The organism is Streptomyces sp. NPDC056734 (assembly GCF_042790455.1).
In the GTDB taxonomy this organism is placed as follows: domain Bacteria; phylum Actinomycetota; class Actinomycetes; order Streptomycetales; family Streptomycetaceae; genus Streptomyces.
Map to the genome: position 1 here is coordinate 1 of NZ_JBHTZD010000022.1, position 113823 is coordinate 113823.

Annotated in this window: 100 protein-coding genes, 8 pseudogenes and 1 riboswitch (1 of these 109 only partly in view); of the genes and pseudogenes, 53 read left to right on the forward strand and 55 right to left on the reverse strand. The window is 71.6% G+C overall.

The features are described from left to right. The coding region (locus tag ACFRFC_RS29250) for a nucleotidyltransferase (RefSeq protein ID WP_383112668.1) at positions 1 to 496 on the forward strand (496 nt) is incomplete at its 5' end. Here ACFRFC_RS29250 and ACFRFC_RS29255 read toward each other — a convergent pair. The 4 genes from ACFRFC_RS29255 to ACFRFC_RS29270 form a co-directional block, all read right to left on the reverse strand. Next, a complete protein-coding gene (locus tag ACFRFC_RS29255) occupies positions 451 to 1467 on the reverse strand; it encodes a heme A synthase (RefSeq protein ID WP_382690949.1) in 1017 nt (338 codons plus the stop codon). The genes ACFRFC_RS29250 and ACFRFC_RS29255 overlap by 46 nt on opposite strands. 245 nt (positions 1468 to 1712) lie before the next feature. After that, positions 1713 to 2519 (reverse strand): ABC transporter permease, encoded by an 807-nt coding sequence (locus ACFRFC_RS29260; RefSeq protein WP_382690651.1) that lies wholly within the window; start codon positions 2517 to 2519, stop codon positions 1713 to 1715. Next, on the reverse strand, positions 2516 to 3439 hold the full coding sequence (locus ACFRFC_RS29265) for an ABC transporter ATP-binding protein (RefSeq protein WP_382690653.1): 924 nt from the start codon (positions 3437 to 3439) through the stop codon (positions 2516 to 2518). Before ACFRFC_RS29265 ends, ACFRFC_RS29260 begins: the two co-directional genes overlap by 4 nt. Before the next feature lie 128 nt (positions 3440 to 3567). Further along, the gene (locus ACFRFC_RS29270) at positions 3568 to 4401 is read right to left on the reverse strand and encodes an aminoglycoside N(3)-acetyltransferase (protein ID WP_382690655.1); all 834 of its coding nucleotides are present in this window, start codon (positions 4399 to 4401) and stop codon (positions 3568 to 3570) included. 173 nt (positions 4402 to 4574) lie between these two features. Between ACFRFC_RS29270 and ACFRFC_RS29275 the strand changes: the two genes are divergently transcribed. From ACFRFC_RS29275 to ACFRFC_RS29335, 13 genes are all read left to right on the forward strand, one after another. After that, positions 4575 to 5303: a helix-turn-helix transcriptional regulator gene (locus ACFRFC_RS29275; protein ID WP_382690657.1), complete on the forward strand. Its 729-nt coding sequence runs from the start codon at positions 4575 to 4577 to the stop codon at positions 5301 to 5303. Further along, the gene (gene sufB, locus ACFRFC_RS29280; RefSeq protein WP_382690658.1) at positions 5300 to 6721 is read left to right on the forward strand and encodes a Fe-S cluster assembly protein SufB; all 1422 of its coding nucleotides are present in this window, start codon (positions 5300 to 5302) and stop codon (positions 6719 to 6721) included. Before ACFRFC_RS29275 ends, sufB begins: the two co-directional genes overlap by 4 nt. A 97-nt stretch (positions 6722 to 6818) precedes the next feature. After that, the gene (gene sufD / locus ACFRFC_RS29285) at positions 6819 to 8003 is read left to right on the forward strand and encodes a Fe-S cluster assembly protein SufD (protein WP_382690660.1); all 1185 of its coding nucleotides are present in this window, start codon (positions 6819 to 6821) and stop codon (positions 8001 to 8003) included. Continuing rightward, positions 8000 to 8320: a bifunctional 3-phenylpropionate/cinnamic acid dioxygenase ferredoxin subunit gene (locus ACFRFC_RS29290; protein WP_382690662.1), complete on the forward strand. Its 321-nt coding sequence runs from the start codon at positions 8000 to 8002 to the stop codon at positions 8318 to 8320. The genes sufD and ACFRFC_RS29290 overlap by 4 nt, the downstream gene beginning before the upstream one ends. A 7-nt stretch (positions 8321 to 8327) precedes the next feature. Continuing rightward, positions 8328 to 9092, forward strand: coding sequence for a Fe-S cluster assembly ATPase SufC (gene sufC, locus ACFRFC_RS29295; protein WP_382690664.1), 765 nt, complete (start codon positions 8328 to 8330; stop codon positions 9090 to 9092). A gap of 2 nt (positions 9093 to 9094) precedes the next feature. Continuing rightward, complete coding sequence (locus tag ACFRFC_RS29300; protein ID WP_382690952.1) at positions 9095 to 10357, forward strand: cysteine desulfurase; 1263 nt, start codon at positions 9095 to 9097, stop codon at positions 10355 to 10357. 16 nt (positions 10358 to 10373) lie between these two features. Beyond that, positions 10374 to 10877, forward strand: coding sequence for a Fe-S cluster assembly sulfur transfer protein SufU (gene sufU / locus ACFRFC_RS29305; RefSeq protein WP_382690666.1), 504 nt, complete (start codon positions 10374 to 10376; stop codon positions 10875 to 10877). Next, on the forward strand, positions 10874 to 11206 hold the full coding sequence (locus tag ACFRFC_RS29310; RefSeq protein ID WP_365313571.1) for a metal-sulfur cluster assembly factor: 333 nt from the start codon (positions 10874 to 10876) through the stop codon (positions 11204 to 11206). The genes sufU and ACFRFC_RS29310 overlap by 4 nt, the downstream gene beginning before the upstream one ends. Before the next feature lie 133 nt (positions 11207 to 11339). Further along, positions 11340 to 11660 (forward strand): DMT family transporter, encoded by a 321-nt coding sequence (locus ACFRFC_RS29315; RefSeq protein ID WP_382690668.1) that lies wholly within the window; start codon positions 11340 to 11342, stop codon positions 11658 to 11660. After that, positions 11660 to 12223 (forward strand): TetR/AcrR family transcriptional regulator, encoded by a 564-nt coding sequence (locus ACFRFC_RS29320; RefSeq protein ID WP_382690670.1) that lies wholly within the window; start codon positions 11660 to 11662, stop codon positions 12221 to 12223. The genes ACFRFC_RS29315 and ACFRFC_RS29320 overlap by 1 nt, the downstream gene beginning before the upstream one ends. A gap of 693 nt (positions 12224 to 12916) precedes the next feature. Beyond that, on the forward strand, positions 12917 to 13906 hold the full coding sequence (gene dapD / locus ACFRFC_RS29325) for a 2,3,4,5-tetrahydropyridine-2,6-dicarboxylate N-succinyltransferase (RefSeq protein ID WP_382690672.1): 990 nt from the start codon (positions 12917 to 12919) through the stop codon (positions 13904 to 13906). A gap of 172 nt (positions 13907 to 14078) precedes the next feature. After that, the gene (locus tag ACFRFC_RS29330) at positions 14079 to 14339 is read left to right on the forward strand and encodes a hypothetical protein (RefSeq protein WP_382690674.1); all 261 of its coding nucleotides are present in this window, start codon (positions 14079 to 14081) and stop codon (positions 14337 to 14339) included. A 178-nt stretch (positions 14340 to 14517) separates the two neighbouring features. Beyond that, positions 14518 to 14718: a hypothetical protein gene (locus tag ACFRFC_RS29335; RefSeq protein ID WP_382690677.1), complete on the forward strand. Its 201-nt coding sequence runs from the start codon at positions 14518 to 14520 to the stop codon at positions 14716 to 14718. Between the two features lie 12 nt (positions 14719 to 14730). Here ACFRFC_RS29335 and dapA read toward each other — a convergent pair whose 3' ends face one another. Beyond that, entirely contained in the window at positions 14731 to 15633 is a 903-nt protein-coding gene (gene dapA, locus ACFRFC_RS29340) for a 4-hydroxy-tetrahydrodipicolinate synthase (RefSeq protein ID WP_382690679.1), read from the reverse strand. Between the two features lie 321 nt (positions 15634 to 15954). Between dapA and ACFRFC_RS29345 the strand changes: the two are divergent. The 4 genes and pseudogenes from ACFRFC_RS29345 (at position 15955) to ACFRFC_RS29360 (ending at position 19040) form a co-directional block, all read left to right on the forward strand. Beyond that, a pseudogene (locus tag ACFRFC_RS29345) lies at positions 15955 to 16672 on the forward strand (hypothetical protein). 63 nt (positions 16673 to 16735) lie between these two features. Beyond that, the gene (locus tag ACFRFC_RS29350; RefSeq protein ID WP_382690682.1) at positions 16736 to 17485 is read left to right on the forward strand and encodes a hypothetical protein; all 750 of its coding nucleotides are present in this window, start codon (positions 16736 to 16738) and stop codon (positions 17483 to 17485) included. Positions 17486 to 17568: 83 nt separating this feature from the next. Continuing rightward, complete coding sequence (locus tag ACFRFC_RS29355; RefSeq protein ID WP_382690685.1) at positions 17569 to 18222, forward strand: ArsR/SmtB family transcription factor; 654 nt, start codon at positions 17569 to 17571, stop codon at positions 18220 to 18222. 41 nt (positions 18223 to 18263) lie between these two features. Next, positions 18264 to 19040: an SRPBCC domain-containing protein gene (locus tag ACFRFC_RS29360; RefSeq protein WP_382690687.1), complete on the forward strand. Its 777-nt coding sequence runs from the start codon at positions 18264 to 18266 to the stop codon at positions 19038 to 19040. Between the two features lie 70 nt (positions 19041 to 19110). On the opposite strand, the gene ACFRFC_RS29365 is transcribed toward ACFRFC_RS29360, so the two are convergent. Continuing rightward, the gene (locus ACFRFC_RS29365) at positions 19111 to 20931 is read right to left on the reverse strand and encodes an endonuclease/exonuclease/phosphatase family protein (RefSeq protein WP_382690689.1); all 1821 of its coding nucleotides are present in this window, start codon (positions 20929 to 20931) and stop codon (positions 19111 to 19113) included. A gap of 522 nt (positions 20932 to 21453) precedes the next feature. Here ACFRFC_RS29365 and ACFRFC_RS29370 point away from each other — a divergent pair. The 5 genes and pseudogenes from ACFRFC_RS29370 (at position 21454) to ACFRFC_RS29390 (ending at position 26347) form a co-directional block, all read left to right on the forward strand. Then, positions 21454 to 22914 (forward strand): hypothetical protein, encoded by a 1461-nt coding sequence (locus ACFRFC_RS29370; protein WP_382690692.1) that lies wholly within the window; start codon positions 21454 to 21456, stop codon positions 22912 to 22914. 292 nt (positions 22915 to 23206) lie between these two features. Beyond that, positions 23207 to 24661 (forward strand): alkaline phosphatase PhoX, encoded by a 1455-nt coding sequence (locus ACFRFC_RS29375; protein ID WP_382690695.1) that lies wholly within the window; start codon positions 23207 to 23209, stop codon positions 24659 to 24661. Positions 24662 to 25000: 339 nt separating this feature from the next. Beyond that, a complete protein-coding gene (locus ACFRFC_RS29380) occupies positions 25001 to 25243 on the forward strand; it encodes a hypothetical protein (protein WP_382690965.1) in 243 nt (80 codons plus the stop codon). Further along, positions 25180 to 25682 (forward strand): annotated as a pseudogene (locus ACFRFC_RS29385) (pyridoxal-phosphate dependent enzyme); the annotation flags it as partial. The gene ACFRFC_RS29380 and the pseudogene ACFRFC_RS29385, both read left to right, overlap by 64 nt. Before the next feature lie 110 nt (positions 25683 to 25792). Further along, positions 25793 to 26347 carry a TetR/AcrR family transcriptional regulator gene (locus ACFRFC_RS29390; protein WP_382690697.1) on the forward strand — a complete coding sequence of 185 codons (555 nt, stop codon included), beginning with the start codon at positions 25793 to 25795 and terminating at the stop codon, positions 26345 to 26347. Between the two features lie 172 nt (positions 26348 to 26519). On the opposite strand, the gene ACFRFC_RS29395 is transcribed toward ACFRFC_RS29390, so the two are convergent. The 8 genes and pseudogenes from ACFRFC_RS29395 to ACFRFC_RS29430 form a co-directional block, all read right to left on the reverse strand. After that, positions 26520 to 27743 carry a TerD family protein gene (locus ACFRFC_RS29395; protein WP_382690955.1) on the reverse strand — a complete coding sequence of 408 codons (1224 nt, stop codon included), beginning with the start codon at positions 27741 to 27743 and terminating at the stop codon, positions 26520 to 26522. Between the two features lie 291 nt (positions 27744 to 28034). Beyond that, the gene (locus ACFRFC_RS29400) at positions 28035 to 29024 is read right to left on the reverse strand and encodes a zinc-dependent alcohol dehydrogenase family protein (protein ID WP_382690700.1); all 990 of its coding nucleotides are present in this window, start codon (positions 29022 to 29024) and stop codon (positions 28035 to 28037) included. Then, positions 29021 to 29866 carry a carbohydrate ABC transporter permease gene (locus ACFRFC_RS29405; protein ID WP_382690703.1) on the reverse strand — a complete coding sequence of 282 codons (846 nt, stop codon included), beginning with the start codon at positions 29864 to 29866 and terminating at the stop codon, positions 29021 to 29023. Before ACFRFC_RS29405 ends, ACFRFC_RS29400 begins: the two co-directional genes overlap by 4 nt. Then, a complete protein-coding gene (locus ACFRFC_RS29410) occupies positions 29863 to 30804 on the reverse strand; it encodes a carbohydrate ABC transporter permease (protein WP_382690706.1) in 942 nt (313 codons plus the stop codon). The genes ACFRFC_RS29405 and ACFRFC_RS29410 overlap by 4 nt, the downstream gene beginning before the upstream one ends. Beyond that, on the reverse strand, positions 30801 to 32171 hold the full coding sequence (locus tag ACFRFC_RS29415) for an ABC transporter substrate-binding protein (protein WP_382690709.1): 1371 nt from the start codon (positions 32169 to 32171) through the stop codon (positions 30801 to 30803). The genes ACFRFC_RS29410 and ACFRFC_RS29415 overlap by 4 nt, the downstream gene beginning before the upstream one ends. A 203-nt stretch (positions 32172 to 32374) precedes the next feature. After that, on the reverse strand, positions 32375 to 33145 hold the full coding sequence (locus ACFRFC_RS29420; RefSeq protein WP_382690711.1) for a DeoR/GlpR family DNA-binding transcription regulator: 771 nt from the start codon (positions 33143 to 33145) through the stop codon (positions 32375 to 32377). Between the two features lie 425 nt (positions 33146 to 33570). Then, a complete protein-coding gene (locus tag ACFRFC_RS29425; RefSeq protein ID WP_382690714.1) occupies positions 33571 to 34380 on the reverse strand; it encodes an NAD-dependent epimerase/dehydratase family protein in 810 nt (269 codons plus the stop codon). Positions 34381 to 34611: 231 nt separating this feature from the next. After that, positions 34612 to 35836, reverse strand: a pseudogene (locus ACFRFC_RS29430) (MFS transporter). A gap of 235 nt (positions 35837 to 36071) precedes the next feature. Between ACFRFC_RS29430 and ACFRFC_RS29435 the strand changes: the two are divergent. Beyond that, the gene (locus tag ACFRFC_RS29435) at positions 36072 to 36659 is read left to right on the forward strand and encodes a TIGR03086 family metal-binding protein (protein ID WP_382690716.1); all 588 of its coding nucleotides are present in this window, start codon (positions 36072 to 36074) and stop codon (positions 36657 to 36659) included. 201 nt (positions 36660 to 36860) lie between these two features. Beyond that, a complete protein-coding gene (locus ACFRFC_RS29440; RefSeq protein ID WP_382690720.1) occupies positions 36861 to 38312 on the forward strand; it encodes an NCS2 family permease in 1452 nt (483 codons plus the stop codon). Between the two features lie 91 nt (positions 38313 to 38403). On the opposite strand, the gene ACFRFC_RS29445 is transcribed toward ACFRFC_RS29440, so the two are convergent. From ACFRFC_RS29445 to ACFRFC_RS29455, 3 genes and pseudogenes are all read right to left on the reverse strand, one after another. Further along, a complete protein-coding gene (locus ACFRFC_RS29445; protein ID WP_382690723.1) occupies positions 38404 to 39855 on the reverse strand; it encodes a penicillin-binding transpeptidase domain-containing protein in 1452 nt (483 codons plus the stop codon). A gap of 191 nt (positions 39856 to 40046) precedes the next feature. Further along, positions 40047 to 40562 (reverse strand): annotated as a pseudogene (locus tag ACFRFC_RS29450) (GNAT family N-acetyltransferase); the annotation flags it as partial. 3 nt (positions 40563 to 40565) lie between these two features. Next, entirely contained in the window at positions 40566 to 41333 is a 768-nt protein-coding gene (locus ACFRFC_RS29455) for an IclR family transcriptional regulator (RefSeq protein WP_382690726.1), read from the reverse strand. Between the two features lie 149 nt (positions 41334 to 41482). On the opposite strand from ACFRFC_RS29455, the gene ACFRFC_RS29460 reads away from it, so the two are divergent. From ACFRFC_RS29460 to ACFRFC_RS29475, 4 genes are all read left to right on the forward strand, one after another. Continuing rightward, complete coding sequence (locus ACFRFC_RS29460; protein WP_382690729.1) at positions 41483 to 43012, forward strand: aldehyde dehydrogenase (NADP(+)); 1530 nt, start codon at positions 41483 to 41485, stop codon at positions 43010 to 43012. Positions 43013 to 43124: 112 nt separating this feature from the next. Then, a complete protein-coding gene (locus ACFRFC_RS29465; protein ID WP_382690731.1) occupies positions 43125 to 43733 on the forward strand; it encodes a DUF1349 domain-containing protein in 609 nt (202 codons plus the stop codon). A gap of 130 nt (positions 43734 to 43863) precedes the next feature. Continuing rightward, a complete protein-coding gene (locus ACFRFC_RS29470) occupies positions 43864 to 44574 on the forward strand; it encodes a DsbA family oxidoreductase (RefSeq protein WP_382690734.1) in 711 nt (236 codons plus the stop codon). Between the two features lie 107 nt (positions 44575 to 44681). Further along, positions 44682 to 45734, forward strand: a complete 1053-nt coding sequence (locus tag ACFRFC_RS29475) for an aminotransferase class V-fold PLP-dependent enzyme (protein ID WP_382690737.1) — start codon at positions 44682 to 44684, stop codon at positions 45732 to 45734. 112 nt (positions 45735 to 45846) lie between these two features. Here the strand turns inward: ACFRFC_RS29475 and thpD are convergent, their stop codons facing one another. The 4 genes from thpD to ectA form a co-directional block, all read right to left on the reverse strand. Further along, positions 45847 to 46734 (reverse strand): ectoine hydroxylase, encoded by an 888-nt coding sequence (gene thpD / locus ACFRFC_RS29480; RefSeq protein WP_382690739.1) that lies wholly within the window; start codon positions 46732 to 46734, stop codon positions 45847 to 45849. A 5-nt stretch (positions 46735 to 46739) separates the two neighbouring features. Beyond that, positions 46740 to 47186, reverse strand: coding sequence for an ectoine synthase (locus ACFRFC_RS29485; protein ID WP_382690742.1), 447 nt, complete (start codon positions 47184 to 47186; stop codon positions 46740 to 46742). 68 nt (positions 47187 to 47254) lie between these two features. Beyond that, positions 47255 to 48526 carry a diaminobutyrate--2-oxoglutarate transaminase gene (gene ectB, locus ACFRFC_RS29490; protein WP_382690745.1) on the reverse strand — a complete coding sequence of 424 codons (1272 nt, stop codon included), beginning with the start codon at positions 48524 to 48526 and terminating at the stop codon, positions 47255 to 47257. A gap of 13 nt (positions 48527 to 48539) precedes the next feature. Further along, positions 48540 to 49082, reverse strand: coding sequence for a diaminobutyrate acetyltransferase (ectA, locus tag ACFRFC_RS29495; RefSeq protein WP_382690747.1), 543 nt, complete (start codon positions 49080 to 49082; stop codon positions 48540 to 48542). An 844-nt stretch (positions 49083 to 49926) separates the two neighbouring features. Between ectA and ACFRFC_RS29500 the strand changes: the two genes are divergently transcribed. Continuing rightward, entirely contained in the window at positions 49927 to 50754 is an 828-nt protein-coding gene (locus ACFRFC_RS29500) for an IS5 family transposase (RefSeq protein ID WP_382690957.1), read from the forward strand. On the opposite strand, the gene ACFRFC_RS29505 is transcribed toward ACFRFC_RS29500, so the two are convergent. Beyond that, positions 50755 to 51867 (reverse strand): pyridoxal-phosphate-dependent aminotransferase family protein, encoded by a 1113-nt coding sequence (locus tag ACFRFC_RS29505; RefSeq protein WP_382690750.1) that lies wholly within the window; start codon positions 51865 to 51867, stop codon positions 50755 to 50757. A gap of 525 nt (positions 51868 to 52392) precedes the next feature. Between ACFRFC_RS29505 and ACFRFC_RS29510 the strand changes: the two genes are divergently transcribed. Both ACFRFC_RS29510 and ACFRFC_RS29515 read left to right on the forward strand, forming a co-directional pair. After that, positions 52393 to 53478, forward strand: a complete 1086-nt coding sequence (locus ACFRFC_RS29510) for an amidohydrolase family protein (RefSeq protein WP_382690752.1) — start codon at positions 52393 to 52395, stop codon at positions 53476 to 53478. A 283-nt stretch (positions 53479 to 53761) separates the two neighbouring features. Further along, positions 53762 to 54736 carry an SCO1860 family LAETG-anchored protein gene (locus ACFRFC_RS29515; protein WP_382690755.1) on the forward strand — a complete coding sequence of 325 codons (975 nt, stop codon included), beginning with the start codon at positions 53762 to 53764 and terminating at the stop codon, positions 54734 to 54736. A gap of 218 nt (positions 54737 to 54954) precedes the next feature. Here the strand turns inward: ACFRFC_RS29515 and cobC are convergent, their stop codons facing one another. The 6 genes and pseudogenes from cobC to cobM form a co-directional block, all read right to left on the reverse strand. After that, a complete protein-coding gene (gene cobC / locus ACFRFC_RS29520) occupies positions 54955 to 56118 on the reverse strand; it encodes an Rv2231c family pyridoxal phosphate-dependent protein CobC (RefSeq protein WP_382690758.1) in 1164 nt (387 codons plus the stop codon). Continuing rightward, the gene (locus tag ACFRFC_RS29525) at positions 56108 to 57088 is read right to left on the reverse strand and encodes a sirohydrochlorin chelatase (RefSeq protein WP_382690760.1); all 981 of its coding nucleotides are present in this window, start codon (positions 57086 to 57088) and stop codon (positions 56108 to 56110) included. The genes cobC and ACFRFC_RS29525 overlap by 11 nt, the downstream gene beginning before the upstream one ends. A gap of 188 nt (positions 57089 to 57276) precedes the next feature. Next, positions 57277 to 57840: pseudogene (locus ACFRFC_RS29530) on the reverse strand (precorrin-8X methylmutase); the annotation flags it as partial. After that, positions 57837 to 59645 (reverse strand): precorrin-3B C(17)-methyltransferase, encoded by a 1809-nt coding sequence (cobJ, locus tag ACFRFC_RS29535; RefSeq protein WP_382690763.1) that lies wholly within the window; start codon positions 59643 to 59645, stop codon positions 57837 to 57839. The gene cobJ and the pseudogene ACFRFC_RS29530, both read right to left, overlap by 4 nt. Continuing rightward, a complete protein-coding gene (gene cbiE / locus ACFRFC_RS29540) occupies positions 59642 to 61003 on the reverse strand; it encodes a precorrin-6y C5,15-methyltransferase (decarboxylating) subunit CbiE (RefSeq protein ID WP_382690765.1) in 1362 nt (453 codons plus the stop codon). The genes cobJ and cbiE overlap by 4 nt, the downstream gene beginning before the upstream one ends. Further along, complete coding sequence (gene cobM / locus ACFRFC_RS29545) at positions 61000 to 61836, reverse strand: precorrin-4 C(11)-methyltransferase (protein WP_382690768.1); 837 nt, start codon at positions 61834 to 61836, stop codon at positions 61000 to 61002. Before cobM ends, cbiE begins: the two co-directional genes overlap by 4 nt. A 125-nt stretch (positions 61837 to 61961) precedes the next feature. Here cobM and ACFRFC_RS29550 point away from each other — a divergent pair, with 125 nt between their 5' ends. Further along, positions 61962 to 62681, forward strand: a complete 720-nt coding sequence (locus ACFRFC_RS29550; protein ID WP_382690771.1) for a ZIP family metal transporter — start codon at positions 61962 to 61964, stop codon at positions 62679 to 62681. Positions 62682 to 62734: 53 nt separating this feature from the next. On the opposite strand, the gene cobI is transcribed toward ACFRFC_RS29550, so the two are convergent. From cobI to ACFRFC_RS29605, 11 genes and pseudogenes are all read right to left on the reverse strand, one after another. Continuing rightward, on the reverse strand, positions 62735 to 63466 hold the full coding sequence (gene cobI / locus ACFRFC_RS29555) for a precorrin-2 C(20)-methyltransferase (RefSeq protein ID WP_382690774.1): 732 nt from the start codon (positions 63464 to 63466) through the stop codon (positions 62735 to 62737). Then, positions 63463 to 64160 (reverse strand): annotated as a pseudogene (locus ACFRFC_RS29560) (cobyrinic acid a,c-diamide synthase); the annotation flags it as partial. The gene cobI and the pseudogene ACFRFC_RS29560, both read right to left, overlap by 4 nt. A 415-nt stretch (positions 64161 to 64575) precedes the next feature. After that, a pseudogene (locus tag ACFRFC_RS29565) lies at positions 64576 to 65466 on the reverse strand (cobyrinate a,c-diamide synthase); the annotation flags it as partial. After that, positions 65460 to 66059 (reverse strand): cob(I)yrinic acid a,c-diamide adenosyltransferase, encoded by a 600-nt coding sequence (gene cobO, locus ACFRFC_RS29570; RefSeq protein WP_382690777.1) that lies wholly within the window; start codon positions 66057 to 66059, stop codon positions 65460 to 65462. The pseudogene ACFRFC_RS29565 and the gene cobO, both read right to left, overlap by 7 nt. Beyond that, entirely contained in the window at positions 66059 to 68239 is a 2181-nt protein-coding gene (locus tag ACFRFC_RS29575) for a putative cobaltochelatase (protein ID WP_383112669.1), read from the reverse strand. The genes cobO and ACFRFC_RS29575 overlap by 1 nt, the downstream gene beginning before the upstream one ends. Then, on the reverse strand, positions 68236 to 72045 hold the full coding sequence (cobN, locus tag ACFRFC_RS29580) for a cobaltochelatase subunit CobN (RefSeq protein ID WP_382690782.1): 3810 nt from the start codon (positions 72043 to 72045) through the stop codon (positions 68236 to 68238). Before cobN ends, ACFRFC_RS29575 begins: the two co-directional genes overlap by 4 nt. Next, the gene (locus tag ACFRFC_RS29585; protein ID WP_382690784.1) at positions 72042 to 73583 is read right to left on the reverse strand and encodes a cobyric acid synthase; all 1542 of its coding nucleotides are present in this window, start codon (positions 73581 to 73583) and stop codon (positions 72042 to 72044) included. The genes cobN and ACFRFC_RS29585 overlap by 4 nt, the downstream gene beginning before the upstream one ends. Beyond that, positions 73580 to 74701: a cobalamin biosynthesis protein gene (locus tag ACFRFC_RS29590; RefSeq protein ID WP_382690787.1), complete on the reverse strand. Its 1122-nt coding sequence runs from the start codon at positions 74699 to 74701 to the stop codon at positions 73580 to 73582. The genes ACFRFC_RS29585 and ACFRFC_RS29590 overlap by 4 nt, the downstream gene beginning before the upstream one ends. 98 nt (positions 74702 to 74799) lie before the next feature. Continuing rightward, a riboswitch (cobalamin riboswitch) is annotated at positions 74800 to 74939 on the reverse strand. A gap of 151 nt (positions 74940 to 75090) precedes the next feature. After that, positions 75091 to 75312 carry a hypothetical protein gene (locus ACFRFC_RS29595; RefSeq protein WP_382690790.1) on the reverse strand — a complete coding sequence of 74 codons (222 nt, stop codon included), beginning with the start codon at positions 75310 to 75312 and terminating at the stop codon, positions 75091 to 75093. Between the two features lie 40 nt (positions 75313 to 75352). Further along, positions 75353 to 76639, reverse strand: a complete 1287-nt coding sequence (locus ACFRFC_RS29600) for an anion permease (protein WP_382690793.1) — start codon at positions 76637 to 76639, stop codon at positions 75353 to 75355. A gap of 152 nt (positions 76640 to 76791) precedes the next feature. Next, positions 76792 to 77700: a lysozyme gene (locus ACFRFC_RS29605; protein WP_382690796.1), complete on the reverse strand. Its 909-nt coding sequence runs from the start codon at positions 77698 to 77700 to the stop codon at positions 76792 to 76794. A 181-nt stretch (positions 77701 to 77881) separates the two neighbouring features. Between ACFRFC_RS29605 and ACFRFC_RS29610 the strand changes: the two genes are divergently transcribed. From ACFRFC_RS29610 to ACFRFC_RS29620, 3 genes are all read left to right on the forward strand, one after another. Then, positions 77882 to 78550, forward strand: coding sequence for a class II aldolase/adducin family protein (locus ACFRFC_RS29610; protein WP_382690798.1), 669 nt, complete (start codon positions 77882 to 77884; stop codon positions 78548 to 78550). Positions 78551 to 78621: 71 nt separating this feature from the next. After that, positions 78622 to 79752: an alpha/beta hydrolase gene (locus tag ACFRFC_RS29615; protein ID WP_382690801.1), complete on the forward strand. Its 1131-nt coding sequence runs from the start codon at positions 78622 to 78624 to the stop codon at positions 79750 to 79752. Positions 79753 to 80104: 352 nt separating this feature from the next. Beyond that, the gene (locus ACFRFC_RS29620) at positions 80105 to 81721 is read left to right on the forward strand and encodes a hypothetical protein (protein WP_382690804.1); all 1617 of its coding nucleotides are present in this window, start codon (positions 80105 to 80107) and stop codon (positions 81719 to 81721) included. Between the two features lie 37 nt (positions 81722 to 81758). Here ACFRFC_RS29620 and ACFRFC_RS29625 read toward each other — a convergent pair whose 3' ends face one another. Together ACFRFC_RS29625 and ACFRFC_RS29630 are read right to left on the reverse strand one after the other, a co-directional pair. Then, positions 81759 to 82172, reverse strand: a complete 414-nt coding sequence (locus ACFRFC_RS29625) for a VOC family protein (RefSeq protein WP_382690807.1) — start codon at positions 82170 to 82172, stop codon at positions 81759 to 81761. 209 nt (positions 82173 to 82381) lie between these two features. Beyond that, complete coding sequence (locus ACFRFC_RS29630) at positions 82382 to 83272, reverse strand: neutral zinc metallopeptidase (protein ID WP_382690810.1); 891 nt, start codon at positions 83270 to 83272, stop codon at positions 82382 to 82384. 312 nt (positions 83273 to 83584) lie between these two features. On the opposite strand from ACFRFC_RS29630, the gene ACFRFC_RS29635 reads away from it, so the two are divergent. From ACFRFC_RS29635 to ACFRFC_RS29650, 4 genes are all read left to right on the forward strand, one after another. Beyond that, positions 83585 to 84313: a hypothetical protein gene (locus ACFRFC_RS29635; RefSeq protein WP_382690813.1), complete on the forward strand. Its 729-nt coding sequence runs from the start codon at positions 83585 to 83587 to the stop codon at positions 84311 to 84313. Between the two features lie 93 nt (positions 84314 to 84406). Next, the gene (locus ACFRFC_RS29640; RefSeq protein WP_382690816.1) at positions 84407 to 86005 is read left to right on the forward strand and encodes an ABC-F family ATP-binding cassette domain-containing protein; all 1599 of its coding nucleotides are present in this window, start codon (positions 84407 to 84409) and stop codon (positions 86003 to 86005) included. A 334-nt stretch (positions 86006 to 86339) separates the two neighbouring features. Beyond that, complete coding sequence (locus tag ACFRFC_RS29645) at positions 86340 to 86555, forward strand: helix-turn-helix domain-containing protein (protein WP_355735174.1); 216 nt, start codon at positions 86340 to 86342, stop codon at positions 86553 to 86555. A gap of 140 nt (positions 86556 to 86695) precedes the next feature. Continuing rightward, positions 86696 to 87532, forward strand: a complete 837-nt coding sequence (locus tag ACFRFC_RS29650; RefSeq protein WP_382690819.1) for an enoyl-CoA hydratase/isomerase family protein — start codon at positions 86696 to 86698, stop codon at positions 87530 to 87532. 221 nt (positions 87533 to 87753) lie between these two features. Here the strand turns inward: ACFRFC_RS29650 and ACFRFC_RS29655 are convergent, their stop codons facing one another. Next, entirely contained in the window at positions 87754 to 88578 is an 825-nt protein-coding gene (locus ACFRFC_RS29655; RefSeq protein WP_382690822.1) for a nucleopolyhedrovirus P10 family protein, read from the reverse strand. 154 nt (positions 88579 to 88732) lie between these two features. Between ACFRFC_RS29655 and ACFRFC_RS29660 the strand changes: the two genes are divergently transcribed. Genes ACFRFC_RS29660 through amaP form a run of 5 tightly spaced genes read left to right on the forward strand, consistent with a single transcriptional unit; the run spans position 88733 to position 91211 of the window. Further along, the gene (locus ACFRFC_RS29660) at positions 88733 to 89218 is read left to right on the forward strand and encodes an Asp23/Gls24 family envelope stress response protein (RefSeq protein WP_382690825.1); all 486 of its coding nucleotides are present in this window, start codon (positions 88733 to 88735) and stop codon (positions 89216 to 89218) included. Positions 89219 to 89258: 40 nt separating this feature from the next. Beyond that, a complete protein-coding gene (locus ACFRFC_RS29665) occupies positions 89259 to 89444 on the forward strand; it encodes a hypothetical protein (RefSeq protein WP_133048226.1) in 186 nt (61 codons plus the stop codon). After that, on the forward strand, positions 89441 to 89926 hold the full coding sequence (locus tag ACFRFC_RS29670; RefSeq protein ID WP_382690829.1) for an Asp23/Gls24 family envelope stress response protein: 486 nt from the start codon (positions 89441 to 89443) through the stop codon (positions 89924 to 89926). The genes ACFRFC_RS29665 and ACFRFC_RS29670 overlap by 4 nt, the downstream gene beginning before the upstream one ends. Beyond that, entirely contained in the window at positions 89923 to 90627 is a 705-nt protein-coding gene (locus ACFRFC_RS29675) for a DUF6286 domain-containing protein (protein ID WP_382690832.1), read from the forward strand. The genes ACFRFC_RS29670 and ACFRFC_RS29675 overlap by 4 nt, the downstream gene beginning before the upstream one ends. A 5-nt stretch (positions 90628 to 90632) precedes the next feature. After that, positions 90633 to 91211 carry an alkaline shock response membrane anchor protein AmaP gene (gene amaP / locus ACFRFC_RS29680; protein ID WP_382690834.1) on the forward strand — a complete coding sequence of 193 codons (579 nt, stop codon included), beginning with the start codon at positions 90633 to 90635 and terminating at the stop codon, positions 91209 to 91211. Positions 91212 to 91250: 39 nt separating this feature from the next. On the opposite strand, the gene ACFRFC_RS29685 is transcribed toward amaP, so the two are convergent. The 5 genes from ACFRFC_RS29685 to ACFRFC_RS29705 form a co-directional block, all read right to left on the reverse strand. Continuing rightward, positions 91251 to 92006, reverse strand: a complete 756-nt coding sequence (locus ACFRFC_RS29685; protein WP_382690837.1) for an SDR family oxidoreductase — start codon at positions 92004 to 92006, stop codon at positions 91251 to 91253. Between the two features lie 4 nt (positions 92007 to 92010). After that, complete coding sequence (locus tag ACFRFC_RS29690) at positions 92011 to 93786, reverse strand: glycoside hydrolase family 15 protein (RefSeq protein ID WP_382690962.1); 1776 nt, start codon at positions 93784 to 93786, stop codon at positions 92011 to 92013. A 446-nt stretch (positions 93787 to 94232) separates the two neighbouring features. Further along, complete coding sequence (locus ACFRFC_RS29695; RefSeq protein WP_382690840.1) at positions 94233 to 95027, reverse strand: SURF1 family protein; 795 nt, start codon at positions 95025 to 95027, stop codon at positions 94233 to 94235. Between the two features lie 127 nt (positions 95028 to 95154). Next, positions 95155 to 95388: a hypothetical protein gene (locus ACFRFC_RS29700; RefSeq protein ID WP_382690842.1), complete on the reverse strand. Its 234-nt coding sequence runs from the start codon at positions 95386 to 95388 to the stop codon at positions 95155 to 95157. Between the two features lie 78 nt (positions 95389 to 95466). After that, on the reverse strand, positions 95467 to 96477 hold the full coding sequence (locus tag ACFRFC_RS29705; protein ID WP_382690845.1) for a DEDDh family exonuclease: 1011 nt from the start codon (positions 96475 to 96477) through the stop codon (positions 95467 to 95469). 244 nt (positions 96478 to 96721) lie between these two features. Here ACFRFC_RS29705 and ACFRFC_RS29710 point away from each other — a divergent pair, with 244 nt between their 5' ends. Both ACFRFC_RS29710 and ACFRFC_RS29715 read left to right on the forward strand, forming a co-directional pair. Then, on the forward strand, positions 96722 to 97432 hold the full coding sequence (locus ACFRFC_RS29710) for a VIT family protein (protein WP_382690847.1): 711 nt from the start codon (positions 96722 to 96724) through the stop codon (positions 97430 to 97432). 17 nt (positions 97433 to 97449) lie between these two features. After that, positions 97450 to 97563 (forward strand): annotated as a pseudogene (locus ACFRFC_RS29715) (sterol desaturase family protein); the annotation flags it as partial. A gap of 206 nt (positions 97564 to 97769) precedes the next feature. On the opposite strand, the gene ACFRFC_RS29720 reads toward ACFRFC_RS29715, so the two are convergent. The 3 genes from ACFRFC_RS29720 to ACFRFC_RS29730 all read right to left on the reverse strand — a co-directional run bounded on the left by ACFRFC_RS29720 (position 97770) and on the right by ACFRFC_RS29730 (position 102655). Continuing rightward, entirely contained in the window at positions 97770 to 98789 is a 1020-nt protein-coding gene (locus ACFRFC_RS29720; protein ID WP_382690850.1) for a CopD family protein, read from the reverse strand. Positions 98790 to 99512: 723 nt separating this feature from the next. After that, positions 99513 to 101030 (reverse strand): S8 family serine peptidase, encoded by a 1518-nt coding sequence (locus ACFRFC_RS29725; protein ID WP_382690853.1) that lies wholly within the window; start codon positions 101028 to 101030, stop codon positions 99513 to 99515. A 98-nt stretch (positions 101031 to 101128) separates the two neighbouring features. Then, positions 101129 to 102655, reverse strand: a complete 1527-nt coding sequence (locus ACFRFC_RS29730; RefSeq protein ID WP_382690856.1) for a S8 family serine peptidase — start codon at positions 102653 to 102655, stop codon at positions 101129 to 101131. Between the two features lie 369 nt (positions 102656 to 103024). Between ACFRFC_RS29730 and ACFRFC_RS29735 the strand changes: the two genes are divergently transcribed. The 3 genes from ACFRFC_RS29735 (at position 103025) to moaA (ending at position 106294) form a co-directional block, all read left to right on the forward strand. Next, on the forward strand, positions 103025 to 103381 hold the full coding sequence (locus ACFRFC_RS29735; RefSeq protein ID WP_382690859.1) for a DUF485 domain-containing protein: 357 nt from the start codon (positions 103025 to 103027) through the stop codon (positions 103379 to 103381). Then, the gene (locus ACFRFC_RS29740; protein WP_382690861.1) at positions 103378 to 105015 is read left to right on the forward strand and encodes a cation acetate symporter; all 1638 of its coding nucleotides are present in this window, start codon (positions 103378 to 103380) and stop codon (positions 105013 to 105015) included. The genes ACFRFC_RS29735 and ACFRFC_RS29740 overlap by 4 nt, the downstream gene beginning before the upstream one ends. A gap of 289 nt (positions 105016 to 105304) precedes the next feature. Next, positions 105305 to 106294, forward strand: coding sequence for a GTP 3',8-cyclase MoaA (gene moaA, locus ACFRFC_RS29745; RefSeq protein WP_382690864.1), 990 nt, complete (start codon positions 105305 to 105307; stop codon positions 106292 to 106294). A 179-nt stretch (positions 106295 to 106473) separates the two neighbouring features. Here the strand turns inward: moaA and ACFRFC_RS29750 are convergent, their stop codons facing one another. Then, on the reverse strand, positions 106474 to 106713 hold the full coding sequence (locus ACFRFC_RS29750; protein ID WP_382690866.1) for a hypothetical protein: 240 nt from the start codon (positions 106711 to 106713) through the stop codon (positions 106474 to 106476). Positions 106714 to 107082: 369 nt separating this feature from the next. Further along, positions 107083 to 107463 (reverse strand): DUF3099 domain-containing protein, encoded by a 381-nt coding sequence (locus ACFRFC_RS29755; RefSeq protein ID WP_382690868.1) that lies wholly within the window; start codon positions 107461 to 107463, stop codon positions 107083 to 107085. Between the two features lie 244 nt (positions 107464 to 107707). On the opposite strand from ACFRFC_RS29755, the gene ACFRFC_RS29760 reads away from it, so the two are divergent. Next, the gene (locus ACFRFC_RS29760) at positions 107708 to 107986 is read left to right on the forward strand and encodes a GlsB/YeaQ/YmgE family stress response membrane protein (protein WP_382690871.1); all 279 of its coding nucleotides are present in this window, start codon (positions 107708 to 107710) and stop codon (positions 107984 to 107986) included. Positions 107987 to 108172: 186 nt separating this feature from the next. Here the strand turns inward: ACFRFC_RS29760 and tyrS are convergent, their stop codons facing one another. The 3 genes from tyrS to ACFRFC_RS29775 all read right to left on the reverse strand — a co-directional run bounded on the left by tyrS (position 108173) and on the right by ACFRFC_RS29775 (position 112442). Further along, positions 108173 to 109441 carry a tyrosine--tRNA ligase gene (tyrS, locus tag ACFRFC_RS29765; RefSeq protein WP_382690873.1) on the reverse strand — a complete coding sequence of 423 codons (1269 nt, stop codon included), beginning with the start codon at positions 109439 to 109441 and terminating at the stop codon, positions 108173 to 108175. Positions 109442 to 109530: 89 nt separating this feature from the next. After that, positions 109531 to 110922, reverse strand: a complete 1392-nt coding sequence (locus tag ACFRFC_RS29770; protein ID WP_382690876.1) for a metallopeptidase TldD-related protein — start codon at positions 110920 to 110922, stop codon at positions 109531 to 109533. Next, positions 110919 to 112442, reverse strand: a complete 1524-nt coding sequence (locus ACFRFC_RS29775) for a TldD/PmbA family protein (RefSeq protein ID WP_382690879.1) — start codon at positions 112440 to 112442, stop codon at positions 110919 to 110921. The genes ACFRFC_RS29770 and ACFRFC_RS29775 overlap by 4 nt, the downstream gene beginning before the upstream one ends. Positions 112443 to 112779: 337 nt before the next feature. Between ACFRFC_RS29775 and fabG the strand changes: the two genes are divergently transcribed. Further along, positions 112780 to 113499 (forward strand): 3-oxoacyl-[acyl-carrier-protein] reductase, encoded by a 720-nt coding sequence (fabG, locus tag ACFRFC_RS29780; protein WP_382690882.1) that lies wholly within the window; start codon positions 112780 to 112782, stop codon positions 113497 to 113499. Positions 113500 to 113504: 5 nt separating this feature from the next. After that, a protein-coding gene (gene fabI / locus ACFRFC_RS29785; protein WP_382690884.1) for an enoyl-ACP reductase FabI crosses the window boundary here: on the forward strand, positions 113505 to 113823 show its 5' portion. It continues 449 nt past the right edge of the window; only the first 319 of its 768 coding nucleotides appear in the window; it begins with the start codon at positions 113505 to 113507; its stop codon lies off the right edge, out of view.

Below are 113823 nucleotides of genomic sequence, written 5' to 3' on the forward strand. Positions count from 1 at the left end.
GACCACCGAGGACGCCCGGCGCCGCCATCTGACCTGGGCGCAGGAACAGCTGTTCCGGCGGCCGGTCACCCCGGTCACCCGGCGTGAACTGCACAGCTTCGGGCGGGTCCTGGACGGTCTGCCGCCCGCGGGACTGCTGCCGCCGGTGCCGGACGGCGAGCTGGCCGAGTTCGTCGTCCGGGACCAGCGGGACTTCTGGCGGCCGCACGTGGACAAGGCCGCGCTGTGGACCCAGGACATCTGGGTCGATCTCGCCCTGATCACCCTGGCCCGCGCCACCGTGACCCTCAGGGACGGCCGGCTGATCTCCAAGCGCGAGGCCCTCGCCCTGCTGCCCGAACTGGGCGCCCCCGCCGAGGTGGTCGCGGACATCGAGCACCGCCGCTACGGCGGACCGCGCCCCGCGCCCGACCCCGGCTGGACCGGCCGCCGGGCCGGCCTGACCCGGGCCTACCTGGGCCCGGCGATCGACGCGCTGGTCGCCTCGTACGCCTGAGGCCCCGGCACCGGCACCTGCGCGAGATCGGCCTCGGCCGGGCGCTCGCGCAGGGCCAGCAGCACCCGCAGGGTGGCGATCCACACCAGGCACGAGCCCAGCATGTGCGCGCCCACCAGGACCTCGGGAAGGTCCGTGAAGTACTGGATGTAGCCGATCACACCCTGCGCGAGCAGGATCAGGAACAGGTCCCGGGTGCGGTTCAGCGGGCCCTTGGGCGCGTCCACCGCCCTCAGGACGAACCACAGGGCGAAGGTCAGGGTCACCACGATCCACGCCAGCACCGAGTGCAGCCGGGTGACGTCCTCCCACGGCACGTCCATGCGCGGTACGTCGCTGGAGTCACCGGCGTGCGGGCCCGCGCCGGTGACGACCGTGCCCACCGCGATCAGCAGCACGGTCACGGCCACCAGGACCCACACCAGCTGCCGCACCACCTTGCCGACCAGCGGACGCGGCGGCGTCTCGCCCTCGCGGGTGCGCTGCCACATCACGGTGGCGACCGCGATCAGGGCGGTGGACAGCAGGAAGTGCAGGGCGACCGTGTACGGGTTGAGGCCGACCAGCACGACGATGCCGCCGAGCACGGCGTTGCCCATCACCACCCAGAACTGGGTCCAGCCCAGCCGGGTCAGATCGGGCCGGCCCGGCTTGACCGAGCGGGCGGCGATGATCGCCCAGCCGACGGCGGCGCACAGCACATAGGTCAGCAGCCGGTTGCCGAACTCGATCACACCGTGCAGACCCATCTCCCGGGTCGCGGTGAGCGAGTCGTCCGTGCACTTGGGCCAGGTCGGGCAGCCGAGGCCGGAGCCGGTGAGCCGGACGGCGCCGCCGGTCACGACGATGACGACGGCCATGACGAGGGCGGCGAGCGCGGCCCGCTGGAGGGTCCGCGGGGTGGGCGTCCAGCGCGCGGCGATGAAGGCGAGGGGGTTGCGCACGGCGGCTCGGGTGTCCGCACGGGTCAGCTTTGGCACGGGGCCATCGTAGAAGGCGGCTTGTGCACGCGTTCACGAGGGGCCCGTCCGGGGCGGGGCGCCAGGGCGTGTCCGACAATTCCCGTCTGCCCCGCGACGCCGTGCACGCACTCTCGCCGCACGGGGCACAAGCCCACGTACAACCAGTACGAGGGCTCGTGCCCGGCACGCCGAGAGCACGCACCTGACGCCGCGGCGCCGCCCTCCGGGCGACGACGGGAATTGTCAGACACGCCCTACTCCCAGCGGAAGAACCGGCCGGCCGCGGCCAGCCCCAGCACCGCCCACACGGCGAGGATCCCGAGGTTCCCCCAGGGCATCCCGGCCCCGTCCTGGAGCACGTCCCGCAGCCCGTCGGACAGGGCGCTGATGGGCAGCAGACCCAGAACGTCCTGCGCGCCCTGCGGGAAGCGGTCCAGCGGCACGATCACCCCGCCGCCGACCAGCAGCAGCAGGAAGACCAGGTTCGCGGCGGCGAGCGTCGCCTCCGCCTTGAGGGTGCCCGCCATCAGCAGCCCGAGCCCGGAGAACGCGGCCGTGCCGAGCAGGAGCAGCAGGATCACGGCCGCCGCATTGCCCTGCGGCGACCAGCCAAGCGCGAGCGCGATCACCGTCACCAGAAGCACCTGGAGCACCTCGGTGACCAGTACCGCCAGCGTCTTCGCGGTCATCAGGCCCCAGCGGGGCAGCGGCGAGGACGCGAGCCGCTTCAGCACGCCGTAGCGCCGCTCGAAGCCGGTCGCGATGGCCTGGCCGGTGAACGCCGTCGACATCACCGCGAGCGCCAGGATGCCGGGCGCGAGGAAGTCGACGGGCTCGCCCGCGCCGGTGTCCACGACGTCGACCGTGCTGAACAGCACCAGCAGCAGGGTCGGGATGATCACCGTCAGCAGCAGTTGTTCGCCGTTGCGCAGCAGCATCCGGGTCTCCAGCACCGCCTGCGCCGCGATCATGCGCGGGAGCGGGGCGGCGCCGGGCCGGGGGGCGTACGCACCCGAGCCCGTACCTGTGCCCGCACCCGTGCCCGTGTCCGTGGCGGTCATCCGCGCAGCTCCTTGCCGGTCAGTTCCAGGAAGACGTCTTCGAGGGTGTGCCGTTCCACCGAGATGCCCTCCGGCATCACGCCGTGCTGGGCGCACCAGGAGGTGACCGTCGCCAGCAGTTGCGGATCGACCTTGCCGGTGACCCGGTAGGAGCCCGGCGTCAGCTCCGCCGCCGCGCTGTCCGCGGGGAGCGCCTTGAGCAGCGAGGCGACGTCGAGGCCGGGGCGGCCGGTGAAGCGCAGGGTGTTCTCGGCGCCGCCGCGGCACAGCTCCTCGGGGGTGCCCTGGGCGATGACCCGTCCGGCGTCGAGGATGACGACATCGTCGGCGAGCTGCTCGGCCTCGTCCATGTGGTGGGTCGTGAGGATCACGCGGACGCCGTCGGCGCGCAGGTCCCGGACCAGGTCCCAGGTGGCGCGGCGGGCCTGCGGGTCGAGTCCGGCGGTGGGCTCGTCCAGGAACACCAGCTCGGGGCGGCCGACGACGGCCATCGCGAGGGCGAGCCGCTGCCGCTGGCCGCCGGAGAGCCGGCGGTAGGCGGTCCGGCCGCAGGAGCCGAGGCCGAGCCGCTCGATCAGGGCGTCCACGTCCAGCGGATGCGCGTGCAGCCGGGCGACATGGCGGAGCATCTCCTCCGCGCGGGCGCCGGAGTAGACCCCGCCGCTCTGGAGCATCACCCCGATCCGGGGGCGCAGCGCCCGCGCGTCCCGGACCGGGTCCAGGCCGAGCACCCGCACGCTCCCGGAGTCCGGCCTGCGGTACCCCTCGCACATCTCGACCGTGGTCGTCTTCCCGGCGCCGTTGGGACCGAGCACGGCGGTCACCGGGGCCGCGGCCACCAGGTCGAGCCGGTCCACCGCGGTCCTGCCGCCGTACCGCTTCACCAAGGCGTCGACCTGGACCACCGGCTCACTTCGCATGGGTCCAGAGTCTAGGTACCGCGCCGGGCGCCCCGGACGGGCGGGTGCCGGACGTACGGGGGTACGGGGGGCGCGTGCGGGGCCCCAGGCCCCTGTGGTGGGACCTCCGCGGCATCGCGGGGGAGCCCTCATCCCAGGTCGCGCGGCTCCTCGTCCGTCTCGCGCGGGCGATGGGTGGCCAGCCACTGCTCGGCGTACGCCACGGCGTCCGCGACCGGGAACAGCCGGGTCTCGGCGGCGCCCACCGTGCCCCGCACGACCGGGCGGTCCCGCTCGAAGTCGTGGCCGAGTTCGTCGAAGCGGTCGGAGGTGATGGAGACCTCTGTCACCTCCTCCCAGCCGCCGGGTGCCGGGCGGCCGACCCGCACGCGGGGCGCGGGGATGCGGTACTCGGCGAGATGGAAGCTGGTGCAGGAGTCGTAGCCGACGCCGAGCAGCAGCACCCGGGCGCCCATCGCCTCCAGGCGGGCCAGCGGGCTGTGCTCGCCGAGGCGGCAGTCGGTGGCGTGGCCGTCGGTGATCGCGGCGGCGCGGGGGCCGAGCGCGGCGAAGGAGGTCTGGGGGTGGGCGCTGCGCAGGGCGCCGGGCCAGTTCCGTACGGTCTCCGGGATCACGCCGACCGCCCGGGTCGGGGTGAGCCGGGGGTCGTAGGGCGGCATGCTCGCGCGGATCGTCTCCCACCACTCGGGCGGCACCGGCGGGTCGCCCCAGAGCGCCGGGTCGGAGAGATCGCCGGTCTGGGCCGGGACCACCAGCGTGCCGCGCGGGCCGAGGGCGTCGAGCAGACCCTGGACCACGGCGACCGCGCCGCCGCTGACCCAGCCCAGCGAGCTGAGGGAGGAGTGCGCGAGGAGGGTCTCGCCGCTCAGCACCCCGGCCGCGCGCAGCTGTGCGGAGACTGTGTCGCGGGTGACAAGAGGGCCGGTGGGAGGGGGTGCGGGCGGCGGGGAGGGTGCGGACATGGTTCGGCAGTCTGCTCGACGGCCGGGGCGCGCGCCACCCGTTTGGCGTCCCCGTTGATCGATCAAAGATCGTTTCCGCAGGTCATCTTAGGTTTACCTAAGTGACGCAGGGCACCGCTCACCCGTACGGACGCGGGTTGTCAGGCCCGGAGGAATTACGCAACAATGGCGTTGTGAAAAACGTCGGCGAGGCCCCGCAGGAGGAACTCGCGACCGGTGAGCGGTCCACCCGCAACCGGGTCGCGCGCTCCATCCTGCAACACGGCCCCTCGACCGCGACCGAGCTGGCCGGCCGGCTGGGCCTGACCCAGGCGGCCGTGCGCCGGCACCTCGACGCACTGCTCGCCGACGACGTCGTGGAGGCCCGCGAGCAGCGGGTGTACGGCGCCCGTACGCGCGGGCGGCCCGCCAAGGTGTTCGCCCTGACCGACTGCGGCCGGGACGCCTTCGACCAGTCCTACGACGAGCTGGCGGCCGACGCGCTGAACTGGATCGCCGAGCAGCACGGCGGCAGCGAGGCGGTCACCGCCTTCGCCCGCGCCCGGATCGCCGCCCTCGCCGACGCCTACCGCCGAGCGGTCGAGGCGGCGGACCCCGAGGAGCGCACCGAAGCGCTGGCCAAGGCCCTGAGCGCGGACGGATACGCGGCCACGGCGCGCAGCGCGCCCCAGCCCCAGCAGGGCGAGCAGCTCTGCCAGCACCACTGCCCGGTCGCCCATGTCGCCGAGCGGTTCCCGCAGCTGTGCGAGGCCGAGACGGAGCTGTTCGCCGAGCTGCTCGGGACGCACGTCCAGCGGCTGGCCACCATCGCCCACGGCGACGGCGTCTGCACGACCTTCATCCCGATGTCCACCACCCATACCAACGCATCCACCAGTACGGCCGGGAGGAACCCCGCATGACGCTCCCCACGGAGACTGCCCACCCCGAACTCGACGGTCTGGGCACGTACGAATACGGCTGGGCCGACTCCGACGTGGCCGGTGCCGCGGCGAAGCGCGGTCTGAGCGAGGACGTCGTCCGTGACATCTCCGGGAAGAAGTCCGAGCCGGAGTGGATGACCAAGCTCCGCCTCAAGGGCCTCAGGCTCTTCGAGAAGAAGCCCATGCCGAACTGGGGCTCGGATCTGTCGGGCATCGACTTCGACAACATCAAGTACTTCGTGCGCTCCACGGAGAAGCAGGCGGAGTCCTGGGAGGACCTGCCCGAGGACATCAAGAACACCTACGACAGGCTGGGCATCCCGGAGGCGGAGAAGCAGCGTCTGGTCGCCGGTGTGGCCGCCCAGTACGAGTCGGAGGTCGTCTACCACCAGATCCGCGAGGACCTGGAGGAGCAGGGCGTCATCTTCCTGGACACCGACACCGCGCTCAAGCAGCACCCGGAGCTGTTCAAGGAGTACTTCGGGACGGTCATCCCGGTCGGTGACAACAAGTTCGCCTCGCTGAACACCGCGGTGTGGTCCGGCGGCTCCTTCATCTACGTCCCGCCGGGCGTCCATGTGGAGATCCCGCTCCAGGCGTACTTCCGGATCAACACCGAGAACATGGGCCAGTTCGAGCGGACCCTGATCATCGTCGACGAGGGTGCCTATGTGCACTACGTCGAGGGCTGTACGGCCCCGATCTACAAGTCCGACTCGCTGCACAGCGCGGTCGTCGAGATCATCGTCAAGAAGAACGCCCGCTGCCGCTACACGACCATCCAGAACTGGTCGAACAACGTCTACAACCTGGTCACCAAGCGTGCCGTCGCCTACGAGGGCGCGACCATGGAGTGGGTCGACGGCAACATCGGCTCCAAGGTGACCATGAAGTACCCGGCCGTCTATCTGATGGGCGAGCACGCCAAGGGCGAGACCCTGTCCATCGCCTTCGCGGGCGAGGGCCAGCACCAGGACGCCGGCGCCAAGATGGTCCACATGGCGCCGAACACGTCGTCCAACATCGTGTCGAAGTCGGTCGCGCGCGGCGGCGGCCGTACGTCCTACCGCGGCCTGATCGAGATCGGCGAGGGTGCCTCCGGCGCCAAGTCCAACGTGCTGTGCGACGCGCTGCTGGTGGACACCATCTCCCGCTCCGACACCTACCCCTACGTCGACGTCCGCGAGGACGACGTGTCCATGGGCCACGAGGCGACCGTCTCCAAGGTCTCCGAGGACCAGCTCTTCTACCTGATGAGCCGCGGTCTGAGCGAGTTCGAGGCGATGGCGATGATCGTGCGCGGCTTCGTCGAGCCGATCGCCAAGGAACTGCCCATGGAGTACGCCCTGGAGCTGAACCGGCTGATCGAGCTCCAGATGGAAGGCGCGGTCGGTTAGGCAGCCGAGGCCGCCCCTCCCGCCCCGGCAGCGGGCGGCCCGCCTCCCGGGGCGGGCCGAAGATCGCAATCGTAAGGAAGAGAGCAGACCGACAGCCATGGCTGACGCCCAGAATATTCCGATGGGGTCCACGACCGCCGGCTCCATCGCGGTGGCCGCCGAGTCGACCGTCGCCACGCGCATGAGCGCGCCCCCGTCGTTCGACGTGGCGGACTTCCCGGTGCCGCACGGCCGCGAGGAGGAGTGGCGGTTCACCCCGCTGGAGCGCCTGCGCGGGCTGCACGACGGCACCGCCGACGCCACCGGCACCGGCGTGAAGGTCGCCGTCGACGCCCCCGAGGGCGTCACCGTCGAGACCGTCGGCCGCGACGACGCCCGGCTCGGCCGGGCCGGCACCCCCGTCGACCGCGTCGCCGCCCAGGCGTACTCGGCGTTCGAGCAGGCGGGGATCGTCACCGTCCCCAAGGACACCCGGCTCACCGAGCCGATCCGGATCACCGTGCACGGCGAGGGCGGGGTCGGCTACGCCCACCAGATCGTCGAGCTGGGCGCGTTCGCCGAGGCGCTGGTCGTCATCGACCACACCGGCGACGCGGTGCTCGCCGCCAACGTCGAGTACGTCCTCGGTGACGGCGCCAAGCTCACCGTGGTCTCCGTCCAGGACTGGGACGACAAGAGCGTGCACGTCGCCCAGCACAACGCCCTGATCGGCCGCGACGCCACCTTCAAGTCCGTGATCGTCACCTTCGGCGGCGACGTCGTACGGCTGCACCCGCGCGTCACCTACGCGGGCACCGGCGGCGAGGCCGAGCTGTTCGGCCTGTACTTCACCGACGCCGGACAGCACCAGGAGCACCGCCTGCTGGTCGATCACAACGTCCCGCACTGCAAGTCCAACGTCGTCTACAAGGGCGCCCTCCAGGGTGAGGCCGCCCACGCGGTGTGGATCGGTGACGTGCTGATCGAGGCCAGGGCCGAGGGCACCGACACCTACGAGATGAACCGCAACCTGGTCCTCACCGACGGCGCCCGGGTCGACTCCGTGCCCAACCTGGAGATCGAGACCGGTGAGATCGTCGGCGCCGGGCACGCCTCCGCCACCGGCCGCTTCGACGACGAGCAGCTGTTCTATCTGATGGCCCGCGGCATCCAGGAGCAGGACGCCCGCCGCCTGGTGGTGCGCGGCTTCTTCGCGGAGCTGGTCCAGCAGATCGGCATCGCGGACATCGAGGAGCGCCTCCTCGCCCGCATCGAGCAGGAGCTTGAGGCGGCGGTCGCATGACCACCTTCGTCCGCGCGTGCGCGCTGAGCGAGCTGGAGGAGGACACCCCCAAGCGGGTGGAACTCGACGGCACGCCGGTCTCGCTCGTGCACACCGAGGGCGAGGTGTTCGCCATCAACGACATCTGCTCGCACGCGAACGTCTCCCTCTCCGAGGGCGAGGTGGAGGACTGCGCCATCGAATGCTGGCTGCACGGCTCCACCTTCGACCTGCGCACCGGCAAGCCGTCCGGCCTGCCCGCCACCCGCCCCGTCCCCGTATATCCCGTAAAGATCGAAGGGGACGATGTGCTCGTCTCCCTCACCCAGGAGTCCTGAGGCACCCATGGCAACGCTTGAAATCCGAGACCTGCACGTCACCGTCGAGGCCGACAACGCCACGAAGGAGATCCTCAAGGGCGTCGATCTCACCGTGAAGCAGGGCGAGACGCACGCCATCATGGGCCCCAACGGCTCGGGCAAGTCGACCCTCGCCTACTCGCTGGCCGGCCACCCGAAGTACACGATCACCAGTGGCAGCGTGCTGCTCGACGGCGAGGACGTCCTGGAGATGTCCGTCGACGAACGCGCCCGCGCCGGCCTGTTCCTGGCGATGCAGTACCCGGTCGAGGTCCCCGGCGTCTCGGTCTCCAACTTCCTGCGCACCTCCGCCACCGCGATCCGCGGCGAGGCCCCCAAGCTGCGCACCTGGGTGAAGGAGGTCCGCGAGGCCATGGAGCGCCTCAACATGGACCCCGCCTTCGCCGAGCGCAATGTCAACGAGGGCTTCTCCGGCGGCGAGAAGAAGCGCCACGAGATCCTCCAGCTCGAACTGCTCAAGCCGAAGATCGCGATCCTCGACGAGACCGACTCCGGCCTCGACGTGGACGCGCTGCGGGTGGTCTCCGAGGGCGTCAACCGGGTCCGCGAGAGCGGCGAGGTCGGCACCCTGCTGATCACCCACTACACGCGCATCCTGCGCTACATCAAGCCCGACCACGTCCACGTCTTCGCGGGCGGCCGGATCGCCGAGTCCGGCGGCCCCGAGCTGGCGGACAAGCTGGAGAACGAGGGCTACGAGGCATACGTGAAGGGTGGCGCATCCGCGTGACACTGCCCGGCCATGGGCTCTTTGGCCTTCTCGACACCGAGGCGATCCGCAAGGACTTCCCGATCCTGGACCGCCAGGTCCACGACGGCAAGAAGCTCGTGTACCTGGACAACGCGGCGACCTCGCAGAAGCCGCGCCAGGTGCTGGACGCCCTGAGCGAGTACTACGAGCGCTACAACGCCAATGTCCACCGCGGTGTGCATGTGCTCGCCGAAGAGGCCACGGCGCTGTACGAGGGCGCGCGGGACAAGGTCGCCGACTTCATCAACGCCCCCAGCCGGGACGAGGTGATCTTCACCAAGAACGCCTCCGAATCGCTGAACCTGGTGGCGAACATGCTCGGCTGGGCCGACGAGCCCTACCGGGTGGACGCGGACACCGAGATCGTCATCACGGAGATGGAGCACCACTCCAACATCGTCCCCTGGCAGCTGCTCTCGCAGCGCACGGGCGCGAAGCTGAAGTGGTTCGGCCTCACCGACGACGGCCGGCTCGACCTGTCCGACCTCGACGAGATCATCACCGAGAAGACGAAGATCGTGTCTTTCGTGCTGGTCTCCAACATCCTGGGCACGGTCAACCCGGTCGAGGCGATCGTGCGCCGGGCGCAGCAGGTCGGCGCGCTGGTCTGCATCGACGCCTCGCAGGCCGCGCCGCACATGCCGCTGGACGTGCAGTCCCTCCAGGCCGACTTCGTGGCCTTCACCGGCCACAAGATGTGCGCCCCGACCGGCATCGGCGTGCTGTGGGGCCGCCAGGAGCTGCTGGAGGACCTGCCCCCGTTCCTCGGCGGCGGCGAGATGATCGAGACGGTGTCCATGCACTCCTCGACCTACGCGCCCGCGCCGCACAAGTTCGAGGCGGGCACCCCGCCGATCGCCCAGGCGGTCGGGCTGGGCGCGGCGATCGACTATCTCGACGCGATCGGCATGGACAAGGTCCTCGCCCATGAGCACGCGCTGACCGAGTACGCGGTCAAGCGGCTGCTGGAGGTCCCCGACCTCAGGATCATCGGCCCCACCACGGCCGAGGACCGGGGCGCGGCGATCTCCTTCACCCTCGGCGACATCCACCCGCACGACGTGGGCCAGGTACTGGACGAACAGGGCATCGCGGTCCGGGTCGGCCACCACTGCGCCCGTCCCGTCTGCCTGCGGTACGGAATTCCCGCGACCACGCGAGCGTCGTTCTATCTGTACTCCACGCCGGCCGAGATCGACGCTCTGGTCGACGGCCTGGAGCACGTACGGAACTTCTTCGGCTGAGGGGCGTGCTGAAACGGTGAAGCTGGACTCGATGTACCAGGAAGTCATCCTGGACCACTACAAGCACCCGCACGGGCGTGGTCTCAGGGATGGCGACGCCGAGGTGCACCATGTGAACCCGACGTGCGGCGACGAGATCACCCTGCGGGTGAAGTACGCCGGCAGCACGGTCGAGGACGTCTCCTACGAGGGACAGGGCTGCTCGATCAGCCAGGCGAGCGCCTCCGTGCTGAACGAACTGCTGGTCGGCAAGGACCTGGCCGAGGCGCAGAAGATCCAGGAGACCTTCCTGGAGCTGATGCAGTCCAAGGGCAGGATCGAGCCGGACGACGCCATGGAGGAGGTGCTGGAGGACGCGGTCGCGTTCGCCGGTGTCTCCAAGTACCCGGCCCGGGTCAAGTGCGCGCTGCTGAGCTGGATGGCGTGGAAGGACGCGACGGCCCAGGCACTGGGTTCCGCCGCCGCTGACGCCTCCGGCGCCCCTGACGCCCCTGACGCCCCTGAAAGGAAGACGGCATGACCGAGACCATCGAGATGAAGCCGGCCTCGGAGGAGGAACTCCGCGAGGCCCTGATGGACGTCGTGGACCCCGAGCTGGGCATCGACGTCGTCAACCTCGGCCTGATCTACGGCATCCACGTCGACGACTCGAACGTGGCCACCGTGGACATGACCCTGACCTCCGCGGCCTGTCCGCTGACCGACGTCATCGAGGACCAGGCCAAGTCCGCCACGGACGGCCTGGTCAGCGAGTTGCGCATCAATTGGGTGTGGATGCCGCCATGGGGCCCGGACAAGATCACGGACGACGGACGTGAGCAGCTGCGGGCGCTGGGCTTCAACGTCTGACCCGACCCGTACGACCGTTTTCCGACCGTTTTGCCGCACGGCCCCCGGTGCTCCTTCGCCGGGGGCCGTCGCCGTGTTTCCCGCATCGCCCTCGTTGTGTACGCCCGTACATATCATCTGTACGCTCGTCCATATGGGTTTCCTTCTCCTCGCCGGGGCCATCGCCGCCGAGATCGCCGCGACCACCTCCATGAAGTACAGCCATGGGTTCACGAGGCTGTGGCCGTCGGTGATCACCGCCGTCGGGTATCTCGTGGCGTTCACACTGCTCGCCCAGACGCTGAAGACGATCTCCGTGGGCACCGCCTACGCGATCTGGTCCGGCGCCGGGACCGCCGTCATCGCGCTGATCGGCGCGGTGTTCCTCGGGGAGGGGATGACCCTGGCCAAGGCCGCCGGGATCGCGCTGATCATCGTCGGGGTCGTGGTGCTCAACCTCGGCGGCGCGCACTGATGGCCCGCCGCTACGACCCCGGGCGCCGCCAGCGGATCATCGACGCGGCGATCCGGGTCGCGGGCGACAAGGGCCTCGCCGGGCTGAGCCACCGCACGGTCGCCGCCGAGGCGGACGTCCCGCTCGGCTCGACCACGTACCACTTCAAGACCCTGGACGAGCTGCTGATCGCCGCGCTGCGCCAGTGCAACGAGGGCTTCGCCGCGGTGATGGCCGCGCACCGCTCCCTGCTCGACCCCGGCACCGACCTGGCCGCCGGACTCGCCGCCGTGCTCGGCGCGTGGCTCGCGGGGGAGCGGACCGGGGTGGAACTGGAGTACGAGCTGTATCTGGCCGCCCTGCGCCGCCCGGCCCTGCGCCCGGTCGCCGCGGAGTGGACGGACGCGGTGACCGGGGTGCTCGCCCCCCGCATGGACCCGGCGACCGCCCGCGCGGTCGCCGCCCTGATGGACGGCGTCTGCCTTCAGGTGCTGCTCACGGACACCCCCTACGACGAGGGGTACGCGCGGGAGATGCTGGGGCGGGTCATCGGGCCGTCGGCGGGCGCTGCGGGCGCGGGGTGAGTTGGCTTCTGGGCTGGTCGGTGCGTGCCGGTCGGGATGACCTGGGTGTGGGTTGGCGCCCTGTCGGTCGGGATGCCTTGGGTGGGGGTCGGCGTGTGCCGGTCGGGACGAGGTCCGGGCTGGTCGGCGGCCGCCGGACGAATTGCCTGCGCGTGGGTCGGCGCCTGCCGTAGGGGACGGCTTCCGGGCGTGTTGGCGCCCGCCGGTCGAGGCGTCCTGGGTGTGGGTCGGCGCCTGCCCGTTGAGGCGCCCTGCGGGTGGGTCGCCGCCCGCCGGTCGGGACGGCTTCCGGGCTGGTCGGTGCCTGCCGGTCGGGACGGCTCGGGCGTGGGTCGGCGCCTGCCGGATGGGACGCCCTGCGTGTGGGTCGGGGCCCGCCAGTTGAGGCGCCCGCCGTATGGGACGGCTTCCGGGCTGGTCGGCGCCCCCCCCGGTTGAGGCGTCCTGGGTGGCGCCCCCGGTTGAGGCGCCCTGCGTGTGGGTTGGCGCCTGCCGGTTGAGGCGCCCTGCGTGTGGGTCGGCGCCTGCTGGATGGGACGTGCTCCGTGTGGCTCGGCGCCCCCCGGTTGAGGAGCCCTGCCTGTGGGGCGGTGCCCGCCGGTCGGGACGTCCCCCGCGTGGGTCGGCGACCGGCCGATGAGACGCCCCCGGGCTGGTTGGCGGGCGTGGGGTGTGGGCGGTTAGGTTGCCCTCATGACCGACACGACTGCATCCCGTACCACCGGTGCCCTGGCCACCGGGCTCGCCACGATCGCCGCCGACGGCACCGTTCTCGACACCTGGTTCCCCGCGCCCGAGCTGTCCGCCGAACCCGGACCGGCCGGCACCGAGCGGCTCGACGCCGACCGCACCCGTGAGCTGCTCGGCGAGCACGCCGTCGCCGCGCTCGCCAAGGACGGTGTGCGCGATGTGGAGATCGTCGCGGTCCGTACGGTCATCTCCTCGCTGGACGACAAGCCGCTCGACACGCACGACGCCTATCTGCGGCTGCATCTGCTCTCGCACCGCCTGGTCAAGCCCAACGGGCAGAACCTGGACGGCATCTTCGGCCTGCTGCCGAACGTCGCCTGGACCTCGCTGGGCCCGGTCGCCGTGGACACCCTGGAGACCGTACGGCTCGCCGCCCGCGCCCGCGGCCTGCACGTCAGCGTGTTCGGCGTCGACAAGTTCCCCCGGATGACGGACTACGTGGCCCCCTCCGGCGTCCGGATCGGCGACGCCGACCGGGTGCGGCTCGGCGCCCATCTCGCCGCCGGCACCACGGTCATGCACGAGGGCTTCGTCAACTTCAACGCCGGCACGCTCGGCACCTCCATGGTCGAGGGCCGGATCGCCCAGGGCGTCATCGTCGGCGACGGCTCCGACATCGGCGGCGGCGCGTCCACCATGGGCATGCTCTCCGGCGGCGGCAAGGAGCGGGTCGCGATCGGCGAGCGCTCCCTGGTCGGCGCCGAGGCCGGCATCGGCATCGCCCTCGGCGACGACTGCGTGGTCGAGGCGGGCCTCTACCTCACCTCCGGCACCCGCGTCACCCTGCCCGACGGGCAGATCGTCAAGGCCCGCGAACTCTCCGGCGCCAGCAACATCCTCTTCCGCCGCAACTCCGTCACCGGCACCGTCGAGGCCCGCCCGAACAATGCCGACTGGGGCGGTCTCAACGACGTCCTGCACAGCCACAACTGACGCTCCCACGCCCCCGTACCCCCTCGGGGCGCCGCCCCGACGATCGTATCGATCGCCAGAAAAGGGGCCGCCGTCCGTGACCTCGCGGGGCGTTCGACCGATGAACAGGCGGACGCGGGGTTCACCCGGGTCCGACCACCTGCAAAGCGGTTGCGAGACGAGGGGCTGAGCAATGACGAACCAGCGCACGAGGAACACGGCACGCTTACTGACCGGGGCGGTCACGGCGGTCGCGGTGGGCTGGCTGTCCGGCGGCGCCGCGCACGCCGACGAAACCCACACCGACTCCCACAACGGCCAGCACGTCGGCCTGGTCAACCTCCACATCGGCCAGATCGACGACCCGGCCGAGGACGTCCTGGAACACTTCCGGCTCTTCGGCGACGAGACCACGACGGAGGGCGCCGCGGCGGCGGAGACCGCCGCCGAGTGAGACGGCCACCGCTCTCCGGCACGGCCCGGGGCCGTCCTACCGCATCGCGCGGCACGGACGGCCCCGGGCCGATTCCATCCCCCGGGCACAGCGGCGGCCCGGTGCGCGCGTCAGCGCTGGACCCCGGGAGTCGTACTCCGAGATCGTCGATCCCCGCACCGGCGAGCGGATCACCGAGGTGCGCGGCGCCGAGCTGCTTGCCTGGGGGGACGGTCGGCGACTCATCGCCCGGGAGCGGGATCCGGACGTGGCGGCGTACCGGCCGCGGCCGGTGCCGGTCACCCTCGGCAGCGACGAGACCGTGCCGCTCAGCGGCTTCCAGGAGGAGACGGCCACCTTCCCCGAACAGACCTGGCGGCCGGTGTTCGCGAGGCGGTGAGCGGGCGGGCGGTCACCACGGCTGCGCGGTGACCGCCCCGTACTCGTCCCTCAGGTCCGCGACCTGCTCCGGCCGTGCCGACCGCAGCGGCGGGCGGACCGGGCCCGCGGGCAGCCCGAGATCGCCCAGCAGGGCCTTCGCGGTGACCGTGCCGGGCAGGCCCGCCGCCATCATCGACTCGATCAGGCCCGCCGCCGCCCGCTGGAGCCGGGCCGCCCGCGCGGTGTCCCCGGCGTCGAACGCGTCCAGCACCGCCCGCAGCCGCTCCGGGATCACATTGGCGACCGTACTGACATAGCCCGCGCCGCCCACCGCGTACAGGGCGAGGATGTGCTCCTCGCAGCCCGCGTAGTACGCCAGCTCCGTGCGGGCCAGCACCTTCTGGGCGCCGAGGAAGTCGTACGAGCAGTCCTTGACGGCGACGATCCTCGGGTGCTCGGCCAGCCGCAGGACGGTGTCCGGCTCGATCCGGGTGCCGGTGCGGCCCGGGATGTCGTACAGCATCACCGGCAGCCCGCAGCCGTCGGCCACCTCCCGGACATGCGCCTCCACCGCGTCCTGCGGCGGTCTGCTGTAGTACGGGGCCACCACCAGCACCCCGTCCGCGCCCGCCTTCTCGGCCGCCCGCGCCAGCTCCACCGTGTGCCGGGTGTCGGCCGTGCCCACCCCCGCCACCACCGTGCCCCCCTCGCCCACCGCCTCCCGCACCGCCCGCACCAGCTCCGCCTTCTCCGCGTCCGAGGTGGTCGGCGACTCGCCCGTGGTGCCGGACAGCACCAGCCCGTCACACCCCCGCGCCAGCAGATGGCCGGCCAGCCGCTGCGCCCCGTCCAGATCGAGCGCCCCCGACGCGGTGAAGGGCGTGACCATCGCGCACAGGGCGCGGCCGAAGGGTGGTGCGGGAGGCAGTGTCATGCGAGCAGTGTCGGCCCGCGAACCGTGAAGCTCCACTTAAATTCTCTACGAGGTATTGATCAGCGGCGCTACGGCATCTGCGCGGGATCGGCCGTAGGCCCTCTGCCCAGCCGGGGGTCCCATGGGTCACCATGGCCGGGACGGACCATCAACCCCCGGTCATGGGAGGCGTCATGAAGCTCGGCAAGGCACTCGCCACCGGAGTCGCGGAGGAGCGGCCGGCCGGCGCGGAGGACGGCCCGTCGTCGCGGGCGACCCGCCGCGCGAAGTCGCCGAGGAGAGCACGGAAGTGACGGCCGCCGAAGAGGTACCGGCCGCGCGATGAGGCTGCGGCTTCCCGAGGAGCACCCGGCGGAGCCGCCGACCGGATACAAGATCGCCCACCCGGTGCTGTCCCACGACGGCACCCGGGCCGGGTTCACCGGCGTGTCGCTCGGCGCCGCGCGGCCGTACGGAGTGCTGGCCGACGCGTCCTGCGTCTACGGCCTGCGCCACACGGCACCGCACCGCCGCTGCGACTGCGGCTTCCACAGCGTGCACGAACGGGCCACGGCCGAGGCGCTGCTGTGCACGGCCGAGCACCGCACGGCCCTGCTGCTCGAAGTCACCGTGCTGGGCCGCTACATCCGCTTCGAGCGCGGTTTCCGGCACGCCCGCCAGCGGGTGCGCACGGCGCGGGCCGGACCCTGCGCCTGCGGTGCCGTCGCCGTCGCGCTCGCCGACGCCGGCTGGGGCCGCCCCGGCTGGGTACGCCCTTGCCCCGTCCTGCGCCGTCTGTCTGCGCGGCCGTACGTCCGTCTCGCTCGCCGCGTACGCCCGGCTGGCCGGTGACGGACTGCGGGTGATCGCCGGGCGGGCGGTCATCGGGCGGGCGGTCACCGTGGCGCGGGCCGGGCAGGAGCCGCCGGGCGAGGGGCTCGACGTGCCCGAACTGGTCGCGGAGGCGGCGCTGTTGCAGGCCCGCCTCGACTGGTTCCAGACCCAGCTGGCGCGGATGGGGAGGCCGGGGAGGCAGCAGGGGGAGACTGAGGGGGCGTGAGGGGGCCGGGTTCGGTGGGGCTTGACCTGAAGTCCGGTTGAGGGCTGAGGGTGAGTGGTGTCCATGACCGGCAGTTCCCCAGGAGGCGCCGTGCCCCGCCGTACCGACACCCTTCCCGACCTGCTGCGTCCGGAGGTCCGCGCGCCCTTCTTCAGCACCTGGCGGCTGGGCACACCCGAGCGGCAGCGGCTGGCCGTGGACGCCTTCGCCGCCACCTGGGAACGCCGGCCGTGGCCAGCGCGGGATCTGCTGTCCCACCATGTCTACCTCGGCCACGACGGCAGCACCCTGCTGCATCACGCCCAGTGGCGGAGCGTCGCCGCCTACCAGGGGTTCGCCAAGACCCGCCGCCAGGAGACCGTCGACGAGATCGACACCGCCGTCCCCGGCATCGAACGGCCGACCCTGCACCACTACCGGCGCCTGCGCAGCCTTGAGCGCGCCGCCGGGGACCTGCGGGTACCCGGGCTCATCGTCACCGTACGGATCGACTTCGAGCCCGGGGCCGCCGAGCGCCGGCCGGACTGGATCGACACCGTGGTGGGGGCGCTCACCGATGATCCGGCGGGGCATCGGGGGTTGATCTCCGCGCACTTCCATGCCTCGGACGACAGTACGCACGTCCTGAACTACGCCGAGTGGGAGAGCGACGCCGCCTATGACGTGGCGATCGCGGCGCCGGGGGAGGGGATCGGGCCGGCCTCGCGGGCCTGGGAGAGGGTGCGGACGTATCCGGGGGTGAAGGGGTTCACGGGGGAGCGGTTTCGGCATGTGCTGGGGTTGGTGCCGGGGAGTGGGGAGGGGGGCGCCTGAGCGCTGGCTGCGGGGCTCGCCCGGGGTTGGCCGAAGACTTGGTCCGTCTGGACGGAAATGGTGTTCGGTGGGAGGCTGGGGACATGCTGGACGTCACCGTGATCGAGGACCCCGAGGCCGCCGCCGTCAGTCTGGACCCCGTGCGGGCCCGGCTGCTGGCCGAGCTGGCGGGCGGCCCGGCGTCGGCGACCATGCTGGCCGGGCGGGTCGGACTGCCCCGGCAGAAGGTGAACTACCACCTGAAGGCGCTGGAGCGGCACGGCCTGGTCGAGCTGGCCGGGGAGCGCCGCAAGGGCAATGTCACCGAGCGGCTGATGCGGGCGACCGCCGCGTCGTACGTCATCTCGCCCACGGCACTGGCCGCCGTCCAGCCGGACCCCGAGCGGTTCCGGGACCAGCTCTCCGCGCGCTGGATGCTGGCGCTGGGCGCCCGGCTGGTGCGGGACGTCGGCGCGCTGATCACCGGCGCCGCGCGGGCCCGTAAACGGCTCGCGACCTTCGCGCTGGACGGGCAGGTGCGGTTCGCGTCGGCCGCCGACCGGGCCGCGTTCGTGGAGGAACTGGCGGCGGGGGTGAGCGCGTTGATCCGTAAGTACGACGCGCCGGACGCGGAGGGGGGCCGGGACCACCGGATCGTGGTCGCGGTGCATCCGGTGGTGAAGGAGGTGCCGGGGGCGGAGCGGGTCCCCGAGGGGGGTGCGGTGCTGCCGGCGCCCTCGGGGGAACTCGGACGGTAGATTCGGGGCGAGCCACACCCGTACGGTCAGGAGCCCGCGCCATGTCCAAGGAATTCGAGATCGCCCGGGAATTCGAGGTGGACGCCTCGCCCGAGCAGGTGTGGGAGGCGGTCACCACCGGTACGGGCGGCTGGCTGTGGCCGATGGACGCGCCCGAGCCGAGGGTCGGCGGCGAGGGGCCGTTCGGCTCCGAGGTGGCCGCCTGGGATCCGCCGCACCGGTACCGCAACCGGGTCCAGGACCCGGACGGGAGCGAGGGACAGTCCCTCAACCAGCTCGACTACACGATCGAGCCGCGCGACGACGGCCGCCGGGCCTGGGTGCGCTATGTGCACAGCGGCGTCTTCGTCGACGACTGGGACAACCAGTACGACGGCGCCGACAAGCACACCGACTTCTATCTGCACACCCTGCGGCAGTATCTGACCCGCTTCGGGGGCCGCCCGGTCACGGCCTTCACCGCGTTCGACGGGCCCGGGGCGGCCGGGGCGCCGGACGCCCTCGGCGCGGTGGAGCGGGCGCTCGGCCTCCCGGCGTACGCCACCGATACCGCCGGCACCGCCGGGGGCACGCGGGTCCGGGTCGCCGGGCCCGAGGGCCGCACGCTGGACGCGACCGTCGACTACCGCACCCCGTACTTCCTGGGACTGCGCACCGACGACGCCCTGATCCGGGTCTTCGGCCGCAACCGCTTCGGCCATGTCGTCGGCATGGCGGTGCACGACTTCGCCCCGGACGCCGACCCGAAGACGGTCGAGCGCGTCTGGCGGGAGTGGCTGTACGGGGTGTATGGGGTGGACGGGGTGTGCGGGGCGTAGAGGTCGTACGGGTGGGTGCGCGGCCGGCCGCACGAGGGTGCGGCCGGCCTGACTCCCGGGTGATCGGATGTCACGGGCGGAAGCGCAGCACCTGCGGGTCGTGGTCGCTGATCTGGTCGTGGAACTCGGCGTTGATGTGCACGCTGTCGTACTCGAAGTTCTCGCGGCGGATCGACGGGCTGATCAGGATCTGGTCCAGGGTCTGGCTGTTGCCGTTGAAGACGTACGAGTAACGCTCGCTCTTCGGCAGGGACTTCACCGCCGACCACAGCTCGCCCTGGCCCTCCAGGATGTCGACCGTGTCGGAGAACTCGTAGTCATTGATGTCGCCGAGGGCGATGACGTTCGCGTTCTTGTCCTTGGCCAGGATGTCCTGGACGAAGTCGTTGACCACCGTGGCCTGCTGGTGGCGCTGGGTCTCCGAGCTGCGCGTCGGGGGCTGGTACTGCGAGGTCAGATCCTGGTCGCCGCCCTTGGAGTTGAAGTGGTTGGCGATCACGAAGACCGTCTCGCCGCGGAAGACGAACTCGCCCGCCAGCGGCTTGCGACTGTCGGTGAAGGCGGTGTTCGTCGGGTCGAGCCGGCCCGGGGAGGCGGTGAGCGCCGCCTCGCCGCGCACCTTGGTCACCCCGGTCGCGGTGGTGGCGTCCCCGCCCGCGCGATCGGTGAAGGACACCCGCTCCGGGTTGAACAGGAACACCTGGCGGATGTTGGCGCCCGGCTCACCGCCGTCGGCGTTGTTCACCGGGTCGATCGAGCGCCACTCGTACGCCGGGCCGCCCGCGGCGACGATCGCGTCCGTCAGCTTCTTCAGCGTCTGGTCGGCGGCGACGGTGCCGTTGCTGGTGGCGCCGTTGTTGTCCTGGACCTCTTCCAGGGACAGGATGTCGGGCGACTGGAGGTTGTTCACGATCGCGGCGGCGTGTGCCTCGAACGTCGTGTCGCCCGGGTCCAGGTTCTCCACGTTGTACGTGGCGACGGCGAGTTCGCCGCCGTGCTGCGCGTCGGTCGTCTCACGCGCGTTCTTGCCCTGCTTCAGGGGGCCGAGCTGGTTGGCGACCAGGGTGTAGCCGCCGTACTGGTTGAAGTCCAGGGGACCGGCGGTGGTGCCGGTGAGGGTGTCACCGACGTTCGCGTCCGGGAAGTCGGCGACCGCGCCGAGCGACTGGATCTGGAGCCGCCCGGTGTTCTGCGAGGTGTACGAGCCGTAGACCGTGCCGCCGCCCGCGCCGGCGTTCTCGTTCGGCTTCACCGTCACCCACAGCTCGGTGTACGGGTCGGTGGCGCCGACCACCCGGGCGTTGGCGACCTGGACGTTCATGCCCTCCAGGGACTCGTAGTAGTCCAGGGCGTACTTCTTCGGCTGGAGCGTGAGGCCGTTGATCGAGCCGCCCGCGGCCGGGTCGCCGGCCGGGGTGTAGCGGGACGGCACCGAGCGGCTGTCGATGACGGTCGCCGCCGGGACCGGGTTGCCGCTGGAGACGACGGTGACCGTCGGGCGGCTGATCTCGGTCAGCGCCTGGTTGCCCGAGGCGGTGCCGCCGGGGACGTACTCGGTCACCAGGCCGGCGACGGTCACCGCGTCGCCGACGGCGACCTTCGGCGTGGAGGACGTGAAGACGAAGATGCCCTCGCTGGTGGCCGGGTCGGCGTCCGGGTTCGGGTCCTGGACCCAGAAGCCTCTGGAGCCGTAGGCGCGTACGCCGGTGACGATTCCGGTCACGTCGGTGACCTGCGCTCCGGCGTACGGGGATATCCGGGTCGAGCCCTGGATGTCATGGATGCGGACCGCGTCCGCGTGCGCGGGCGAGGACAGCACGAGGGTCGACGCCGCCGAGCACACGGCGGCGACGGTGAGCGCGGCGAGGCGCGCGGAAGACTTGCTCGGCAAGGGATCCCTCCGGGGACATGCGACGTACGTGAGTGCCGGGATGTTGGCGGTGGTACGGGGTGATGCGGGGGTGATGCGGGGCGTGGGGGCATGGGTGGTATGGGGGGTACGGGGGGTGGCGCGGGGGTGAGGGGGTGGGGCGGTCGTACCGGTGCGGTGATACCGGAGTACCGCCCCCCGTCGGCAAGCAACGGGGTACCGAACCCCTCGTCGGTGAACAGCTGTCCGCTCGATTTCTACGCGCGTCAATCTCCAGCCTGCCCAGGTCAGTTGTCAAGGTTTCGGCCATGGACCGGAGGCGTCGGGGAGATGAACCGGGCGGCATGGGTGGATATCCGTCTAGGCTGAGCGGCGTAACCCAGTGTCGTGCCGGAGCGACGTGACGTGTCCCTGTGGTCCATGTGTCCCTGTGGTCCGCGTATCCATGTGTCCGTGTGGTCCGTGTGGTCCGTGTGGTCCGTGTGGTCCACGTCCGTATGGCGTACGGCCTCGGCCTTCCAGGCGTCCTAGGAGTATCCGCCGATGTCAGACAGCTCCCCCCTGCCGCCGCTGCGGCCCGCCCCCGAAGCGGAGCTGGCGCGCGACGCGCTGTCCACGCCGTTGCTGGCCCGTGCCGTCCGGCTCGCCCGCTGGGCCGGGCCCGGGACCCGCGTGGACGCCGGGGGCGGGCTGGTGGACGCGCAGTTGCCCGCGGCGGCGGAGGCGCTGGGGCTCACCGGTGACGGCGGCGACGCGGCGGCGCTCGCGAGTGAGGCGTGGCGGGTCGCGGTGGACACCGGGCTGGTCGAGATCGTGGACGAGGACGCCGGGACCGTGACCCCCGGTGCGGAGCTGGCGCTGCTCACCTCCGGGTCGCCCCGGGAGGTGCTCGGGGTGTGGCTGGCCGCGCTGGAGACCGTGCTGGCCGATGCGAGCGTGCCCGACCTCGACGATCTGGTCGGGTCCCTGGACGAGAGCGGCACCCTCGACCTCTCCCGGCTCGACTGGGACCCCGAGGCGGAGGCCGACTTCCTCGACGGCGTCCTCGGCAACCTCTATCTGCTCTCCGTCAGCGAGGACGGCCCCGGTGAGGAACCGATCCCGCTGCCCGCGCTAGCCGCGTCGGTGATCGTCCCCAGTGACATGGGCGAGCCCACGAACGACGTGCTGGAACAGGTGTCCGACGCGATGATGCGGCTGGACGACCAGTTCCGGATGCTGGAGCCGATCGGGCTGGTGGCCTACCGGCCGGTGGACGAGGCGCTCATGGCCGACACGGAGGAGGAGCCGGCGGGGTCCTTCGAGGAGGCGGGCGGGACCGGTGCTGTGGACGAGGCCGATGTCTCGCGTTACGGGCTGGTCCGGCTCACCCCGCTCGGCCGGTACGGACTGCGCGCCCGGCTGCTGGAGAACGGCATCGACGCGCCGGCCGTCGGCGACCTCGCCGACAAGGGTGCGGAGGCGCTGTTCGACGGCACCGCCCGGTACGGGGCGCGGGCCGCCCGTGCCGAGACCGAGCAGTGGCTGCACCGGCGTGAACCGCTCGCCGCCGCACGGGAGTTGCTGGGGGCGGCCCGTGGCGCGGACGCCGGGGGGCCGCTGCGGCGGCTGCGCTGTCAGCAGGCGCTGTCCCTGCTCGGCGGCCAGGCCGAGCCCGCGCTCCGCGAGGTTCTCGGCGATCCCGAGCTGGGCGGCCTCGCCCGGGTCTGGCTGACCGAGCACGGCGCCGGGGACGTACCGCCGCCGTCCGAGTCCATGATCTTCTGGCTGACCGTCGACACGTTCGCCGCGCAGCTCGCCGCCGAGGGCGACTCCGAGGAACTCCACGAACTGGTCGAGGGGCTCGCCGCCCATCACAACGGTTTCTTCGACGCCGCGTGGCGGGTGGACCATCCGGCCACCGCGGACGTCCTGGAGGCGATGGGGCGGCTCCACCCGGACAAGAAGATCGCGAAGGAGGCGAGGAAGGCGGCGTTCAAGGCCCGCTCGCAGAACGGGGGGTGAGGTGGGGTGGTGGCGCGGGCTGGCTGGGGTGTCGTGGGTGCGTGTTTGTGTGCGGGGGTGCGGGTGACCGGCGTGCCGGGGTGGCCGGGCTTGCGAGGGTGACGGGGCTTGCGGGGTGACCGCGTTTGCGGGGGTGTCTCCTGCCCCCCGGACCCCGCCCGGCCGCGATTGCGGGTAGGCATCGCGGCCCCGTCGCCCGGAGTTCAGGCGGTGTTCAGGCTCGGGAGAAACATTGGCGCCGGTTCATACGTCGCCACCCTCCACGGCACGCTCACCGTTCTCAGGAGACAGCATGTCGCTCACCCGCAGGGACTTCGCCAGGAACTCCGCGATCACCGGCGCCGGGGTGGCGCTGGCGGGCAGCGTCGGTGCCCTCGGCACCGCGCCGAACGCGCTCGCCGCCACCGAGACCGCCACCGCGGACGACCAGGACGGGGAGTCCGCGGACCGGCCCGGCGGAGTCGGCTACGGCCCGCTCCTGCCCGACCCGGACGGACTGCTCGCGCTGCCCGCCGGATTCTCGTACGAGGTCATCACCCACAGCGGCCGTACGAAGCTGGAGTCGGGCGAGTTCACCCCCTCCAACCACGACGGCACCGCCGCCTTCGAGGGCCCGCGCGGCGCGACCCTCCTGGTCAACAACCACGAGATAGGCGGCCCCCGCACCCGCGTCCCCTACCCCGTGCCGCTCACCGAGGGCCTGGTCTACGACCCCGCGGCGGGCGGCGGCTGCACGGTCGTGGAGGTGCGCCGCGGCGAGGTCGCCGAGTGGGTCGGCATAGCCGGCACCGCCACCAACTGCGCGGGCGGCTCCACCCCCTGGGGCACCTGGCTGACCTGCGAGGAGACCGAGGACAAGGCCGGCTCCAACGGGATGACCAAGGACCACGGCTATGTCTTCGAGGTCGACCCCGAGGACCACCGCGCCAACCGGGACCCCAAGCCGATAAAGGCGCTCGGCCGCTACGCCCACGAGGCCGTCGTCATCGACCCCAGGAACGGCCACGCCTACCTCACCGAGGACGCCTCCTACCCCAACGGCCTGCTCTTCCGCTGGACCCCGCCCACGGACTTCCGGCACGGCAACGGCAAGCTGCGCACCCTCGCCGCCGACGCCGGACGCCTCCAGGCGTTCAAGTGCTTCGACTCCGGCGGCCAGTACGTGGACGACCTGTCCCGCGCGACGAAGATCGGCACCGTCTACGGGGTCGACTGGATCGACGTACCCGACCGGGACGCGAGGACCGTTTCCGTGCGCAAGCAGTTCACCGCCGGCCAGGTCACCCGCTGCCGCAAGCTGGAGGGCATGTGGTGGGGCGACGGCGGCGCGTACATCGTCTCGTCCTACGCCGGCTCCGAGAGCCCGGGCCAGGCGCATGACGGCCAGGTCTGGTTCTACGACCCCAAGCGCCGCACCCTCACCCTCAAGGTCCTCATCGGCGTCAACCCCGACCCCTCCCAGGACGGTCACTACGACGGCCCCGACAACATCACCGTCTCCCCGTACGGCGGTCTGATCATCGCCGAGGACGGCGACGGCATCCAGCACCTCTTCGGCGCCACCGACCGTGGCCGGACCTACCCCATAGCCCGCAACCAACTGAACCTCGGCTCCGCGGACGACCCCGACTACAGCGAATTCACCGGCGTCACCTTCTCGCCCGACGGCAAGACCCTGTACGCCAACATCCAGACCCCGGGCATCATGCTGGCCATCACCGGGCCCTGGAAGCGGCAGCCCCGATAGGCGCGTCGGCGCCCAGTGGTCGGTTCGGCTCGCTAATTCGTTCGCCCGGCGTTCGGGCACCCCTCTACAGTCGGACCCATCGGCGGGGGCGGGTGCCCGGTGCGAAGGCAGCGGATACTTCGGGACCTGGTGGGAGACCGTGCGGGTTCGAATCCCGTCATCGGCTTCGGGCCGGTGTGGCGGAAAGGGAAGACGCGCCAGGCATGAGCGCCGCGGCCGACCCCTGGCCTCGGGCACCTTGTCCCTGCCGGGCCTTCGCGTGAATCTCTCCCGATCCCGAATCCTTCGTGTTCCGCACCTTTCCGCACCCTTCCGCACTCACTGGTCACCCGGCTCGCCGTGCCCCGGCTGCGCGCCCGGGACCTGGAGCTGCTGCGCGCCGCCAACGACGGCTTCGCCACCGCCGTGACCTGTGGGGACGTGGTCGCCGCCTTGCCTGCCGACGACGATTTGCCCGCCGTACCGGTCCGGGTGAGCGGCAATCGCGCCGCCGCCGCGACCATCGCCCGCTCCACCCCGCGCGATGGGCGTACGAGGTCGAGGCGCAGAAGCGGGAGCCGGGCGTCTTCTTCGACTCGGTGATCGTCTGCTCGGTGACCGGTTCGCCGCGGGCCGGGATGATCGCCGCGTTCCGGGCGCCGGAGGAGGCGGGCGGGCGCCCGCGCCGGGTGATCGGCATCGGCGCCTCCGCCGAACCGGCCCGTACGCGTGCGCAGATCGCCCGGATCGCCGACCGCACCGGGCGCCTCATCGGCGTACGCGAGAAGCTGACCCGGGCGGCTGTCGAACTGGACGAGCGCTTCCACGCGGGCACGTACAACATCCCCGACGAGACCATGCTGGACGCGATGCGGCTCGCCGCGCGCACCGAGGGGATGATCACCGATCCGGTGTACGAGGGGAAAACGGTGGCGGGGATGGCCCTCGATCCGGTCGAGTGCGGGAGATCGGGGCAGAGTCGACGGTGCTGTACGCCCACCTAGGCGGGCAGCCGGCGCTGAACGCGTGCGGCGCGCTGTTCTGGCCGGGGGCGGCGCGGGACTGGGTACAGTCGGAAGGGTTCCCGTTCCCGACGACTACTGGATGGCGATGGCGCAGGTCAGGCCCATGCGGGCGGATCAGATCAGGCCCATGAGGGCGGATGCCCGGCGCAATCACGAGCGGCTGCTGAAGGTGGCCGCCGAGGTCTTCGCCGAGCAGGGCGAACATGCCTCGCTGGATGAGATCGCCAAGCGCGCGGGCGTCGGCTCCGGCACCCTCTACCGCCATTTCCCGACCCGTCAGGCCCTGCTGGAGGCGGCCTATGTCGGCCGTATCGAGGCCCTCGCCGCCCGCGCCGATGTCCACGCCGCCGAACTGCCCCCGGGCGAGGCCCTACTCGCCTGGCTGGGCGAGATCGGCCTCGGGATCATCCAGGTCGGCGGCCTGCGTGCCCTGCTCGGCTCGGCCGTGACGGACGGCGACACCTACGCGGCGACGGTCTGCGGGACCACGCTCAACGGCGCCGCCGAGCGACTGGTACGCGCCGCCCGCGCGGAAGGCGCCCTGCGGCCCGACATCGAGGCCGTCGAGATCCTGCGGCTGGCCCATGGCCTGGCGACGGCGTCGGAGCTGGGGGACGGGGAGGGCAGATTGCTGCGCCGCTATCTGACGTTGCTGATGGAGGGGCTGCGGCCCCAGCGGTGAGGTGGGGGAGGTGGTGGCGGGGGTGGGCGCGCGGCGGTGCGGGCGGGCCGCCGCGTACCGTGCGACGGCGGGCGCCCTGACGGTCAAGGCGCCCGCGCGTGTCGTACGACGGCCGGTGATCGGTGATCGGTGATCGGTGATCGGTGGCCCGTCCTCGGTCCGGAGCCGTCGGCTACAGCGAGGCGCCCGCCGGCTTCACCATCTGGCGGACCGTGCGGCCCTTGACGAAGTCGCCCATCGCGGTCATCTCCCACTCACCGGAGAACTGCCGGATCAGCTTCGCCATCATGACCCCCGTCTGCGGCTCGGCGCTGGTGAGGTCGAAGCGGACCAGTTCCTCGCCGGAGGCCGCGTCGATCAGACGGCAGTACGCCTTCGCGACCTCGGTGAACTTCTGGCCGGAGAACGAGTTGACCGTGAAGACCAGGCCCGAGACCTCCTGCGGGAGCTGGCCGAGGTCGACCGTGATCACCTCGTCGTCCCCGCCGCCCTCGCCCGTGAGGTTGTCACCGGAGTGGCGGATCGAGCCGCCGAGGATCTGGAGCTTGCCGAAGTAGCAGCTGTCGAGGTGGTTGCGCTGCGGGCCGAACGCGATGACCGAGGCGTCGAGGTCGATGTCCTTGCCCCGGTACGCCGGCTCCCAGCCGAGGCCCATCTTGACCTGGGACAGCAGCGGGCGTCCGCCCTTGACCAGGGACACCGTCTGGTTCTTCTGGAGGCTGACCCGGCCCTTGTCCAGGTTGATCTTCCCGGTGCCGGGCGCGGCGGCGGGCGGGGCCGGGGGCGCGGTGGGCGCCGGGGGAGCGGCCAGCCGGGGGTCCACCGCCCGGGCGGGCGGGGTGACCGGGGCCTGGGCGGGCGGCGGCGGGGCCACCTGCTGGGGCGACGCGGCGGGCGCGGCCGGCTCCTCGACCGTGACGCCGAAGTCGGTGGCGATCCCGGCCAGTCCGTTGGCGTACCCCTGGCCGACCGCGCGGGCCTTCCAGGCGCCATTGCGGAGATAGATCTCCACGATCACCAGGGCCGTCTCCGCGCCGAGCTGCGGGGGCGTGAAGGTGGCCAGCACGCTGTTGTCGGCCGCGTTGCGGATCGTGGCCGTGGGTTCGACGCCCTGGAACGATTGCCCTGCCGCGTCCGGGCTGGCGGTGACCACGATCTTCTCGATGCCCGGCGGGACGGCCGAGGTGTCCACCGTGATCGCGTCGGGGGCCGAGCCGCCGCCCGAGCGATAGGTCACACCGGGCCCGCTGGGCTGGTTGTAGAAGATGAAGTCGTTGTCGGAGCGCACCTTGCCGTCGGCGGTGAGCAGCAGGCCCGATACGTCGAGCCGCACCGGGGCGGAGACGTCCACCGTCACGCGCGCGGCGGTCAGAGGGATGTTCGAGCCGGGGGTCATAGCTGTCATGCCGTGTGAACGAGCGAGTGCGTTTTACCGTTCCCTTACCAGGGGGCCGATCGGGTCAGTCGTCTTTGGACGTTCGCTCAGCGGTCCGGGGTGCCCGGTCGGAGTGCCTGTACGGGTGCCTGTACGCGGTGCCTTACGGGGTGCCTGTTCGGAGTCCCGTACGGACCGCCGTGCTCGCTCCCGGGCAGGTGGGAGCGAGCACGGCGGCCCGGCCCTGGGGACGGCGGCCCGGCCCACCGTCGGTCTACGGCGTCACCGTCGGCCTACGGCACCACCGTCGGTCTACGGCACCACCACGATCTTCCGGCCGATCCCGGACGCGAACTGTTCCAGCGCCTGGGGATACCGCTCCAGCGGCAGCCGGTCGCTGATGAACACCTCCGGGTCCAGGACACCGTTCGCGAACAGCTCCGCCGCGCGCTCGAAGCTGTGCAGCACGGCCATCGAGCCGGTGATGGTGATCTCCTGGTTGTAGATCCGGTACGGGTCGATGGTCACCCGGGTCGCGTAGTCGGCGACGCCGAACTGGAGGAACGTACCGGCCTTGGCGACCCGCTCCAGGCCGTCCTGGATGGCCGCAGCGTTGCCGGTGGCGTCCACCACGACGTCCCAGCCCTGCGGCCGGTCCAGCTCGTCCGCGCTCGCTGCCGACTTCGACACGCCGAGCAGGCGGGCCGTCTCCAGCCGCGTGGGGTTGAGGTCCACGACGTCCACGCTCGCCGCGCCTGTTCGTTTGGCCAGCTCCAGCATCATCAGGCCCATCGTTCCCGAGCCGTAGATCAGCACATGGGCGCCGAGGCGGGAGCGCAGGACGTCGTAACCGCGCACCGCGCAGGACAGCGGCTCCACGAGCGCGGCGTCGGCGGTGCGGATGTGCTCGGGCAGCTTCACGCAGTTCGCCACCGGGGCGAGCGCGTACTGGGCGGCGCCGCCGGCCGTCGTCACGCCGATCGCCGCCCAGCGTTCGCACAGGTTGTTGTGGCCGTCGCGGCAGTAGCGGCACTCGTGGCAGTACAGCGATGGATCAACCGCGACCTGATCGCCCGGGGCGACCTCGGTGACCTGGGTGCCGACGGCCACCACCTCGCCCGCGAACTCGTGCCCCGGCACGATCGGCAGCTTCGGCGCGAACTCGCCCTGGAGGATGTGCAGGTCCGTGCCGCACAGGCCGCACGCGGCGACCTCCACGACGACGTCACGCGGTCCCGGCGTCGGGTCGGGGACCTCGGCGACGATGGCCCGGCCCACGGACTCGATGACGGCGGCCTTCATTTCACGGCTCCCAACGACAGGCCCTGAACCAGTTTGTCCTGGGCGGCGAACCCCGCGGCGAGCACCGGCAGGGAGATCACGAGCGACGCGGCGCACACCTTCGCCAGGAACAGGCCCTGGCTGGTGATGAAACTGGTCAGGAACACGGGCGCGGTCTCGGCGACCACCCCGGTGAGCACGCGCGCGAACAACAGCTCGTTCCAGCTGAAGATGAAACAGATCAGGGCCGTCGCGGCGATCCCGGGCAGCGCGATCGGGGCGACCACGCGCGCGAGGATGGTCGGCAGTCTCGCTCCGTCCACCCGCGCGGCCTCGATGATCGCGACCGGGACCTCGGACAGGAAGGACTGCATCATCCACACCGCGATCGGCAGATTCATCGAGGTGTAGAGGATGACCAGCAGCCAGATGTTGTCGAGCAGGCTCAGGTTCTTGGCGAACAGATAGATCGGCAGCAGGCCCGCCACCACCGGCAGCATCTTCGTCGAAAGGAAGAAGAACAGGACGTCCGTCCACTTCTTCACCGGTCGGATCGACAGCGCGTATGCCGCCGGCAGGGCCAGCAGCAGCACGAGCAGCGTCGACACCACCGAGGCCACGGTCGAGTTGATCAGCGACGGCCAGGGGCTCGCCCCGCCGCCCGCGCCGAAGAACTCCCGGTAGCCGTCCAGGGTGAGAGCCGCCAGGAAGGACGGCGGATTGGTCGCCGCGTCCTGCTCGGAGTGGAACGACGTCAGCGCCATCCAGGCGATCGGCAGGAAGAAGACGATCCCGGCCAGCCAGGCCACCAGGCCCAGACCGGCACCCTTGCGCTTACGGGCACGTACGGCGATGGTGCTCATGAACGGCCCACCTCCTCGCGGAACAGGGACGACACCACGCGCAGGGCGAAGGTCGCGATGATGATCGAACCGATGACCACCAGAACACCGGCGGCCGAGGCGAGCCCGTTCTCATGGGCCTGGTAGAAGCTCTGGTAGACGGTGTACGGCAGGTTCGCCGTGCCGAGGCCGCCCGAGGTGATGGTGAACACCGCGTCGAAGTTCTGCACGATGTAGATCGATCCGAGCAGCGCGCCCAGTTCGAGATAGCGGCGCAGATGAGGAAGCGTCAGATAGCGGAAGATCTGCCAGTTACTGGCGCCGTCCACCCGCGCGGCCTCCAGCTGCTGCTGATCGCGGCTCTGGAGACCGGCCAGCAGGATCAGCATCATGAACGGCGTCCACTGCCACACCAGCGCCGCCTCCACCGCCAGCAGCGGGGTGTTGGAGATCCAGTCCGGCTGCGGCCCGCCGACATAGCTGAGCAGACCGTTGAGCAGGCCGTACTCGGGGTTGTAGAGCACGTGCTTCCACAGCAGCGCCGCCGCCACCGGCACCACCAGGAACGGGGCGATCAGCAGGGTGCGGACCACCCCCCGGCCCTTGAACTTGCGGTCCAGCAGCAGCGCCAGGAGCAGCCCCAGGACCAGGCTGGCCAGCACCACCGAAACGGTCAGCAGGATCGTCGTCCACACAGAGGCGCGCAGATCCGCGTCGGAGAGCACCTCGGAGTAGTTGGCGAACCGGGTGAAACTGCGCGCGTCCGGGTAGAGCGAGTTCCAGTCGAAGAAGGAGATCACCAGTGTGGCCACGAACGGCAGCTGGGTGACCACGATCATGAAGACCAGGGCCGGCATCAGCGGGGCGCGGGTCGCCCATGCCTTCAGGCGGGCCGACGGCTGCGGATTGTTCGTACGAACAGATCGAGTGGCCACGGGGGCCGTGGTGGTGGCGCTCATCGTCCCTCGTACTCCTCTGCGATCTCTTCGGCGAGCTGCTGGGACCGGTCGAGGGCGTCCTCGACGGACTGGCGTCCGGCGATGGCCGCGCTGATCTCCTGGGAGACCTTGGTGCCGAGATCGGTGAACTCGGGGATGCCGACGAACTGGATGCCGGGCGCCGGGCGCGGCTGCACCCCGGGATCGTCCGGTCGTGCTCCTTCGATCGCTTCCCTGGTCATCTCCTGGAAGGCGGCGGCCTCCGCGCGGTAGTCGGGGTTCTCGTACGTCGACGCGCGCTTGCCGGCGGGTACGTTCGACCAGCCGACCTGATCACCGACGAGCTGTTCGTACTCCTTGCTGGACGCCCAGGACACGAACTGCCATGCCTTGTCGGGGTTGCGGGAGGTGTTCTGGATGCCCCAGGCCCAGGTGTAGAGCCAGCCGGAGGACTCGGTCTCCTCGACCGGCGCGGGGGCGTAGCCCACATTGCCCTTGACCGGGGAGTCCGCGGACTCCAGGGAACCGGCCGCGGAGGTGGCGTCGTACCACATGGCGACCTTGCCCTGGGTCATGTTGTTCAGACACTCGGCGAAGCCGGACTGGGCGGCGCCGGACTGGCCGTGCTCGCGCACCAGGTCGACATAGAACTTCGTCGCCCGCTCCCACTCCGGGGAGTCCAGCTGCGCGTTCCAGTTCTCGTCGAACCAGGTGCCGCCGAAAGTGTTCACGACCGTGGTGAGCGGGGCCATCACCTCGCCCCAGCCCGGGAGTCCGCGCAGGCAGATGCCCTTCATGCCCTCCTCGGCGCCGTCGAGCTGTGCGGCGAGGTCGGCGATCTGCGTCCACGTGGGGTTCGCGGGCATGGTCAGGCCCTCCTGTGCGAACACGTCCTTGCGGTACATCAGGAAGGACGACTCGCCGTAGAAGGGCTGGCCGTAGAGCTTGCCGTCGTCGCCGGTCAGTGACTGGCGCATGGGGGCCAGGACGTCCTGTTCGTCGTAGCCCGGGTCGTCGGCGACATAGGAGTCCATTTCCTGGAGCCAGCCGTTGCGGGCGTAGATCGGTATCTCGTAGTTGGACAGCGTGGCCACGTCGTACTGGCCGGCCTGGTTGGCGAAGTCCTGGCTGATCTTGTCGCGGACGTCGTTCTCCGGCAGCACGGTGAAGTTCACCTGGATGCCGGTCTCCTCGGTGAAGTGCTCGGCCGTGAGCTTCTGCAACTCCATCATCTGCGGGTTGTTGACCATCAGCACATTGATGGCGTCTCCGCCCGATCCGGACCCGCCTGCCCCGACCCAGCAGCCGGAGAGCAGCGGGGCGAGCAGCGTCCCTGCGGCGACCGTGGCGAGCGTGACTCGCGGCCTCCGTCGGCTCTGGGTTCGCATGGTTCGCTCCTGTAGATATGGGGACATAAGGGGCGCTTTGGGGGGTGGGGGCGACCCTTGGGGAGGTGGGTGGGGAGGTGGTGGAGAGGTGGTGGGGAGGTGAGTTGGGATGTTGGATGTGCGTGTTCGTTTGTGCTCGTTGTGCTCGTTGTGCTCGTTGTGCTGGTCGTGCCGGTTGTGCTGGTTGTGGGCGGTGCGGCTGGTCAGGCCCGGATGACCTGTGGGCCGAGCAGTGAGTAGCGGTGCGCCTCCGTCGTCGGCAGCAGGGCGCTGGTCACGATCGCCTCCAGCGCGCCTATCTCCGCGAACCGGCAGAAGCTGACCGCGCCGAATTTCGTGTGCACGCCCGCGAAGACCGTGCGCCGCGCGGCCCGCACCGCCTGCGCCTTGACCTCGCTGACGGCCGGGTCGGGGGTGGTCAGACCGTGCTCGCGGGAGATGCCGTTGGCGCCGATGAAGGCCAGGTCGATGACGAAACCGGCCAGCATCTTCGTCGTCCAGTGATCGACCGTCGCCAGCGTGCCGGAGCGCACCCGGCCGCCGAGCAGCAGCACGGAGAAGCCCTCGGCCCCGGCGAGCGCGCCCGCGACCGGCAGCGAGGCGGTGACCACGGTCAGCGGCCGGTCCCGGGGCAGCGCCTCCGCGATGAGCTGGGGAGTGAAGCCCTCGTCGACGAAAACGGTCTCGGCGTCCCCGAGCAGTTCGGCCGCGGCGGCGGCGACCCGGCGTTTCTCGGGCACATGGCTGGTGGCCCGGAAAGCGAGGGTGGTCTCGAAGCCGGCGCTCTCCACGGGGTAGGCGCCGCCATGGGTACGGCGGACCAGACCGTGGTCCTCCAGGGCGCGCAGATCCCGTCGCACGGTCTCCTTCGCCACGCCCAGTTCCTCGGCCAGCGCGTTGACGTCGACCGAGCCCGCGCGCCGGGCCGCCAGGACGATCTCGCGCTGGCGCTCCTCCGCGGTCTTCGCCGTCATGGCCGACACCTGCCTCTGATCGAACCGTCTGATCGAACGCTCTGCCCGTTCGGGCCGGGTGGAACCCTTGGAGGATGTTCTACAGCGGCCGCGCGGCACCCACCAGGTCTGTTGCGGGCCCGATGTTGCCCGTATCCGCCCGATCGCGACCGCACGTGCCCGTCACGGACCTGCGCGGTTGGCCTCCGGTGTGTGAGATCGGGCGGGGTGTGCGCCCGAACACGCCGCCACGCGGGCCCGTTCGCTGCCCGTACGGTGCGGGCTTCGGCCAGGGGTGGGGTGCGGGGGTGGCGGTGCGGTGGTGTGGGGGCGCTTCGCCGGTGGGGTTCCGGCCGTCTCTTGGTAGGTCCCTTCGGCCGTCCCCTGTTCTCCGGCAGCCGTTCCGGCAGCCCTTCTGCCGTTCTCCTGCCGGCCTTCTGCCGTGCTCAGTGCGGCCAGATCGGTGGGTCCGTCACGAAGTGGCCGCCCAGGTAGGCGTGGGCCTCGTCGGCCGGGTCCAGTTCGCCCTGTTCGGCGATCAGCTTCTGGGCGAACGGTTCGGAGTCGTCACGGGGCTCGTAGCCGAGCGCCCGCGCGGAGGCGAGGTCCCACCACAGCCGGGTGTTCGCGGACGAGCCGTAGACGACCGTGTGACCGACGTTCTCGGCGGTCAGGGCCGCGTGGAAGAGCCGGGCGCCGTCGGCCGGGCTCAGCCACACCGAGAGGCCCCGCACGGTGGCCGGCTCGGCGAAACAGGAACCGATCCGCACCGAGACCGTCTCCACGCCGTACTTGTCCCAGTAGAACTGCGCGAGATCCTCGCCGAACGCCTTGGACAGGCCGTAGAGGGTGTCCGGGCGGCGCGGCGTGTCGACCGGGATCGGCGGGGCGTCGCCGACCGGGCGCGGGGTGTAGCCCACCGCGTGGTTGGACGAGGCGAACACGATCCGCCCGACACCCGCCTCATGGGCCGCCTCGTAGAGGTCGTACGTGCCCGCGATGTTCGACTTCAGGATCTTCGCGAACGGTGCCTCCAGGGAGATCCCGGCGAGATGGAGGATCGCGTCGACACCGTCCACGGCCTCTCGCAGGGCCGCCGTGTCGCTCAGATCCGCGGTGATCGCTTCCGGCACGCCCTCGACCGGCCGCACGTCGAACAGGCGCAGGGCGTAGCCGTACGCGGGGAGCAGGTCCCGCATGAGCGTGCCGAGGCCGCCGGCTGCGCCGGTGAGCAGAACGGTGCGGGGGGTGGGCATCCTCGGTCTCCTCGGGTGGCCGACGGCGGCTCGCCGCCAGGTGAGCCGCATGTGTGGACGGTATTCATATGTGTGGACACGCTAGGGATGGTCGTCGGCGCTCGTCAAGTACCGGGTGGGACGGGCCGCCGTACCTCGTCGTCGCCGGCCAACAAGGGCTGCCGCGGTGCTACCAGGAGATCGCCGCCGCGACCGACCTGCCCTTGATCGTCTGCCTGGAACTGCGTTCCATCACGCCGGGTTGGCGTCGGACGGCGACCTCGCGGCCGTACGTGAAGCGCTCCGCTCCAGCTGAACCGCCGTCAGCAGCAGGCCCGGACCGACGAGCAGCAGCAGCGGCGCGTACGGCATCGAGTCGGCCAGCGCGGCACCGACGGCCAGACCGATCACGTTCGGTGTGAACATCACGGTGCTCGCCGTGGCGGCCGTACGGCCCAGCACCGCGTCCGGGACCCCGCGCTGCACGGCCGTCAGCGCGGCGATCAGCACACAGGGCAGCCCCGCCCCGATCGCCAGGCCCGACACCAGCACCGCCGCGTCCTGCGGCACCGCCCGCAGCATCACCGCCGCCCCGGTCAGCGCGATGCCCGCCACCGCGAACCGCCGCTCGCCCAGCCGCCGCAGCGCGGGCCCCGCGGCCACTCCGACCACCACCGACCCGACGCCCTGCACGGCCGCCAGCACTCCCGCGTAGGCGGGGGAGCGGCCCAGGCCCTCGACGACGGCGTACACCAGGGCGCCGTTCAGCCCCGCGCCCAGCATGGCCGCGCCCCCCGGCCAGCACCAGCGGGCGCAGCGCCGGATGCCCCCACAAGTGCCGCGCGCCCTCCTCGGTCTGCCCCCACCAGCGCGCCGAGGGCCGCTCAGGGGCCCGCTCGCGCACCCGTACGCCGGCGATCAGGGCCGCCGCGAGGACACAGGTCACCGCGTCCAGCACGGCCACGCTCGCGCCGCCGTACGCCGCGTACAGGCCCGCGCCCGCGAGTGGCGCCGTCAGCTTCATGCCCTCGGTGGCGGTCATCCGCAGCCCGTTGAAGTCGCCGAGCAGCTCCCGGGGGACCACGGAGGGCATCAGCGCCGCCTCGGCCGCGTCGCTCAGCACGGCCGTGGTGCCGTACGCGAGCAGGACCGCGAGCACCAGCCACACCTGCGCCGCGGAGTCGACCAGGACCAGGACCGGCAGCAGGACCGCCATGGCCAGATTCAGCCCCACCAGCAGGGGTCTGCGGCGCATCCGGTCGGCGAGTGTGCCCAGCAGCGGACCGGCGACCGTCGGCGCCCACATCGCCAGGACGCACAGCGCCGCCAGACCGTCCGAACCGGTCAGCTCCTTCACCCACACCCCGGCCGCCAGCCACAGCGCGTTGGTGCCGAAACCGTTCACCAGCACCGCGCCCAGATACCGGCGCGCGTTGCGGTCCTTCAGCACGCGCGCACCCGTCCATGTCGTCGTCATGCCTGGTCATCGTGGTGCTAAGGCGGGGGCACGGGGATCGGGCAGATGCCCTATGCGGGCGGTGGCCGGTACGTGGGCGGTGGCCGGTACGTGGGCGGTGGCCGGTACGTGGGCGGTGGGCGGTGGCCGATGAGTTTCGCCGTCCATGGCGGTCCACACCCTGAGCGAGGTTCGAAGCTTGTCTTGCGCCTCGCCCGGGACCAGCGCAGGAGCCGTCAGCCCCAGGAGGCACACCATGCCCGAGACCACTTTCGACTTCGGCCCGCAGACCAGGATCGTGGCGCGGCTGGCGGCCGGTGTGCGCGACGAACAGCTCGCCGACGTCACACCCTGCCCCGGCCTCGCCGTACGCCATCTCCTCGGGCATCTCACCGGGCTGTCCGTCGCCTTCCGGGACGCCGGGCACAAGCGATTCGGCGCCACCACCGACACCAACCCCGGCGACAGCACGCCCGACGTCGGCCCTGGCTGGCGCGAGGAACTGCCCACGGCCCTCGACGGACTCGCCGACGCCTGGCGCCATCCCGACGCCTGGACCGGCATGACGCGCGCGGGCGGCGTCGACCTGCCGGGCGAGATCGCCGGAGCCGTAGCGGCCGACGAACTCGTGATCCACGCCTGGGACCTGGCCCGCGCCACCGGCCAGCCCTATGAGCCCGACCCGGCCGCGCTCCAGGCCGCGTACACCTTCCTGCTCGCCGCCGCCGATGAGCCCGAGCGCGACAACGGCCTCTTCGGCCCGGTCGTGCCGGTGCCCGACGACGCCCCGCTCCTCGACCGCGCGGTGGGCCTCAGCGGACGGGACCCGCACTGGAAGCCGTAGCGGGCGGACCGGGAGCCGTTGCGGGCGCACCGGGAGCCGTGACGGACGGCGAGGGAACCGGGCGGCCCTGCGATCCCGCGGGACGGTGCCGGCGGATGAGGGCGATTCCGTAACACAGGGAAAACCTGAACTGGGCACATCAAGGGGAACAATCCAGCGAGCATCCGCGCACCGATCCGCAGGCATCGAGGAGTTCGCGCCATGTCCGGTTCCCAGAAGGTGGCCGACCCGCCACGCCCCGTCCCCCCGCCCGTGAACGGCGTCGACCGGTTCTTCCTGATATCCGCGCGGGGCTCCACCTTCGGGCGGGAGATACGCGGCGGCTTCGCCACGTTCTTCACCATGGCCTACATCCTGGTGCTGAACCCGATCATCCTGGGCAGCGCCGAGGACGCGTACGGCGACCGGCTCGACCCCGTGCAGCTCACCACCGCCACCGCACTGGTCGCCGCCGTCATGACGATCGTCATGGGCGTCGGCGGCAATCTGCCGCTCGCGCTCGCCGCCGGGCTCGGCCTCAACGCGGTCGTCGCCTTCCAGATCGCCCCGCTGATGAGCTGGGACGACGCCATGGGCCTGATCGTCCTCGAAGGACTGCTCATCTGCGTCCTGGTCGTCACCGGGCTGCGCGAGGCCGTGATGCACGCGATCCCGCAACCGCTCAAGCAGGCGATCAGCGTCGGCATCGGACTGTTCATCGCGTTCATCGGCTTTGTCGACGCCGGATTCGTCACCCGGATCCCGGACGCCGCGAACACCACCGTGCCGGTGCAACTGGGCGGCACCGGCACGCTCTCCGGGTGGCCGATCCTCGTCTTCTGCGCCGGTGTGCTGCTCACCGTCGCCCTGATCGCCCGGAAGATCAAAGGCGCGATCCTGATCAGCATCGTCGCCATGACGATCGTCGCTCTCGTGATCAACTCGATCGCGAACGTCGGGAACTGGGGCCTGACCACGCCCGAATGGCCCGACCGAATCGTCGACACGCCCGATTTCGGGCTGATCGGCGACTTCAGTCTGTTCGGCGCGTTCAGTGCGCCGGACGTTGGAGTGATCACGGTCGTTCTGCTCGTTTTCACCCTGGTGCTCTCCGACTTCTTCGACACCATGGGCACGGTCGTCGGCATCAGCGCGGAAGCGGGCCTCCTCGACAAGGACGGCAAGGTCCCGCACCTCGGCCGGGTCCTGCTCATCGACGGCGCCGCCGCGGTCGCGGGCGGCGCGTCCTCGGCATCGTCCGCCACCTCCTACATCGAGTCGGCGGCCGGCGTCGGCGAGGGCTCCCGCACCGGCTTCTCCAATCTGATCACCGGCGGTCTGTTCGCTCTCGCGCTCTTCCTCACCCCGCTGCTCACCATCGTCCCGCTCCAGGCCGCCGCACCCGCCCTGGTCGCCGTCGGCTTCCTGATGATGACCCAGGTCAAGCACATCGACTGGGACAAGTACGAGGTGGCGATCCCGGCGTTCCTGACCATCGCGGTCATGCCGTTCACGTACTCCATCACCAACGGCATCGGCGCCGGCTTCCTCGCCTACGTGACCATCAAGACGGTCCTGGGCAGGGCGAGGGACATCCACTGGCTGCTGTGGGGCGCGTCGCTGCTGTTCCTGGTGTACTTCGCGATCGATCCCCTGAAGCAGCTGCTGGCGTGACGTGACCGAACGATCGACTGATCGTCGAAAGGGACATCGGGGCTGCGCGACCGGTCACGGATCATCCCGGGACGCGGTCGCGCGGCGACCCTCAGTCCTGCAAAGCCGCTTCCATCGTCGCCTTGGCGACCGGCGCGGCCAGCCCGTTCCCGCTCACCTCGGAGCGTGCCGCGTCCGACTGCTCGACCACGACGGCCACGGCCACTTCCTTGCCGTTGGTGTCCGACTTGGCGTACGACGTGAACCAGGCGTACGGCGTCTGGCTGTTGTTCTCACCGTGCTGCGCCGTACCGGTCTTGCCACCGACGGTCGCCCCGTCGATCTGCGCGTTCGTGCCCGTACCGTCCTCGACCACCGTCTGCATGGCCGACTCCAGCTGCTCGGCGGTGGAGGAACTGACGATCCGCTCCGTGGTGGTGCTGTCGTCGTAGTTCTCCAGCGTGTCGCCATTGCTGTCGGTGATCTGGGACACCATGTGCGGCGAGACCAATTCACCGCCGTTGGCGATGGCAGCCGACACCATGGCCATCTGGAGCGGCGTGGCGGTCACATCGAACTGACCGATCCCGCTCAGCGCGGTCTGCGGCTCGTCCATGTCCTGCGGGTACACGCTCTCGTACGCCCGCACCGGCACATCCTGCTCCGCGTCGTTGAAGCCGAACTTCTCCGCTGTCTCCCGCACCTTGTCCTGGCCCAGGTCGACGGCCATCTTGCCGAAGACGTTGTTGCAGGAGTACTGGAGCGCCACCCGGATCGAGGCGTCCTCGCAGGGCGCCGACGGGTTCTCGTTGGTGAGCTGATCAGTGGAGAGCGGCAGGTCGTACGGGTCGGGGCTGTCGGTGGCCTCGTCGACCGACGAGTACAGCCCGTCCTCCAGCGCCGCCGCCGCGACGACCAGTTTGAATGTCGAACCGGGCGGCAGCGGCTGGCGCAGCGCGCGGTTGGTCATCGGCTTGTCCTCGGCCTGGGTGAGCTGCTGCCAGACGTCGGGGTTGTCGGTGGTGATCTGATCGGGGTCGTACGACGGGGTGGAGACCACCGCGAGGATCCTGCCGCTGACCGGATCGATCGCGACGGCGGCGCCCTTCTTGTCGCCGAGCGCGTCGTAGGCGGCCTTCTGCACGTCCGGGTCGATGGTCGTGACCACGTCACCGGGGTCGGCGCGTTTGTTCGTGACCGTGTCCATCATGGTCTTCAGGCGCGTGTCGGTGCCGTCCAGGACGTCCTGGTAGATGCCCTCCAGCTGGGTGGCGCCGTAGACCTGTGAGCTGTAGCCGGTGACCGCGGCGTACAGCGCGCCGTCCTCGTACGTCCGTTTGTACGCGAGGTCGCCGCCGGTCGTCGGGGCGGAGCCGGTGACCGCCTCCCCGGCCACGATGATGTTGCCGAGCGGCGCGCTGTACAGCTCGATCGCGTTCCGCCGGTTGTCCTTGTCGTCCGCGAGGGCCTGTCCGTCGTAGAACTGCACCCATGTCGCCCTGATCAGCAGGGCGAGCACGAGCAGCAGCGAGAACACGGAGGCTCGCCTGATCGTTTTGTTCATCCCGCTCAAGAAGACGAACGGATCGGATCGGAACGTTCCCCGGCGTCCGTCATTCTCATGGAACGCTCATGACCGATCTGGTCGATCTGGTCGATCTGGTCGATCTGGTCGATCTGGTCGGTCCGGTCGATCTGGTCGGTCCGGTCGATCTGGTCGGTCCGGGAGGTCCGGGCGAACGAACCGGCTCGGACCGCGTCCAGTACCAGCAGGATCTCGTCGATCTCCTCGTCCCGCGCCCGCGCGAACCCGCGCCCCTGCCCGGTGACCCGGAAACCGCACTTCCGCAGCACGCGCAGCGACCCCGCGTTGTCCGCCGCTGCACGGGCGTGCAGCGGGCGCTCGGGCACCTCGGCCAGCAGCAGCCGCAGCGCGGCCGTCGCGATGCCCTGGCCCCAGTACGCGCGATCGATCCAGTACGTCACCTCGCGCTCGCCCGGATCCCCGTACACCGTGGCGCTGCCCACCACGTCGCCGTCCGCCAGGACCGCGCGGGTCAGCACGCCGTCCGCCGCGCGGATCCGGCGCCAATGGGCGTCGAAGGCGTCCCGGTCGGCCGGGTCCTTCGCCGTGAAGGCGGCCATGCGCAGCGACTCGGGATCGTTCATCTGCCGGAAGAACACCGGCAGATCGCTGTCGTGCACGGGACGCAGTGCCACGTCCGCCGTGGGCGCCGGGCGCAGCCGGTCCCTCGGGTCCGTCCGGTCCATCGGTCAGAGCCTCCGGGTCGCGAGGGTGAGCCGGTCGCGCGCGTCGAACAGCGCGTCCTTGACCATCTGCTCATGGGCCGGGGTGAGTCGCGCCACCGGGATGGAGCAGCTGATCGCGTCCCGCGCGGGCGTGCGGTACGGGATCGCCACGCCGAAACAGCGCAGCCCCAGCGTGTTCTCCTCGCGGTCGACCGCGTAGCCCTGCTCGCGCACCTGGTGCAGTTCCTCGATGAGCTTCTCGCGGTCCGTGATCGTGTTCTCGGTCAGCGCGGGCAGCGTGTCGGGCAGCATCTTGCGCACCTGTTCATCCGTGCAGGTGCTCAGCAGGGCCTTGCCCAGCGATGTGGAGTGCGCGGGCAGCCGGCGGCCGACCCGGGTGAAGGGGCGCAGATAGTGCTGTGACTGGCGGGTGGCCAGATAGACCACGTTCGTGCCGTCCAGGCGGGCCAGGTGAATGGTCTCGGTCGTGTCGTCGGAGAGCCGGTCGAGCGTCGGGCGGGCGACCGCGACCACCTCGTCGCCGTCGATGTACGACGTGCCCACCAGCAGCGCGCGCACCCCGATGCCGTACCGCGTGCCGGTGGCGTCCGTCTCCACCCAGCCCAGCTCCACGAGCGTGCGCAGCAGCATGTACAGGCTGGACTTGGGGTAGCCGACGGCCTCCTGGACCGCCGCGAGGGAGTGCATGCCGGGGCGTCCGGCGAAGTACTCCAGCAGTTCCACCGTCCGCACCGCGGACTTGACCTGTGCGCCGGTATCGCCTGCCGACATCGCTCTTGACCCCTTCGTTCGACGGGAAATAGTCTCCGAGCGGAAGTTCATCACCAGAGACAGCGTTCAGTATATCGAACGAACTCACAGAGATGCCGTACATAGTGCGGCATTTTTGCAATGCGGCAACACATCTGGAGGAATCCGCGGTGGCAGCAGCACCAGTCTGGAGTGTCGACCCCCGTAACGGGAAGCGCCGGGAACAGGTCGCTGTCGAGGCGACGGCGACGGAGGTGGACACCGCCGTCCGGGCCGCGCTCGGGGCACGCGGCGCGCTCGCCGACCGGAGCGTCCGCGCCGCCTTCCTGCGCACCGCCGCCGACCGCCTGGAGGCCGCCCGGGAGGCGCTGGTCGAGGCCGCCGACGCCGAGACCGCGCTCGGCCCGGTCCGGCTGACCGGTGAACTCGCCCGTACCTGCTACCAGTTGCGCGCCTTCGCCGGCATCGTCGACGAGGGTGCCTTCCTGGACGTCGTGATCAACCACCCCGACGCCACCGCCGTCCCGCCGATCCCCGATCTGCGCCGCCACAAGGTCCCCCTCGGCGTGGTCGCCGTGTACTCCGCCTCCAACTTCCCCTTCGCCTTCTCCGTCCCCGGCGGCGACACCGCGAGCGCCCTCGCGGCCGGCTGCCCGGTCGTCGTCAAGGCCCACCCCGATCATCCGGCCCTGTCCGAACTGATCGCCAAGGTGCTGCGCACGGCCGCCGCCGAGCACGGCATCGAACAGGGCGTGATCGGTCTCGTGCACGGTTTCGCCGCCGGTGTCGAACTGATCAGGCATCCGCTGATCGCCGCGGCCGGTTTCACCGGTTCCGTACGGGGCGGGCGGGCTCTTTTCGACGCCGCTGCCGCGCGTCCGGTGCCGATCCCGTTCCACGGGGAGCTGGGATCGCTCAACCCGGTCGTGATCACCGAGGCCGCCGCGGCCGAGCGGGCCGAGGAGATCGGGGCAGGGCTCGCCGGGTCGATGACGCTGGGCGTCGGGCAGTTCTGTGTGAAACCGGGGCTGGTGCTCGCACCCGAGGGCGCGGCCGGTGATCGTTTGATCAAGTCGCTCACGGACGCGGTGAGCGATGTGGAGGCCGGGGTGCTCCTGGACCACCGGATGCGCGACAACTTCGTCACCGGGGTCGCCGAGCGGGCTCAGCTGCCCGACGTCGAGTCGCCGGTGACCCCGGGCGCGGGCGGCGAGCACACCGTCGGGGCGGGATTCCTCACGGTCCCGGCGGCCCGGCTGGCCGTGGCCGGGGAGCACGATCTCCTCCTGGAGGAGTGCTTCGGACCGGTCACCGTCGTGGCGCGCTACACGGACGACACCGAGGTGCGGGCCGTGCTGTCACGGCTGCCGGGGAATCTGAGCGCGACCGTGCAGCTCTCCGAGCGGGAGGCCGCCGGGGAAGGTGTCGGCGCGTCGATCCTCGCCGAGCTGACCCCGCTCGCCGGCCGGGTGCTCGTGAACGGCTGGCCGACGGGGGTCGCGGTGGCGCCCGCGCAGCACCACGGAGGGCCGTACCCGGCGACCACCTCCACGTCGACGTCCGTCGGCGGCACCGCGATCGAACGGTGGCTGCGGCCGGTGACCTACCAGAACGCACCCGAGGCGCTGCTCCCGTCCGAGCTGCGGGACGATAATCCGCTCGGCCTGCCGAGGCGGTTCAACGGCGTGCTGGAACGCTGAGCCCCGGGCCGGCCGACCGAAGGAAGAAGACCGGCGGACGGCCACCGGAGACCGAGGAGACGAGGAGCGGAAGCGGCCCGCCCGGCCCGGACCTGCCTGGAACAATCCCGCCATGGAACTGGAACTCCCCGAGCTGCCCTTCGCCCTGCGCAACTACGGCCCCGACGGCAACTGGTCGTACGAGGACGGGGTCCTCACCGGATGGGCGGGAGCCCGGCAGGACCGGTTCGTGCCGCCGGCCGGCGAGTCCCTGGACCCGGCCGCCGACGCGCCACGGCTGCTCGGAGCGCCGACCGGCGACTTTCAGCTGATCGCTCGGATCACGGTCGGTTTCGCCGCCACCTTCGACGCCGGCGTGCTCTATGTGCACGTCGGTGAACGATCCTGGGCGAAGCTGTGCCTGGAGTACTCCCCGGACGTGCCCACCGTCTGCACGGTCGTCACGCGCGGTCACTCCGACGACGCGAACTCCTTCACCGTGGAGGGCAGCTCCGTCTGGCTCAGGGTCAGCCGGACCGGCCGTTCCTTCGCGTTCCACGCCTCCCGGGACGGCGGGCGCTGGACGTTCGTCCGGCTGTTCACGCTGGGTGACACCGAGCGGACCGGGGCCGCGCTGGTCGGCTTCATGACCCAGTCGCCGCTGGGGGAGGGGTGTGTCGTGACCTACGACCACCTGGAGTTCCGTCCCAGCTGGCCGAGCGATCTGCGCGACGGGAGCTGATCGAAACGCCCGGGACAGCCGGCCGGATCGTGAGCGATCGATCGGAATAGGACTGTTCGTTTGAACGTTCATGTATCGCGGCGGAGAGTGTCTCCGCCCCCAGCCGTCCGACCTGGAGAACCGAGAGAACATGCGCGTCGAGATCTGGAGCGACATCGCCTGCCCCTGGTGCTACGTAGGAAAGGCCCGCTTCGAGAAGGCGCTCGCGGCCTTCCCGCACCGCGATCAGGTGGAAGTGGTGCATCGGTCGTTCGAGCTGGACCCCGGCCGGGCCAAGGACGACATCCAGCCCGTGATCACCATGCTCACCAAGAAGTACGGCATGAGTGAGGCACAGGCGCAGGCCGGTGAGGACAACCTCGGCGCGCAGGCCGCCGCCGAGGGTCTCGCCTACCGCACCCGGGGCCGCGACCACGGCAGCACCTTCGACATGCACCGGCTGCTCCACCTCGCGAAGGACCACGGGCGCCAGGGCGAGCTGATCCAGCTGCTGTACGAGGCCAACTTCGCCGACGAGCGGTCCCTCTTCCAGGACACCGAGCGGCTGGTCGAGATCGCCACGGGCGCCGGACTCGACGCCGCCGAGGTGCGCACGGTGCTCGCCGACCCCACTGCCTACGCCGACGAGGTGCGGGCCGACGAGCGCGAGGCCGCGCAGCTCGGCGCGAACGGTGTGCCGTTCTTCGTCCTCGACCGCAAGTACGGCGTGTCGGGCGCCCAGCCCGCCGAAGTGTTCGGCCAGGCCCTGACGCAGGCGTGGGGCGAGCGCTCGCCGCTGCGGCTGATCGACGACGGCGGGGACGTCTGCGGCCCGGACGGCTGCCCGGTGCCCCAGCCCTGACCCGGGACACAAAGCGCCAGGCCGGGCGCCATCCATAAGCGCTCCTTGGACGTACCGCGCAGAATTACGCAATGGACGTCCACATCCACCGGCCGCACAGTGGAGCCATGGACACCTTCGAGAGCCTCGTCCGCGCCGAGTTCAGCCCGAAGAACACCTTCCTCAACACAGCCAGCAACGGCCTGCTCCCGGCCCGTACCACCGCCGCCCTCGACCGGGCGGTGCGGATGCGAGCCGAGGGCATCCCGCTGGGCCCGCTGTACGACGAGGTGGAGGCCGTGCGCGCGAGTGTCGCCCGGCTGGCCGGGGTGCCCGTCGGACAGGTCGCCGCCGGGACCTCGGTCGCCGAGTTCGGCGCGCTGATCGCCGCGGCGCTGCCCGCCGGGGCCGAGGTGCTCACCGCGGAGGCCGACTTCGCCTCCCTGGTGAACCCCTTCCACATGCGCGGCGATCTCAAGGTGCGGGCGGTGCCGCTGGAGCGGCTCGCCGAGTCCGTCCGCGCGGAGACCGAGCTGGTCGCGGTCAGTGTCGTGCAGTCCGCCGACGGACGGCTCGCCGACCTGCCCGCCGTCCGCGAGGCGGCACGCGTGCGGGGAGCGCGGGTCTACGTCGACGCCTCCCAGTCGATCGGCTGGCTGCCGATCGATCCGGACTCCTACGACTTCCTCGCCGCGGTCGGCTTCAAATGGCTGCTCGGCCCGCACGGGGCCGCCTTCTTCGTGGTCCCCGAGGACCTCGGCGCACTGACCCCGCTCCTCGCGGGCTGGGTCGCCGGAGAGGCCCCCTGGGACAGCTGTTACGGCCCCGTCGAGGAACTCGCCCACTCCGCGCGCCGCTTCGACATCAGCCCCGCCCTGTTCACCCACGCCGGCCTGCGCGCCTCCCTCGACCTGATCGAGGAACTCGGCGTCGCCGCCGTCCACGCCCACGACATCGCCCTCGCCGACCGCTTCCGCACCGGCCTGCACGCGCTCGGCCACACCCCCATCGCGGCGCCCGGCTCGGCGATCGTCTCCGTCCCCGGTCTCGGCGGCCACCAGCCCCGGCTCAGCGCCGCCGGCATCGAGGTCTCCGACCGTGCGGGCAACCTGCGCGCCGCCTTCCACCTCTACAACACCCCCGCCGACGTCGACCGACTGCTGTCCGCCCTGGCCGCTTGAACCACTCCTGCGCCCCCGCGCGGGCGCAGGAGACGCACCGAGGGACCGACGGCGCCGACGGGGGACGTCGACGCCGTACGGAATGCAGCGGCCCCCGCTGCGCGCAGCGGGTTCAGCGCACCGGGGTGAAGTCCCGGGCCCCGATGAACTCCGGCCGGCGTACCGGCGCGGCGAACGGCTCCAGCGCCGCGTTCTCCACGCTGTTGAACACGATGAACACATTGCTGCGCGGGAACGGCGTGATGTTGTCTCCGGAGCCGTGCATGCAGTTGCAGTCGAACCAGGTCGCCGAGCCGGCCCTGCCGGTGAAGAGCTTGATGCCGTACTCGGAGGCCATCTTGGTCAGCGCCTCGTCGGAGGGGGTGCCGGCGTCCTGCATCTGGAGCGACTTCTTGTAGTTGTCCTCGGGCGTGGCGCCCGCGCAGCCGAGGAAGGTGCGGTGCGAGCCCGGCATGATCATGAGGCCGCCGTTGGTGTCGTGGTTCTCGGTCAGCGCGATCGACACGGACACGGCCCGCATGTTCGCCAGGCCGTCCTCGGCGTGCCAGGTCTCGAAGTCGGAGTGCCAGTAGAAGCCGGTGGCGCCGAAGCCGGGCTTGACGTTGATCCGGGACTGGTGGACGTACACGTCCGAGCCGAGGATCTGCCGGGCCCGGCCGACGACCCGTTCGTCCCGGACCAGCCGGGCGAACACCTCGCTGATCCGGTGCACCTCGAAGACCGAGCGGATCTCCTGCGATCGCTGCTCGATGATCGAACGCTCATCGGCCCGGATCGCGGGATCGGCGATCAGCCGGTCCATCTCCTGGCGGTAGACGGCCACCTCGTCGTCGGTGATCAGCTGATCGATCGCCAGGAAACCGTTCTGTTCGTAGCCGCGCAGCTCGGTCGCCGGGATCGGGCCCGAAGTGTCGGGCGAGCCCCAGACGACCGGGTCCTGGCGCGGGACGGTCACCTCGGTGGCGCCGCGGCTGGGATACAGGTCGGTGATCGTGGTCATGGCGGTCACACCTCCTCGGAGCGGGAGTCGGAGTCGGAGCCGGAGCCGGAGTCGGGCTCGGGTTCGGTGAGCAGCGGATAGACGCCGTTCTCGTCGTGGTCCTCCCGGCCGGTGACCGGCGGGTTGAACACACAGATGCAGCGGAAGTCCTCCTTGACCTTGAGCGTGTGCCGCTCGTGGCCGTTGAGGAGGTACATGGTCCCGGGCGTGATCGTGTGGGTCAGCCCGGACTCGTGGTCGGTCAGTTCGGCCTCGCCCTCGACGCAGACGACGGCCTCGATGTGGTTCGCGTACCACATCGATGTCTCGGTGCCGGCGTAGAGGACCGTCTCGTGCAGCGAGAAGCCGACGCGCTCCTTGGCGAGCACGATGCGTTTGCTCTCCCAGGTGCCGGACGCGGCCTTCACATGCCGGTCGGTGCCTTCGATCTCCTTGAACGATCGAACGATCACGGTAAGACGACGCCTCCTTGTGTAGGGGGATGGGTGGAGGGGGAGGAGCGTGGGGGCGGCGTGGAGGATCAGCCGGTTTCGCGCACCGCGCGGGCGAGCGTTTTCAGGCCCTCGTCCAGTTCGTCGGGGGCGATGGTGAGCGCGGGCAGCAGTTTGACGACCTCGCCCTCGGGGCCGGACGTCTCGATCAGCAGCCCGAGTTCGAACGCTCGCCGGGCGATCTTCCCGGCGCGCTCCTTGTCACGGAACTCGATGCCCCACACCAGCCCGCGCCCGCGGTACTCCTTGATGTCGGCGAGGTTCTCCTCGGTGATGGAGATCAGCTCACGTTCGATCTGTTCGCCGCGCTCACGGGTCTGCTTCTCCATGATGGAACCGTCCGCCCAGTACGTCTCCAGCGCGGCCGTGGCGGTGACGAACGCGGGGTTGTTGCCGCGGAAGGTGCCGTTGTGCTCGCCCGGCTCCCAGATGTCCAGCTCGGGCCTGAACAGGCAGAGCGACATGGGCAGTCCGTAGCCGCTGATCGACTTGGACACGGTGACGATGTCGGGCGTGATCCCGGCCTCCTCGAACGAGAAGAACGCGCCGGTACGGCCGCAGCCCATCTGGATGTCGTCGACGATCAGCAGCATGTCGCGCCGTTCGCACAGTTCGGCGAGGGAGCGCAGCCACTCGGGCCGGGCCACATTGATGCCGCCCTCGCCCTGCACGGTCTCGACGATCACGGCGGCCGGCTGATTGAGCCCGGAGCCCTGGTCCTCCAGCAGCCGCTCGAACCACAGGAAGTCCGGCACCCGGCCGTCGAGATAGTGATCGAACGGCATGGGCGTGCCGTGCACCAGCGGGATACCGGCCCCGGCCCGCTTGAACGCGTTGCCGGTCACGGCGAGCGATCCCAGCGACATCCCGTGGAAAGCGTTCGTGAACGACACGATCGATTCGCGCCCCTTCACCTTCCGCGCCAGCTTCAGCGCGGACTCCACGGCGTTGGTGCCGGTGGGTCCGGGGAACATCACCTTGTACGGCAGATCGCGGGGCCGCAGCACCAGATCCTGGAAGGCGCGCAGGAACGAACGTTTCGCGGTGGTCGACATGTCGAGGCCGTGGGTCACCCCGTCGCGCATCAGATAGTCGATCAGTGCGCGTTTGATCACCGGGTTGTTGTGTCCGTAGTTGAGTGATCCCGCACCGGCGAAGAAATCCAGGTACCGGTGGCCGTCCTCGTCGTACATCAGGCTGCCCTGGGCACGGTCGAACACGGTGGGCCACCCGCGGCAGTAGCTGCGCACCTCGGACTCCAGGGTCTCGAAGATGCTCAGGTCGGGCTGGGTGATGGTCACGGTGAATCGCTCCTCAGTGCGAAGGGGCTTGAGAGGTGCCGTGCGGCGGCCGGATGGTCAGCGGGCCGATGCGGTACAGGACCTCGGGATCGTGCGGGCCGTCCGGGAACAGCCCCGTGCCGAACAGCACCTCGCGCGCCACGGGGGCGTCGTGCCGGTCGGCGTAGGAGGCGAACAGCCGCTCGGAGGCGGTGTTGCCCGGCGTGATGGTGGTCTCGACGGTCGTGAGCGGGTGCTCGGCGGCGATCCGCGACGTCAGCGCGTCCAGCAGTCGCGCGGCCAGCCCGCGCCCCCGGTGTGCGGCATCCACCGCCACCTGCCACACCAGCAGGGTGCCCGGCCGGTCCGGCCGCAGATATCCGGTCACGAACCCGACGGGCGTCCCGTCCTGTGCGCGGGCCACCGCGGATGTGCCGGCGAAGTCACGGCACCACAGGAGATAGGCGTACGACGAGTTCAGGTCGAGATTTCCGGATTCCTTGGCGAGTCGCCACAGAGTGGCCCCGTCCCCCACCGACGGACGGCTGATCTGTAGGTCTGCTTGTGCGGCAGTCATGCGAATTGAATTTACCGAGGTAAATTTGAAATTTCATGGGCGGCGAGGGTTGGGTCGACGCGGTGGTTGTGTTATCACGCGGGCGTGCAGGCGTATGCGAAGGGGTGGTGAATTTCCCATGTTTGTCCGTGATGAATCAGGGCAAAAAGGGTGGCCTGTGGAACGCGTCACAATCATGTAACCCTCATTGAGGGGGCCTGGATTGCCTGCGCGATGTTCGCGAAATCTTAGCGTTTAGGGACGGAGATCGCGGGCAGAAGAATACGGGCAGCTGCCCTCATTTGATTCTCAGAATTCCAGTCGGATTCTCAGGGAGTCGACCGCCCGAATGCCGGTCGGTGGGCCTCGGTGGAATCCCTGGAGTTCCCGGAATCCCCGGAATGCCGTGGGCAGTTACCTAGGGACTGTCTGACAAATGATCACCGAGCGGAGATGTGTGTGCGTGCTCGGTCCAATCGCCTTGCCGCCCTGACGCTGGCCAGTGATGCTGGGCAGGTGCCAGGACAGGGGAAAAGAAGGCGGCGGCAAGAGGACGCGCGGCAGTGGCTTGCTGCTCGCACCACGTCGGACGCGGGACAGTGGGAAGTGGTCGTTGAGACTCTGGACCAAGCGGAGATGCGTACGCGGTTGCGCCGTCTTCGGGAGGCAGGAGTCGACGGCTCGATGATCCGGATCGACACGCTGTGCGGGCGCCTGGCGCTGCCGACTGCCTACCGGCTGAGCCGTTTTGTGACGGATCCCGCGCGGGAGTCCGAGCGTGAGCACCCAGATCATTGATTTTGTGGCAGGTCGAGGTGAATTGACGGATGCGGCGTGGGGGCGAGTAGAGCCCCTGTTGCCGCGGGTGGATGGGCGTGGCCGTCCGTGGCGTGATCACCGGCAGGTGGTCAACGGGGTGCTGTGGCGGCTGCGGACCGGGGCTCCGTGGCGTGATTTCCCGCAGAGGTACGGGCCGTGGCAGACCGTCTACGAGCGGTTCGCCCGGTGGGAGGCGGACGGAACCTGGGCGAAGCTGCTGGAGCACGTTCAGGTCCGCGACGACGCGGTGGGCCGGGTGGAGTGGACCGTCTCCGCCGACTCGACGATCAACCGGGCCCATCAGCATGCGGCCGGCGCCCGCAAAAAGGGGCCGCAGACGGGGACGAACTGGAAGACCCGGGCCGGTCGCAGGCGCGTCAGGGCCCTCGGCCGGTCCCGGGGCGGGCTGACCATGAAGGTCCACCTCGCCGTCGACGGCCGGGGCCCCCGCTCTCCATCGTGCTCACGCCCGGCAACGTCAACGACGCCACCGCCTTCGGCCAGGTCCTCGACAGCATCCGCATCCCGCGCGCCGTCACCGGCCGCCCCCCCCCCGAGACCGCAGCGTGTGCTGGGCGACAAAGCGTATTCCAGCAGGGCGATCCGCAACCTGCTGCGGCGCCGGGGCATCGCCGCCACGATCCCCGAACGCCGCGACCAAGCGGCCAACCGCTGCCGACGGGGAGCCCTCGGCGGCAGACCACCCGCCTTCGACAAGGACATCTACCGCGATCGCAATGTGGTCGAACGATGCTTCGCCCGCCTCAAGCAGTTCCGGGCCATCGCCACCAGGTTCGACAAGCTCGCCGATCGCTACCGTGCCGGACTCATGCTGGCCTCGCTGATCCTCTGGCTCCGCGAACCAGCCGGATGATCATTTGTCAGACAGCGCCCAGGCCCTCTCCGCCGCCCCCAGCGCCCCCAGCACATCCACAGCCAGTCCCTGCTCCGCCATGGCCACGCCGAGGCCGGTGAGGCAGGCCCGTACGGTGCCCGGTGTCGCATCCGTGCCGTAGTGGTTGACGCGGATCATCTCCTTGGCCAGGGGGCCGCCGCCCGCGGCGAGGGGCAGGGCCGGGTCCGCGGCCAGGGCGCGGGTGACCAGGTCGGAGGCGTTCACGCCCGCCGGGGTGCGGAGGGTCGTGGCGACCGGGGCGGCCTCCCGCGGATCGTGGACGTACGGTTCCAGGCCGCCGCCGAGCGCGAGGGCGCCCGCGCGGGTGCTCGCGGCTGCCGCGCGGTGGCGGGACATGAGCGTGTCCAGGCCCTCCGCCTCGATACGCGCCACGCAGGCATCCAGGCCGAGCATCTCCAACTGGGCGGGGGCGTGGAGCAGGGCCTTGCGGCCGGTGTCGATCCAGCGCTCCTTCCAGTCCAGGAGGGAGAGGTAGGAGCGGCGTGGGGCGTGCGGATTGCTCGTCATGCGCGTCCATGCTCGTTCGCTCACCGACACGGCCGACACGCCGGCGGGACCGCCCATCGCCTTCTGCGCGCCGATCACGCACAGGTCGACGCCCCACGCGTCCGGCAGCACCGGTTCGGCGCCCACCGAGGCCACGGCGTCGAGGTAGAAGAGGGCGCCATGGGCCCGTACGACCTCGCCGATCTCGGCCACCGGGTTCGTGTTGCCCGTCGCCGCCTCGGCGTGGACGAGGGAGACGAAATCGATCTCCGGGTGGTCGTTCAGCGCCTCGCGGATCTGGTCTGCTGTGACCGCCGTGTGGAAGGGGACCGCCAGGTCGTGCACGGTCGCGCCGCAGTCGCGCAGCCAGTCGCCGAAGGTCTGGCCGTAGGGCCCGGTGATCACGTTCAGCGCGATCGTTTCCGGCGTCGCCGTGGCGCGGATCGCGCCCTCCAGCGGCAGCAGCGCCTCGCCCTGGGTGATCACCACGTCCTGGCGGGTGTCGAGCAGCCGGGCCACCCGGTCCTCGATGGCGGCGAAACGCTCGGCGCTCAGCGGGGCGAGGTCGAGGAAGGGGTGCGTCACGGTGGTGCTCTTTCGGTCACGGGCGGGGTGGTGGTCGTTCGATGTCGTCGAGAGTAACCGGGCGGATTCCGGTCCCACCCGCCGACCTCCGGCTCGGGCCGCAGGTCAGGAGCGGTCCCGGCAGGCCCCGAGCGGCTCCCGAGCGGCCACTTGGCTGCCCCGAGCGGCCCGCAAGCCGCCACTCAGTTGCCCCGAGCGGCCCTCAAGCGGTCCTCAAGCGGTCCCCAAGCGGTCCCCAAGCCGCCACTCAGCTGCCCGAGCGGTCCTTGAGCTGCCCCCGAGGGCCCTGGCCCTTGAGCTGCCCCCCGCCGGTCGCCGGCAGCCCCCACTGGCCCGCCACCTGCCTCCCACTGGCTCGCCACCTGCCTCCCGGCGGCCCGCCTCCACCCTTCCAGTGGCTCACCCCCCTCCCAGTGGCTCGCCACCCCCTCCCAGCCGGCGCCCGCCACCCCCCTCCCAGCGGCCCGCCGCCCGCCGCCCCAGGGCCCCCTGACCACCCCCGCGACCATTAACTAGGGTGCAGACATGAGCGATGTGCTGCATGTGAAGGGGCGGGTGCTGGCCGGCCCGGACGACGTCCGCGACGAACTGTGGGTCGTGGACGGCCGTATCTCCTACGACCGCCCGGCCACCGCCCGGGACCTGCGCACCGTCGAGGGCTGGGTGCTGCCCGGCATGGTCGACGCCCACTGCCATGTCGGCCTCGACGAGCACGGCCCGGTCTCCGACGACGTCTCCGAGAAGCAGGCGCTCACCGACCGGGAGGCGGGCGCGCTGCTGCTGCGCGACGCCGGGTCGCCCTCGGACACCCGGTGGATCGACGACCGCGAGGACCTGCCGAAGATCATCCGGGCGGGCCGGCACATCGCCCGCACCCGGCGCTACATCCGTAACTACGCGTGGGAGATCGAACCGGAGGATCTCCTCGCATACGTCGCCCGGGAGGCCCGGCGCGGTGACGGCTGGGTGAAACTGGTCGGCGACTGGATCGATCGCGAGGCCGGTGATCTGTCGGCGTGCTGGCCCCGGGACGCGGTGGCGGCGGCGATCACCGAGGCCCACCGGCTCGGCGCCCGGGTCACCGCCCACTGCTTCGCCGAGGACTCGCTCCTCGACCTGGTGGAGTCCGGCATCGACTGCGTCGAGCACGCGACCGGCCTGACCGACGACCTGATCCCGCTGTTCGCCGCGCACCGGGTCGCGATCGTCCCGACCCTGATCAACACCGCGACCTTCCCGAAGCTGGCCGAGGGCGGCGAGCGGAAGTTCCCGCGCTGGTCGGCCCATATGCGCCGGCTCCACGAGCGCCGCTACGACACCGTCCGCAACGCCTACGACGCCGGGATCCCCGTCTTCGTGGGCACCGACGCGGGCGGCACCCTGCCGCACGGGCTGGCGGCGGCGGAGGTCGCCGAACTGGTCACCGCCGGGATCCCCGCCGTGGACGCGATCTCGGCGACCACCTGGGCCGCCCGCGCCTGGCTCGGCCGCCCCGGCCTGGACGAGGGTGCCCCGGCCGACCTGGTGGTCTTCGACCAGGACCCGCGCGCCGACGTACGCGTACTGACCGCCCCGCGCCGCGTGGTGCTCAACGGGCGGGTCGTCGGCTGACGCCGATTCCGGGATTGACGGAGCGTGACGCGCACGTCCGCACGTCGTTGTGCACTCCGCGCATGCACCCGGTATCGCCCCATCCGCTCGAATGAAATCTGATGCTCCGGTGAAGTCGTGGAACACAGGGGGCGAAAAAATCGAAACTGTTGGCGGAAACCCCCCGTTTGGGTGAAGTGACGCAGGATTGCTGACCGTTCACTCTCAGTGCGTAATTCTTACGGGGTCCCAAGCTTGTCTCTTCTGGGGGTCCCACACCTTGAACGGCACCACCAACTTCAGCATGCCCGCACACCGGTTCGCGTCCGGGCACCGCACCACACGCGCCCGTCGCCTCGCCGTCGTCGCCTCCGCCACCGTCCTGGCCGCCGGTCCCGCGGTCCTGGCCGGCGCGGGCTCCGCGCACGCCACCGAGGAGGGCCGGGCGAGCGCGGTCGTCCTGCGCACCGGGCTCGATGTGAGCCTGCTCAACAAGACCGTGAACGTCCCGCTCTCGCTCAGCCTCAACGAGGTACAGGCACCGCAGAGCGCCGAGAAGACCGCGCTCACCGCGCAACTCGACGGCGTCGACGGCGGAAAGCCCTTCAGCGTCCTGAGCGCCGAGGTCGCCGAGGCCAAGGCGACCGTGGAGAACGGCACGGCCGAGGGCAGCACCCGCCTCGCCCACGCCAAACTGCACGTCCCCGGACTGCCGCTGCTCTCCCTGATCGAGGTCGAGCAGGTCACCTCCAAGGCGACCTGCGTGGCCGGGAAGAAGCCGGTCGCCGAGTCCAATGTGCTCGGTTACGTCACCGTCCTCGGCAAGAAGATCACCCTCAGCGCGGGCGGCACCACCGAGGTCAACGTGCCCGGCGTCGGTGACGTACGGCTCGACCTGTCCAAGCGCGAGACCACGTCGAAGACGGCCGCCGCGACCGCCCTCGAACTCAGCGTCTCCATCAACCCGCTGAAGCTGAACGTGGCCGAGGTCAACGGCGTCGTCACGCTCGCCCAGGCGACCTGCGAGTCCCCGGCCGCCCCGGCCGTCGCCGAGCCGTCGGCGCCCCCGGAGTCCGAGGAGTCCGAGAAGCCCGTCGCCGAACCGGCCGCCGAGCAGGAGCCCGCCGCCGAGGTGAAGCCGCAGGGCGGCACGGCCACCGAGGTCAACCTCGCCGAGACCGGCGGCAACTCCATGACCCCGTACATCGCGGGCGGCGCGCTCGCCCTGCTGGCGGTCGGCGGGGGAGCTGTGGTGATGGCCCGCCGGAAGCACAGCTGACCGACGGCCGCCCACGGGGGACGGACCCCGGCTGCCAGGGATTCAAGGGCGGCGCCCTGGCAGCCGGTTCAGCCCAAAAAAGGGGGCCAGCCAGCCCGAAGAGGGGCCACCCCGAAAAGGGGCCAGCCCAAGAAGGGCCAGAGCGAAAAAGGGTCAACCCAAAGGGGACCAGGGCGAAAGGAGGCCAGCACGGCTCGGCTCCTCAGAGCCCCCTCCGCTCAGCGCACCCTCCGCCCGCCATCCCCGCCACCCTCACCACGCCCGCCATCCCCGCCACCCCCACCACGCCCGGCCGCGACCACCCCCGCGCCCACCCCCGCGCCCACCCCCGAGACCACCCCCGCCAACGCCCCCACGAACGCATCCGTCGTCACCCGATCCCGCACCGCCAGCCGCAGCCACTGTTCACCCAGCCCCGGGAACGTGTCCCCGCGCCGCACCGCGAACCCGAGGTCACGCAGCCGCCGACGGACCTCGGCCGCGCCGGGCAGCCGCACCAGTACGAACGAACCCTCGGCCGGGCCCACGACCCGCAGCCCCGGCACCGCCGACAGGCCCGCCAGCAGATGGGCCCGGTCGGCGGCGATCCGGTGGGCCGCGTGTCCCGCCTCCGCCAGCGCGCGGGGCGCCACGCACGCCTCGGCGGCGGCCAGCGCGGGCGTGGACACCGGCCACAGCGGCTGGGCGCGTTCGAGCGCGGCGACGGTCTCGGGATCGGCCAGCACATAGCCGATCCGCAGCCCGGCCAGCCCCCACGTCTTGGTCAGACTGCGCAGCACCACCAGCCCGGGCACATCGGTCCGCCCGGCCAGCGCCTCCCGCTCACCGGGCACCGCGTCCATGAACGCCTCGTCCACCACCAGCGTCCGCCCCGGCCGGGCGAGCCGCGCGATCGTGGCCGCCGGATGCAGCACCGACGTCGGATTCGTGGGATTGCCGATCACGACCAGATCGGCGTCCTCGGGCACGGCCGCCGGATCCAGCCGGAAACCGTCCGCCTCCCGCAACAACACCCGCTCCACGGTGTGCCCGGCGTCCCTCAGCGCCGCCTCCGGCTCCGTGAACTGCGGATGCACCACCACCGGCCGGCTCACCTTCAACGCCCGAGCCAGCAGTACGAACGCCTCCGCCGCCCCCGCCGTCAGCAGCACCCGCTCCACATCCAGCCCGTGCCGCGCCGCCACCGCCGCCCGCGCCCGCCGCCCGTCCGGATAGGCCGCGAGCGAGTCCAGCGAACGGGCGATCACCTCGCGCAGCCACACCGGGGGAGTGTCCGCGCGGACGTTCACGGCGAGATCGACCAGCGCCGAGCCGTCGTCGCGGACCTCCGCGTCACCGTGATGCCCCAGATCATGCGGACCGGTGGCCGGTTCAGTGGGCATGCGAAGGTGACTGCGCATGCCCATGCCCATGCCCATTCCCAGGCCCGTTCCCATGCCCATGGCCATGCCCGTGGTGATGACCGTGATGGTGATCCCCGTCGTCATCCGGATGGAAATGCGGCTGCTGCGGCATCCCCACCTTGTCCTCGAACCCCGGCATCGCGATCCGGTACACGCAGGTGTCGCAGTTCATCCGCAGATCGCCCTTGACCGCCTCCGCGTACCGCTCCATCACCAGATCCAGCAACTCCGGCTCCGGCCCGATCACGTCCGCCGACCGCACCTCGATCTCCGGGTGCGCGGCGGCCCACCCGTCGGTCTGCTGCCGTACCCGCACCGGCAGGATCCCGGTGAACAGGAAGTACGGCAGGACGACGATCCGCCGCGCGCCCAGCCGCACACACCGGTCGAGCCCGCTCGGCACATCGGGCGCCGCCAGCGACACGAACGCCGTCTCGACCCCCGCGTAGCCACGCCCCTCCCACAGCAGCCGGGCCGCCTTGTGCACCTCCGCGTTGGCGTCCGGGTCCGTCGAACCCCGCCCGACCAGCAGGACCGTCACCTCGGCCCGGTCCTCGGGGGAACGGACGCCGGCCCCCAGCGCGTCGTCCAGCCGCCGCTCCAGCACGGCCAGCAGCGACGGATGCGGGCCCAGCGGACGGCCGTACGTGTACGAGATCCCGGGGTGCCGCTCCTTCTCGCGGGCCAGCGCCGCCGGTATGTCGCCCTTGGCGTGCCCGGCGGACACCAGCATCAGCGGTACGGCGGCGAATCGCCGGACCCCGCGCTCCACCAGCTCGGTCACGGCCTCGCCCAGCGGCGGCGGCGACAGCTCGATGAACCCGCCCGCGACGGGCAGTTCCGGATGGCGGCGGCCCAACTCCCGGACGAAGGCACGGAACGCCTCGGCTCCGGCATCGTCGCGGGTGCCATGTCCGGCGATGAGCAGGGCGGGCGGCGGGGTGGTCACGGTTTCTCCTCGATGAGACGGGGTGGTACGGGTAGTACGGGTGGCGTAGATGGTGCAGATGGTGCAGGTGATACGTACGATCCAGGCGGTACGGCTGATCCGGGCGATGTAGGCGATCCAGGCGGCACTGGCGGCCCGGACACGCCAAGTGGCCCGGAAACGCCAACGTCAACCCGCCCGGCGTCGTACGGCACATACAGCAGCGCGTTCAACGCGGCGGCGGCCACCGCCGAACCGCCCTTCTCGGACACGTTGCTCACGGCGGGCAGCCCGCTCTCGCGCAGTGCGGCCTTGGACTCGGCCGCGCCGACGAAGCCGACCGGCAGCCCGATGACGAGGGCGGGGGCGGCGTCGAGCGTGAGCAGTTCCTCCAGGGCGGTCGGCGCGCAGCCGATCACCCAGATCGCGCCGGGCCCGACCTGCTGGTGGGCGAGCCGCACGGCGTGCGCGGAACGGGTCAGTCCCGGCCCGGACACGGCGTCCCTGAGTCGGCACACCGTGTCCCGGCGGGTGATCCCGGCCGCGACCATCTCCACGTCGGTGACGACGGGCGCCCCGGCGTGCAGGGCGGCGTGCGCGCGTGCCAGGTCGGCCTCGGCCAGCACGAGATCGGTCGCGTACGCCAGATCGGCGGAGGAGTGGATCACCCGCTCCACCACCGCCCGGGTCAGCGGCGGCAGCCGCGAGGTGTCGAGGCGGGCGCGCAGCCGCCGGAACGACTCCTGCTCGATGGGATGGACGACCCGGCTCACCGGCCCACCTCCTCGGCCTGTTCCTGCTCCTGCTGGCGGCCGTCACCCGGATCCTCGGCCCGCTCCCGCTCCCGCTCCTGCCGACGGCCGTCACCCGGACCCCCGCCCCCCTCCTGCCAGCGGTAACCCCGTGGGGTCACCATCCGCCCGGCGACCTCCCGGGTGGCGGTGTTGCCCACGACCACGACGGTCATCATGTCGACCGTCGCCGGATCCAGCGCGGCCAGTGTCGTCAGCCGTACGGACTCGTCGGCCCGGGAGGCGTTGCGGACGACCCCGACGGGCGTCGCCGCCGCCCGGTGCTCGGCGAGCATGCCGAGCGCCTTGGGCAACTGCCAGCCCCGGCCCCGGCTGCGCGGGTTGTAGAAGGTGACCACCAGATCGGCCTCGGCCGCCGCCCGTACCCGGCGTTCGATCACCTCCCACGGCGTGTGCAGGTCGGAGAGGCTGATCGACACATGGTCGTGCCCGAGCGGCGCCCCGAGCAGCGCCCCGGCCGCGAGCGCGGCGGTCACCCCGGGCACCCCCACGACGTCGATGTCGGCGCCGGCCTCCGCGAGCGCGGGCGACGCCATGGCGTACACCCCGGCGTCGCCGCTGCCGATCAGCGCGACCGCCCGCCCCTGACGGGCCTCGTCCACGGCGGTCCGCGCCCGCTCCTCCTCGGCGCCGAGCCCGGACTCCAGGATCCGGGTGCCCGGCCGCAGCACATCGCGGATCTGGTCGACGTACTGGTCGAGCCCGACGACCACGGACGCCCGGCGCAACTCCGCCGTGGCACGCGGGGTGAGCAGATCGCGCGCGCCGGGCCCGAGCCCGACCACCGCGAGCCGCCCGCGCCCCGGCCGCCGTACCACCGCGCAGGTCACCATCGCCGACTTCCGCTTCGGTACGAGCAGTTCGCCGCCCCCGAGCAACGCCGCCGCCTCGGCGACGGACGGGGTGCCGACGGCCGCGAGGGGCGCGTCGGAGGGGTTGGGCACCTCGACGGCGGCCAGTCGCTCCGCCGGGTGGGTGATCAGGGGGACGCCGAGGTGCCGGGCGGCCTGGACGATGCCGGGCTCGTCGGCCTTGGCGTCGACGGTGGCGAGATGGGAGACGCTGAGCGGCGAGAGGGCGGCGTCGCGCAGGGCCCTTTCGATCAGGGCGAGGACCTCGGCCACGGGCGCGTCGCGGGAGGCGCCCACGCCGATGACCAGGGTCGGCGGACGGAGGATCACCTCGCCGGGGGCGGCTTCGAGGAGCCGGTCGGTCACCCGCAGGACGGAACGACGATCACTCGCCCCCCGTACCGGCTCACCGGCCGCGCCCCCCACGTTGGGCGGCAGCGCGGGCAGCGGCCAGGAGACCTCCGCCTCCAGGGCGACCGGTTCGCCGTCCAGCACGGCCCGGGAGACGGCGGCCACCTCGCCCTCGACCGGCAGGCCGAGCGTGTCCAGCCCCGGCACCCCCACCGCGTCCGTCGCCGTGGTGATCACCGGCTGCGCGCCCAGCAGGTCGCCCACCTCGACGGCCAGCGCGTTGGCCCCGCCCCCGTGCCCGCCGACCAGGGCGACGGCGAACCGCCCGCCCTCGTCGACGCACACCACCCCGGGATCGGACCCCTTGTCCCCGAGCAGCGGCGCGATCAGCCGCACCACGGCCCCAGTCGCCAGAAAACAGACGACCCCCTCGCACTCCCGGAACGCGGCCCGTACCGCGTCCCCGACCGTCCCGTCGTACACGCGGGTACGTCCCGGCCACGCGGACGCCAGCCGGTCACGGGCCACCGCCCCCGCCGCCGTGGCCGAAATCAGGCCGATCACTGGACAACTCCTTCGCCGTAGAACTCTCTGTCCGCCGAGGGCCGGACGCCCCACAGCAGAAACACCGGATTGGTGGCCGCGAGCCGGGTCACGTCCCCCGGCAGCGGTGCCAGCCGCGACGACTGCAACAGCACCCCGTCACACCCCAACCCGGCCCCGGTGAGCGCCGCCCGCACCTGCGGCACCCGGTCCAGCGCGGCCAGCGCCACCACCACCGCCCGCCGGGCCCGCCCGGCACACGCGGCGACGATCGCGGGCAGCTCACGCCCCCCACCCCCGACGAACACGGCGTCGGGATCGTCCAGCCCGCTCAGGGCGTCCGGCGCGGCACCGTGCACCACACCCACGTCCACGCCCTGCGCGAGCGCGTTGGCCCGCACCCGCGCCACCGAGTCCGCGTCCTTCTCCACGGCGACCACGGCCGCCCCCAGCCGGGCGCACTCCACGGCCACCGAACCCGACCCCGCGCCGATGTCCCACACCAGATCCCCGAGGCGCGGCCCGAGCCGGGCGAGCGCGAGGGCCCGTACCTCGAACTTGGTGATCATCGAGTCGCGGTGGTCGAACGCCCCCTCGTCCAGAGCCCAGCCGGCGGGCCCCGGACCACCCCCGGCGACCGTTCCCATCCCTCCGGTGACCGTCCCCATCCCCCCGATGACCGTCCCCATCCCTCCGGTGACCGTCCCCGTGTCCATCCCCTCGCCCCAGGTGCGCGCCGGATCCAGACACAGGACGACATTCACCACCGTTCCCCAGTCCCGCGCCGCGGCCTCGCCCGGCGACACCCGCTCGACCCGCTCACGCCCCGGATCCCCCAGCGCGGATGCCACGACGAGCACCCGTTCGCCCCCCGGCCGGCGCGCCAGCGCGGCCCCCAGCTCGGCGGGCCCGGCCCCCGGCCCGGTCAGTACGGCCACCTTCGGCCGCGCCCGGCACACATTCACGGCGGTCCGCGGGTCCCGCCCATGGGCGCTGACCACCACGGCGTCGTCCCAGGCCAGCCCGGCCCGCGCGAAGGCCGCCGCGACGGAGGACACCCCGGGCCGCACCCGAAGCCGCTCCGCGCCGAACCGTTCCGCCAGCACCCGTACGACGCCGAAGAACCCGGGGTCGCCGGAGGCCAGCACGGTCACCGCGCGGCCCTTCGCGACGTACGCGGCGATCCGTTCGAGGGCGGGCGCGAGCGGCCCGAGCACGATCCGCTCGGCACCCTCCGGCAGCGCTACGGCGTCCAGATGCCGCCGACCCCCCACGACGAGGTCCGCGGCGCGGAGGGCCCCGGCATCAAGGGCCCCGGCATCGAGGGTCGCCCCCGTACCCAACCCCACCCCCACCCCCGTACCGATGACGGTGATCACGTGCTCGCCCCCCGCTCTCCCCGCTCCCGCAGCTCCCGCAGCTCCCGCCGGGCCGTCGGGTCCGCCTTGCGGTGTCCGTGGAAGTGGCCGGGGTGGTAGAGGTGCGAGCGGGTGCCGTGGGCGTCGAGGGCCGGGCCGACGAGGAAGAGGGTGTGCTTCCAGAGCTTGTGCTCCTTGACGGTCTGCTCCAGCGTGCCGATCGTGCAGCGGACGATCAGTTCCTCCGGCCAGGTCGCCTGGTACGCGACCACGACCGGTGTGTCCCGTGGATAGCCGCCCTCCAGCAGTTCCCGCACCAGCTGCCCGCTGCGGGCGGCCGACAGGAACAGCGCCATGGTGGTGCCGTGCCGGGCGAACTCCCGTACCTCCTCGCCGGGCGGCATCGGCGTCTTGCCGCCGCCGAGCCGGGTCAGGATGACGGACTGCGCGACCTCGGGGATCGTCAGCTCGCGCTGCGCGAGCGCGGCGACGGCGGAGAAGGCGGAGACGCCCGGCACGACCTCCGTCGCGATCCCGATCTCCGCGCACCGGTCCAGCTGCTCCTGCGTACCGCCCCACAGCGCCGGGTCGCCGGAGTGGATCCGCGCCACCCGCAGCCCGTCCCGCAGGGCCCGTTCGTACACGGTGACGACGTCCTCCAGGGACAGGACGGCCGAGTCGAGGATCTCCGCGCCCTCCCGGGCATGTTCCAGCACCTCCGCCTGGACCAGACTCGCCGCCCAGATCACGATGTCCGCCTCGGCGATGGCCCGCGCGGCACGGAACGTCAGCAGATCGGCGGCGCCGGGCCCGGCACCGACGAAGGTCACTCTGCCGCTCGGGGCATCGGCCATGGGTTCGGTTTCCTCTCGTACGGAAGTGCAGGTGTGCGGTGGTGGAGACATCAATGTGAGGGTGAGTACGGCCGTCCGGGGCGTCGCAACCGCCCCCGGGCCCCGGCGTCGGATAGCAAGGGCACATGGCGGTGTTCGTCGCGCTCGGCGCGTTCCTGATGACGCTGGCCGGCGGCTGGACGGCCCAGCGGGTGACGGACCGCCGTCACCTGGTGCTGGGCCTGGCCGGTGGCCTGATGCTGGGTGTGGTGGGCCTGGACCTGCTGCCGGAGGCGATGGAGGCGGCGGGGCGCGAGGTGTTCGGCGTCCCGGCCGCCCTGCTGCTCTTCGTGGCCGGTTTCCTGCTCGCCCATGTGATGGGACGTCTGCTGGCCGCCGCGCACGGCGGTGACGAGCACGCCCGCACCCCCGAGGTCGGCCTCACGGCCGCCGCCGCGATGGTCGGCCACAGCGCGATGGACGGCGTCGCCATCGGTGCCGCGTTCCAGGTCGGCGAGGGCATGGGCCTGGCCGTCGCGGTCGCGGTGATCGCGCATGACTTCGCGGACGGCTTCAACACCTTCACCCTGGCCACCCTCTACGGCAACGCCCGCCGCAAGGCCATCGTCCTGCTGGTCGCGGACGCGGCGGCCCCGGTGATCGGCGCGGCCTCCACCCTCCTGTTCACCATCCCGCACCCCGTGCTCGGCGGCTATCTCGGCCTGTTCGGCGGCGCCCTGCTGTATCTGGCGGCGGCGGAGATCCTCCCCGAGGCCCACCACGACCACCCCGCGGGCCCGACCCTGCTGTGCACGATCGCCGGGGCGGGGTTCATCTGGCTGGTGGTGGGGCTCGCGGGGGAGTGAGAGACGGGTTGCCCGGAGGCCGGTTGCCCGGACGCGGGTCGCCCTGCGTCCCGTCACAGCTTCCCGCCCCGCCCGCCGTCCCGCCGCGCGGGCGCGATCAGCGTGGAGAGATACGGCAGCGGCGAACCGTCCAGCTCATCGGCGGGCCGGATGGACTCGCCGTCCAGCCCCAGCGCGGAACCCCATACGGCCCCCTCGATCCGCCCGCTGTCCCGCAACGCCTCGGCGACCTCGGCTGCCTGCCGCCCGAACTTGTAGGCCACGACCGTCCCCGGCCCGTTCAGCGCGTCCTTGAGCACCCCGGCCCCCGCGGTCACCGGAACCAGCGTCAACGGCTCCGTCCCCTCGGTCAGCACGGCCCCCGACCGTGCGGCGAGATCCTGCATGGCGGTGATCCCGGGCACGGTCTCGATGACGGTCCCCGGGGCGAGCCGGGCGATGGTCTGCGCGAGATACGTGAACGTGGAATACACGTTGGGGTCCCCGATGGTCGCGAAGGCGACACACGGGTGCGCGTCCAGCAGCTCGGCGACCCGCCGCCCGGCGGCGTCCCAGGCGGCCTCCCGCCGCCCCCGGTCGGTCCGCTCGTTCAACGCGAACACCACGCGGACGACCCGCTCCGCGCCGATGTAGTGCAACACGGTCGCCTCGGCACGCCCCCGCTCCCCGCTGTCCATCACCGGTACGACGACCACATCGGCGCCGCGCAGCGCGTTGACCCCCTTCACGGTCACCAGCTCCGGGTCCCCGGGCCCGACCCCCACCCCGATCAGCCTGCTGCTCATGACGTCCGGCACCTCTCCACGAACCGACGGGCGACACCGGGCGCCGACGCCCAGTGCGTGTGCAGATAACTCGCGTGCACACCACGCTGTACGAACCCTTCGACCCGCGGCGAGGGCGTCCGCACCCCCCAGGCCGCGGCACCCCCGGCCCCCGGCTCGACCACGGTCCGGTGAAACTCGTGCCCCCGCATCCGGGTCCCCGCCACCGCCAGCACACTGTCACTGACGGCGACCGCCTCGCGATACCCGAGAGTGAGCCGCTCCGACATCCGCGCGGAGGCGTCCAGCACCCCGCACATCGCCTGCCCGTCCAGCTCCCGGCAGAGATACAGCAGCCCGGCACACTCGGCGGCGATGGGTGAGCCGCGCTCCGCGAGGGCGACGATCCCCTTCTTCAACGGTTCGTTGGCGGCCAGCTCCCCGGCGTACACCTCGGGAAACCCACCCCCGACGACCAGCCCACTCACCCCCTCGGGCAGGGCTTCGTCCCGCAACGGATCAAAAACCACGACCTCGGCTCCGGCAGCGACGAGCAACTCGGCATGCTCGGCATAGGAGAAGGTAAAGGCGGGCCCACCGGCAAGGGCGACGATGGGCCGCTGGGGGCCCTTCGGCCGGTCCGGGGCGATGGAGGCGATGGAGGCGGCGGGGCGCGGGGTGGCCTTCGGCCGGTCTGGGGTGCCGGAGATGGTGGGGTGCGGTGTGCTCTGCGGCCGGTCTGGGGTGCCGGAGAGGACAGGGTGTGGGGTGGCCTGCGGTCGTTCCGGGGTGCCGGAGACGGTGAGGTGTGGGGCGCCCTGTGTCCTGTCCGGGGTGTCGGAGAGGACAGGGTGTGGGTTGGCCTTCGGCCGGTCTGGGGTGTCGGAGACGACGGGGTGTGGGTTGGCCTTCGGCCGGTCTGGGGTGTCGGCGACGACGGGGTGTGGGTTGGCCTTCGGCCGGTCCGGGCCGTCGGCGACGACAGGGCGTGGGTTGGCCTTCGGCCCGTCCGGGCCGTCGGAGACGACCTGTCGCCGGCTGCCCTCCCTCCCCTCCGGGCTGTCCGCGACGACCTGTCGCCGGGCGCCCTCCCTCCCCTCCGGGCCGTCGGCGACGATCGGACGCCCGCTCCTCTCCAGCCCGTCCGGCGTTTGAGGACGAGGCCCGTCCAGGGCCGAAGCGGGGGCCTGGGGGCGGCAGCCCCCAGAACCCGGGGTCGAAGGGGCAGCGCCCCTGGAGGACGGGAAGGGTAGGGGCGGCGGGGGCGAAAAACCCACCACCTCACCCACATCCCACGCCGCACAACCCAGCGGACCAGCCCCCCGCGCCAACCCCCACACCGCCTCCAGATCACACCCACCCGCCACCCGCGAGGCCATCGCCGCCACCGCGGACACCGCCGCCCCCCGCCGCTCCCCCACCGGCACCAACCCCAGATGCCGCGAGGGCGTAGCCACCTCCTCCCCCCGCCGCAACACCCCCAGCACCGGCACCCCCACCGCCTCCAGCGCCTCCCGCAACAACTCCTCATGCCGATCGGACCCGACCTTGTTGAGAATCACACCCCCCACCCACACCTCGGGATCCCACGACACAAACCCATGCACCAGCGCCGCCACCGACCGAGCCTGCGCGGAGGCGTCCACCACCAGCACCACCGGCGCCCGCAGCAACTTCGCCACCTGCGCGGTGGACGCCAGCTCCCCCTGCCCGGCCGCCCCGTCGAAGAGCCCCATCACCCCCTCGACCACGGCGAGATCACACCCCCGCGCCCCGTGCAGGAACAACGGCCCGATCAGCTCGGCCCCGCACAGATACGCGTCGAGATTCCGCCCCACCCGCCCGGTGGCGAGCGCGTGATACCCGGGATCGATGTAGTCCGGCCCCACCTTGTGCGGAGACACGGCAAGCCCCCGCGCGGCGAACGCGGCCATCAACCCCGTCGCGACAGTGGTCTTCCCACTACCGGAGGAGGGCGCGGCGACCACCAGCCGGGGCACGGAAGACGCGGACGTCACCACTCGATACCCCGCTGCCCCTTCTGCCCCGCATCCATCGGATGCTTCACCTTGGACATGTCCGTCACCAGATCGGCGAGTTCGACCAGCCCGGCAGGCGCGTTCCGCCCGGTGATCACCACATGCTGCGTCCCCGGCCGGGCCCGCAGCACGGACACCACCTCCTCGGTGTCCACCCACCCCCACTGCATCGGATAGGCGAACTCATCGAGCACGTACAGCCGATACGTCTCGGCGGCCAGATCCCGCTTGACCTGCGCCCAGCCCTCCCGGGCCTTCTCCTCGTTGTCCAGCTGCGCGTCCCGCTGCACCCAGGACCACCCCTCGCCCATCTTGTGCCAGGCGACGGACCCGCCCTCCCCGGAGTCCCCGAGCACCCGAAGCGCCCGTTCCTCCCCGACCTTCCACTTCGCGGACTTCACGAACTGGAACACCCCGATCGGCCACCCCTGATTCCAGGCCCGCAGCGCGAGCCCGAACGCGGCGGTGGACTTCCCCTTGCCCACGCCCGTGTGCACCACGACCAGCGCCCGGTTCCGCCGCTGACGCGTGGTCAGCCCGTCATCAGGCACGACACTCGGCTGCCCCTGAGGCATTACGCGACCCTCCACGAACCCGAACCCGAACCCGAACCCGAAGCAGCACCCGAACCCGCACCCGAACCCGAAGCAGCACCCGAACCCGCACCCAAACCCGAAACACCCCCCCGCACATCCCGCACCAACCCAGCAATCGCATCCGCCCGCAACTCGTCCAACGTCACCGCAGCCCCCCCGAGCTCACCCGCGAGCCCCCCCGCCAACCCCAACCGCACCGGCCCCGACTCACAGTCCACGACCACCGACGCAACCCCTTCCGCCGCGAACAGCCGAGCCGCCCGCCCGGCGAGCGCCACCGGCTCGGGCCCACCCGTGGCCCGCCCGTCCGTCACCACGACCACCAGCGCCCGCCGCGCCGGATCCCGCAACCGCTCCACCCGCAGCACCTCGTGCGCCCGCAGCAACCCGGCCGCGAGCGGCGTACGCCCACCCGTCGGCAACGACTCCAGCCGGGCCGCGGCCGCATCCACGGACGACGTGGGCGGCAACGCCACCTCGGCCGCCGCCCCCCGGAACGTCACCAGCCCCACCTTGTCCCGCCGCTGATACGAATCCAGCAGCAGCGACAGCACCGCCCCCTTCACCGCGCTCATCCGCTGCCGCGCCGCCATCGACCCGGAGGCATCGACCACGAACAGCACCAGATTCCCCTCGCGCCCCTCCCGCCGCGCCTGCCGCAGATCGTCCCGCCGCACCACGAGCCCCGGCCCGACCCGCCCCCGCGCCCGCTGATGCGGCGCCGCGGCCTGCACGGTCGCCGCCAGATGCAGCCGGGTCAGCGCCCCCCGGGGCCGCCGCGCCCCGGTCGTGCGCCCATGCTCGGTCCGCGCCCGCGAACGCCGCCCGGTGGCCCCCTCCCCGATCCCGGGAACGCTCAGCGTCTTGGTACGGAACGGCTCCGCGGCCGGTACGGCGGACCGCTCCCCGGCACCGGACGGCACACCCTCCCTGTCCCCCGATTCCTCGGACCGCTCCCCGGCACCGGACGGCACACTCTCCCCGTCCCCCGACTCCTCGGGCCGCCCCCCGGCACCACCATCACCGGACGGCTCCCCGGCATCAGGCCGCCCCCCACCGCCCCCACCCGGATCGGGATCGTCGTCACCGTCGCGGTCACCGGGGCCACCGCCACCGTCCCCACCCGCGTCACCGTCACCGTCACCGCCCCCGGCGAACTCCTCCAACGTCCGATCCAGCCGCTCCTCGTCCAGCCCCGGCGCATCGAACGGATTGCGACGCCGCCGATGCGGCAGCGCCAGCAGCGCGGCCTGCCGGACATCCTCGGCGAGCACCTCCGTACGCCCGTCCCAGGCCGCCAGCGCGGTCGCCGTACGGGCCATCACGATGTCGGCCCGCATCCCGTCCACCTCGAAGGCCGCGCAGGTCGCCGCGATCTGCCGCAGCGCCCCGTCACCCAGCCGCACCGACGGCAACAGCTCCCGCGCCGCCACGATCCGCGCCCGTACGGCGGCCTCCTCGGCGGCCCACCGTCCGGCGAAGACGTCGGGATCGTCGTCGTACGCCAGCCTGCGCCGTACGACCTCCACCCGCTGGTCCGGCTCCCGCGAGGCCGCGACCTCGACGGTCAGCCCGAACCGGTCCAGGAGCTGCGGCCGTAGCTCGCCCTCCTCGGGGTTCATGGTCCCCACCAGCAGGAAGCGGGCCGCGTGCCGCACCGACACACCCTCGCGCTCGACGTAGGAGGCGCCCATCGCCGCCGCGTCCAGCAGCAGATCGACCAGATGGTCATGGAGGAGGTTGACCTCGTCGACGTACAGGATCCCGCGGTGCGCCTGCGCCAGCAGTCCCGGTTCGAAGCTCTTCACGCCCTCGGCGAGGGCCCGTTCGATGTCGAGGGCGCCGACGAGGCGGTCCTCGGAGGCGCCGACGGGCAGTTCGACCATCCGCGAGGGGCGTTCCAGCGCGGCGACGGGCTCATGGGGCCCGTCCGGGCACGCCGGGTCGGGGGTGCCCGGGTCGCACGAGAACCGGCACCCGGCGACCACCCGCACCGCGGGCAGCAGCGCCGACAGCGCCCGTACGGCCGTCGACTTGGCGGTGCCCTTCTCGCCACGCACCAGCACACCGCCGACAGCCGGCGACACGGCGTTCAGCAGCAGCGCGAGCCGCAGATCGTCCTGACCGACCACGGCCGTGAACGGAAACGGGGTGCTCACTTGTCCTCGCCCTCCAAGACCTCAAGGCCGCCCTCAAGATCGCCCTCAAGGCCGCCCTCAAGGCCGCCCTCAAGGTCGCCTTCCAGCTCCAGATACATGGCGCGCAGTCGCTCCAGCGTGTCGGCGTCGGGCTCCGCCCACAGCCCCCGGTCCGCCGCCTCCAGCAGCCGCTCGGTGATCCCGCGCAGCGCCCACGGGTTCGACTTCTTCATGAAGTCCTGGTTCTCGGGATCGAAGACGTACTCGGCGCTCAACTTCTCGTACATCCAGTCGTCCACCACCCCGGCCGTGGCGTCGTACCCGAAGAGGTAGTCCACGGTCGCGGCCATCTCGAAGGCGCCCTTGTAGCCGTGCCGCCGCATCGCCGCCATCCAGCGCGGATTGACCACCCGAGCCCGGAACACCCGGTGCGTCTCCTCGCCCAGCGTGCGCGTCTTGACCTGGTCCGGAGTGGCCGAGTCACCGACGTACGCCTGCGGACTCGCGCCCGTCAGATGCCGCACCATGGCGACCATGCCGCCGTGGTACTGGAAGTAGTCGTCGGCGTCGACCAGATCGTGCTCGCGCGTATCCACATTCTTCGCCGCCACCGCGATCCGCCGGAACGCCGTCTCCATGTCCCCCCGCGCCGCCCGCCCGTCCAGCCCGCGCCCGTACGCGTAGCCGCCCCACACCGCGTACACCTCGGCGAGGTCCGCGTCCGAGCGCCAGTTGCGGGCGTCGATCAGCGGCAGCAGCCCGGCCCCGTACGCCCCCGGCTTGGAGCCGAAGATCCGGGCCGTCGCGCGCCGCCGGTCACCGTGCGCGGCGGTGTCCTCGTCGGCGTGCGCCCGTACGTAGTTGACGTCGGCGGGCTCGGCCAGCTCGGCCACCGCCCGTACCGCGTCGTCGATCAGCCCCACCACATGCGGGAACGCGTCCCGGAAGAAGCCGGAGATGCGGACCGTGACATCGATGCGCGGCCGGCCCAGCTCGGCCGGCGGCACCACCTCGAAGCCGGTCACCCGCCGCGAGGCGTCGTCCCACACCGGGCGGCAGCCGAGCAGCGCCAGGATCTCGGCGATGTCGTCGCCCTGGGTGCGCATCGCGGACGTCCCCCACACCGTCAGCCCGACCGACTGCGGATACTCCCCGTTGTCGGCGAGATAGCGCTGCACCAGCGAGTCGGCGAGCGCCTGCCCGACCTCCCAGCTCAGCCGGGACGGGATGGCCTTGGGGTCGACGGAGTAGAAGTTGCGGCCGGTCGGCAGGACATTGACCAGCCCGCGGGTGGGGGAGCCGGAGGGTCCCGCAGGAACGTATCCGCCGTCCAGCGCGCGCAGGATGTGATCGATCTCGTCCGTCGTACGGGCGAGCCGCGGCACCACCTCCTCGCACGCGAACCGCAGCACGGCGACGGCGTCGGACAGCTCCACACCCCCCAGGACCTCGCGGACCAGCCCGGCACAGGCCGCCGCGGCCCACCCCCGCGCCTCCATGCCCTCCGCGAGCCGCCGGCACAGCCGCTCCAGCAGATCGATCGCGTCGGCGGCGCTGCGCGCGGGCCCGTCCACCAGCTCCGTCAGCTCGGCCGGCACCTTCAGCGGGGCGCCGGGCTCGGCCAGCAACTCCTTCTCGCCGAGCCCGAAGTACGCGGCCAGCGACGCCCGCAGCCCCGGCAGCGCGTTGGCCTTCCCGCCCCACACCTGCGAGGCCCGCAGCACGGCCAGGACCAGATTGACGCGCGGTTCGCCGACCGGCCCGCCGCCCAGGATGTGCAGCCCGTCGCGGATCTGCACATCCTTGATCTCGCAGAGATAGCCGTCGATGTGCATGACGAACGAGTCGAAGTCGTCGTCGCCCGGCTGATCGTCCACATGCAGGTCGTGGTGGAGTTCGGCGGCCTCCACCAGCGTCCAGATCTGGGCCCGCACGGCCGGTGCCTTCGTCGGGTCCAGGTCGGAGACCAGTGCGTATTCGTCCAGCAGCTGTTCCAGCTTGGCGAGGTCGCCGTAGGTGTCGGCGCGGGCCATCGGCGGCACCAGATGGTCGACCACCGTGGCGTGTCCGCGCCGCTTGGCCTGGGTGCCCTCGCCGGGGTCGTTGACGATGAACGGGTAGATCAGCGGGAGTTCGCCGAGCACCGCGTCCGGCGCGCAGCCGCCGCTGAGCCCGAGCCCCTTGCCCGGCAGCCACTCCATCGTGCCGTGCTTGCCCATGTGCACCACGGCGTCGGCGCCGAAGCTGTTCTCCAGCCAGCGGTAGGCCGCCAGGTAGTGATGGGACGGCGGCATGTCCGGATCGTGGTAGATCGCGATCGGATTCTCGCCGAAGCCGCGCGGCGGCTGGATCATCACGACGACGTTCCCGAACCGGAGCGAGGCGAGCACGATGTCGTCCCCGTCGACGTAGAGCGAGCCGGGCGGCTCCCCCCACGCCTCGGTCATGGCGTCCTTGAGCGCCGGGTCGAGCCTGTCGAACCACGCCCGGTAGTCGGCGAGCGGCACCCGCGCGGGCGCGGACGCCAGCTGCTCCTCCGTCAGCCACTCCACATCGTGCCCACCCGCCGCGATCAGCCGGTGGATCAGCTCATCGCCCTCGGCGGGGTGGTCGGTGACCCCGTACCCGGCGTCCCGCAGCGCGTCGAGCACCCGTACCGCCGACGCGGGCGTGTCCAGCCCGACCGCGTTGCCGACCCGCGAGTGCTTGGTCGGGTACGCGGTGAACACGAGCGCGATCCGCTTCTCCGCGTTCGGCTGGTGCTTGAGCCGCGCGTGCCGTACGGCGATCCCGGCGACCCGCGCCGCCCGCTCGGGGTCGGCCCGGTACACCGGTACGTCGTCCGGCCCCTGCTCCTTGAAGGAGAACGGCACGGTGATCAGCCGTCCGTCGAACTCCGGGATGGCGACCTGCATCGCCGCGTCCATGGGGGACAGGGCGGCGTCCGACGCGTCCCAGGCGGCCCGGGAGGAGGTGAGGCAGAGCCCTTGCAGCACGGGGACGTTCAGCTCGGCCAGCGCGCCGATGTCCCACGCCTCCTCGTCCCCGCCGGCCGACGCCTGCGAGGCGTGCGTGCCGCCCGCCGCGAGCACGGTCGCGATCAGCGCGTCCGCCCGCCCCAGGATCTCGTACAGCCCCGCGTCCGCGCCGCGCAGCGAACCGCAGTACACGGGCAGGGCGTTGGCGCCGTGCGCCTCGATCGCGTCGCAGAGGGTGTCGACGAAGGCGGTGTTGCCGCTCAGTTCATGGGCCCGGTAGAAGAGCACGCCGACGGTGGGCCGCCCTTCTGCTTGCTGAGGGGTGCCGTGCACCCCGTACTCGGCCATCTTCCGCGGCCCCTCGAACCCCTCGCCGGTCAGCAGCACGGTGTCCGACAGGAACCGGGCCAGTTCGGTGAGGTTGCCGGGCCCGCCCTCGACCAGATAGCGCAGCGCCTCGGCGACCACCCCGGCCGGTACGGACGACTCGGCCATCAACTCGGCGTCGGGCACGGCCTCGCCGCCGAGCAGCACGGTCGGAACCCCGGAGCGCTTCAGCGCGGCCAGCCCGTCCTCCCAGGCCCGCTTGCCGCCGAGCAGCCGTACGACGGCGACGGACGCCCCGTCGAGCAGCGCGGGCAACTCGTTCTCGACGTCCACGCGGGTCGGGTTGCCGATCCGGTAGGGGGCGCCGGAGGCACGGGCGGCGAGCAGATCGGTGTCGGCGGTGGAGAGCAGCAGGACGGGGTGGGTGGTGCCAAGAGGGTTACCGGTGTCAGAGGTGCCGATGCTGCCAAGAGGGCGGACAGGGCCGTCAGGGCCGGTGGTGCCAACAGGGCCAGTGGTCATACGGGCGCTCCCGGTGGGATGAAGGGCAGTCCTTGTGGCGCGCCGGACTCGATGAGCCGCCACAGCGCGTCCGTGTCCGCGTGCTGTTCGATCAGATCGCCGAGCCGGTCGAGCTGCTCCTCGCGCAGCGCGGCGAACGTGGTACCGGGCGCCGGCACGAACCGGCGCCCCGCGGCGGCGGCCACCTCGCGCAGGAACGCCCGCCTGAATCCGTCCGACTCCAGGGAGCCGTGCCAGTGGGTACCCCAGGTGTGCCCGACCCGGCACCCGTCGAGAGGGTTCCCGCCGTCATCGCGCAGGAAGGGGCTCCCGCCGTCGACCTCGGCGACCCCGTGATGGATCTCGTACCCCTCGACCCGCTCCCCGAGGGCCTGTCCGACGGGCCGGGCGAGCGTCTTCTCCGCCGCGAACCGCACCCGTACGGGCAGCAGCCCGAGCCCGTCGACGCCCCCGAGCCGACTCTCCACATCGTCCTGGATATGAGTGCCGAGCACCTGGAAGCCGCCGCAGACGCCAAGCACCGGCAACCCGTCGGAGGCCCGCCGCACCAGCGCGTCCGCGAGCCCCCGCTCCCTCAGCCACGCCAGCGCCCTGACCGTCCCCCGGGTCCCGGGTACGACGACCAGATCCGCGTCGGCCAGCTCCTCCGGCCGGTCCACGAACCGCACCACGACGCCGGGTTCGGCGGCCAGCGCGTCGACGTCCGTGAAGTTGGACATCAACGGCACCGCGCAGACGGCGACGCGCAGCACGTCCGCGCCGACCGGGGGCGCGACGACGGACTCCCGGACGGTTCCGCGCAGCGACACGCGGAGCCCGTCCTCCTCGTCGATCCCGAGCCCGTGCCGGAACGGCAGCACCCCGTACGTCGCCCGCCCGGTGAGCCCCTTGAGCATGTCGAGCCCGGGTTCGAGCAGGGACACGTCCCCGCGGAACTTGTTGACGAGGAACCCGGCGACCAGTGCCTGATCCGCCGCCGACAGCAGCGCGACCGTCCCGAAGAACGAGGCGAACACCCCGCCCCGGTCGATGTCCCCGACCACGAGCACGGGGATCCGGGCGTTGCGCGCGATCCCCATGTTCACGATGTCGGTCCGCCGCAGATTGATCTCGGCGGGACTGCCGGCCCCCTCACAGACGACGACGTCGTACGAACGCCGCAGCTCGGCGAGGCACTCCAGCACGGTCCCCAGCAACTGTTCCTGCCGGCCGCCGTGATACCCGCGCGCACTCATCTCGCCCACGGGCCTGCCCATGAGCACGACCTGACTGCTCCGCTCCCCGCCGGGCTTGAGCAGCACGGGATTCATCAACGCGCTCGGCTCGACCCGGCACGCCTGCGCCTGCATGGCCTGCGCCCGCCCGATCTCGGCCCCGTCCCGCGTGACGAACGAATTCAAGGACATGTTCTGCGCCTTGAACGGCGCGACCCGCACCCCCCGCCGCACCAGCCACCGCCCGATCCCGGCGGCCACCACACTCTTCCCGGCATCAGAGGCAGTCCCAGCAACAAGCAACCCAAGCCCCCGCCCGGTCATACGGGGGCCTTGGGGGAGAGCTGGGTTGAGCACCGCTGTGGGCATTCGTTCCGCAGGGCGGAACGGGTGGGCACAGCCTGCAACGCCGGGCCCCGCCCAACACGCGCCCGGAGCAACGCCCCCACCCCCGAGGCCGGGCGCAGCCCAACACGCGCCGAGGGCAACGCCCGTACCCCGGAAGCCGGGCCCCGCCCAACACGCGCCCGGAGCAACACCCCCACCCCCAACGCCAACCACCGCACCCGAGAGGAAACCCGCACCGCCCGCTCGACATCACCGACCACCACACCCCGCCCCCCACCATTCAGCACAGGCCGCCGCTCAACCCGCCCCGCGTACGACAGGGTCCCCCCGAGCCGCACCCCCAACGCCCCCGCGAACGCCGCCTCCACGACCCCGGCATTGGGGCTCGGATGCTTCCCGGCATCGGCCCGCCAGGCCCGTACCGCCCCCCGGGGATCACCCCCGGCGACCACCGCGAGGACGCCGGTGAGCCGTGCCCCCGGCCACCCCACCACGTCATCGAGCCGCGCCGAGGCCCACCCGAACCGCCGATACCGATCCGACCGGTGCCCCACCATCGCGTCCAGCGTGTTCACGGCCCGGAACCCGAGCAGCCCGGGCACCCCCCCGACGGCCCCCCACACCAACGCCCCCACGACGGCGTCGGACGTGTTCTCCGCGACGGACTCCACCACGGCACGGGCGATCCCATCGGCGTCCAGCGCCTGCGGATCGCGTCCGCACAAGCGCGGCAACCGCGCCCGCGCCCCCTCGACGTCCCCGGCCTCAAGTGCCCGCCCGATCGCCCGGGCCTCCCGCCCGAGGGTGGTGCCGCCGACGACGGCCCAGGTGGCGGCGCCGGTCAGGACGACGGACGCGGCGGGGGAGGACCGTACGGCACGCGCGGCGACCGCACCCAGCCCGACGGCCCCGCCCACGCACACGGCGGTGTACAGCGCCCCCCACCCGCGATGGTCGCGCCACAGCAGCCGTTCCACGGCACCGGCGGCCATCCCGAACCCGGCGACCGGATGCCCGCGGCGCGGATCCCCGAGGAGCAGATCACCGAGGAGTCCGGCGGTGGCGCCGTACGCGAATGCGCGTTCGGCGGCCATCGGCTCAGCCGGCCGTGGGGTCGAGGAGAGGTCCGGCGGTGAGCCGCGTTCGGCAGCCGAGCATGGCGAATGTCCTCACTCAGGGTGTCCGCGCCCTGGTTCGACGAAGTCGGCGGTGAGAGTTCCTGGCTCCCGGGGTTCTACCCCGGTGACAGTGGCGGGACCGCGCCGGATTCGCACCGGCTTCCTCTCGTGTCGCCGTAATGGCTCCGGCAGTCCACCACGGGCCCCGAACACCCGTCAACCTGCCGCTGACCTGCGAAGGGAGAGTGTGCTCAGCCCCACACCGGCCCTGTCGCACACCACACCAGGGCGGGTACGGGACCGAAGTCCCGTACCCGCCCTGGCAGATGCCGGCACGGGCGCCTCGCGCGAACGAGGCGATCCCGTCAGGCGACGATCAGATAGATCCCGTACGCCACCGCGCCCAGGCACGCCGCGAAGCAGGTGTACGCGCCGGTGACCGCGAGCGCCGCGCCTCCGCCGCGCTCGGCCGCGCGCTCATGGCGGGAGAGGCCCGCGATACCGAGGGTGAACAGGCCGACGAGGGCCACGGTGACCACGAGGCTCACACCGAAGACGGAGCCGAGGGCCGCCCAGTCGATTTCCATGCTGCTGTGTCCTTGGGGGAGGGGGGTGTGTCGGGCGGGCTCAGACCGTGGCCTTGGGGGCCGCCGGGTCGGGACCGGCGGGGGAGCCGGTACCGGCCGTGACGGCGGCCTCTTCGGCGGCGACGGTCGGCGGCGGGATCACGGCGGCGACGGCGGCGGTCACGACGCCGGGCGCCAGGTCGGGGTCGTCCGTGCGCTCGCCGGCGTCGGTATCGCCGGTGTCGTCGTGGCCATTGACATTGGTGTGGTCGACGACCTCGCGCCGCGACAGCTTCCAGATCCAGGCGCTGGAGCCGATCAGGAAGGCGGCGACGAGGCCGGTGCCCCAGGGACCGAACCTGCACACCCACTCGGCGAGCGCGCCGACGACGGCGGCGGCCGGCAGGGTCAGCCCCCAGGCGACGAACATCCGGGTGGCCGTGGACCAGCGGACCACCCCGCCCTTGCGGCCGAGGCCCGCGCCCATCACGGCGCCGGAGACGGAGTGCGTGGTGGAGAGCGAGAAGCCGAGGTGGGAGGAGGCCAGGATGACCGTCGCGGCGCTGGTCTGGGCGGCGAAGCCCTGCTGCGGCTGGAGGTCGGTCAGGCCCTTGCCCATGGTGCGGATGATCCGCCAGCCGCCGAGGTAGGTGCCGAGCGCGATGGCCACACCCGCCGAGACGATGACCCAGACGGGCGGGTCGGAGTCGGGGGCGAGGGTGCCACCGGCGACCAGGGCGAGGGTGATGATGCCCATCGTCTTCTGCGCGTCGTTGGTGCCGTGCGCCAGCGAGACCAGCCCCGCGGAGGCGATCTGACCGGCCCGGTAGCCCTTGGCGGAGGACCTGGTCCCCGCGGACTTCTTGCCGAGCGTGTACGTGAGGCGGGTGGCGAACATCGCGGCGAGCCCGGCGACCAGCGGGGCGGCGATCGCCGGGAGCAGCACCTTGGTGATCAGTACGTCACCGTGCACCGCGCCGAAACCGGCGGAGGCGACGGTCGCGCCGATCAGACCACCCATCAGGGCGTGCGAGGAGGAGGACGGCAGGCCCACCAGCCAGGTCAGCAGATTCCACAGGATCGCGCCGACCAGGGCGGCGAAGATGACCTCGGGCTGGATGCCGGACTCGTCGACGAGTCCTTTGGAGATCGTGTTGGCGACCTCCACGGAGAGGAAAGCGCCCACCAGGTTGAGCACGGCGGACATCGCCACCGCGGCCTTGGGTCTCATCGCACCGGTCGAGATGGTGGTCGCCATCGCGTTGGCGGTGTCGTGGAAACCGTTCGTGAAATCGAACGCGAGTGCGGTGACCACCACTATCGCGAGGATCAGCGAGAAGCTTTCCATTTACCCAGGCATTCGTTCGAGGTCATCGGCCGGATGAACGTAGGTAACCCAGATGAACGAATGGTGAACTGAAGGGGGCATTGGGGTGTATCTGACGGAGGGTTGGCATTCCGCTTAGCGATCGACGCCCGCGTACCCGGCCACCGGTGCCCTCACTCCCGGCCGACGTCGCTCCTCGCGAAGGCCCTCAGTCGGTCCATCGACCCGTTGAAGAGATTCTGGTCACCCGGCAGCGCGCTGTTGTCGCTGCCGTCGCCGCCATCGTCGTACTGCCAGATCGTCCACCGCGACCACCCCGCCGGCAGCTCCCCGGCGCTCGCCGAGCCGTAGCGGGCCACCCACAGCGGATGCTCGGCGGCGAAACCGGTGCTGCCACCCGTGCAGCTGTTCCACCAGTGGGTGGTGGTGTAGATCACCGGCCGACGCCCGGTGAGCCGCCGCACCTCGTCGCTGAACGCCCCGATCCAGCCGACCATCCCCGCCCTGCTCAGCCCGTAGCACTTCCGCTTGGTGTCATACGGGTTGTACTCGATGTCGAGCGCGGGCGGCAGCGTCCGCCCGTCGGCCCGCCAGTCGCCGCCGTTGCGCACGAAGTACGCGGCCTGAGTCGCACCCGAGGACCTGTCCGGCAGCGCGAAGTGGTACGCGCCACGGATCAGCCCCGCGTCCCGGGCGCCGTCGTACTGCCGCCCGAAGTAGGGGTTGCGATAGCTCGTGGACTCGGTCGCCTTCACGTACACGAACCGCGCCCCCTTGGCCCGGGACCCCGGCCAGTCGACGTTCCCCTGATGGGACGAGACGTCATGCCCCCTGGGCTTGCTCGCGGCGACGGCCGGCACCTCCAGCAGCACCGCCCCCAGCAGCGCGAGCCCGGCGACCGAGGCACCGACCACCCGCCCCCGACGACTGCTGCCCTGAGGGTGACCATGTGGGTGGCTGTGGCTGTGGCTGTGGCTGTGGCTGCTGGTGCTGGTGCTGGTGCTGGTGCTGGTGCTGGTGTCGGCGTGGGTGTGGGTGCGGGTGCGGGTGCGGGTGTGGGCGCTGGTGCGGTGGTGAGCCATGCGGTACTTCCCCCGAAATGGCGGCGTACAGGACAAGTGCAGGACAAATCGCCCCGAGAGTAGGCGAAGATCATCGATCCCCGGTCGATCTCCGTCCAAACCCCTCGAACGGCCGACGGAAGTCCTCCCGCCACCCCCGCACCGATGCGCCACCACCACCCCGGCTGCGAGGATCACGCCCATGTCTGAGCAGCGAACCGGCGGCACCGAGACCGCCACGGCCTGGCAGGACCTGGTGGCGACCGCCCGCCGCACGGTGACCGACGGCCTGGTCGTCGGCACCTCCGGCAATGTCTCCGTCCGCGTCGGCGACACCGTGCTGGTCACCCCGTCGGGCGTGCCGTACGACCGCCTCGGCCCCGCCGACATCACCGGCGTCGCCCTCGACGGCCGCCGGACGATCGGCACCCTCGCCCCGACCAGCGAACTGCCGATGCATCTCGCCGTCTACCGCACCACCGACGCCCGCGCGATCGTCCACACCCACGCCGTCCACGCGACGGCCGTCTCCACCCTGGTCCCGGAACTCCCCACGATCCACTACCTGACCGCGACCATGGGCGGCCCCGTCCGCGTCGCCCCCTACGCGACCTACGGCACGGAAGAGCTGGCCGAGAACATGCTCCACGCCTTGACGGACCGCTCCGCCTGCCTCCTCCAGAACCACGGCACCCTCACCCACGGCACCACCCTCGCCCAGGCGTACGACCGCACGGCCCAGCTCGAATGGATGTGCCGCCTCTGGCTCACCGCCTCCTGCGTCCCCGGCCTGACCCCCTCCCTCCTCTCCCCCCGGCAACTGCACGAGGTCACCGAACAACTCCAGAGCTACGGCCAACGCGCCCCCTGACCCCCACACCCGCTCTCTCCCCATCCCTCCTCCCACTGGCCGGGAGCGAGCGGGGCCGGGACACTGGAGCCGTGGGCACTGTCAGAGCGACGGCCGCTGCCGTCACCGTGGCATTGGCGGCCGGCGCGGCGAGCGTGGCCGCCGGCCGACTCGCCAGCGACGCCGCGCTCAAGGCGCCGCCGGGCCGCCCGCTGCCGACCGAGCCCCGGCTCACGGTGCACGGCACCGCCGCAGGCCGGATCACCCTCACCCGGCAACTGGCCTCCCTGCGCCCCGGCACCTACGGCCTCGCCGGCGACGGCACCCACGCGGTCGTCGGCCCCGTCCTGACCGCCGCGGCCCCCTCCGCCGACACCGTCGTACGCCGCCTGGAACGCGTCACCCACGGCACCCTCACCCCCGGCGACCACGTCTGGCTCACCCCCAACCTGTACGTCGGCGACCCCCATGCCGCCCTCGGCCTGGACCACACCGACGTCGAGGTCCCCGGCGAACTCGGCACCCTCCCGGCCTGGTGGGTGCCCGGCGCCCGGGACACCTGGGTGATCGCCGTGCACGGCCTGGGCACCACCCGCGAACACGCCATGAACCTCATGGAGTTCCTGCACCGCCTGCGCCTCCCGGTGCTCGCCCTCGCCTACCGCGGCGACCCCGGCGCCCCCCGCTCCCCGGACGGCCTGAACCATCTCGGCCAGACCGAGTGGCGCGACACGGACGCCGCGATCCGCCACGCCGTGGCCCACGGCGCCCGCGAGGTCGTCCTGCTCGGCTGGTCCACCGGCGCCACCATGGCCCTGCGCGCCGCCACCCGCTCTCCCGTACGGGACCGGATCGCCGGGCTGGTCCTGGACTCCCCGGTACTGGACTGGCCGACCACGCTCAAGGCGCTGGCCGCCGCCCGGCGCACCCCGGGCGCGCTGCTCCCGCTCGCCGTCCGCGCCGCCCAGGGCCGCACCGGCCTGCGCCCCGGCCCCGAGCAGGCCGCGCCCAGCGCGTCCGAGCCCCTCACCGTCCCCACCCTGATCGTCCACGGCCCCGGTGACGAGGTCGCCCCCTGGGAACTCTCCCGCCGCCTCACCGCCCGCCACCCCGGCCTCATCACCCTCCACGAGGTCCCCGACGCCCCGCACGCCGCCATGTGGAACGCCGCCCCACCGACGTACGAAGAGGCTCTGCGCCGCTTCCTGACCCCCCTGATGTGACGCCCGGACCCGAGCCCTCGCGCCGACTCCGCTTCCGCCCGCCCCGCCCCCCACACCCACCCCGAAGGTTCCATTTCCCCCTGTCCTTCTGGCCTGATACCACCCCCTCACCGCCGTTCCGGACCCCGCCGTCCACTCCCCTCCACGACCCTTCCTGGCATTCCGTTTGGGTTTTCGGACCGTCAACCGGAAGACTGCACCCGTGACGTCCCGTATCCCGCGCGACTCCAGGCTTCGACTTGTCCGCCCGCGACCCCTGGCCGCCGCCCCCCGAGCGATGAACCAGCGGCGCACGCGCCGCCCCGCGCCCCGGCCGCCGGAGGGCACCCCGGCCCCCGCGGAACTGGCCAAAATGGCGCGCACCCGACTGGCCGGCGCCGCCCGCGTGGCCCGCTGGGCCGAGACCGCGCCCCACACGGGCAAGGAGCCCCTGTCCTCCGTCGGCAGGACCACCGGCGGCTCCGCCGGCAAGCGGCCGGCCGACAACCCGCCCGCCGAGGCCCGGCCCGCCGACACCGGTCCGGCTGACGAGCAGACCCCGGACAACCGGACCACCGACGGACAGCCCACCGACGGCAGCCCTACTGACGGCAGCCCCACCGACGGCGGGTCGACCGAAGGCGGGTCGACCGACGGCCGGGCGCTCGAAGGCCGGGCGACCGACGGAAAGGCCACGGACAGCAAGGCCACTCACGGAAAGCCCGCCGACGGCAGCCCCACCGACGGCAGCCCCACCGACGGCGGGTCGACCGACGGCAGGTCGCCCGAAGGCCGGGCCACCGACGGAAAACCCACCGACGGAAAGGCCCCCGAGGACAGAGCCACCATGTCCGCCCCCACCGCCGAACGGGCCGCCGAGGAACTCGGCCTGACCCCCGCTCAGGTCCGCGCCGACTGGGACACCGCCCGCCTCGCCGGCCTGGTCGAGGTGCACGGCGGGGTCGCCCGCCCCGGCTGGCGGCTGCGCGCCTGGCACCGCGACGACAGCGCCGTACTGCGCGGCTGGGTCGCCCTCTTCGACGCCTGGTCGCTCGCCCACCCCGAGCCCGACGGCCATGAGCCCGCCGCCGTCGCCGAGGTCGTCTCGGCCATGCCCCAGGTGCTCTCCTTCCTCCAGCTCTCCGCCGGCCCCGTCCCCGTCGCCCAGCTCCTGGACCTCCTCCAGCAGCGCGTCGGCGAACTGCGCACCCAGCGCTGCGAGATCCCCTACGGCCCGCAGCCCGAGCCCACGCCGCCCAGCGACGACACCGCCCTCGCCCCCCTCCTCGACTGGGCCCTGCACGCCCTGGCCAGCGTCGGCGCCCTCACCTACGGCGACGCCCAGGCCACCCTCACCCCGCTGGGCAGCTGGGCGGTCTGGGTCAAGCTGGAGCAGATCTGCGTCGCCGCGCAGAGCCCCGCCGGGAACATCGAGGCCGCCGCCGAGGACATGCTGCGCGGCTGCGCCCAGCTGCGCCCCAACGCCGCCCGCGCCGAGTACCGCGCCTGGCTCGCCGCCCGCCCCGTCGGCAGCGCCGTCACCGAACTCCTCGACGCCGCCCGCGGCGAGGACGCCCTCCTGCGCAGCCTCGCCTTCGAGACGCTGCGGGTGGTCGGCGCCCCCGCCGAGCCCGACGTACGCGCCGTGCTCGACGAACCGACCCTGCGGCCCTACGCCCTGCTCTGGCTCGCCGAGCACGACGGCGCCGACCCCGAGGACGCCCACGAGGTGCTCACCCGCGAGGAGGCCACCTGGCTGTGGGTCGACACCGCCGCCGCCGTCGCCGACCACGGCGAGGCACCGTTGCTGGTCAGACACCTGGAATCCGCCGTCCAGCCGACCGTGCCCGCGCTGCTGGACGAGGTGCGTGCCGTCGGCCACCCCCGTACCGTGCAGGTCCTGGTCGCGCTCGCCGCCGCGCACCCCGACCCGGCCCTCGCCAAGGCCGTCCGCCGCGCCGCCTTCCAGGTGCACACCGGCGGACGCTGACGGCCTCTCGCGCGGGCGATCCCGGGGCGGGCCGGCGTCAGCCGGATATCGCCGGAGCGTAGGTACCGAAGCTCCAGATGTTGCCCTCGAGATCCCGGGCCATGTAGTCCCGGGAGCCGTAGTCCTGGTCCGTCGGGGGCATCAGGATCTCCACGCCGTGGTCCAGGGCCCACTGGTGGTGTGCGTCGACGTCGTCCACCACGACGTACACCCCGGCCGTGCCCGACTCCTTCATCGCCGTGTCGAACACCCCGCCGCGGCCCTTCGACCCGAGCATCACCGCGCCGTCGCCCTGCACCAGCTCGGCGTGCAGCACCGCGCCGTCCTCGCCCTCGTACAGCGCCAGCTCCGTGAACCCCAGTGCCTCGGTGAGCTGCCGGACCGCCGCCTTCGCGTCCGTGTACAGCAACGTCGGATAGATGCTGGGCCGCCCGCCATGCGTGCCTGCCATGCCGATCACTCCCTTGTGAAGCCATGCCCGACCACGCCGGAAAAGGCCCCGTCGCACCGGATTCCGACGTGTTCCCAGTCTCGCACCCACCACTGACATCGGCCCTGCCACCGGCCGCCGTCGCCGGTCTCGCCACCGGCCTGCCACCGGCCGCACCCCGCACCTCCCGGCGCACCTCCCGGCCCGGCGGCCCACGGCCGCGCCCACCATCAGCGGAACGTGTTGCACAACGCCATGTCCCCGGTCCGGTACCCCTCGTAGAACCACTCCTGCCGCTGCCGCGCCGACCCGTGCGTCCAGTTCTCCGGCGTCACCCGCCCCTCGTACCGCGCCTGGATCCGGTCGTCGCCCACCGCCGCCGCCGCGTCCAGCCCGTCCCGGATGTCGGCGTCCGTCAGGCTGGTGATCAGGGGCCGCCCGGTCGACTCGTCGTTCGTCGTGGTCGCGTGATGCGCCCACACCCCGGCGTAGCAGTCGGCCTGCAACTCCACCTTCACCGCGTTGCTGTTCGCACCGGTCCGCCCGTCCTGCGCCCGGCCCAGCGTGCCCAGCAGATCCTGTACGTGATGCCCGTACTCGTGCGCCACCACGTACGCCTGTGCGAACGGCCCGCCCGACGACCCGAACTTCGTCCGCAGCTCGTCGAAGAAGCCGAGGTCGAGATACACCCTCTGGTCGGCGGGACAGTAGAACGGCCCCACCGCCGAGGTCGCCGTCCCGCACCCCGTGGCGACCCGCTCGGTGAAGAACACCGTGGCGGAGCGGGTGTACCGGCCGCCCCGCCGCTGGAACTCCCCGGCCCAGAAGTCCTGCACGCTGTTCACCACGGCCACGATCCGGCAGTCCTCCTTGGTGTTGGCGTCCTGCCCGGTCCGGCAGGTCTGCTGGACCTGCGCGAGCGTCGACGCCGTGGCCGCGGGCGGGGAGTCCCCCGAGGACAGCCCCAGTTGCTCCGGACCGACCCCGAAGAACAGCCCCAGCAGCAGCGCGATCAGCCCCGCGACGCCGCCGCCGACGGTCGCCCGCCCGCCCGGGACCCGGCTGCCGCGCCGGTCCTGCACCTCGGAGGTGTCCAGACGCGCGTCGTCGTCGAACTGCATGCGGGACCACCCTCCGCCTACGCCAACCCCGTGCCGTCATCCTGACCCGCCCCCGGCCCCCCGGCCCCGGGCGAAGGTCCGAACGGGCGACACCCCGCCCCCGCCCCGCCGTGTCCCACCCCACCGCCCCCGCCCACGGCTACGCTCTGCGCCTGATCCGCGGCCGACCGATCGGCACCCCCCTTCCCGGCCGGGACCCCCGAGAAGGGCGCGCGAGTGGCGGTACGGCGGTCCAGGCCCGCAGGACGGCGGTCCAGGTCGGCGCCCCCGCAGCCCCAGCCCTCGCGGACGACGCCGGAAGGCCCCGAACACGTGCCACCCTCACCCCCGCCCCCGGACCGGCGATCGCCCCCCGCCCGCCGACTCCTCCCCGCCGTCCTCGCCCTGCTGATCGCCGTGCCCCTGTTCGCTCTCGCCCATCACGCCCGGCCCGTCCCCTACGGCGACCGGCTCACCGTCCACGCGCGCGAGGACACCGCCGCGCCCGTGCGGTCGGCGGCCATCCGCCGGGCCGCTGTCGAGGCGTACGACCCACTCACCGGCGCCGTGCGCTGGCGGCACGCGCGCGTGGGCAGCCGCCCCCTGGAGGTGCTCCCCGCGCGCGGGGACGCGATCACGCTGTGGGACGACGGTCTGATCACCGCCACCGACGGGCGCGCGGTCCGCTGGCACCGCGCCCTCCCCGGAGCCGCCCAAGGGCTCCCCGAGGCCGGCGGGTCCGGCGTGCTGCGCGAACTGCCGCGCGGAGTGCTCGCCGTGATCACACCTGATCGGATCGCCGCCTACCGGCTCACGGACGGCGACCTGCGCTGGGTGCTGCCCGCGCGCGAGGGATGTTCGTTCGACGCCGGGCGTGCCGTTCGTCACGCGGGGGCGCTGCTGGTCGCCCAGCCGTGCTCCGGGGACACCTGGACCGCGCAGCTCACCGCGGTGGACGACCTCGGCCGGATCGTCCCGGGCCGCACCCCGCTCGGGAACCGGTCCCCGGGCCGCACGTCCGAACACACCAAGTCGGAAAAACTGGTTGCACGACACCGTTAGACTTGGCCCCATGGCCATTCTCCTCGCGCACTAGACGGCGGGTGCGTCCGCGAAACCCCGTCCGCCCGCCACCCACCGCCCTGGAGTCTGTCCGTGATCTCCGCCTCCGCCATCGAGCTGCGCGCCGGCGCCCGCATCCTCATCGAGAACGCCTCTTTCCGGGTCGCCAAGGGCGACCGCATCGGCCTGGTCGGGCGCAACGGCGCCGGCAAGACCACCCTCACCAAGGTCCTGGCCGGCGAGGGCGTCCCCGCCGGGGGCACCGTCACCCGCTCCGGCGAGGTCGGCTACCTCCCGCAGGACCCGCGCACCGGCGACCTCGACATGCTCGCCCGCGACCGCGTCCTGTCCGCGCGCGGCCTGGACGTACTGATCCGCAAGATGCGCGAGAACGAACAGCGCATCGCCAACGGCTCGGGCACCACACGCGAGAAGGCGCTCAAGCAGTACGAGCGCCAGGAGACCGAGTTCCTCACCAAGGGCGGCTACGGAGCCGAGGCGGAGGCCGCCACCATCGCCGCCGCGCTCAATCTGCCCGACCGGGTGCTCGGCCAGCCGCTGCACACCCTCTCCGGCGGTCAGCGCCGCCGTATCGAGCTGGCCCGGATCCTGTTCTCGGACGCCGACACCCTGCTGCTGGACGAGCCGACCAACCACCTCGACGCGGACTCGATCATCTGGCTGCGGGACTACCTGAAGACCTACCGCGGCGGCTTCATCGTGATCTCCCACGACGTCGATCTGGTCGAGACGGTCGTCAACAAGGTGTTCTACCTGGACGCCAACCGATCCATGATCGACATCTATAACATGGGCTGGAAGCTCTACCAGCAGCAGCGCGAGGCCGACGAGAAGCGCCGCAGGCGCGAGCGGCAGAACGCCGAGAAGAAGGCCGCCGCGCTCAACGCGCAGGCCGACAAGATGCGCGCCAAGGCCACCAAGACGGTCGCCGCGCAGAACATGGCCCGCCGCGCGGAGAAGCTCCTCGCGGGCCTGGACGACGTCCGTCAGTCCGACAAGGTGGCCAAGCTCCGCTTCCCCGAGCCCTCGCCCTGCGGCAAGACCCCGCTGATGGCCGAGGGACTGTCGAAGTCGTACGGCTCGCTGGAGATCTTCACCGATGTCGACCTGGCGATCGACAAGGGCTCCCGGGTCGTCATCCTCGGCCTCAACGGCGCCGGCAAGACCACCCTGCTGCGGCTGCTCGGCGGCGTCGAGCAGCCCGACACGGGTGCGGTAGTCCCCGGCCACGGCCTGAAGCTCGGCTACTACGCGCAGGAGCACGAGACCCTCGACCCGGACCGCACCGTGCTGGAGAACATGCGTTCGGCCGCCCCCGACCTGGATCTCGTCGAGGTCCGCAAGGTGCTCGGCTCGTTCCTGTTCTCCGGCGATGACGTCGACAAGCCCGCGCGCGTGCTGTCCGGCGGCGAGAAGACCCGGCTCGCCCTCGCCACCCTCGTGGTGTCGTCGGCGAACGTACTGTTGCTCGACGAGCCCACGAACAACCTCGACCCGGCCAGCCGCGAGGAGATCCTCGGCGCGCTGCGCACCTACAAGGGCGCGGTCGTCCTGGTCACCCACGACGAGGGCGCCGTCGAGGCGCTCCAGCCGGAGCGGATCATCCTGCTGCCGGACGGCGTCGAGGACCTGTGGGGCGCCGACTACGCGGATCTCGTCGCCCTGGCCTGACCGAAGGGATGATCCACTGGCTATGGATCATTCGGCCCATCGGTGATCCACCATCTGTGTGAGATCTCCTCGTACCCGAGTGTGTCCTACATTCACTTCGCGGCGGACCCCTGTGCGCTCAGGGGTCCGCCGCGAAGTGCTGCTGACCTGGACCTTCGCCGAAGAACCCGTTCACAGGCATGGACGGTCACGCTCGGAATTACCTATTCCGCTTGTGGGGATGCGCTCCTGTCGTCACAACGCTGTCGCACGGACCTTGCCGAATGGGTGGCCATGAAGCCCCGGAGGGGTGATCATGAGGGGACCAGAGCGCACTTCCCATGAGGAGGCACGGGTGGCCGAGACTCTGAAGAAGGGCAGCCGGGTAACCGGCGCCGCGCGCGACAAGCTCGCGGCAGACCTGAAGAAGAAGTACGACGCCGGTGCGAGCATCCGGGCGTTGGCCGAGGAGACCGGCCGCTCGTATGGCTTTGTGCACCGGATGCTCAGCGAGTCGGGCGTCACGCTCCGTGGGCGTGGCGGGGCGACCAGGGGCAAGAAGGCCCCCTAGGGCCTCACGTCCCTGGCAGCCCATCGACTCCGATGGCGGACACCCGGTCGGTCGGCCGATCGGCCGGGTGGTTACTGTGCAGTCACTTACGAGTGCCTCGGTACGGCACTCTCCGCTGACCGCACCATCGGAGGCGTCCCATGGCTTCGCCCGACCCGGCTACGGATCCGGTGACCGACCCGGCTCACGACCACAACGATCCGGTTCTCGACCAGGACGGCGTACGGCTCACCGTGGACGACGCGATCGCCACGGTGACCCTGACCAACCCGGCCAAGCGCAACGCGCAGAGCCCCCCTCTGTGGCGTGCGCTGACCGCGGCCGGGCGGGCACTGCCGGGCACCGTCCGGGTCGTGGTGCTGCGGGCCGAGGGCAAGTCGTTCTCGGCCGGGCTGGACCGGCAGGCGTTCACGCCCGAGGGCTTCGACGGCGAACCGTCGTTCCTGGACCTCGCGCGCGGCGCCGACGCCGACCTGGACGCGGCCCTGGCCGAGTACCAGGACGCGTTCACCTGGTGGCGGCGCAGCGACCTGATCTCCGTCGCCGCCGTCCAGGGACATGCCATCGGCGCGGGCTTCCAGCTCGCGCTCGCCTGTGACCTGCGCGTCGTCGCGGACGACGTGCAGTTCGCCATGCGCGAGACCGGCCTCGGCCTGGTCCCCGACCTGACCGGCACCCATCCGCTGGTGCGCCTCGTCGGCTACGCCCGCGCGCTGGAGATCTGCGTGACCGGACGCTTCGTCCAGGCCGCGGAGGCCGAACGCACCGGGCTCGCCAACCTCGCCGTCCCCACCGACCAGCTCGACGCCGCCGTACAGGACCTCACGGCCGCGCTGCTGGCCGCGCCCCGCGACGCCGTCATCGAGACCAAGGCGCTGCTGTGGGGTGCCCAGGAGCGCTCGTACGAGGATCAGCGCGCCGCCGAGCGGCAGGCACAGGGGCGGCGCTTCCGGGACCTCGCGGGACTCGGCGAGTAACTTCGCGGGCGTCATCGTGCGTCCTGATGTGACCCGGTGCGTCTCGGTGCGTCCTGGTGTGTCTTCGTGCGTTTTGGTGTGCGCGGCTCGGTGAGGCGAAGGGGAGTGGGTCGGCTGAGAGCCGGTCGGCCGCGAGTCGATCAGCCGTGAGCCTCGATCGGGCGCGAGCCCCGATCGGGCGGCGAGTCGATCAGCTCGGGTGTGCGCGAACGATCGTGCGGTCAGTCCACGGCAGTCACCAGCACCGCCACCGACGGGCGATCGGACACCGCCCCGCCCACCGCCGAGCGCACCTTGCGGGCCACCTCGACGGTCCGGTGCTCCCGGTCGACGGCGATCTCCACGCGGATGTGACGCCGGGGGACGGCCTTGACGCGGGTGTTCGTTCGATCAGCACCGCGCTGATCGATATGCACCGCGCGGCCGAGGCCGCCGAGCGTGCCGGTCAGACGGGTGACACCCGGGACAGTGAGGGCGGCGCGCGTGACGCGCTGTTCGTCGGTGGTCTCGGCGTCGTGGTCCCCGGGCGTGTCGGGACGCTCGGTCGCGACGGGGCCGTCGGACGGGGCGGGGGCCGAAGGGGGCGCGGACCCTGCTTCACCGGCCGGGCGTGGCCCTGACGGCCGTACGGACGCGGACTCTTCCGTGTCGTCCGTCTCCAGGAGCGCGGTCACCCGTAGATCCACCTCCGTGACGGTCAGCCCCAGCCGTTTCGACGCGGCCCGCGCCAGGGCGCCGCGCAGCCTGCCCGCGCTGACCGGCAGGGGCTCGGCCCCCGTCGCCGAGAAGTCGGCGCTCACCCGGAGCGGGCCGGGCGGCAGGGCGCTCGGCGGGGGCGGTACCGCCGGTTCGTGCGTCGGGCCGGGCTCCGCCGGGGCGATCCGCAGGGCGGCGAGCCGGACACCCGGCACCTCGTCGCCGGCCCGCCGCAGGACGTCCGCCGCCGCGCCCTCCGTGATCCACGCGCCGTCGCGCGCGCCGCCCAGCGGCAGCAGCCTGCCGAGGCCCACCTGTTGCCGTACCACCCGCGCCCACTGCTCCGTCATTGCTCCAGCCTGCCGCATTCCCGGCGCGCGACCGTGCAACCCCGCTTACGGTGGTCAAAGGGACGACGATCGAACGACCGGAACAACCGGAACGATCGAAGAGACGGAACGATCGAAACGAACGTACGGCGATGATCGAAAGGGACGTACGGCGATGACGGACACGACGGACCGGAACCGGACGCAGGGAGCCGAGAGCGACTCCGACACGCCCGTACAGACACGCAAGGCCACCAAGCGCGGTGGCGGGGATCCCGCGACCCGTGGGCGGACCACGATCGCCGACGGGGTCGTGGAGAAGATCGCCGGACTCGCCGCGCGGGACGTTCTCGGGGTGCACGCGATGGGCAGCGGGATGAGCCGCACCTTCGGTGCCGTGCGCGACCGGGTGCCCGGCGGCTCGAAATCGGTGACACGCGGGGTGAAGGCCGAGGTAGGCGAGGTGCAGACCGCACTGGACCTGGAGATCGTGGTCGACTACGGCGTGTCGATCTCCGACGTGGCCCGCGACGTGCGGGAGAACGTGGTCGCCGCGGTCGAACGCATGACCGGCCTGGAAGTGGTCGAGGTCAATATCGCGGTCAGCGATGTGAAGCTGCCCGACGAGGAGGACGAGGAGCCGGAGCCCCGGATCCAATGATCCACCGGATGGGACAACCGCTCGCCGAGGGGAGCGCAGGATGAGCATGGCCGTGGTCGGAATGATCGCGGGGATGGCGCTGGGGTTCGCCGGCTACTTCGGTGGGTTCGGTGCCTTTCTGCTGGTGGCCGCCCTGGGCGCCATCGGGTTCGTGGCCGGCCGGTTCCTGGAGGGGGACCTGGAGCTGGGCGACTTCTTCCGCACGCGCGACGACCGCCGGCGGTGACACCGGTGAGCGGTGGGACCGGGACCGGGCAGCCGGGCGGTGCCCGGGGCGTCGTACCGCCCTACGAGAGCGGCCCGGACGGCCCGGACGACCCGCGCGGCGGACACGGGAGCGGGCCCGCCGTACCCGCCGCGGAACGCGGTGCCACCCGGATCGCCGACCGGGTCGTCGCGAAGATCGCCGCGCAGGCCGCACGCGAGGCGGTCGGCCCGCTGCCCGAGGCCGCGGCCCGCCCGCACGCCACCGTCGTGGTCCGTCCGCATGCGCAGGGCCCCGGCGAGGCGCCCGCCGACGCCGCCCACATCCGCCTGCACCTCGAACTCGGCTACCCCGCCGACATCGCGGGCCGCTGCCGCGCGGTGCGTCGTCATGTCACGGAGCGGGTGGGCGCGCTGGTGGGCATGGAGGTTCCGGAGGTCGCCGTCGAGGTGGAGCGGCTGCATCTGCCGACGGCGTACGGCGCACAGGGGAGGACGCGATGAGCGGGTCCCAGGAGCCAGAGGAGACCACCCGGCGGCTGCCGGTGCTGGAGAAGGAGCCGGGGCCGGGGACGGGCGGGCAGGAGGGCGGTCCCGGGCTCGACCGGTCGGCGTCGGCCGCCGCCCACGACCCGCCGCCCGTGCTCGACGGCGACGGCGGCGAACAGCACCGCTTCTGGTCCGCCCGGCGCGTCCCCGCGGCGGTGGTCGCCCTGCTCCTCCTGGCCGTCGCCGCGCTCTTCCTGTACGACATCGTCGCCGTCCGGGCCGGCCATCCGGCCATGCGCTGGCGGCGCGAACTCGCCCGGCAGCTCGCCGAACGGCCCCTGGACGACACCTGGGTGCTCACCGGGGCGGCCGTCGCCGCAGCGCTCGGCCTGTGGCTGATCGTGCTCGCCCTCACGCCCGGCCTGCGGTCCGTGCTGCCGATGCGGCGCACCCACACCGACGTCCGGGCCGGGCTCACCCGCGCGGCCGCCGCGCTGGTGCTGCGCGACCGCGCGATGGAGGTCTCCGGGGTGCAGTCGGTACGCGTGCGTGTGGGCCGCAGACGCGCCGACGTCCGCGCGGTGTCCCATTTCCGCCCGCTGGACGACGTACGGACCGATCTCGACACCGTGCTCGCCGACGCCATCCGCGGCCTGGGCGTGTCCCGGCCGCCCTCCCTCGCGGTGCACGTCCGCCGTCCCGGCCGGAAAGGGTGAGTACGGTGCTCAGAACCGTCAACCGGGTGCTGCTCGGTGTGATCGGCCTCGTGCTGCTGGTGTTCGGCGGCTCGGTGCTCGCCGTCGGCCTGGGGCTCCAACCGCCGTCCTGGTGGATCTACGACGGCCCCGGCGACGTCCTGCTGAGCGATGCCCGGCGCACCCGCTGGCGGGCGGAGGGCTGGTGGTGGCCCACCGTCATCGCCGTGCTCGCCGTCCTGGTGCTGCTGGCCCTGTGGTGGCTGACCTCGATCCTGCGCCGGCGCCGGCTCGGCGAGGTGCTCGTCGACACGGGCGACGGCGAGGGCGCCCTGCTGCGGGGACGCGCGCTGGAGGACGTCCTCGCCTCCGAGGCCGCCGCCCTCGACGGCGTGGACACGGCCCGCGTTCACCTCAAGGGCCGCCGCACGGCCCCGGAGGCCCGCGTACGGCTCCTGCTGGAACCCCATGTGGACCCGGGGACGGCACTGAGCGGGCTGACGGACCAGGCGCTCGCCCACGCGAGGGACTCGGCGGGTTTGGCGGCCCTGCCGACGAAGGTCCGCCTGAGGGCCGCCAAGCATCGCCCGGAGAGGGTGAGCTGAGGCGGAGAGGTGAGCTGAGGCCGGGCGGGGGCGCCCTGGTCAGAAGCCCCGCCGGGACCCGCCGTCCACATGGAGCATGACCCCGGTCACGTAGGACGCGGCGGGCGACAGCAGAAACGCTCCGGCGCGTCCGAACTCCTGTGCCTGCCCATAGCGTCGCAATGGAATCCGCGCCTCGTGCGCGGCGCGGGTCGCCCCGGGGTCGGCGGACAACGCGTCCAGCTCGCGCACCCGGTCCGTGTCGATCCGTCCCGGCAGCAGCCCGACCACCCGGATACCGCGCGGCCCCAGCTCGTCGGCCAGGCTCTTGGCGAACCCGGCGAGCCCCGGCCGCAGCCCGTTGGAGATGGTCAGCCCCGGGATCGGCTCATGCACCGAGCCGGACAGCACGAACCCGATGACACCCCCGGCCTCCAGCTCCGCCGCCGCCGCGCGGGCGAGCCGCACCGCGCCCAGGAACACCGATTCGAACGCCGACTGCCACTGCTCGTCGCTGCTGTCCGCCGCGAACCCCGCCGCGGGCCCGCCCACGCTGACGAGGATCCCGTCGAAGCCGCCGAACCGCTCCCGCGCGGTGGCGATCAGCCGCTCCGCCGCCCCCGGGTCGGCGTTGTCGACCGCCACCCCGGCCGCGTTCGCCCCCAGCTCCTGCGCCGCCTCCGTGACAGTCTTCTCGGCGCGGCCGGTGACGACCACCTTCGCGCCGTCGGCGACCAGTTCGCGCGCGACCGCGTTGCCCAGCCCGCGCGTGGCCCCGGTGACGACGTACACCCGGTCCTTCAGCCCAAGATCCATGGCCCTATGGTGCCCTGTCGCCGCCGAACAGCGCGACAGCGGTGTTGACGAGGCCGATATGGCTGAACGCCTGCGGAAAATTGCCCAAGTGGCGGCCGGTCCGCGGGTCGCACTCCTCGGACAGCAGACCCACGTCGTTCGCGAGCGACACCAGGCGTTCGAACAACTCCCGTGCCTCGCGCGTACGGCCCGTCATGTGCAGCGCGTCCGCGAGCCAGAACGAACAGACCAGAAATGCTCCTTCGTCCCCCGGCAGCCCGTCCACGCCCGTCTCGGCGGCGCTGTAGCGGCGCAGCAGCCCGTCCTGGTCCAGCTCCGCGCGGATCGCGTCCACCGTGCCGATCACCCGCGGGTCGTGCGGCGGCAGAAAGCCCAGGCGCGGGATGAGCAGCACGGCGGCGTCCAGTTCCCGGGAGCCGTAGTACTGCGTGAACGTGTTCCGCGCGGGATCGTATCCGCGCTCGCACACCTCACGGTGCACCTCGTCACGCATCGCCCGCCAGCCGTCCAGATCGCCGCCCAGCTCCGGGTCGGCCTCCAGCGCGCGTACCGCGCGGTCGGCGGCCACCCACACCATCACCTTGGAGTGCACGAAGTGCCGCCGCCCGCCCCGCACCTCCCACAGTCCCTCGTCTGGCTGCCGCCACCGAGCGCTCAGCCACTCCATGAGCGCGCTCTGAAGCGCCCACATGTCCGACTGCGCGTCGAGCCCCGAATGCCGGGCCAGCTCCAGCGAGTCCATGACCTCGCCGTAGACGTCCAGCTGGAGCTGCTTCACGGCGTCGTTGCCGATCCGTACCGGCGCCGACGCCGCGAACCCCGACAGCCACGGCACCTCCATCTCCGGCAGCCGCCGCTCGCCCGCGAGGCCGTACATGATCTGGAGATCGGCCGGATCACCGGCGACCGCGCGCAGCAGCCAGTCGCGCCACGCCCCGGCCTCCTCCTGGTAGCCGACGGCGAGCAGCGCCCCGAGCGTGAGGGTGGAGTCCCGCAGCCAGCAGTAGCGGTAGTCCCAGTTCCGCACCCCGCCCAGGTCCTCCGGCAGCGATGTGGTGGGCGCGGCCACGACACCCCCGGTCGGCTTGTACGTGAGCGCCTTGAGGGTGATCAGGGAGCGCACCACGGCCTCCCGGTGCGGCCCCTGGTAGGTGCACCGCGCGGTCCACGCCCGCCAGTCGTCCACGCTGGCCCGCAGCGCCTCGAAGGGGTTGGTCAGCGGCGGGCGCGGCTCGTGCGAGGGATGCCAGGTCAGCACGAACGCGACCCGTTCGCCGGGTCCGATCGTGAACTCCGAGTGCGTACCGAAATCCTCGCCCCAGGTGTGCACCGGCGGCTCGCTGCGCAGCCACACCGAGTCCGGGCCCGCCGTGGCCACCCGGTGGCCGCCGGATCTGCGCATCCACGGCACGATCGATCCGTAGTCGAACCGGATCCGCAGCGTGCTGCGCACGGTGACCCGGCCGCGCAGCCCTTCGACGACGCGTACGAGGTCGGGGGCGCGGTCGCGCTGCGGCATCAGGTCGGTGACCCGCACGGCGCCCTCGTCGGTCTCCCACTCGGTGTCCAGGACGAGGGTGCCGGGCCGGTAGGCACGCCGTGCGCACCGGCCGCTGTCGTGCTTGGGGGCGATGCGCCAGTGCCCGTTCTCCTCGTCGCCGAGCAGCTTCGCGAAGCAGGCGGCCGAGTCGAAGCGGGGGAGGCACAGCCAGTCGACCGAGCCGTCCATGCCCACCAGGGCGGCGGTCTGCTCGTCGCCGATCAGGGCGTAGTCCTCGATGCGATTGGCGCGGCCCGGATCGTCCTCGGCCGACCCTTGCTCAGCGGTTTCGTTGGGCGGGTACACGGCTTCCCGGTTCCCGTACGGGCGTAACGGCAATCGGGGGTGGGGGCCGGGCGGGTGACGGGGGGACACGGCTCTGTGCGGGGCCTGTGCGGTTCTTATGCCGGTCCGTGGCGGTCGATTGGCGGTCGTACGGCGGTCACATGGCGGCCGTTTGGCGGTGCATGCCGCTCCATGCCGCTCTATGTATGTCGTCTACCGGCCCTAAGGGTCCGGGAGGGGTTCCGGATCAGGTCGTGGAGGGCTGGGACAGGGCCCGGACGGTGCCGGGCGGTCCAGAACAGGCCCAGGAGGGTCCCGAACAGGTCCGGGAGGGTCCCGAACAGGTCGGGGCGGTCCCCGACAGGTTCAGGACGGTCTCCGTCAGGTCCGGGAGTGCCTGGCTACACCGCGGCCGGCTCCGCGTCCCGCGCCTGCTCCACGTCCGCCGGTGGCTGCTTGTCGCGGGCCTCGCGGCGCACGAGGATCAGCCAGCCGACCGGGACGGCGGCGGCGAACAGCCACCACTGGATGGCGTAGGCGTAGTTCAGGGCGGCGTCCTCATTGCCGGGCTTTCCGATCAGCTCCGGCGTGTTGCCCTTGGGCTCGGGCGTGGTCTGTACGACATAGCCGCCGAGTACCTGCGCGTCGAGGCGGTCGGCCTCCTGGGCGCTGCTGATCAGCATGATCTGCCGGTCCGGCAGCCCTTCGAGGTCCTTGATCCCGCTCGCCTCGGTCGTCTCGTCGGGCATCAGCCGCCCGCTGACGGTGATCTCTCCGCCCGGTGGCGCGGGAACCTCGGGGAACGCGGTCTGGCTGGTGCCGTCGGCGGGGATCCAGCCGCGGTTGACCAGCATCACCTTGCCGTCCGCCAGGACGAACGGGGTGAGGACCTGGAAACCGACCTCCTCGTCGGCGTTCACCCGCCGCCTGACGACGACCTCCTGCTCGGGGTCGAAGTGGCCACGGGCGGTCACCGTGCGGTACCGCTCATCGGTCGTGACGGTGTGCCCGGGGGACGTCAGCCGCTCCACGGGCACCGCCGGGGCGCCGAGCGCTTCGGCGACCAGGTCATTGCGGGCGGTGCGCTCCTCGTAGCGATGCATCTGCCAGAAACCCAGCTCGATCATCGTCGGGATGAGCGCGACGGCCAGCAGGGTCAGCAGCACCCACTGCCGGGACAACAGGAAGCGGTACACCCCACGACCGTACCTCTCGGGGTGCGGCGGGCCGTGAGCGGGGGTGGTAGGTGGTGTGGGAGGTGGGGGTGGGCCCCGGCGGGTCGGCGATGGTGATCAATCGATCAGATGCATGCTGCTCGTTCGTTCACACGCGGTCGACGACGCCGGTCCTTCCCTCCGCGCGGGCGCAGTGGGCGCCGCAGTACCAGTGGCCCTCGACCTCCACGCCCTGCCCGATGATCTGCACCCGGCAGTGCTCACAGATCGGTGCCATGCGATGGATCGCACAGGAGAAGCAGTCGAACACATGCACCGCGCCCTGTGCGTGCACCTCGAAGGTCATTCCGTAGTTATTGCCGCAAACCTCACATGTCGCCATGCGCCACAGGGTGAGCGGTCCGCCGCGCCCGGGCGAGCGGTCGCCGGGCGAGTCGCGCACAATCACCCGTCCGTACGGTCATGCCCCGGACGCCGGTTCCACCTCCAGCAGGAGCTGTCCGAAGGCCGCCTCGTCGACCACCGGCGTGCCGAACTGCCGCGCCTTGACCACCTTCGACGTGCTGGAGTCCGGGTCGTTGGTGACGAGCAGACTGGTCAGCCGGGACAGGCTGGTCGCCACGTGCAGTCCGGCCTCGACCGCCCGGTCCTCCAGCAGTTCGCGCTCGACGGAGGTGTCCCCGGAGAACGCCACCCGCATGCCCTGCTTGAGCCGCTTGCCGTCCTCGTAGCGCCCCGGGTTCGGGTACGGGCACGCGGGGCGCCTGCGGGACGGCCGCCAGGTGCCCGGCCGGTAGCTCCCGTGGCCGCCGTACCCGCCCGAGCCGCCCGCCTGCTGCCCGATGCGCGGCGCGGACCGCTCCGACCACTCCGTCAGCGGGCGGCACTCCTGGAGCGGCAACGGCACACCGCCCTCCGCCGCCGTGACCAGACTCGGCCGGAACGCCTCCGCCAGCACGCGCGCGTCGTCCAGCGCGTGGTGCGCCCGCCGCTGGACGACGCCGTAGTGCGCGGCGAGCGACTCCAGCTTGTGGTTGGTCAGCGGCAGCGCCAGCGCCTTGGACAGCGCGATGGTGCACAGCCGCTGGCTCACCGGCGGCACGCTCTCCACGCGCGCGTACTCACGGGCGATCATCTGCCAGTCGAAGACCGCGTTGTGCGCCACCAGCACCCGCCCGTCCAGCCGCCGCCCGAACTCCTCGGCGATGTCCTGGAAGAGCGGCGCCGACGCGAGCTGGTCGCTCGTCAGGCCGTGGATCCACACCGGCCCCGGATCACGCTCCGGGTTGACGAGTGTGTACCAGTGGTCCTCGACCTCGCCGCGCGCGTCCAGCCGGTAGACCGCCGCGGAGATTATCCGGTCGTCCCGGGCCAGTCCGGTGGTCTCCACGTCGACGACCGCGTACCCCTGGGGATAGGCGGTCGGCCACGACACGGGCAAGGACCCTGCGGTCCTACGGTCTTCGAGCATGGTCACTGAGGATACGGGCCCGGACTGACAGTGCGTCGAGTCACCCCACAAGCTCATGGCGCGCGGCGCCGGAACTCGCACACGCGCGCGTGGCCCACGGTCAAGGCCGTGCCGACACGCGGGAGTTCGTCTGCCGCACGACACCCCTGTTGACCGGCTGACTCCCGATCAGGCGGGCGGGACCGTCCCCGGCGCACACGAGTCGGTACGCGGGGGAGCGTGCCCCGGGTGCGATCCTCACGGTGTGACGGAACCAACGCACGACGAGCCCCATGGCGGCGCGCTGGGCGAGCGGCTCAACTGGCTGCGGGCGGCAGTGCTGGGCGCCAACGACGGGATCGTGTCCACGGCCGGGATCGTCGTCGGCGTGGCCGGTGCCACCGCGGAACGCTCGGCGCTGCTGACCGCCGGACTGGCCGGACTGCTCGCCGGGTCGATGTCCATGGCGGCGGGGGAGTACGTGTCGGTGTCGACGCAACGCGACTCCGAGCGGGCCGCGATCGCCCTGGAGAAGCGCGAACTGCGCGAGCAGCCGGAAGCCGAACTGGAGGAGCTGACCGAACTCCTCCAGAACCGTGGGCTGTCCCGGGAGGTGGCGCGCGAGGCCGCCGTCCAACTGACCCGGCGCGACGCGCTCAAGGCACACGCGAGCGTGGAGTTGGGCATCGATCCCGATCAGCTGACCAACCCGTGGACCGCCGCCTGGGCCAGCTTTCTCTCCTTCACGGTGGGCGCGTTGCTGCCGCTGCTGGCGATGGTGCTGCCGCCGGCGGACTGGCGGTTGCCGGTCACGGTGGTCTCGGTGCTGGTCGCGCTGGTGCTGACCGGCTGGAGCGGCGCACGGCTCGGCGCCGCGGACCCCCGGCGGGCCGCGCTGCGGAATGTCGCGGGAGGGATCCTGGCGATGGGCGTCACCTATGCGGCGGGGACGCTGCTGGGGGTGGCGGGGGTGTGAGCGGATGGCTCACCGTGATGGAGATGATCAGTGTGCGCGTCCACCCCGACGAGGACGTCGCGGGCCATCCGGCGAAGGACGCCGCCACCAGCATCACCATGGGGCTCGGCAGCCCGGTCTTCGATCTGCTCTGAAAGATCCCGATCGTCGCGGTCTACAGGGCGATGAGCATCCCTTGAGGGAGGGGCGCTTTGGGATGGAGCCTCCATCAGAAGTCGTCGCCACGAGGCACCGCCTCTGGCCGCCTCCAGCCACGGCCTCTACAGGAGGCGGAAGCTCCTTCCACTGAAGCCGTGCGCAGCACGAACCCGCACGCTCGATCCCCCGCGCGTCGACTTCACCACCGGATCGGCAGCGGCAGCGCCGTCAGCAGCCCCGAGACCGCCACGACCACCCCCAGTGCCACGACCTCCGCCCGCGCGGGCGCGTACGCGGTGAGGGGATCGGCGGCGCGGCGCAGCCGCGTCCGCGCCGACAGCGCCAGTGCGGCGACCACGGCGACGAGCAGCACCTTGGCGAACAGCGCCCGCCCGTACGCGGTCTCCGTGAGCTGCTCCAGGACCGTCTCCGGCGGCATCCGCCGCAGGGTGCTCCAGATACCGGTAGCCGTGATCGCGGCGAGCAGTACGGCGGCCACGCGCGCGTAGAGCCCCAGCAGCGCCGCCCCGGGGGCGGCACCGGCACCTCTGCCCCACAGGCGCAGCGTGCGCAGCACGTACACCAGGCCGCCGACCCACAGCGCCGAGCACGTCACATGAACCAGCGTCAGCGCCGAGCCGACCAGCGGGCTGTGCTCGGGCGTGGCATGCGCCCGCAGGGCCTCCGCCACGGCGATCGCGGCCAGCGGCCACACCTGCGCGCGCGGGTTGCGCGACAGCGCCAGCAGCCCCGCCAGGGCGAACGCGTTGACCTCCAGCAGGGCGAGCTTGCCCTCGCGGGACTCGTACAGGCCGCCGGCATCGATCTCGGCGAGGTCGCCCGGAATCAGGTTCCCGGTCGCCACCACCGAGGCCAGCCCCAGCGCGGCGAGGAACCCGGCGGCCCCCGCACAGGGCGCCCAGCTGCGCGGCCGGGTCTCGGGGGCGCCCGGCAGCCGCCCGGCGAGCCACCGGACGAACAACTCGCCCACGGGGACGCACAGCGCCGCGAAAAGCACCGTGCGCAGCAGGGCGATGCCGCCCACGCCGGGCGGGGCGTTCTCGCCGGTGTCGTGCAGTGCGGCGGACGGTCCGAGCAGCGGTATCAGCGCGCCCAGCGTCACCAGGACCAGGACGGCGACGGCCCGGCCCGTGGCGGGGCGCCGCTCGTCGGGGCCGCCCGCTCCGGCGGTCTCGGCGGTCGGTCGTATCAAGGTCACCTCAAGATCATCACCAGTCGCGCGGATCCCGTCAGGGATCGGAGAACGGCTGGCAGGACCGCATTCCGGTCATACGTACGATTCCGGCAGGCATGGTACTCAAGACCACTCGGGCGTATCGGAGCCCCCACGGTACGGGAGCCCTCGCCGAGTCCGACGGCCCTCCCTCGGACCTCACCGGCGGCAGCACGCCCCCGCTGCCGCCCCAGCGCGCCGCCGCCCCGCTGGGCGAGCCACGGCTCGGGACCGTCGGGAACGACCACCCGCGCGGGCGACACCACACCGGGCGGCTCCGACACCGGCCCCGGCGTGTCGGCCTGCCCAGCCGCTGTGCCCGACATCCGTTCCGGCATGTCGTCCCTTCCGCGCGGCGCGTCCCCATCGCGCCCGCTTCCGTACATCCCGCGCGCCCCGCTCATCCCGTGCGCGCCCCGCTCATCAACCACTCGACGGTTCGCCCAAGCACCACACGGACCGCGCGGGCACCCGGAAGTCGCGCCTGGAGAGTGGGTGCCTGAGCGTTCGATCACGGACAGTTGATCGAACAGGGCCGGATCGCAGCCCAGCGCGGCCCACACGTACGCGGACTCGTTCACGCGGGCACTGCGCAGGACTCCCGCCCTCACCCGGTCGACGACCGGGGCACGCCGCGCAGGACGGGGCCGGGCGGCTGTGCACCGCCCGGCCCCGTCGGGTGCCGCTGGGCACCGATCACCGCTCGGGTTACTTCGTCACCGCGTCCAGCGCGTCCGCCATGCCCCAGCCGTAGAAGCCGTTGTAGTTCTTCGGCCCCTCGCACACCGCGTCGACCTTGCCGTCGCCGTTGATGTCGTACGGGTTCGTGCACGCCGTGGCGTCGGCCTCCGCGTACAGCAGGGCCTTGACCAGCGCGGGCGACGCGTTGGGGTGCGTCGACTTGATCAGTGCGGCGACACCCGCGACATGCGGCGACGCCATCGACGTACCGGCCATGTAGCCCCATCGGCCGCCCGGCAGCGTGCCCAGGATCAGGCCGCTGGTGGCGGGCGGGGCGGGGGTCTGGTAGGCGGTCGAGTCACCGCCGGGCGCGGCGATGTCGATCACGCCCCGGCCGTGGTTGGAGAACGACGACTTCAGGCCCTTGGCGCCGGTCGCAGCGACCGTCACGATGCCGGGCAGTTGGGTCGGTATGTCGTAGCACTCGGACGGGTCGATCACCCGGTCGCCGGGCGTGGAGTCGTTCGGCGAGCCGGGGTCGGTGATCTCGTCGGCGGCGAGGTCGTAGTTCTCGTTGCCCGCCGCGGCGACATTGACCGCGCCCTTCTTCTCCGCGTACTTCGAGGCCCGGGTGATGGCCTCCACCAGGGCCTTCTGGTCCGGGTCGTCCTTGCAGTTGAAGTACCACGGGTCGGTGTAATAGCTGTTGTTCGTCACGTCGACGCCGTGTTCGGCCGCCCACACGAAGCCGCAGACGACGGCCTCCGTGTAGAAGTAGCCCGCGGTCGTGGACACCTTGATGCCCGAGACCTTCACCCCGGGCGCCACACCGGTCATGCCGATGCCGTTCTTCGCGGCGGCGATCTCACCGGCCACGTGGGTGCCGTGCGGGCTCTCCGCCGCGCTCGGCCGCCAGGCGCCGTCGCTGGTGTCCGGCTTGCCGGTCACACAGTTGACGGACGCCTCCCGGTCGAAGTTCGGCGCGATGTCGGGGTGGGTGTCGTCGACTCCCGTATCGATCACGGCGACGGTGACCTCGCTGCTGCCCAGCGACTTCTCGTGCGCCTGGTCGGCCTTGATGGCGGGCAGGTCCCACTGGAGCGGCTGGAGCGGGTCCTGGCCGGCCGCCGCCTCCACGTCGGCCACGTCCTCGGCGGTGAGCACCTTCGGCGTGCCCACATCGGTCGTCGACTGCGCGGGCAGCGGCGCGGTGCGCGTGGAGCCCGCGGACTGCACCCCCCGCACCTTCCTGATCGTTTGAGCGAACCCGGTGTTCGCCGAGTGCACAACGATCACACCGATCTGGTCGTACGACTGCACGATCGTTCCGCCGGCCTTGCCGATGGCCTTCTTCACGGATGACGACGATCCGCTCCCGGGGCTCACATTGACGACATAGCTGAGCGGGGGCCCCTCGGCGGCGGGCGCGACGCTCGGCTCCGCGGCCGCGGCGGTCACGTTCGGCAGGAACGCCACCGCGGTGGCCACGGCCATCCCGACCGGGATCGCCAGCGCGCGACGGTGACGCGAGTGAGACGCAGTCATGATGAGAGTCTCTCCAGTTGGTTCACGAGAAAAGCGGACGTTGCGGGCTGTGGTGCGGCGCGGCCCCGTGGCGGCGGAGCCGCGCCACGTGAGGCGTACTACTGCACCGCGCGGAGCGCGTTGACGATTCCGGCGCCGTAGAAGCCGTTGGAACGCTCGCCGCCCTCACACACCGCGTCCTGTGTGCCGTCGCCGTCCTGGTCGTAGGAGGCCGGGCAGGCCGTGTCGTCCGCCTGGGCCTTGAGCAGCCGTTGGAGCTGCGCCGGGGACGCCTTCGGGTGCTCGGACTTCAGCAGCGCGGCCACGCCCGCCGCGTGCGGTGAGGCCATCGAGGTGCCCTGGAGGAAGCCGTACTGGTTGTTCGGCATGGTCGACAGGATGCGGCCGTTCTTCGACGGCGTGTCGGGGATCTGGTAGATCCGGTCGCCGCCCGGCGCCGCCACGTCGACGACACCATTGCCGTACGAGGAGTAGTACGACTTCACGTTCTGCACCCCGGTCGCGCTGACCGTGACCACGCCCGGCAACTGCGTCGGCACGTCGAAGCACTCATGCGGATCGATCGTCCGATCAACCGGAGTGGAGTCGTCCGGGCTGGAGTCGTCCAGGATCGCGTCGGCGTCCAGGTCGTGGTTGGAGTTGCCGGCCGACGCCAGGTGCAGCGTGCCCTTCTTCTGGGCGTACAGCTGGGCCCGGTTCACCGCGTCGACGATCGCCCTCTGGTCGGGGTCGTCCATGCAGTTGTACAGCCACGGGTCCACGTAGTAGCTGTTGTTCGTTATCTCCACGCCGCGATCGGCCGCGAACACAAACGCGCAGACCACACTCTCCGGGTAGAACAGTCCGTTGTCCGGGTCGCTCACCTTGATGGAGGACACCTTCACGCCGGGTGCCACCCCGGCGACGCCTATGCCGTTACGGGCCGCGGCTATCTCACCGGCGACATGCGTGCCGTGGTAGTCCGCCGCGGTGTACGGCCGCCAGGCGCCCTCGCTGGTGTCGGCCACACCGCCCACGCAGTTCGCCGACTGCGACTTGGAGAAGTTCGCGGCGAGGTCCGGGTGGGTGTCGTCGACGCCCGTGTCGATCACCGCGACGGTCACCTTCGAACTGCCCGGATCGATCTCCGCGGCCTTGTCCGCGCCGATCGCGCGCAAGTCCCACTGATCCGCCTCCAGAGGCTCACTGCCCGGCGTGGCCGCCGCCTCCACCTTCGCCGCCTCTGCCGCCGTCAGATAGTCCGCCGCGCCCTGGTCCGTGGTGCCCGCGGCGACCAGCGGCGCCGTGCGGGTCGCGCCCGCCGACTCCACGGCGCGCACCGCGCGGATGCGCGGACCGAAGTCCGGGTTCGCCGAGTGGACGACGATCACACCGATCTGCGCGTAGGTGGCCACGACGGTGCCGCCGGCCGCGGCGATCGCCTTCTGCACCGACTCGATCGTGCGCCGATCGGTCGACGTGTTGACCACATACGCCAGGTTCGGCGTGTCCTGCGTCACCCGCACACCGGTCTCCGCGGGGGAGGCGGCCGTCGCGGTGGCCGGCAGGAAGCCGAGCGAGGCGGTCAGGGACAGCACGACGGGCACGGCGAGCACGAGCCGGCGTCTGGAAGGCAGATGAGCCATGGGGTCTCCACATCATCCGGAAAACGAGACCGGCCCGAGGCACGGGATGGCGCCTGGGCAGGTACATGACGGGTGTTGCAGGGTGAAGCTATCCCCCGAACTCGCTGGCCAGCAATGGCCTCAGACGACGACTTCGGAAAGAAGTCCTCCGGGTTGAACCGGTCCTCGCGTGGCTCCGTGGACGTTGGACAGGGAGCCGAGCACGATCGAGCCCTCCCCGTGGATCACGCACCCGGCCACCACTGTCACGGCCGGTCAGATGACCCGCATCAGCAAAGGCAAGAACGCATGTCCGTACCGCAACCGTCCCCGATCCCCGACCGTGCCCCGGCGCCGGTCGGCGCCGCACCCGCAACGCGAGGAGACTCCGTGGCCACCGAAACACCGCCACCTTCGAAACCAGACCACCGGCTCCCCTCGACCGAGGAGTTCGTCGAGGTGCAGGAGAGCGCGGAGTTCGGTGAACTGCGCCGCTCCTACCGCTCGTTCGCCTTTCCGCTGACCGTCGGGTTCATCGCCTGGTACCTGCTCTACGTCCTGCTGTCGAACTACGCGGGCGACTTCATGGGCACCAAGGTGTTCGGAAACATCAACGTGGCCCTGATCCTCGGGCTCGCCCAGTTCCTGACCACCTTCCTGATCGCCTGGTGGTACGCGCGGGTCGCCGCGACCAGGTTCGACCCCCAGGCACAGGCGATCAAGTCCCGGATGGAGGGCGGCGAATGAGCAACACACTCACCTTCGCGGTCGGCGAGTCGCTCGCGGCCGGCGCGGCAAGCGAACACCGAACGCTCATCATCAGCCTGTTCGCCGCGTTCGTGGTGGCCACCCTGGTCATCACCGTATGGGCCGGACGGCAGACCAAGGACGCCGCCGACTTCTACGCGGGCGGCCGGCAGTTCACCGGCTTCCAGAACGGTCTCGCCGTCGCCGGCGACTACATGTCCGCCGCGTCCTTCCTCGGCATCGCGGGCGCCATCGCGCTGTCCGGCTACGACGGCTTCCTGTACTCCATCGGCTTCCTCGTCGCCTGGCTGGTCGCCCTGCTGCTGGTCGCCGAGCCGCTGCGCAACTCCGGCCGCTACACCATGGGCGACGTGCTCGCCTACCGGATGCGCCAGCGCCCGGTGCGTACCGCCGCCGGCACCTCGACCATCGTCGTGTCGATCTTCTACCTGCTCGCCCAGATGGCGGGCGCGGGCGTCCTTGTCTCCCTGCTGCTCGGCATCACCAGCGACGCCGGAAAGATCGGCATTGTCGCTCTGGTCGGTGTCCTTATGATCGTTTACGTCACGATCGGTGGCATGAAGGGCACCACCTGGGTGCAAATGGTCAAGGCCGTGCTGCTCATGACGGGCGCGCTGCTGCTCACCTTCCTGGTGCTGCTGAAGTTCGACTTCAACATCTCCGATCTGCTCGGCACCGCCGCCGACAACAGCGGCCATGGCGCCGCCTTCCTGGAGCCCGGCCTGAAGTACGGCGTGTCGGGCACCACCAAGATCGACTTCATCTCGCTCGGTATCGCGCTCGTGCTCGGCACCGCCGGTCTGCCGCACATCCTGATCCGCTTCTACACGGTCCCCACGGCCCAGGCCGCCCGTAAGTCCGTGATCTGGGCGATCGGTCTGATCGGCGCGTTCTACCTGATGACCCTCGCCCTCGGCTTCGGCGCGGCGGCCCTGATCAGCCCCGACGAGATCACCTCGTCCAACAAGGCCGGAAACACCGCGGCCCCGCTGCTCGCCCTGCATCTGGGCGGCGTGGACTCCAACTGGGGCGCGATCCTGCTGGCCACCATCTCCGCGGTCGCCTTCGCCACGATCCTCGCGGTCGTCGCCGGCCTGACGCTGGCCTCCTCGTCGTCCTTCGCGCACGACATCTACGCCAACGTGATCAAGCGCGGCCAGGCCACCGAACAGCAGGAGATCCGCGCGGCCCGACTGGCGACCGTCGGCATCGGCGCGGTGTCGATCGTGCTCGGCGCGCTCGCCCGCGACCTCAACGTCGCCGGCCTGGTCGCCCTCGCCTTCGCCGTCGCCGCCTCGGCCAACCTGCCGACGATCCTCTACAGCCTGTTCTGGAAGCGGTTCACCACCCAGGGCGCCCTGTGGTCGATCTACGGCGGTCTGATCACCGCCGTCGGCCTGGTGCTGTTCTCGCCGGTGGTCTCCGGCAAGGCCACGTCGATGTTCCCCGATGTCGACTTCCACTGGTTCCCGCTGGAGAACCCCGGCATCGTCTCCATCCCGGTCGGCTTCCTGCTCGGCGTCATCGGCACCCTGCTGTCGAAGGAGGAGCCGGACAAGGGCAAGTACGCCGAACTGGAGGTCCGGTCGCTGACCGGCACCGGGGCCCACTGAGCCAGGGCCGGCCCGTGCGGGGACGCCGCTCGCCCGGGACCGCCGGGTGCCTCGCAGCACCTGACGGGTCCCGGTCACCCGCGCGGGGAAGGCCCGCTCCCGCGTGGCCGCGTCGTACCGATCGTGGAGATCTACGACGCGGCCACGCCGTACCTCGTCGGATCGAGCAGGTCCGATTGTCCGGACCGTCGCGTAGGCTCGCTGGTGTCGGAACGATTCTGATCGCTTGGCCGTTGATCGAACGATCATCGGGCCGTTGGAAGTTTCCGGACGAGGGAAGGGGGTTCCCGTGCTCACGGACACCTATGGACGAGTGGCCACCGACCTGAGGGTCTCGCTGACCGACCGGTGCAATCTGCGGTGCACGTATTGCATGCCCGAAGAGGGCCTGCAATGGCTGGCCAAAACCGATCTGCTCACGGACGACGAGATCGTCCGCCTGATCGACATAGCCGTCACCTCCCTCGGCATCGAAGAGGTCCGCTTCACCGGCGGTGAGCCCCTGATCCGCCCCGGACTGGTCGGCATCGTCGAGCGCGTCGCGGCCCTGGAGCCGCGCCCCCAGGTGTCCCTGACCACCAACGGCATCGGCCTCAAGCGCACGGCCGCCGCCCTCCGGACCGTCGGCCTGGACCGGGTCAACGTCTCTCTCGACACACTCCGGCCCGAGGTCTTCAAGGCCCTCACCCGCCGCGACCGTCACCAGGACGTCATCGACGGCCTGACCGCCGCCCACGACGCCGGTCTGACCCCGGTCAAGGTCAACTCCGTCCTGATGCCGGGGCTCAACGACGACGAGGCACCCGACCTCCTCGCCTGGGCGATCGAGCGCGGCTACGAGCTGCGTTTCATCGAGCAGATGCCCCTGGACGCCCAGCACGGCTGGAAACGCGACGGCATGATCACGGCCGGTGACATCCTCGCCTCATTGCGTACGCGCTTCGACCTCACCCCCGAGGGAGAGCAGGCGCGCGGCTCGGCCCCCGCCGAGCGCTGGCTGGTCGACGGCGGACCGCACCGCGTCGGCGTGATCGCCTCCGTCACCCGCCCCTTCTGCGCCGCCTGCGACCGCACCCGCCTCACCGCCGACGGCCAGGTCCGCACCTGCCTGTTCGCCCGCGAGGAGACGGACCTGCGCACGGCCCTGCGCTCCGGCGCCCCCGACGAGGAGATAGCACGCATCTGGCGTCTGGCGATGTGGGGCAAGAAGGCGGGCGCGGGTCTGGACGACCCCACATTCGTCCAGCCGGACCGCCCCATGTCGGCGATCGGCGGCTGAAGGCTCCGCGGCTGAAGAGTCGGCGACCGAAGAGCCGGCGACCGAAGGATCAGTGGCCGAAAGATCAGCGGCTGAGTGATCGGCCGCCAAGGAAGCGAAGCCAGCGACGCGAGCCCACGCGATCGAAGCGAGAGGATCGAAGCCAGGGGATTGCTCCGCCCTCTCAGGACTCGGGCCTCTCAGGACTCGGGCGCGCTCCACTCCTCGAACCGCACCACGTCCTTCAAGAACCCCCGCACTCCCAGAAACTGCGAAAGATGCTCGCGATGCTCCTCGCACGCGAGCCAGGTCTTGCGCCGCTCCGGTGTGTGCAGCTTCGGGTTGTTCCACGCCAGCACCCACTCGGCACCGGCCCGGCAGCCCTTCGCGGAGCAGATGGGCGACACGGGCTCGGGACCAGGGGTCGGAAGGACGTTCACCCTCCGACCCTAACCCGACCGGGACGGGCCATGATCACGGCCTCCACGGCCGCAGTTGATCCGATCACGGCAGACCTGATCGCCCACTGCGACGGCGTGCGGGCACCGCGCGCGTCGGCCTACATGGCACCCGTTCCCAAGTGATCACCGCCGCCTCGTTCGGAGGGCGTGATCGGCGACCGAAAAGGCGACGGAAGGGCGCTACAAAAGGCGACGCCGAGCAGCCACGGGGGGAGCTGCCCGGCGTCGGTCCGTCGCTCCGACGGGGGATGCGGAGCGCGTACGAAGTATGTCATGGGGATCCGGTCGCCCGGCACCGGAACAACATGATTGATCTGAGCTTTTACCGACCATGGAATTGCACTGGGTCTAGGCGGGCCGCTCGGTGGGACCGGCCGGTCCGTCCTCCGCCCGGGATTCCGCGTAGCCGCCGTCGGCGGCCCGCGGCGGTGCGATCATCGGGCTTGGCTGCACGGTCACGAACGTCGTCGGCAGTGACGGAGCGTTCTCCCGCCCGGCGTTGGCGACCACCACCGCGATATAGGGGAGGACCACCCCGAGCACCAACGCCACGATCGCGACGTGCCGTTCGACGTTCCACAGCACCGCCGCGAGAACCACCGACACCGTGCGTACCGACATCGAGATGATGTACCGGCGCTGGCGTCGGCGGACGTCGTCCTGGAGGCCCTGCCGGGCTCCGGTGATCCGGAACACCTGGGCGCCGTCGCCGTCGCGCTGCTTCCGCATCACACTCCACCACCCGCCCGCAGGGGACTGCCCCCGACCCGATCCTGGTCCGCACCGGGCAGCAGGCCGGTCCGGACAGGCTCAACGTTACGCCGCGCCTGCGCCGCATTCGAGACCGGGTCACCCTCCTGCCTGCGTGAACGTCGTGGGCCGTAGACCGTACGGACGAGCCCGACATGCGCCGTACGGAGGGCGGGCCGACACTGGGCCTAGCGCTCAGGTCGAGCCGTACGAGGAGGCAGTCATGGGCTGGTTGTGGGCCATCATCGTGGGATTCGTGCTCGGTCTGATCGCCAAGGCGATCATTCCGGGCAAGCAGCACAGCCCGCTCTGGCTGACCACCATCTTCGGCATGCTCGGCGCGCTCGCCGGCAACGCCATCGCCAGCGGCCTGGGCGTCGCGGCGACCCCGGGCATCGACTGGAGCCGCCATCTGTTCCAGTTGGTCGCCGCGATCATCATCGTGTTCCTGGGCGACATGGCGTACACGGCGACCCTGGGCAAGCGCAAACAGCACACCTGAGCCGGATCACAGCCGACACCGAAGGGGTGCGGGGAACCGAGCGACGAGCCACGACGGACTCGCCGTCGCCATCCCTCCGCACCCCTTCGGCCAGCGCACTGTCCGCGAGCACCCTTGAACCGATCACCCTTGAATCGATCAGATCTGCTCACGTCGATCGGAATGATCGGAATCGGCTCGCGATGATCAGACCCCGCTCACCATCACCGCGGCCAGATTCCGCTTCCCCCGCCGCAGCACGAGCCACTTCCCGTGCAGCAGATCCCCGGCGGCCGGCACGGCGTCCTCGGCGGCGATCTTGACGTTGTTCACGTACGCACCGCCCTCCTTGACCGTGCGCCGCGCGGCGGACTTGCTCGCCACCAGCCCCACCGCGGAGAACAGATCCACGACCGGCACCAGTCCGGAGACCTCGATGTGCGGCACCTCGGTCAGGGCCGCGACCAGCGTCAATTCGTCCAGCGAGGCCAGCTCGCCCTGCCCGAACAGCGCCCGGCTCGCGGCGATCACGGCCTCGGTCTGCCCGGCGCCGTGCACCAGCGTCGTCAGCTCCTCCGCCAGCGCCCGCTGCGCGGCCCGCGCCTGGGGCCGCTCCCGCGTCTGCTCCTCCAGCTCCTCCAGCTCCGCGCGGGACCTGAAGGACAGAATGCGCAGGTACGTCGAGACGTCCCGGTCGTCCACATTCAGCCAGAACTGGTAGAACGCGTACGGCGAGGTCATCTCCGGGTCGAGCCAGACGGCGCCGCTCTCGGTCTTGCCGAACTTGGTGCCGTCCGCCTTCGTCATCAGCGGCGTCGCCAGCGCGTGTACCTGCGCCTGCGGCTCCAGCCGGTGGATCAGGTCCAGGCCCGCCGTGAGGTTGCCCCACTGGTCGCTGCCGCCCTGCTGGAGCGTGCAGCCATGACGCCGGTACAGCTCCAGGAAGTCCATCGCCTGGAGCAGCTGGTAGCTGAACTCGGTGTAGCTGATGCCCTCCTCGGACTCCAGCCGGCGGGCGACCGAGTCCTTGGTGAGCATCTTGTTGACCCGGAAGTGCTTGCCGATGTCCCGCAGGAACTCGATCGCGGACAGCCCGGCCGTCCAGTCCAGGTTGTTCACCATCACCGCGGCGTTCTCGCCCTCGAAGGACAGGAACGGCTCGATCTGCGAGCGCAGCCGGGCCACCCAGGCGGCGACCGTCTCCGGCGCGTTCAGCGTGCGCTCCGCGGTCGGGCGAGGGTCGCCGATCTGGCCGGTGGCGCCGCCGACCAGGGCCAGCGGGCGCAGGCCCGCGTGCTGGAGCCGGCGCATGGTGAGCACCTGCACCAGATGTCCGACGTGCAGACTGGCCGCAGTCGGATCGAAGCCGCAATAGAACGTGACGGGGCCGTCCGCGAGCGCCTTGCGCAAAGCGTCCTCATCAGTGGACTGGGCGAACAGCCCGCGCCACTTCAGCTCGTCGACGATGTCCGTCACGGTTCTCGTGTCTCCTCGGATGATCTTCGGGCGATCTCGCGTGATCTTCGGTTCGGTCCCGCGCCGCCCGGCTGCGAACGCCTACGAGGTTATACGCCCGGACTGACCGAGCTCATATTGAAATCCGGCACCCGCAGCGCGGGCATCGCGGCCCGTGTGAACCAGTCGCTCCACTCCCTGGGCAGCGTCTTCTCCGTGCGCCCCGCCTCGGCGGCCCGGCCCAGCAGACCGACCGGCGATTCGTTGAACCGGAAGTTGTTCACTTCCCCGGTCACCTCGCCGTTCTCCACCAGATACACGCCGTCACGGGTGAGCCCGGTCAGCAGCAGCGTGGCCGGATCGACCTCGCGGATGTACCACAGGCAGGTCAGCAGCAGCCCGCGCTCGGTGGCGGCGACCATCTCCTCCAGTGAGCGGTCCGTGCCGCCGTCCAGGATCAGATTGCCGATGCCGGGCGCCACCGGCAGCCCGGTCAGCGCGGCGCTGTGCCGGCTGGTGGTCAGCCGCGTCAGCGCGCCCGCACGCATCCAGTCGGTCGCGCCGAGCGGCAGTCCGTTGTCGAAGACCGATTGATCACCGCCGGATGAGTGAGCGATCACGAACGGCGCGGACTCCAGGCCCGGCTCGTCCGGGTCGCTGCGCAGCGACAGCGGCAGCTCGGTCAGCCGCTCGCCGATCCGGGTGCCGCCGGACTTGGAGAACACCGTGCGGCCCTCGGCCGCGTCCCGGCCCGACGCCGACCACAGCTGGTAGATCAGCAGGTCGGCGACCGCGGTCGGCGGCAGCAGCGTCTCGTACCGCCCGGCCGGCAGCTCGATCCGCCGCTCCGCCCAGCCCAGGCGTACGGCCAGCTCGGTGTCCAGCGCCGCCGGGTCGACGTCCTTGAAGTCCCGCGTGGCGTGCCCCGCCCACGCCGAGCGGGTCCGGTCGGGCGACTTGGCGTTGAGTTCCAGCGTGCCGGTCGGCTGATCGTGCCGCAGCCGCAGCCCGGTCGACGTACCGATGTAGGTCGACACCTGCTCGTGATTGGCGAAGCCGTACAGCTCGCGACCGCCCGCACGCGCGCGGGCGAACGCCTCGCCGAGGGCGGGCGCGAAGTCGGCGAACACCGCGGAGGAGGTTTCGGCGGGCGCGTCCGTGAAGTCCGGGCTCGCGGGGACGTCCGTGACCAGCGGCTGCGCGTCCTCGGCGGGACCGGCGCCCCGCGCGGCGGCCTCGGCGGCCCGTACCAGCGGCTCCAGTTCGTCCGGCCTCACTGCGGCGCGCGAGACCACTCCGGAGGCGGTGCCCTCCTTGCCGTCGACGGTCGCGATCACCGTGAGCGTGCGCCCGCGCGTGACGCCGTTCGTCGTCAGCGCGTTGCCCGCCCAGCGCAGATTGGCGGTCGAATGCTCATCGGCGATCACGACACATCCGTCGGCCCGCGACAGCTCCAGGGCCCGTTCGACCATCTCGTACGGCTTGCTGACGGCGGCGCTCATCGCCCGGCCTCCTGGGTGGTGTTGAGGATGCTGACGCCCTTGAAGAGCGCGGACGGGCAGCCGTGGGAGACCGCCGCGACCTGGCCCGGCTGGGCCTTTCCGCAGTTGAACGCGCCGCCCAGGACATACGTCTGCGGGCCGCCGACGGCCGCCATGGAACCCCAGAAGTCGGTCGTGGTCGCCTGGTAGGCCACGTCCTTGAGCTGCCCGGTGATCCGGCCGTTCTCGATCCGGAAAAAGCGCTGACCGGTGAACTGGAAGTTGTACCGCTGCATGTCGATCGACCATGAACGATCACCGACGACATAGATGCCCCGGTCCACGCTCCCGATCAGCCCCTCCGTGGACAGTCCCGCCGGATCCGGCTGGAGCGACACATTGGCCATCCGCTGCACCGGGACATGCGCGGGGGAGTCGGCGAACGCGCACCCGTTGGAGCGCTCGAACCCGGTCAGCCGCGCGATCCGCCGGTCCAGCTGGTAGCCCACCAGCGTGCCGTCCTTCACCAGGTCCCAGGACTGCGCGGCAACGCCCTCGTCGTCGTACCCGACGGTCGCCAGGCCGTGCTCGGCGGTGCGGTCACCGGTGACGTTCATCAGGTCCGAGCCGTACCTGAGCTTGCCCAGCTGATCGAACGTGGCGAAGGAGGTCCCGGCGTAGGCGGCCTCGTAGCCGAGCGCACGGTCCAGTTCGGTGGCGTGCCCGATGGACTCGTGGATCGTCAGCCACAGGTTCGAGGGATCGACGACCAGATCGTACGATCCCGGCTCCACGCTCGGTGCGCGCATCTTCTCGGCGAGCAAGCCGGGGATCCGCTCCAGCTCCTCGTCCCAGTCCCAGCCGGTGCCGGTCAGATACTCCCAGCCGCGCCCGACCGGCGGCGCGATCGTGCGCATGGAGTCGAACTCGCCGCTGGAGTCGTCCACCGACACCGCCGTGAGCTGTGGATGCAGCCGCACCCGCTGCTGGGTCGTCACGGTCCCGGCCGTATCGGCGTAGAACTTGTTCTCGTGCACGGTGAGCAGCGACGCGTCGACATGATCGACCCCGTCCGCCCTGAGCAGCCGCCCGCTCCAGTCCGCGAGCAGTGCCGACTTCTCCTCGTCGGGCACCGCGAACGGATCGATCTCGTACGAGGAGATCCAGGTCCGGTCGGTGTGCACAGGCTCGTCGGCGAGTTCCACGCGTTCATTCGATCCCGCGGCTTTGATCACTTGAGCAGAGAGCTTCGCCATGGCGACCGCCTGACCGGCGACCCGTGCCGCGGCGTCCATGGTCAGATCCACGCCGGACGCGAACCCCCACGTCCCGCCGTGCACGACCCGCACCGCGTACCCGAGATCGGTGGTGTCCGACGACCCGGACGGCTTGCCGTCCCGCAGCCGCCAGGACGCGCTGCGCACCCGCTCCAGCCGGAAGTCGGCATGCTCCGCCCCCAGGGCACGCGCGCGTGCCAGCGCCGCGTCCGCCAGGGCGCGCAGCGGGAGCGTGAGAAACGACCGGTCGATGTCATGGGGCACGGGCGGGAATCCCTTCGGACGCTTGGTGCAGTCGCCTTTGGAGGCAGTGAATCATGTCCCGCTCGCCGACCTCTCCGGCAAGGGAGGCGATAAATCGATCAGATGGGATCGGTTCCGTTGCTTTGAACGGCTGGACCGGACGGTCTGACCGCTCATGCTCCTGGTGAGACGGGTTGAACCGGGCCGTTCGACTGTAGAAACCCGACAGCGAGCCCCCCGAGCCACTGTCGGTGCCCGAATGCCCGCGCGGCCTGGGCGACCGATAGGTTTTGGGTAAAGCCGCCTGTCATCGCGTGTTCGGGCGGATGTGTCAGACCGCTATGGAAAGGGTGATCCGTTGAGCCGCTCGGTTCTCGTCACCGGAGGCAACCGGGGCATCGGCCTCGCCATCGCCCGCGCATTCGCCGACGCCGGTGACAAGGTCGCGATCACATACCGCTCGGGCGAGCCGCCGGCCGTCCTCACGGAATTGGGCTGCCTCGCCGTGAAGTGCGACATCACGGACACCGAGCAGGTGGAGCAGGCGTACAAGGAGATCGAGGACGCCCACGGCCCGGTCGAGGTCCTGATCGCCAATGCCGGCATCACCAAGGACCAGCTGCTGATGCGCATGTCCGAGGAAGACTTCACCTCGGTCATCGACACCAACCTCACCGGCACCTTCCGTGTGGTCAAGCGCGCCAATCGCGGCATGCTGCGCGCGAAGAAGGGCCGCGTGGTGCTCATCTCGTCGGTGGTCGGTCTGCTCGGCGGTCCCGGCCAGGCCAACTACGCCGCCTCCAAATCCGCTCTGGTCGGTTTTGCTCGTTCGCTCAGCCGTGAGCTGGGCTCGCGCAACATCACGTTCAATGTCGTCGCGCCCGGTTTCGTGGACACGGACATGACCAAGGCGCTCACCGACGAGCAGCGCGCGAACATCGTCAAGCAGGTGCCGCTGGGCCGCTACGCCCAGCCGGAGGAGGTCGCCGCGACGGTGCGGTTCCTGGCCTCGGACGACGCCTCGTACATCACTGGAGCCGTCATCCCCGTTGACGGCGGACTGGGAATGGGTCACTGATCACCATGAGCGGAATCCTCGAAGGCAAGCGCGTCCTGATCACCGGTGTGCTGATGGAATCCTCCATCGCCTTCCACGCCGCGAAGCTCGCCCAGGAGCAGGGTGCCGAGATCATCCTGACCGCCTTCCCGCGGCCCACCCTGACCGAGCGCATCGCCAAGAAGCTGCCCAAGCCCACCAAGGTCATCGAGCTGGACGTCAGCAACGACGAGCACCTCGCCCGCCTCGCCGACCTGGTCGGCGAGGAGCTGGGCGGCCTCGACGGCATCGTCCACTCCATCGGCTTCGCCCCTCAGGACGCGCTCGGGGGCAATTTCCTCAACA

Excerpts from the sequence above, each read along its gene's own strand:
- ACFRFC_RS29260 (WP_382690651.1), bottom strand. The coding sequence starts at position 2,519 with ATGACCGCCACGGACACGGGCACGGGTGCGGGCACAGGTACGGGCTCG.
- ACFRFC_RS29265 (WP_382690653.1), bottom strand. The coding sequence starts at position 3,439 with ATGCGAAGTGAGCCGGTGGTCCAGGTCGACGCCTTGGTGAAGCGGTAC.
- ACFRFC_RS29270 (WP_382690655.1), bottom strand. The coding sequence starts at position 4,401 with ATGTCCGCACCCTCCCCGCCGCCCGCACCCCCTCCCACCGGCCCTCTT.
- sufB (WP_382690658.1), top strand. The coding sequence starts at position 5,300 with ATGACGCTCCCCACGGAGACTGCCCACCCCGAACTCGACGGTCTGGGC.
- sufD (WP_382690660.1), top strand. The coding sequence starts at position 6,819 with ATGGCTGACGCCCAGAATATTCCGATGGGGTCCACGACCGCCGGCTCC.
- ACFRFC_RS29290 (WP_382690662.1), top strand. The coding sequence starts at position 8,000 with ATGACCACCTTCGTCCGCGCGTGCGCGCTGAGCGAGCTGGAGGAGGAC.
- sufC (WP_382690664.1), top strand. The coding sequence starts at position 8,328 with ATGGCAACGCTTGAAATCCGAGACCTGCACGTCACCGTCGAGGCCGAC.
- ACFRFC_RS29310 (WP_365313571.1), top strand. The coding sequence starts at position 10,874 with ATGACCGAGACCATCGAGATGAAGCCGGCCTCGGAGGAGGAACTCCGC.
- ACFRFC_RS29315 (WP_382690668.1), top strand. The coding sequence starts at position 11,340 with ATGGGTTTCCTTCTCCTCGCCGGGGCCATCGCCGCCGAGATCGCCGCG.
- ACFRFC_RS29320 (WP_382690670.1), top strand. The coding sequence starts at position 11,660 with ATGGCCCGCCGCTACGACCCCGGGCGCCGCCAGCGGATCATCGACGCG.
- dapD (WP_382690672.1), top strand. The coding sequence starts at position 12,917 with ATGACCGACACGACTGCATCCCGTACCACCGGTGCCCTGGCCACCGGG.
- ACFRFC_RS29330 (WP_382690674.1), top strand. The coding sequence starts at position 14,079 with ATGACGAACCAGCGCACGAGGAACACGGCACGCTTACTGACCGGGGCG.
- dapA (WP_382690679.1), bottom strand. The coding sequence starts at position 15,633 with ATGACACTGCCTCCCGCACCACCCTTCGGCCGCGCCCTGTGCGCGATG.
- ACFRFC_RS29350 (WP_382690682.1), top strand. The coding sequence starts at position 16,736 with ATGACCGGCAGTTCCCCAGGAGGCGCCGTGCCCCGCCGTACCGACACC.
- ACFRFC_RS29355 (WP_382690685.1), top strand. The coding sequence starts at position 17,569 with ATGCTGGACGTCACCGTGATCGAGGACCCCGAGGCCGCCGCCGTCAGT.
- ACFRFC_RS29360 (WP_382690687.1), top strand. The coding sequence starts at position 18,264 with ATGTCCAAGGAATTCGAGATCGCCCGGGAATTCGAGGTGGACGCCTCG.
- ACFRFC_RS29370 (WP_382690692.1), top strand. The coding sequence starts at position 21,454 with ATGTCAGACAGCTCCCCCCTGCCGCCGCTGCGGCCCGCCCCCGAAGCG.
- ACFRFC_RS29375 (WP_382690695.1), top strand. The coding sequence starts at position 23,207 with ATGTCGCTCACCCGCAGGGACTTCGCCAGGAACTCCGCGATCACCGGC.
- ACFRFC_RS29390 (WP_382690697.1), top strand. The coding sequence starts at position 25,793 with ATGAGGGCGGATGCCCGGCGCAATCACGAGCGGCTGCTGAAGGTGGCC.
- ACFRFC_RS29395 (WP_382690955.1), bottom strand. The coding sequence starts at position 27,743 with ATGACCCCCGGCTCGAACATCCCTCTGACCGCCGCGCGCGTGACGGTG.
- ACFRFC_RS29400 (WP_382690700.1), bottom strand. The coding sequence starts at position 29,024 with ATGAAGGCCGCCGTCATCGAGTCCGTGGGCCGGGCCATCGTCGCCGAG.
- ACFRFC_RS29405 (WP_382690703.1), bottom strand. The coding sequence starts at position 29,866 with ATGAGCACCATCGCCGTACGTGCCCGTAAGCGCAAGGGTGCCGGTCTG.
- ACFRFC_RS29410 (WP_382690706.1), bottom strand. The coding sequence starts at position 30,804 with ATGAGCGCCACCACCACGGCCCCCGTGGCCACTCGATCTGTTCGTACG.
- ACFRFC_RS29415 (WP_382690709.1), bottom strand. The coding sequence starts at position 32,171 with ATGCGAACCCAGAGCCGACGGAGGCCGCGAGTCACGCTCGCCACGGTC.
- ACFRFC_RS29420 (WP_382690711.1), bottom strand. The coding sequence starts at position 33,145 with ATGACGGCGAAGACCGCGGAGGAGCGCCAGCGCGAGATCGTCCTGGCG.
- ACFRFC_RS29425 (WP_382690714.1), bottom strand. The coding sequence starts at position 34,380 with ATGCCCACCCCCCGCACCGTTCTGCTCACCGGCGCAGCCGGCGGCCTC.
- ACFRFC_RS29435 (WP_382690716.1), top strand. The coding sequence starts at position 36,072 with ATGCCCGAGACCACTTTCGACTTCGGCCCGCAGACCAGGATCGTGGCG.
- ACFRFC_RS29440 (WP_382690720.1), top strand. The coding sequence starts at position 36,861 with ATGTCCGGTTCCCAGAAGGTGGCCGACCCGCCACGCCCCGTCCCCCCG.
- ACFRFC_RS29445 (WP_382690723.1), bottom strand. The coding sequence starts at position 39,855 with ATGAACAAAACGATCAGGCGAGCCTCCGTGTTCTCGCTGCTGCTCGTG.
- ACFRFC_RS29455 (WP_382690726.1), bottom strand. The coding sequence starts at position 41,333 with ATGTCGGCAGGCGATACCGGCGCACAGGTCAAGTCCGCGGTGCGGACG.
- ACFRFC_RS29465 (WP_382690731.1), top strand. The coding sequence starts at position 43,125 with ATGGAACTGGAACTCCCCGAGCTGCCCTTCGCCCTGCGCAACTACGGC.
- ACFRFC_RS29470 (WP_382690734.1), top strand. The coding sequence starts at position 43,864 with ATGCGCGTCGAGATCTGGAGCGACATCGCCTGCCCCTGGTGCTACGTA.
- ACFRFC_RS29475 (WP_382690737.1), top strand. The coding sequence starts at position 44,682 with ATGGACACCTTCGAGAGCCTCGTCCGCGCCGAGTTCAGCCCGAAGAAC.
- thpD (WP_382690739.1), bottom strand. The coding sequence starts at position 46,734 with ATGACCACGATCACCGACCTGTATCCCAGCCGCGGCGCCACCGAGGTG.
- ectA (WP_382690747.1), bottom strand. The coding sequence starts at position 49,082 with ATGACTGCCGCACAAGCAGACCTACAGATCAGCCGTCCGTCGGTGGGG.
- ACFRFC_RS29510 (WP_382690752.1), top strand. The coding sequence starts at position 52,393 with ATGAGCGATGTGCTGCATGTGAAGGGGCGGGTGCTGGCCGGCCCGGAC.
- ACFRFC_RS29515 (WP_382690755.1), top strand. The coding sequence starts at position 53,762 with ATGCCCGCACACCGGTTCGCGTCCGGGCACCGCACCACACGCGCCCGT.
- cobC (WP_382690758.1), bottom strand. The coding sequence starts at position 56,118 with ATGCCCACTGAACCGGCCACCGGTCCGCATGATCTGGGGCATCACGGT.
- cobM (WP_382690768.1), bottom strand. The coding sequence starts at position 61,836 with ATGGCCGATGCCCCGAGCGGCAGAGTGACCTTCGTCGGTGCCGGGCCC.
- ACFRFC_RS29550 (WP_382690771.1), top strand. The coding sequence starts at position 61,962 with ATGGCGGTGTTCGTCGCGCTCGGCGCGTTCCTGATGACGCTGGCCGGC.
- cobI (WP_382690774.1), bottom strand. The coding sequence starts at position 63,466 with ATGAGCAGCAGGCTGATCGGGGTGGGGGTCGGGCCCGGGGACCCGGAG.
- cobO (WP_382690777.1), bottom strand. The coding sequence starts at position 66,059 with ATGCCTCAGGGGCAGCCGAGTGTCGTGCCTGATGACGGGCTGACCACG.
- cobN (WP_382690782.1), bottom strand. The coding sequence starts at position 72,045 with ATGACCACTGGCCCTGTTGGCACCACCGGCCCTGACGGCCCTGTCCGC.
- ACFRFC_RS29585 (WP_382690784.1), bottom strand. The coding sequence starts at position 73,583 with ATGACCGGGCGGGGGCTTGGGTTGCTTGTTGCTGGGACTGCCTCTGAT.
- ACFRFC_RS29590 (WP_382690787.1), bottom strand. The coding sequence starts at position 74,701 with ATGGCCGCCGAACGCGCATTCGCGTACGGCGCCACCGCCGGACTCCTC.
- ACFRFC_RS29595 (WP_382690790.1), bottom strand. The coding sequence starts at position 75,312 with ATGGAAATCGACTGGGCGGCCCTCGGCTCCGTCTTCGGTGTGAGCCTC.
- ACFRFC_RS29600 (WP_382690793.1), bottom strand. The coding sequence starts at position 76,639 with ATGGAAAGCTTCTCGCTGATCCTCGCGATAGTGGTGGTCACCGCACTC.
- ACFRFC_RS29605 (WP_382690796.1), bottom strand. The coding sequence starts at position 77,700 with ATGGCTCACCACCGCACCAGCGCCCACACCCGCACCCGCACCCGCACC.
- ACFRFC_RS29610 (WP_382690798.1), top strand. The coding sequence starts at position 77,882 with ATGTCTGAGCAGCGAACCGGCGGCACCGAGACCGCCACGGCCTGGCAG.
- ACFRFC_RS29620 (WP_382690804.1), top strand. The coding sequence starts at position 80,105 with ATGGCGCGCACCCGACTGGCCGGCGCCGCCCGCGTGGCCCGCTGGGCC.
- ACFRFC_RS29625 (WP_382690807.1), bottom strand. The coding sequence starts at position 82,172 with ATGGCAGGCACGCATGGCGGGCGGCCCAGCATCTATCCGACGTTGCTG.
- ACFRFC_RS29630 (WP_382690810.1), bottom strand. The coding sequence starts at position 83,272 with ATGCAGTTCGACGACGACGCGCGTCTGGACACCTCCGAGGTGCAGGAC.
- ACFRFC_RS29650 (WP_382690819.1), top strand. The coding sequence starts at position 86,696 with ATGGCTTCGCCCGACCCGGCTACGGATCCGGTGACCGACCCGGCTCAC.
- ACFRFC_RS29655 (WP_382690822.1), bottom strand. The coding sequence starts at position 88,578 with ATGACGGAGCAGTGGGCGCGGGTGGTACGGCAACAGGTGGGCCTCGGC.
- ACFRFC_RS29660 (WP_382690825.1), top strand. The coding sequence starts at position 88,733 with ATGACGGACACGACGGACCGGAACCGGACGCAGGGAGCCGAGAGCGAC.
- ACFRFC_RS29665 (WP_133048226.1), top strand. The coding sequence starts at position 89,259 with ATGAGCATGGCCGTGGTCGGAATGATCGCGGGGATGGCGCTGGGGTTC.
- ACFRFC_RS29675 (WP_382690832.1), top strand. The coding sequence starts at position 89,923 with ATGAGCGGGTCCCAGGAGCCAGAGGAGACCACCCGGCGGCTGCCGGTG.
- ACFRFC_RS29685 (WP_382690837.1), bottom strand. The coding sequence starts at position 92,006 with ATGGATCTTGGGCTGAAGGACCGGGTGTACGTCGTCACCGGGGCCACG.
- ACFRFC_RS29700 (WP_382690842.1), bottom strand. The coding sequence starts at position 95,388 with ATGGCGACATGTGAGGTTTGCGGCAATAACTACGGAATGACCTTCGAG.
- ACFRFC_RS29705 (WP_382690845.1), bottom strand. The coding sequence starts at position 96,477 with ATGCTCGAAGACCGTAGGACCGCAGGGTCCTTGCCCGTGTCGTGGCCG.
- ACFRFC_RS29725 (WP_382690853.1), bottom strand. The coding sequence starts at position 101,030 with ATGACTGCGTCTCACTCGCGTCACCGTCGCGCGCTGGCGATCCCGGTC.
- ACFRFC_RS29730 (WP_382690856.1), bottom strand. The coding sequence starts at position 102,655 with ATGGCTCATCTGCCTTCCAGACGCCGGCTCGTGCTCGCCGTGCCCGTC.
- ACFRFC_RS29740 (WP_382690861.1), top strand. The coding sequence starts at position 103,378 with ATGAGCAACACACTCACCTTCGCGGTCGGCGAGTCGCTCGCGGCCGGC.
- ACFRFC_RS29755 (WP_382690868.1), bottom strand. The coding sequence starts at position 107,463 with ATGCGGAAGCAGCGCGACGGCGACGGCGCCCAGGTGTTCCGGATCACC.
- ACFRFC_RS29760 (WP_382690871.1), top strand. The coding sequence starts at position 107,708 with ATGGGCTGGTTGTGGGCCATCATCGTGGGATTCGTGCTCGGTCTGATC.
- ACFRFC_RS29770 (WP_382690876.1), bottom strand. The coding sequence starts at position 110,922 with ATGAGCGCCGCCGTCAGCAAGCCGTACGAGATGGTCGAACGGGCCCTG.